Consider the following 112,927-nt stretch of genomic DNA (forward strand, 5'->3'; position numbering starts at 1 on the left):
GTTTCTGGTTTCCGTCGGCCGGTTTCCGTCGGCCCGCGACCTTCCGTAGTCCCGCGGCGGTGGCTCAACCCCGGGTTGCGTCGGAGAGCGGCAGCACGGCGCGCACTCGCTTGCCCACCGGCACCCGTTCCACGCTGACCTGCTCCGCGAGCGCGTGGACGATCTCCAGGCCGTGCCGGCCGATGCGCTCGGGGTTGCGGGGGAAGATGCGGGGCAGTGCGGAGCTGCTGTCGTAGACCGACACCGTCACCGCGGCGTCGGTGCCGACGAGCTCCAGGATGTAGGGCCCGTTGCTGTGCCGGTCGGCGTTGGTGATCAGCTCGCTCACCACCAGCAGCACGGCGCCGTCGACACGCTCGTCGATCCGCGCGCACCACTCGGTCCTGAGCTGGTCGAGAAAGAGCGCGGCGAAGGACCGCGCCTCGGCGATGCAGCCCTGCTCGCCGGTGTAGTGTGCCGCCCGCCGCAGCGGTTCCACGGGCACGTCGAAACCAGTCGGTATCACTGCCTCGTCCAGGTGGTCGATCATTCTTTTCTCTCTGGGAAGCCGGACTGGCCGGACGCTCTGCACCAGTGCTCGTACCCCCGGGCCCGGCTTCACAGTCCTGACAGATTCTCCCCCATTGGATGCCCCGGGCATTGTCCCCCCTTCGCGGGGCACCCGGAAGGAATCAGGGCCGGCCGAGGGCGGCCGGGCCGGATCACCGGAGGTGCGCGGTGGCCTGGTGGACATGGCTGGTCGTGGTGATCGCGGCGCTCGTCGCCGTCGCGGCTGTGACGCTCGCCGTGCAGGCGGGCCGGCGGTCGGGGACCGTCATCGCGGTCCGGCGCCGTCCCGGCGGAAAGGGCCCGCGATGAACGAGCTGCTGGCCGCACGCAGTCTGACGACCCTGCCGGTGGTCACCCTGGGCGGCGACGCCGTCGCCCAGATCAAGGACACCGTCTTCGACGCCGCCGCCGGGCGGATCACCGGTTTCACGCTCAGCGGCCGGGGCCTGCTGTCGGGCCCGCTGAAGCGGAGTCTGCCCTGGTCGGCGGTGCACGCCCTGGGCCCGTACGCGGTCATGGTCCGTGATGCCCTCGCGCTGGAGGACACCTCCGCCGTGGTGGCGCGGCGTGAGGCACAGCAGGGCCGGGTGCTGCACGCCAAGGTGCTGACCGACGAGGGTACCGAGGTCGGCACGGTGCTCGACGTGATCGTCGAGAGCGGAACCAGCGGCCGCGTCGTGGGCTTCCGGATCGCCGCGGGCAAGGCGCTGGTGGGGGGCTCCAGACGCCGCCGGCACCGGGTGTACGTGCCGCGCGGCGAGACGCTCGCCGTCTCCGGCCGCGCCCTGGTCATCCCGGCGGACGCCACTCGTTTCGTCGCCGACGACCTGCCCGCCTTCGTGGCCCGGGTCGGCGCCTTCCGGGCCGGGCGGGAGGGGACGGCGTCATGATGCTGTTCTCCGAGGCGCGGGGCCTGCCCGTGCTGACGCTGACCGAGGCGGAAGAGGTCGGTGCCCTGAGGTCGCTGACGGTGGACGCGGTGTCCGGTGTGGTCACCCACGTCCGGGTACGGGGCCACCACTCCCGCAAGGAGACCGTGCTGGCCTGGGGCGCCCTGCACGCCATCGGCCCCGACGCGGTGCTGGTCCGCACGACCGCCGAACCGGTCGAAGTGCCGCCGCACCACGAGCTGCCGGGCCTGAGGATCCTCACCGAGACGGGCGACGCGCTCGGCACGGTCCAGGACGTCGCGTTCGAGCCGGGGACGGGCCGGGTCGAGGCGGTCGTCACCGCCCACGGGGACCTGCCGGCCGACCGGCTGCTCGGGCTCGGCGACTACGCCCTGGTGGTCCGCGCCGCTTGAGTCGTGCCGCTCGGGCCGGCCGGGTCAGCGTGAGTCGTGCCGCTCCGGCCGGCCGGGTCAGGAGGCCGGCGCCTGTTCCGTCGTGCCGCCTCCGGTGTCGCCCCCGGTGTCGCCGCCGGTGTTGGTGTCGGGCGGCGGCTGCTGGGTGTCGGACGACGGCGGCTCGCCCGTCGTCGGCCCCGAGGTGTCCGTGTCCGAGGTCGGCGGTTCGCTCGTGGGCGGTCGCGACGACGTCGAGTCGGTCGGTGCGGTGGGCGTGGTGACGCCGGCCGACGGGGAGGGCTTGTCGGGCTTCTTCGTCTTGTGGTCCTTGTTGCCGGTGTCGCCCGCCTCGCGCTTGAACCACTCGCCGTCGGGTTCGCACATCACGAATTCGTCCACGGGCCGCGGAGCGGGCGTCACCATGACGACGTTCGACGACTTGTACCCCGGCCACGCTTTGCCGGTCGTCTTCGGCGCGCTCTGCTGGGCGACGGGCGGGGACAGCGGGTTGCCGCACGCGCAGCGCACCCGGGGCACGCCGCGGTCGTCGACCAGGACGGCCGTGCCCGCCTGGAGGACGGCCTGGTAGCTGGTGGGGGCGCCGTTCTTGTAGCCGTGATTGGTGACGCGGGTGTCCATGCGCAGTTGCACGGGGGTGAGCGAGCGCAGGTAGGCGGGGACCTCGGACGGCTGGATCCGGACGACCGAGGCGAACGCGCGCTCCTTGTCCGGGGCGTCCTCGAAGTACTTGATCTGCTTCTCCACGTCACAGCTGGCGGCGTTGCGAGTGCCGCCGTACAGGCCGGGCGCGTCGCCGTTCACACCCCGCACGGCGTTCTGCGGGGCCGACTCGGTGCCCCCCGAGGGTGTGACCGGGGAGGCGGAGCTGTCCTCCTGGGCCGTCGACTCGGTGAACTCGTCCGGTCCGGTGTCGGCCGCGGGCTGGAGGAAGACCTCGCCGCTGGACGTGCTGGTGCCGCCGTCGGACGCGCCGGTGCCGCCGTTGTCGGGCCGGGAGAGCACCACGGCCAGGACCACGGCGGCCACCACGGCGGTGGCGATGATCGCGACACGGGGCACGGACCCCCACCAGGGTCGGCGGGGCTCCGGCTCCTTGCCGCCGCCGCTCGGCGGCTCGGAGGGCGGGCCGCCACCACCCGAGGGAGGCTGGGAAGGACCCGACAGCGGGCCCGAGGGAGGTCCTGTGGGGCGGCCGGACGACGGTGGATCGACGCTCACGAGCTCTTCTCCCGCGTGGGTTCTCTGCGGCCTTCACACAGCCGTGATGATTCATACCGGTGTGTGCCGCTTTTTCCACTACGACTTCATTGTGTGCCCCGGTCCCGTACGCCCCGCAAGCCGACCGACGCGGACGGACCCCTCCGGCGGGCGTCCGGCACGGGGGCTGCTTAGCGTGGCACCGTGAGTTCGCACATCCCCTCCGGCCAGGCACGTACCCCCGGCGAGCGGGCCGTCGCCCGGCACGGCTGGGCGCACGCCCTCGTCACGGTGCTCGGCGGCCTGCTCGCCATGGCGCTGGTGTCCGCCCTGGGTCTGTGGGCGGCCGGGGCCGCGGACCTTCCGGACGGTTCCTTCGCCCCCGTCGTCGCGGCCACCATGGTCGCCGCGATCGGCGGCACGGTGAAAGTCGCCGGAGGCGCCGGCGACCTCGCCGAGACACGGGCGGGCCTGACGGTCATTCCCTTGTCCGTCACCCTCACCGGAGCGCTGGTGATCGCCTGGGGGTTCCTGCGTCCGCTGCGGCACCGCGCGGTGGCCGGTGCCAAGGAGCTGGCCGGCTGGGCCGGTCGGGTGGCAGCCCTGTGGCTGCTCGCGCTGATCGGCCTGACGCTCGCCGCCCGCCACACCTTCGAGATCTCCCTCGGGGACAACACGCTCGGCGACCTCGGCGATCTGTTCGGTGCGCCGCCGAAGATCGGCTTCACCACCGACGTGCCGCTGTCCGTCTTCGTCGGCGTGGTGTGGCTGGCCGGTGTGCTGGTGCTGGCGCTGCTGGTGTCGCGCGGGGCTCCGCTGCCCGCGGGGCTGCTGCGCTTCCAGGCGTCGGTGCGGCCGGCCGCGTACGCGATGGTCGCGCTGCTGCTGGCCTGCGTCGTCATCGGCGTGGTCGTCGCCCTGATCGTCGCGGTGGCCAAGGGGCACGCGCGGGAGACGTTCGCGGTGATCCTGCTGGGCATCCCCAACCTGGTGTGGCTGGCGCTGACGATCGGGCTCGGCGCCACCTGGAACGGGCAGGTCGAGGGGCCGTTCGGGCTGCCCATGCCGCACGTGCTCGACGAGGTGCTGCGCACCCCGGACGTCTCCGAGCTGAACCTGCGGACCCTCGCCGAGCACGACGGCCGGGTGTGGTGGCTGCTGGTCGTCGACGTCGTGCTGCTGCTGGCCGCCGCGTTCGTGATGGCGGCCCGGTCTCCGGCCCGGGTGCGGCCCTGGCAGCACGCGGTGCACATGGCGGTCGCCCTCGTGCTCACGGTGTTCATGATCTGCCTCGTCGGGCGCATCTCCGCGCACTACGGCCTGTCCGTGCTCGGCATCGGTGATCTGGGCGGCGGTCTCGGGGGCCGGCTGTTCCTGAGACCCAAGTTGTGGGGTGCCGTCGGTCTGGCCGTCCCCTGGGGGCTGGTGACCGGGTTCGCCGGGGCGCTGCTGGCGCGGCACGTACGGCGGCGCGGTGAGGTGCGCTCCGACAGCGAGGGCTGACGCCCCGTTCCGCGCCGCCGCACTACATCCGCTGCACGAAGACCGGTTCGGCCCAGCGCGGCGGCGGCTTGGGCCGCTCCTCCCCCGCGCCCGGCAGTTGCCGGTCGACCCGCGTGGGCGTCCTCGGGCCCTCGGCCCCGCCGCCGGTCGTCGCGGCGCGCAGGGCGGCGACGAAGGCGAGGCAGGACGGGTACCGGTCGTCGGGGCTCTTGGCGAGGGCCTGGGCGAAGACGGGGTCGACCCTCGGGTCGAGGTCGGGCCGTTCCCCGGTCAGCGGCGGCGGTTCGTCGTACTGGTGGGCCCAGAGCAGGGCCATGTCGTCGTCGCGGATGAAGGGCGGATGGCCGGCCAGGGTCTCGAAGACGACGCAGCCGAACCCGTACACGTCGCAGCGGGCGTCGACCGGCTTGCCGGAGATCTGCTCGGGGGCGACGTAGTCCAGTGTGCCGACGAACTGGCCGACCGTGGTGAAGCCGGTCAGGGACAGCGACTTCTTCGTCAGGCCGAAGTCGGTGAGGTAGACGTGCTCGGGGTGGTCGCTGTCGGTGCCGCGGGACACCAGGATGTTGCCGGGCTTGACGTCCCGGTGCACCAGTCCGTTGTCGTGGGCCGCGTCGAGCGCGGAGGCGAGCTGGGCGGCGACGCGCAGGGCGGTGACGATCGGCATCGGGCCCTCGCGGTCGAGGACGTGCCGCAGGTCGCTGCCGGCGACGAACCGCATCGCGATGTACAGCACGCCGTCCGTCTCGCCGGCCTCGAACACCGGCACGATGTGGGGGTGGTCGATCGCCGCAGCGGCCCGTGACTCGTGGGTGAAGCGGCGGCGGAAGGTGTCGTTGCGGGCGAGTTCCGGGGCGAGCAGCTTCAGGGCGACGGTGCGTTCCAGGCGCAGGTCCCGGGCCCGGTAGACGACGGCCATGCCGCCGCGTCCGATCTCCTGCTCGATCCGGTACCCGGCGATCTGCTGCCCGACCAGCTCGGAGGGCCGCCCGGAGAACAGGCTCGTCTCGCGGTTCACCGGCCATCACCCTCGGGCGAGACGACCCGGGTGGGCGGCGCCGCAGCCGACCGATCCGCCCCACCCTCGGCCTTGCCCTCCCGGTCCTCGGGGGACACGACGCGGGTGGGTTCGGGGGCGTCGGGGGACACGACCCTCGTCGGTTCCGGGGCGCCGGGGGACACGACCCTCGTCGGTTCCGGGGCATCAGGCGCCACGAGGCGAGTGGGTTCAGGAGCCTCGGGCGCCACCACACGGGTGGGCTCAGGACCCTCGGGAAGCGCCCCCCGTCCGGGTTCGGCGGCGTCAGCGGACACGACCCTCGTCGGTTCCGGGGCATCAGGCGCCACGACGCGAGTGGGCTCGGGGGCATCGGGCGCCACCCCGCGAGTGGGCTCAGGACCCTCGGGCACCACCACACGGGTGGGCTCAGGAGCCTCGGGAGGCGACCCCCGTCCGGGTTCGGGGGCGTCCGGGGCCACCACCCGGGTCGGCTCGGGAACGTCGGGTGACACACGCCCCTGCGGCTCGGGGGCTTCCCGTGACACCACCCTCGTCGGCTCAGGAGCACCCGGAGCGACCGCTCGGGTCGGCTCCGGGGCGGCAGGCACGATCCCCTCCGGTTCGGGCGCTTCGGACGGGGCCTCCCTCGGCGGCTCCGGCGCCTCGGGCTGGGCCTCCCGCCCCGACGGCTCCGGCGCCTCTGGCGGGGCCTCCCCCGTCGGCTCGGGGCCCTCCGGTGGCACCACCCGCGTCGGTCCGGCCGGTGCGCTCCGGGCGGGTGGGGGCGTGTCTGAGGGGCGGGCTGCCTCCGGGGTGCGGGGCGTCTCGACGGGGCCCTCGGGCGGCGCCACTCGCGTCGGCGGATGGACGGGCGATTCGGCCGGGTGTGACTCCGATTCGGCTGCCGGCGTCTCGTCCGTCGCGTACGTGGTCGCCCGGCTGCCGTCGGCGTACACCCAGTGACCATGGGCGGAGTCGTAGAGCCACACGGACTCGCCGTCGATGACGACACCGATCCGCATGCCGTGGGTGCGGGTGCGGAAGGACTCCCGGTCGAGGCCGCCCGCGAGGTCCTCCACCGCGGAGCGGTAGCGCGCCAGGGCTTCCTGCGCCCGCCCCAGCAGCGGCCGGGGATCGGCGGCGCGGGTGAGGGGCCCGTCCGCGGCGGGCGGATCCAGCGGTACGGCGACCAGGCGACGGCCGTCGACCCAGGCCGACCAGCCGTTGAAGCACAGCACGTGCCCCCAGTCGCCCTGCCGCTCCAGGAGCTGCACCGGCAGCAGGGGGTCGAGGTCCACGGTGGGCCGGGCCGGGTCGGGTGCCTCCCAGGCGGGCATCCCGTGCTGCGGGACGACGTGCGTGGGCCGGAAGCCGGGGGTCGTCATAGGCGCTCCCTACTTCCGCATGACGGCCGGTTCGTGCCGGCGCAGCATGCGGGACACCAGGAACCCGAAGAGCACCGACAGCACGACCAGCATCCCCATGTCCAGCAGCCATGTGCCCGCCGAATGCTCGAACAGCGGGTCCTTCGTCAGGTCGTCGGGCACGATCTTGCCCAGTCCGACGGTGCCGGCCATCGCGGCCAGCGCCCAGCGCGCCGGCACCAGCCAGCCCAGCTGCTCGAGGCCGGGGGTGTCGGCCAGCTTCAGCAGGGCTCCGCAGAACACGACCTGGACGATGGCGATGAGCACGAGCAGCGGCATCGTCACCTCTTCCTTGCGCACCAGCGCGGAGACGAGCAGGCCGAGCATCATCGCCGTGAACGCGAGCAGGGCGACGGCGACCGTGATCTCCACCAGCGGCGACATCAGCACGCCTTCGCCGCCCGGTGCGTTGAGGTCCACGCCCAACAGGGCGACCAGGGTCAGCACCACCGCCTGGAGCACGGTGATGACGCCCAGGACGATGACCTTGGACATCAGGTACGCCGATCTGGACAGACCCACCGCCCGTTCTCGCTGGTAGATCACGCGTTCCTTGACGAGTTCGCGGACGGCGTTGGCGGCGCCGGTGAGCACCGCGCCGACGCACAGGATGAGCAGGGCGTTCAGCGCCGTGTCCTGCGTCAGCTTGCCGCCCGCCAGGGCGCGGGCCATCGCACCCATCACGAACGGCAGGGCGATCATGATGATCAGGAAGGTGCGGTCGGCGCTGAGCGCGGCCGCGTACCGGCGCACCAGCGTGCCCAGTTGGGCCCCCCGGCTGCGCGGCCGGGGCGGGGCGGTGATGACGACGGGCTCGGACCGGGGCTGCTGGGGCTGGGCGGAGGCGTCGGTCACGTACCGGCCGTGGAAGGGCGAGGCGAGGTACTCCCCCGCCCAGTCCCGGTCCGTGTCCCGGTCGAAGGCCTCGAAGGCCTCCGGCCACTCCTCGAAGCCGAAGAACGCCAGGGCTTCCTCGGGGGGCCCGTAGTAGGCGATCTTCCCGCCGGGCGCCAGCACGAGGAGCCGGTCGCACACGTCGAGGCTGAGCACGCTGTGGGTGACGACGATGACGGTCCGGCCGTCGTCGGCGAGGCCGCGCAGCATGTGCATCACCGAGCGGTCCATGCCGGGGTCGAGGCCGGAGGTCGGCTCGTCGAGGAACAGCAGCGACGGCTTGGTCAGCAGCTCCAGCGCCACGCTGACGCGCTTGCGCTGGCCGCCCGACAGGCTGTGCACGTGCTGGTCCGCGCGCTGTTCCAGGCCCAGTTCGCGGATGACCTCGTCGACCCGGGCGCGCCGCTCGGCCTTGGCCGTGTCCTGCGGGAAGCGCAGTTCGGCGGCGTAGGAGAGGGCTTTGCGGACGGTCAGCTGGGCGTGCAGGATGTCGTCCTGCGGGACCAGGCCGATGCGCTGGCGCAGCTCGGCGTAGTCGCGGTAGAGGTCGCGGCCGTCGTAGAGGACGGTGCCGTGGTTGGCGGGCCGCTGGCCGGTGAGGGCGTTGAGGAGCGTGGACTTGCCTGCGCCGCTCGGGCCGACGACGGCGAGCAGGCACTTCTCCCCCACCGGGAACGACACGTGGTCGAGGAGCGTCTTGCGGCCGCGGTCGACGGAGACGGCGAGGTCCTGCACGTCGAGGGAGACCTCACCGGTGTCGACGTACTCCTGGAGTTGGTCGCCGACGAGGCAGAACGCCGAGTGGCCGATGCCGACTATGTCGCCCTGGCCGACCGGGGCGCTGGTGACGGGGGTGCCGTTGAGGTAGGTGCCGTTGTGGCTGCCCAGGTCGACGATCTCGTAGGTTCCGTCGGCCAGGGCGCGCAGTTCGGCGTGCCGCCGGGAGACCTGGAGGTCGTCGATGACCAGGTCGTTGTCGGTGGCGCGGCCGATGCGGACGGTACGGGAGGGCAGCGGCCGTACGGTCGTGGGCTGCCGGTAGGTGCCGGTGTGGGCCGGCATGGAGACGGCGGAGGGGCGTTCCGGGGTGCGGGGGACGGGGGCGGGGCGGCCCGTGAGGGTCATCCGCGGTCCGTCGGCCGGGTTGCCGAAGCGGATGACGCTGCCGGGTCCGACGTCCCACTCGTGGATGCGCCGGCCGTCGGCGTAGGTGCCGTTGGTGCTGTCCTCGTCCTCGATGGTCCAGTGACCGTCCTCGGGCTTCAGCACCGCGTGGTGCCAGGACACCCGGTCGTCGTCGATGACGATCTCGCACGACGGGTCGCGCCCCACGTGGTAGTCGCGGCCCGGAATCATCACGGTGGTGCCGGTCTCTGTCTCCAGCACGAGCTCTGGTGCTACCGAGGGTTGCGCCATGGTCAAGATTCTACCGATTTGCCCTGCTATGCGCCTGGGCGAGGGAGCGGATCAAGCGGTCGGCGGGCCCGCGGGTCAGCCGACGGTGATGCCGACGAAGGGAGCGGCGCGCTGCATCCGCAGGGTGTCCACGGACTCGGCGAGCAATTCGTACTCGGTGGTGTCGTCACTGGTGGCGATGCGTACCAGCCGTCCGGCCGCCAGCTCCTCGGCGACCCGCTCCTGCTGGGCGGGATCGGCGCACCACGCGCGCAGCAGCCCGGGCACGTCGGGCGCGGTGTGGGCGACCGGCACGAGCGCGCCCGGCGGTAAGTGCTCGGCGTCGGGCTGGGGATCGAGACGCTGGGCGATCCAGGAGGCGCGGTCACGTAACCACCAGAGGGCGAGGGCGAGGGTGGGCGCCCGGTAGGTTCCGAGGGGCACTCCGATACGGCGGCCGTCGCAGACCCCGTACGCCGTGACGTGGCACAGAAACTCGTCGTGCACGTGACCCTCCCCCGTTGCCCTGCCCGTCTGCCGGCCCGGCTTCGCTCCTGCTGCGGCTCGCGTGCTGTGCGTGAGGGCGCCGTCGCTCGATGTGAAAAGCGCTCTCGCAGGTCAGTATGTTCACTACTGAATCACTGTCACCACGACTTTCCGGCCACTCTCCTGGCATATTCACCCCCCGAGTTGGCCGAAATCCGGCGAGGGTCCCAGCTGCCCATGACTCCGGAGGTAATCGACGCTCCCGGCGGGTGCGGGCAAGGTGGTCACACCGGGTTCACCGCGAGGGGGATCCGGGCCCTGACCAGCAGGTACGACCCCCCTGGAGGCTGATCGCCCATGTCCGCAACCACCCACCGTTACGAGGACGCCGTCGCCCGGTACTTCGAGGCCTGGAACGCCGAGGACCCGGCGGCACGCGTCAAAGCGGTCGCCGCCGCCTGGACCGAGGACGGCGGTTACACCGATCCCCTGGCCGACGTCCGCGGTCACGAGGGGATCACCGCGGTGATCGCGGCGGCCCGGGAGCAGTTCCCGGGGTTCGCGTTCCGGCTCACCGGTGTCGTCGACGGGCATCACGACATCGCCCGCTTCTCGTGGGAACTGGTGAACACCGCCGACGGCTCCGCGCCGGTCGCCGGGTCGGATGTGATCACCCTGGACGGCCAGGACCGGATCAGGGCGGTGCTCGGGTTCCTGGACCGAGTGCCCGCCGGGGCGTGAGGCCCCCGCCGCGATGAGTTCTCCGGCGCCCGGCGGTCTGCATGAGGGAGAAACCGCCGAGCACGGAGGACGTCATGGCCGTCATGGAAGAACTGGACGCGGAGTTCACCGCCGTCCTGCGCAAGAGCCCCGCCGAGGGCGGCTGGACCTATCTGGTCTGGCCCCGGTCCGTCGAGTTCTTCGGCACCCGCGGCCTGGTCAAGGTCCGCGGGACGATCGACGGCCACCCGTTCCGCAGCTCCTTCATGGCCCTGGGGGACGGCACGCACAAGCTGCCCGTGAAGGCGGACATCCGCAAGGCGATCGGCAAGGAGGAGGGCGAGACGGTGACCGTGCGCATCGAGGGGCGGATCGGCTCGTAAGCCGATCCGCCCGTGGCCTCAGGTGCCCGGGGGCGCCTCCGGGCACCTGGGCGACCCGCTACTGCTTGACGATGGCGTCGATGCGGGCCAGTTCGTCCGCGTCGAAGTCCAGGTTGCGGATGGCGCCGACGCTGTCCTCGATCTGCCGCGCGCTGCTCGCGCCGACCAGCGCCGACGTGACCCGGCCACCGCGCAGCACCCACGCCAGTGCCATCTGTGCGAGGGTCTGGCCGCGGGACTTCGCGATGTCGTTCAGGTCGCGCAGCCGGCCCACCAGGTCCTCGGTGAGCGCGTCGGAGTTCAGGAAGGGGCTGTCGCTCGCGGCCCGGGAGCCCTCGGGGATGCCGTCGAGGTAGCGGGCCGAGAGCACCCCCTGCTCCAGCGGGGAGAAGACGATGGATCCGACCTGGAGCTCGTCGAGCGCGTCGAGCAGTCCCTCGTCCTCGGGACGGCGGTCCAGCATCGAGTAGCGCGGCTGGTGGATGAGGAGCGGGGTGCCCAGCTCGCCCAGGATGCGGGCGGCCTCGCGGGTCTGCTCCGCGGAGTAGTTCGAGACGCCGACGTAGAGCGCCTTGCCCTGCTGCACCGCCGAGTGCAGGGCCCCCATCGTCTCCTCGAGCGGGGTGTCCGGGTCGGGGCGGTGCGAGTAGAAGACGTCGACGTAGTCCAGGCCCATCCGCTTCAGGCTCTGGTCCAGCGACGACAGCACGTACTTGCGCGATCCCCACTCGCCGTACGGGCCGGGCCACATCAGGTAGCCGGCCTTCGTGGAGATCACCAGCTCGTCGCGGTACGGCGCGAAGTCCGCCTTCAGGAACTCGCCGAGCGCGGACTCGGCGGCGCCGGGCGGCGGGCCGTAGTTGTTGGCCAGGTCGAAGTGGGTGACACCGAGGTCGAAGGCGCGGCGCAGGATGGCGCGCTGCGTCTCGACGGGCCGGTCCGGGCCGAAGTTGTGCCACAGACCGAGCGAGAGCGCGGGGAGCTTCAGGCCGCTGCGTCCGGTGCGCCGGTAGGGCATGTCCGCGTAGCGGTCGGGGTGTGCGGTGTACAACGCGACTCCAGAGGGGTTGGCACGGTCGGGATGAAACCGGTATCCACTCTGGCGTGACCTGCGCCCATGCGTCCAACAGAAGAATCCGATGGAATTCAGCGGCTACGCTTCTCAGTCATGGAACTGCGTCACTTGCAGCACTTCGTCGCGGTCGCCGAGGACCAGCACTTCACCCGCGCGGCGGAACGCCTCCTGGTGTCCCAGTCGGGCCTGTCGGCGTCCATCCGGGCGCTGGAGCGGGAGCTGCAGACACCGCTGTTCGTACGCACGACCCGCCGGGTGACGCTGACCCCCGCCGGGCGGGCGCTGCTCGGCGAGGCGGAGCGGATCCTCGCGCAGGTCCGCTCGGCCCACGAGGCGGTGGCCGCGGTGCAGGGCGTGCTGCGGGGGATGCTCACGCTCGGGTCCGAGCAGTGCATCGCCGGGGTGCACGTGGCGGGCCTGCTCGCCGCCTTCCGACACAGTCATCCGGACGTGGAGATCTGTCTGCGGCAGGCCGGGTCGGGCGCGCTCGCCGAGGACGTCGAGGCGGGAAGGCTCGACCTGGCGTTCGCGGTGCGGACGCAGGCGGACAGCGACCAGCTGCGATCGGTGCCGCTGACCAGCGAGCCGATGACGCTGCTGTGCCACTCCAGCCACCGGCTCGCCGCCGTCGGCGCGGCGGTCACACCTCAGGAGCTGGGCGGCGAGGTGTTCGTCGACTTCCAGCCGGACTGGGGTCCGCGCCGCACCACCGACACGGTGTTCGCGGCCGCGGGCGTACGGCGGACGGTCGCCCTGGAGGTGAACGACGTGCACACGCTGCTCGACCTGGTCGACGAGAACCTCGGCGTCGCCGTCGTGCCGCGGCACTTCGCGCACAAACGCGCCTCCCTGACCGCGCTGCCCGTGAAGGGGACCGGCGAGGCCGTCTACGAGACAGTGGCCCTGCTGCCGCCCGAGCAGGCGACCAGTCCGGCGGCCCGGGCGCTGATGGGCCTGCTGGAAACAGGGGGTCTGGCACCACCCCAGGAGGGTGTCCACCCCTCCTGACCCGATCCGTCCCGCGCAGCAGACTCGTGACCGTTCCCGAAACCAAACCCGGTCAGGAGTAGGGCAGATGACGGATCCCACACGACGCGGCGTGCTGCGCGGCGCGGCCGCGATCACGGCGGCCGGGGCGCTCGCCGGCACCGGCGCCGCAGCCGCTCCGGCCCAGGCGGCGCCCGCCGCGCCGCGCCGCTTTCCCTTCCTGGAGGGCGCGTTCGCGCCCGTCACCGAGGAGCTGACGGCCTTCGACCTGCCGGTCACCGGCCGCATTCCGCGTGAGCTGAACGGCCGCTACCTGCGCAACGGCCCCAACGTCCTGGGTCTGGAGGACCCCCGCGCCCACCACTGGATGCTCGGTGACGGCATGGTGCACGGCGTGCGGCTGCGTGAGGGCCGGGCCGAGTGGTACCGCAACCGCTGGGTGCGCTCCTCGCAGGTGGCGAAGAAGCTCGGCGAGCCGTACCCGGGTCCCGTGCCGCCGGACGACTTCCCGTGCAACACCCATGTGATCCCGCACCGGGGGCGGATCCTCGCGCTCCAGGAGAGCGGCCCGCTGCCCTACGAACTCGACGACGAGCTGAACACCGTCGGCACGTACGACTTCCGGGGCACGCTCCAGGGCCCGCTGACCGCGCACACCAAGTTCGACGTCCATGCCGACGAGCTGCACGCGATCGCCTACTACCCGACCTGGGACCACGTCCGGCACCTGGTCGTCGGCCCGGCGGGCAAGGTGGTGCGGAGCACGAGGATCCCGGTGGCGGACGCGCCGATGATCCACGACTTCGCGCTCACCGAGCACCATGTGGTGATCCTCGACATGCCGGTCACCTTCGACCCGGCGGGTGCCGAGCGCGGCGACATCGTGCCGTACGTCTGGAACGACCGGCATCCGGCGCGGGTCGGTGTGCTGCCCCGCAAGGGCGGCGCGGTCCGCTGGTTCGAGGTCGACCCGGTCTACTACTCGCACACGCTCAACGCGTATGAGGAGGGGCCGCACATCGTCGTCGACATGACGACTTTCGACGCGCCGTTCCTCGTCGCCGGCAACGGCTCGGGCGGCCCCCACACGGCGGGCACCCCCCGGCTCGACCGCTGGACGATCGACCTGCGGCACGGGCGGGTGCGGACCAGGATCCTCGACGACCGCCCCCAGGAGTTTCCGCGCGTCAACGAGGCGCTGGTGTCCCGCAGGCACCGGTACGGCTACTCGGCCGCGGCCGCGGAGATGTCGCTCGCCTACCAGGCGGTCGACGGCACCCCGCCCGACGGGGCCTTCACCAACGCGCTCATCAAGCACGACCTGCTGCGCGGCACCTCCGAGGTGCACCGGCTGCCCGCGGACGCGGCGGCGAGCGAGGCCGTGTTCGTGCCGTCCGACCCGTGCGACGACCGGGCTGCGGAGGACGACGGATATGCGATCGCGTACGTGCACAACCCCGACCGCGGGGCGTCGGACCTGGTGATCCTCGCGGCCCAGGACTTCACCGGGGAGCCGGTGGCCCGGATCCACCTCCCGGGCCGGGTGCCGCTGGGCTTCCACGGGAGCTGGGTTCCCGACGCGTGATCCCCGGTGATGCGCGATGGTGGACCCATGCATGCGAAGGACATCCTCATCGACGGCTTCAGCCGCATCCGCGAAGAAGTCCACGCCACCGTGGAAGGTCTCGGGCCCGACGAGCTGAGCGCCCGCCCCTCCCCCGACACCAACTCGATCGCCTGGCTGGTCTGGCACCTCACCCGTGTCCAGGACGACCACATGGCCGACGCCTTCGGCCGGGACCAGGTGTGGCTGTCCCAGGACTGGGAGAAGCGCTTCGGGCTGGACCTGCCGCGCCGCGACACGGGCTACGGCCACAGCCCCGCCAAGGTCGCCAGGGTCCGGGTCGACTCGGGCGAGCTGCTGACCGGCTACTACGACGCGGTGCACGAGCAGAGCCTGGACGCCCTGCGGGGCCTCGCCGCCAAGGACCTGGAGCGTGTCGTCGACGAGCGCTGGGACCCGCCGGTCACCCTGGGCGTCCGGCTGGTCAGCGTCCTGTCCGACGATCTCCAGCACATCGGACAGGCCGCCTACCTGCGGGGGCTGCTTCAGAGCGCGGCGGCGTAACCGGGCAGCACCACGTCACGGATGAGGGCGTTGCGCTCGTCGAACGGGATGAACGCGCTCTTCAGGGCGTTGACGGTGACCGTGCGCAGGTCCTCGACGGTCCAGCCCGCCTGCTCGACCAGCAGGGACATCTCACGGGTCATCGTGGTGCCCGAGACCAGCCGGTTGTCGGTGTTGAGGGTGACGCGGAAGCCGAGGTCCTTGAGAGCGGTGATCGGGTGCTCGGCGATGGAGGTGGCGGCGCCCGTCTGGAGGTTGGACGTCGGGCACATCTCCAGCGCGATGCGCCGGTCGCGCACCCAGCCCGCGAGCCGGCCGAGCTTGCCCGACGCGAGGTCCGGGATGTCGTCGGTGATGCGCACGCCGTGCCCGATGCGCTGGGCGCCGCACACCTGGAGGGCCTGGTGAATGCTGGGCAGGCCGTGCGCCTCCCCGGCGTGGATGGTGAAGGGCACGTTCTCGCGGCGCAGGTGCTCGAAGGCCGCGAGGTGGTCGGCGGGCGGGAAGCCGTCCTCGGCGCCGGCGATGTCGAAGCCCACGACACCGGCGTCGCGGAACGCCACGGCCAGGTCGGCCGCCTCGCGCACCCGGTCGAACATCCGCATCCCGCACAGCAGGGTGCCGACCCGCACGGGCGTGCCCGCGGCAGCGGCCTTCGCCATGCCCGCCGCGAGGCCCTCCTGGACCGTCTCCACGACCTCGGCCATGGTCAGCTCGCCGTTGGTGTTCAGCTCGGGTGCGTAGCGCACCTCGCCGTACACGACACCGTCGGCGGCCAGGTCGAGCACGTACTCCTCGGCCGTGCGCAGCAGGCCCTCGCGGGTCTGCATCACGGCGAGGGTGTGCTCGAAGGTGGCTATGTAGCGCACCAGGTCACCGGAGTTGGCGGCCTCGTAGTACCAGGCGGCGAGCTCGTCCGGGTCCGTGGTGGGCAGGGTGTGGCCGACCGTCTCCGCCAGCTCCACCACGGTGGCGGGGCGCAGGCCGCCGTCGAGGTGGTCGTGCAGCACGGCCTTGGGGAGGCGGCGGATCAGGTCGGCGTCTACGCGCGTAGCAGTCATGGCGGGTCTTTCCTCGGGCGGGTCGTTCGAAGCGGTGGTGAGGGGTCAGCCGACGGGCTGGAGCAGGTCCCAGCGGTTGCCGTACAGGTCCTGGAAGACGGCGACGGTGCCGTACGGCTCGTGCCGCGGGTTCTCCAGGAAGGTCACGCCCGCGGCGGTCATGCGGGCGTGGTCGCGGGCGAAGTCGTCGGTGTGCAGGAAGAAGCCCACGCGTCCGCCCGTCTGATCTCCGACCCGGGCGGCCTGAGCCTCTCCCTTGGCACGGGCCAGCAGCAGACCGGTGCCGGTTCCCGGGGCGCCGGGTTCGACAACGACCCAGCGGGATCCGTCGGGCCGGGGCGCGTCCTCGGCGAGCCGGAACCCGAGGGCGTCGGTGTAGAAGCGGATCGCCTCGTCGTAGTCGTCGACGACGAGGGTGACCAGGGCGATACGTCTCATCGAGGCCTCTCGGAGCGGGCGGTTGACCGGAGAGGTTATACGTAAAACTCCGGGGACGCCAACTCTGTTGATCGGCTTCCGACGCGGCGACTGTAACTACTAGTATGTACACTCGCGATCATCGACTTCCGGAGGTCCCCATGCCCTTCGTCCGCATCGACACGCTCCGGGCCGGTCCCGAGCGCCTCGCCGCACTCGGCCGGGCCGTGCACGACGCCCTGATGGAGACCATCGGCATTCCGCCCGACGACCGGTTCCAGGTCCTGACGGACCACGACGGCACGAGCGGCACCCTGCGGCACGACGACTACCTCGGCGTGCACCGCGACGACGGCATCGCGTACGTCGCGATCACCCTTCGCTCCGGCCGCACGCCCGCGCAGAAGCAGGCGCTCTATCGAAGGATCGCCGAGCTGGCCCACGCGTACGCGGGTACGGAGCCGCGGAACGTGTTCGTCGTCCTGACGGAGAACGAGTCGGCGGACTGGTCACTCGGAGAGGGCGTGGCGCAGTACCTCCGGTCCTAGGCCCCGGCCTAGGACCGCCGCCCGAGGCGCCTCGTCCCCTCCGGCCGCTAGCGTCCCCTCCATGAAGATCACTGAGCCGCCCCGCACCCCCGAGCAGCGCAAGGCGGACCTGCTGGGCCGGCTGGAGCGGGAGATGGACATCTGGGTGGCGACGGCGGATGCCGAGGGGATGCCGTGTCTGGTCCCGCTGTGGTTCGTGTGGCACGACGAGGCGGTGTGGCTGTGCACCCGGCTGACCAATCCCACCGGCCGCAATCTGCGGGACGGCCGACGCGCCCGGCTGGCCTTGGGGGACACCCGGGACGTCGTGCTCGTCGACGGTGAGGTGCGGACCCACCCGATGCGGGAGGTTCCGTCGGCGGCGGCCGAGGCGTTCCGTGTGAAGACCGGCTGGGATCCGCGTGAGGATCACGCGTCGTACGCGTTCTTCCAGGTGCGGCCGCGCGCGGTGCAGGCATGGTGCGAAGTGCGGGAACTGCCCCGCAGGCATCTCATGCGGGAGGGCGTCTGGGCCGTGTAGACGCCGTCAGCAGGCCTGGTGATGCGCCCTGCCGAGCCGGTCCAGCTCCTCGTCCGTGAGGCGGATCGCGCCCGCCGCCACATTCTCCGTGAGGTGGTCGGGGTTGCCGGTGCCGGGAATGGCGAGGACGTGGGGACCTTGGTGCAGGGTCCATGCGATGCGGATCTGGGCGGGACTCGCGCCATGGGCCCGGGCCACGGCGCGGACGTCCTCGTCGTGGGCCGTGGTGGCGCCCTGCTCGGCGGCCTCGCCCGCGACGGCGTAGAACGGCACGAAGGCGATGCCCTGCTCACCGCAGACGCGGAGAAGTTCGTCGCTGTCGGGGTCCGGGCGGTCGAGGGCGTACCGGTTCTGGACGCAGACCACGGGGGCGATGGCCTGGGCCTCGGCGAGATGGCGGGGGGTGACGTTGGAGATGCCGAGGTGGCGGATCAGACCCGCTTCGCGCAACTCCGCGAGGGCGCCGAAGTGTTCGGCGATGGAGTCGTACCGCGGCATCCGGCGCAGATTGACCACGTCCAGGTGGTCGCGGCCGAGCTGGCGCAGGTTCTCCTCGACATGTCCGCGCAGGTCCTCGGGGCGGGCCGAGGTGCCCCACTCCCCGTCGTAGGCACGGTACGGGCCCACCTTGGTGACGATGACCAGGTCGTCGGGGTACGGCGCGAGGGCCCTGTTGATGAGTTCGTTGGCGGAGCGCAGCGACGAGAAGTAGAAGGCCGCCGTGTCGATGTGGTTGACACCGAGGTCGATCGCCTTGCGCAGGACGGCGATCGACCGGTCGCGGTCGCTCGGTGTGCCGTGGTGGAAGGCGGCGCTGCCCGTCAGCCGCATCGCGCCGAAGCCGAGGCGGTGGACGGGCAGCTCGCCACCGAGTTTCCAGGTGCCCGCGGCGTCCGCGGTGATCGTCTGTGAGCTCATCGGCGGAGTCTCACACACGGCACGCGGGCCGGCGAAACCGGTTTACGGATACGTGTACGCGTTGAGGGTGGTGACGGCGGAGGCCGGGTTGCCGCGATCGTAGTGGTCCACGGCGAGGAAGTTGGGCTTCTTGCGGGCGGCCGGCTGGCAGAACCTCTGGGCGCGGTCGGCGAGTTTGGTGTTGTCCGTGCCGGCCGTGCCGGTGAGCGGGACGTCACGGAAGTGGTTCATGACGAACAGCGGGCGGAATCCGGGGTCGGTGCGGGTCAGCGGGATGTTGGTGTCGGCCCCGTACCAGCGGCTGTAGCAGGACCAGTCGGAGGTACCGAGGCCCGAGCCCATCGACCAGTAGTTCTCGACGGTCCACTCGGGCTGGTACATGACGCCGAAGCTGTCCCGGGTCAGGCCCGCGGCCTGGTCGGCGGAGCGGCTGTGGTCGGTGAAGATCAGCAGCCGGTCGCCTGCGGCGGCCAGGTCCGTCATCGTCGGCCAGCCGTTCTGCCGCACGCCGGTGAGATCGGGCCGGTAGAGCACGTCCGACAGGCCGTTGACACGGGCGAGTTCGGCACGCAGGACGGCCGGATCGACGTAGTCCTCCAGGAAGACGGTGACGAACTGGTCGGGGTGGGCCTTCAGGAAGTCGACCATGCGCTGGAGGTCGACCCACAGGGCGACGGGCCTGCTGACGAGGGTGCAGCTGTTGTGGCAGAGGATCGCGCCGTCCGGGGTCTGGTGGATGTCCAGCATGAATCCGCGGACCCCGTCGGCGAGTTGGCGTTCGATTCCGCGGGACTGGTTGGGCGCGAGGTTGACGAAGGGCGGGGCGAAGCCGCCGTCGACGCCGTTGGCGTACGCGTTGTGCGTGGTGAGGAACGTGACCTGGTCCAGGGTGCGCCGGTCCTGCGGCGGCATGGGCTGGGTGGCGGGCGTGACCGGGGTGAGGTACCAGGCGGCGAGGTCGCCTGATCCGCCGAGGGCGAGCCGGGCGGGGTAGGTGGCGCCGGGCGGCTTGGGCGCGACCGTGAGGTGGCGGGTGGTTCCCGGGACCTTGAGCGTGTAGCGGTCGGCGCCGATCGGGTCGATCTCCCACCCGGCGTCGGCACTGGCGCAGGCGACGGTCGCGGCCTGGTCGCCACTGCGGCCGAGGCAGCTGCCGGGCGCGACGGTGTTCTCCAGGAGGTAGGAGGACCCGCTCGGCTTCACCTGCCACTGCTGGCGGTCCTCGTTGCCGCGGGGTCTGTGCTGCTCGACCGCGCCACCGTTGTCGGCCGCGTTGAGCCCGGTCGTGGCGCTCTGGACGTAGTACGGGCCCGGAGCCGGAACGGCGGCGGCAGCGGGCTGGGGGGCCACGACCGCGGCGGCCAGTGCCGCGGTCGTGGCGAGCAGGGCGTGGGGGGTGCGTAGGCGCATGAGGGATGCCCTTCGGTCAACCGTCAGGTTCATGACATCCCGCATGACACCACGTCGCACGGTCCCGCGTCAGCAGTACAGGTTGCCTCCGGGGGACGTCCCGAGGATCTGCGTGAACCGCTGGTAGTTGTTCACACGGCTCTGTACCTGCGCCGGGTTCTTGCCGTCGCACTCCAGGGAGCCGTTGATGCTGCGGATCGTCTGGCCGAACCCGGCGCCGTTCACCATGGCGTTGTGCGGGGTCATGCTGCCGGGGCCGGTCTGGGTGTTCCAGTACCACAGGGCCGTCTTCCAGGCGACGGCCGAGTCGTTCTGCACCAGCCAGGGGTTGTTCAGCAGGTCGATGCCGAGCGCGTCGCCCGCGGCCTTGTAGTTGAAGTTCCAGCTCAGCTGGATCGGACCGCGCCCGTAGTAGGCGGCCTGCCCGGCCGGACAGCCGTAGGGTTGCCCCCAGTCGCAGTAGTGCGGGTAGTTGGCGGTGTTCTGCTCCACCACGTGCACCAGACCGCCGGTCTCGTGGCTGACGTTGGCGAGGAAGGCGGCGGCCTCCTGCTTCTTCACCGTGTCGCTGCCGGTGTTGGCGAAGCCGGGGTAGGCGCCCAGGGCCGCCGTGAGACCGCTGTAGCTGTAGAACGAATTCCGGTTCGGGAACATCTGGTTGAACTGCGCCTCGCTCACGACGAAGCGCGCGTCGGGCGTGCCCGGACCGCTGTCGCAGGCGTACGGCTCCCAGTACCAGGTGCTGATGACCGGGTCGTATCCCGGATTGGCGTGTTCGGCGATGTACGCCTTGCCGTCGGTGTAGCGGACGATGTCGCCGGCGGCGTACGACGTCCCGGCCGTCCAGTTCGGGTAGCTGGAGCAGGCGGCGGCCGAGGCGTTCGAGGCGGGCAGAAGCACCGGCGCGGTGCCGGCGAGGGCGAGGGCGGCCAGGACTGCGGAGATACGGCGTCTCGACACGGGTTCAACTCCTTCGCGGAGCACGGCCGCACCCTGACGAGGGCAGGGCGAAGCGGGCCCTCGACCGCACGCACCGGGGGTCCGGTCACGGCGTGGGGGCGGCCGTGGTGGGGGGCTGTGGAGCCACACTCAACCGCGTTGGTCTGTACCAGTCAAGGGTGTAGACCAGTCAGGTATGGACCTGTTGGGCGGCCGCGCCGGTTGACGGCCCGTCGTTCCCCGATCCGCTCGGCGCGATCGGCAGCCCGTCCCCGCCGTCCGGCGTCCCGGAGCGCTCACACGCGCGCCGGGTCCTCCAGCGTCGCCGCCAGCCGGTTCAGCAGGGACCCCAGCAGGTCGTCGTCGCCTTCGCCGAGCGAGGGCCGGGCGGCGCGGACCGCCTGGTCTACGCGCTGCCAATACTCCTGGCCGCGCGGGGTGAGATGGGCGAGGACGCGGCGGCGGTCGAACGGATCGACCCTGCGGTGCACGAGGTTCTGGTCGACGAGCTGGTCGACCAGCTTGGTCAGCGTCGGAGGCGGCAGGAAGGCGGCCTCCGCGAGCCCCGTCATGTGGTGCCCCTCGCCGTCCGACAGCGAGGCCAGCACCCGCCACGCGTCCAGCGAGCAGCCCTCCGCCTCCAGCACGCCCTGCAACCGGCGCGCCGCGAGCCGTTCGGCCCGCGTCAGCAACTGCACGAGGTCGTCGGGCCGACGCGGCGGGGTGGGGCTGGACATCCCTGCTCTCCTAGGTAGCCGAGGGATGTCCATCGTAGGAGACGCACTGGAGTTCGTCCGGTGGAGCCGGAATCATGACGCCATGTTCCGGCGCGACCTTCCCGGGCCCGAGTGGTTCACGGCCGACGACTCCGTGTTCGGCGTGGCCCTCGTCTTTCCCCTGCAGGGGCCGGCCGGGATCTTCGGGCCCACGTGTGAGCTGTGTGCGCGGCTGGCCGCCGAGGAGGTCAACCGTGACGGAGGTGTGCTCGGCAGACAGCTCCGGCTGGTGCCCGTCGACGGCTCGGGCGCGCCGCACGACATCGCCGACGAGGTCGAGGCGCTGGTGGACCTGGGCGCCGTACAGGGCGTCACGGGCTGGCACATCTCCTCCGTACGGCGGGCGCTCGCACCGCGGATCGCGCACCGCGTCCCCTACGTGTACACCGCGCTGTACGAGGGCGGGGAGGACACGGCGGGGGTGTTCCTGACCAGCGAGACCCCGCGCGACCAGCTCCGGCCGGCGATGGATCTGCTGGCACACGAGCGCGGGGTGCGGCGCTGGTTCGTGGTGGGCAACGACTACGTGTGGCCGCGGCACACGGCCCGCTCGGCCCGCGGTTACGCCCGGGACCGCGGCGGGTGCGTCGCCGGTGAGGCATATCTGCCGCTCGGCACCCACGACTTCGAGCCCGTGCTGCGCCGCGTCGAGCGCTCGGACGCCGACGCGGTGCTGATGCTGCTCGTCGGCAGTGACGCGGTGCGCTTCAACCGGGCGTTCGCGGCGTACGGCCTGCACGCGCGCTGTCTGCGGCTGAGCACGCTGATGGACGAGAACATGCTGGTGGCGAGCGGCCCGGAGGCCACCGAGGACCTCTACAGCACGGCCGGGTTCTTCGCCTCGCTGGCCAACCGCGACACCCTCGACTTCCATGGCCAGTACGCCGCCCGCTACGGCGTCCAGGCACCCGCCCTCGGCAGTCTCGGCGAGTCCTGCTACGAGGGAGTGCTGCTGCTGGCCGCACTGCTGAAGAGGGCCGGCACGCTGGACGTCTCGGCGATCGGCGCGGCGGCCGGGGCGGGGGCGGTGTCCTACGAGGGCCCGCGCGGGCTGCTGCACCTGCGCGACGCCCATGTGCGCCAGCGGATCTACCTGGCGCGGGCCGACGGGCTCGACTTCGACGTGCTCACGGAGCTGGAGGCGCGCCCCTAGCGTCTGACGACAACGCGGCAGATCCGCGTGCCACGCCCCGCGCCGCCGACATGATCCAAACGACAGACCCTGGGTGCCGGCCGGCCGACGACACGCCCCCGGATCAGCGCCCCGCCCCGCTCGACCGCGAGAATTCCTCCCATGACGACCACACCCCATCCCCTCGTCACCGGCGCACAGCGACTGGCGCACGATCTCCTCGTCCCGCAGGCCGAGCGCGTCGACCAGGAGGGGGTGCCCGCGAGCCATGTCGAGGCGGTGAAGCGGGCAGGGCTGCTGGGGGTGGTCGCGCCGCGGGAGTACGGCGGGGCAAACGCGCCCGTGACCGTGGCGCGGGAGACCGCGGAGATCCTGGCCGGGGCGTGCTGCTCCACATGGTTCGTGCAGACACAGCACCACACACCGGTGAAGCTGCTCGCCACCTACGACTCCCCCGTCCGGGAGAAGCTGCTGCGTCCGCTGGCGACCGGCGAGCTGATGGCCGGCATCGCGTTCGCCCACGTCCGTGCCTTCCCCCGGGTGCCCGTGCGGGCCGTCGCCGAAGAGGGCGGCTGGCGGTTCGGGGGCCGGGTGCCCTGGTACACCGGCTGGGGGCTGAACGACGTGATGCTGCTGGCCGGGGTGACGGACTCGGCCGAGGTGGTGTTCGTGTTCGCCGAGGCCCGCGCGCAGCCGGGGCTGACACCGTCGGCGCCGATGCGGCTCGCGGCCCTCACCGCCGCGCGTACGGTGTCCCTGGAGCTGGACGGCCTGTGGGTTCCGGACGAGTCCGTCGTGCTGCGCACCTCGCAGGAGGAATTCGCCCTGGTCGACCTCCCCCGGGCCGCCAACGCCAGTCCGGCGGTGTTCGGGGTGGCGGACGCGGCGCTGGACCTGGTGGCGCAGACCCCGGAGGGCCGGGAGACGGCCCGGTCGCTGCGGGCCCGGCTCGACGAGGTACGGCAGGAGGCCTACGCCCTGGCCGACCGGCCCGCCCCGCAGGACTCCGTCCCGGAACGACTGGCCGTGAAGACCCGCGCGTACGACCTCCTGCGCGCGGCCACGACCGCGGCGATCGTGGCCGGCGGCGGCCGCTCCATGGCCCTGGACAGCCGGGCGCAACGGCTGGCGCGCGAGGGGATGTTCCTGCTGGTGCAGGGCCAGACGGTCGAGGCACGCCGGACCCACCTCGGCTCGCTGGCGTCGGGCTAGCCGAGGCGGGGCGCGGCCGGCGTCCGATCCGTCCGGGACGGGACCTTCCCGCAGAACTCGGCTTCGATGACGTCGACATAGAGCGAGGAGTCCGGGAGCCAGTCGCCGTTGATGTTGAAGGTGAGCTGGTGTTCGCCGTCCTGGGTGCCGACCATCGCGGACAGGGAGCCGTTGGTGCGGCCGCTCTTGCCGACGACCTTCACACCGCAGGACAACTGCGCGAACTCCACTCCGAGTCCGTAGCCGATGCCGTGTCCGGCCGGGACCTCCTCGAACATCTCCTTCGTCTGCCGCGGGGGCAGCAGGTCGCCCTTGACCAGGGCCCGTTGGAAGCGGTTGAGGTCGCCGCTGGTGGAGATGACGTCACCGGCCGCGCCCAGCCAGGTCATGTTCTGTTCGGTGGCGTCGTGGATCTCGGCGTCGGGGGTGTCCTGGTGGAGCCGGGAGTAGCCGACAGGGTGCGGTTTCGGCATCTCGGGTGCCGTGCCCGGGAACGACGTTCCGCGCAGCTTCAGGGGCCGGATGATGCGACGGGTGATCTCGTGCGCGTACGAGCGCCCCGTCGCCTTCTCGATCACCATGCCCGCAACGACGAAGTTGGTGTTGGAGTACGAGGGCTCGCGCTGCGGGCCTGGCTGCGGCGGGTGCTTCAGGGCGATCGCCACGAGTTTCTCGGGCTGATAGGTGTCGTACCGGTGCTCCGGGAAGCCGGGCCCTGCGGTGTCGTGGCTGAAGTCGGGGTCGTCGGTGTAGTTGGCGATGCCGCTGGTGTGGTTGAGGAGTTGACGCAGCATCACCGTGTTGCCGTCGTAGCCGTTGCCGTGCACCAGGCCGGGCAGCCATCGTTCGACGGTGTCATCCAGGTCCAGTCTGCCTTCCGCCTCCAGTTGGAGAAGGACGGTCGCGACGAACGTCTTGGTGATGCTGGCACCGCGGAAGTGCTCGCCGACCGTCCGCTTGCGACCCGTGCCGGTGTCCGCGTGGCCGGCCCGCCCGAACCAACTCCCGTGGTCGTCACGGACGGTGGCCGCCGCTCCGGGGAGGCCGCCCTTGTCGACGAGAGCGAGTAACGCGGTCCGGGTGGCCTCGTGGCCGTCCGTCGGTTCCACCGCCTGCGCTGCCGGGGCGAGTGCCGCCGTACCGGCGGACAGTGCCACGGCCAGGGCGATCGAGACGGTGAGTGCGGCGCGCTGCTTCATGATGGCCTCCTGGTCACCGAGGGGGCGGTGGGCCCGTCCTCTCGCTGACCAGGACGCCCACGTCCCGTGCCAGGGTTGATCTCTGCGTGCGATGCGCGAGGTGTCAGCTCGCGACCGGCACGAAGGGAGCGGGAGCGGCGGGAGCGGTCTCCCGGCCCGCGGGGTGGCGCCACAGCCCCCGTGCGGCGAGGCGCGGCAGGACGCCCTCGCCGAACCAGTAGGCCTCTTCCAGGTGCGGATAGCCGGAGAGGATGAACTCGTCGATGCCCAGCGCGTGGTACTCCCCGATCCGCTCGGCGACCTCGTCGTGGCTGCCGACCAGGGCGGTGCCCGCCCCGCCGCGCACCAGGCCGATGCCGGCCCACAGGTTGGGATGGATCTCCAGGCGGTCGCGGCGGCCGCCGTGCAGGGCGAGCATGCGCTGCTGCCCCTCGGACTCACTTCGGGCGAGCCCGGCCTGCACCGACGCCACCGTCTCCGGGTCGAATCCGTCGAGCAGCCGGTCCGCCTCGGCCCAGGCCTGCTCTGTGGTGTCGCGGGTGATCACGTGCAGCCGGATGCCGAAGCGCAGGGTGCGGCCCTGTGCGGCGGCCAGCGACCGGAGCCGGGCGATCTTCTCGGCGACCTGGGCGGGCGGCTCGCCCCAGGTGAGGTAGACGTCGGCGTGCCGGGCCGCGATCTCACCGGCGATGGGTGAGGAGCCGCCGAAGTAGACCTCGGGCACGGGGTCGGGCACCCGGGCCAGCGCCGCGTCCTCCACCCGGACGTGCTCGCCGTGCAGGTCGACGGTCCGCCCGCGCCACAACTCCCGTACGACCTGGAGGAATTCACCGGTGCGGCGGTACCGGCCGTCCTTGTCGAGGAAGTCACCGAAGGCGCGCTGCTCCTTGTTCTCGCCGCCGGTGACGACGTTGAGCAGCAGCCGTCCGCCGGTCTGGCGCTGGAAGGTGGCCGCCATCTGCGCGGCGAGGGTGGGTGAGATCAGGCCCGGCCGGAAGGCGACGAGGAACTTCAGGCGTTCGGTGTGCTGGGCGACCATCGCCGTCGTCAGCCACGCGTCCTCGCACCAGGCGCCGGTGGGGGTGAGAGCACCCGCGAAACCCACCTCCTCGGCAGCCCGGGCGATCTGGCTCAGGTAGGCGACCGTCGGCGGCCGGTCCCTCCCGGACGCGGTGGCCGGGGTGCCGTGCCCCCCGCCGACGACATGGCGGCTGTCGCCGTTGGTGGGCAGGAACCAGTGGAACGTGAGGGACACGGGGTCTCCGATCGAGGGGTACGTGCGGTGGCGCGTCGGTGTGGGGTGTCAGCCCGCCACGGCCAGCAGCGGGATGCGGCCGAGCGCCGCGGAGAACTGGTCGACCACCTGGCTCAGCGCCTCGGTGGCGGCCGGCGCGACCGTCAGGGAGCCGTCGTCCTGCACGGTGATGTCCTTGTCGAGGGTGAACCAGCCCTGCACGATGTGGGCCGCACCCATGGAGTTGAGCACCGGGCGCAGGGCGTAGTCGATGGCCAGCACATGGGCGACGCTGCCGCCGGTGGCGAGCGGCAGGACGGTCTTGCCGGTCAGGGCGTACTGCGGGAGCAGGTCCAGCAGGGCCTTCAGGACACCGGAGTAGGACGCCTTGTAGACGGGTGTGCCTACGACGATGCCGTCGGCCCGCGCGAACAGTTCGGTGGCCTCGACGATCGCGGGGTGGCGGAAGTCGGCGCCGAGCAGGGCCTCGGCGGGGATGGTGCGGACGTCGAGCGGGATCACGTCGTGCCCCTGGGCCGCCAGCCGCTTGTCCAGGTGGCGCAGCAGTCGGCTGGTGCGGGAGGAGGCGGACGGGCTGCCGGAGACGGACAGGACGGTGGCCATGGGCACTCTTTTCCGGGATGAGGCGCGACTGCGCGGGCATCGCCGAATTCGGGGGCACGCAGGTGAAAGGGCGTGCCGAAGCGCCGAATTCAGGCGTGAGGGGAATTCACCGCACATCGCATCCCGTCGGCACGGCAATGGCCGGCCGACGGCGGAAACGGCGGTGTGAGGAAGCGGCGAGCCGAAGGACTCAGGCTGCGGCGCGACAGGAAGCGCTGGAGACGCGTGCGAGGTCGACGTGGCGTCGCCGCGTGAGGTCCAGTCGCATGGTCATGCCATCGATCGTGGCAGTGGATGTCGAGGGCCGTCAAGGAATTCGCGGCTCATCTCGTATCCCGGACCGGCCATTTCACGAAAGGCGGCCCGGAAAGGCTTGCGTGCGCCCCCGGTTCGGCCGGCCCGGCTCGGCCGACTCGGTTCTCGGTCGGCCCGGTTCGGCCGGCTCGGCACGGCACGGCCCGAGGGCGCGGGACTCCTTGCGGTGCGGGCGGGCGCCGCCTCAGTCGCCGTCCGCCGGAACGACCACGAGGAAGGCGTCCGACTCCAGGTCCATGACGACGGTGGCGGGTTCACCCTCGGCGCGACGGCGTGCCGCGTACTCCTCCGCGGGCCACGATCCGCGCGGAGACCCCGCCGGGAACCGCTCCAACACCTTCGCACTGATGGCCGCAGTCACGTCCGCTGCCCTCCCCTGTCCCGCGCCGCCCGCCGGGGCGACGTCGATCGGTCGCTGTCGTACACATGCGGATGCCCCCGATCCGCCCGGACATGTACTGCCGGGTAGATCCCGGTACCCTCTGCCGACCTCTACACATAAAGGAAATGTAAGAGCAGAATGACGCTTACGCGGCGTTTACCGCATACCTCACCAGACGCGGTCGCCCTGCACCTGAAGGAGACGAATCATGGCCAACGTCTCACCCACCAGAGGGGATATCACCAGCCACCCGGATGCCTCCGAGATGCGGGACCGGTACGCCCGCGTGCTCGGCGGCCGCGATGTGGCGCTCGTGGACGGACCGGTGTTCCTGCTCGGTCTGTACTGCGCCGCCTCCCCGTGGATCGTCCACTACACGACCAGCCAGCCGGACCTCGTGACCCACAACCTGATCATGGGCATCGCCATCGGCCTGCTGGCGCTCGGGTTCACTCGCGCTCCGGAGCGCATGTACGGCCTGAGCTGGGCCATGTGCGCGCTCGGGGTGTGGATGATCATCTCGCCGTGGGTCGTCGGCGAAAGCCCGGACGCCGGTGTCGTGTGGAACAACATCATCATCGGTGCACTGGCCGTGATCCTCGGGCTGGTGTGCGCCGGAACGGCGGCGAAGGCCTCGCCCAGGCCGTAGCGCCCGCCGGAAAGGAGCCGAAGGCCGGTCCGCGTCCCGGGCCGGCCCGTTCACGTCGGACACGCCGGTCGGCCCTTGACACGTCCGCCGCGCCTGTTCGGCCCCGAAGGCCTCCGCGCCGCGTCCGCCGGCCGCGCGGGGTTGTACGCCGCGGCGGTTCGCCGACGGCGCGGGGCTCTATTGCGGCTCGCCGACCGTGCGGGGCTGGGCGGCGGTTCGCCGACGCTGCCGGCCTCAATTGCGGCTCACCGACCGCATCGCGGCGAGCCCCTCGCCGCTCGACGCGTAGCGCGGCCTCCAGCCGAGTTCGCTCTCCGCCTGGGCGGTGGACACGCGGAGCCGAGACGCCATCACGGTGTGCGCGTACGACATGGGCTTCATCAGCCACAGCGGCACGGTCATCGGCTTGGGCAGCCCGAAGGCCCGGGCCACGGTCTCGACGTGGGCGCGGAACCCCATCGGGGTGTCGTCCGCGATGTTGTAGGCCTGCCCCGGCCGGCCGCGCTCCACGGCGGCGACCACCGCGCGGGCGGCGTCGGTGAGCTCCACCCACGGCAGCACGCGGCCCCGGTCGCCGGGCACGGGGAGTTGCCGCTTGCGCAGCAGGGGCAACAGGGCATCGGTGCCGCCGGGGCCGTAGAAGCAGCCGAAGCGGAGCGCGATGCCCTCCAGCCCCTCCGCGCCGAACGCGAGCCGCTCCTTGGTCCGCATCCCCGCGATGTGCCGCTCCAGCCGTGGTGTGCGGCCGGGCGGCCCGAAGGGGTCGTCCTCGGTGAGCGGGCGGTCGCCGTGGTCGCCATAGCCGTATCCGAAGACCATCGACTCCACGACGAAGCGGCGGGCACCGGCGGCGCGGGCGGCCTCGACCAGGTGGGCGGTGCCCTCCATGCGCAGCGCGTCGGTGGCGTACATGTCGCTGTCGCGCATGGGTGGCTTGCGCAGGGCGGTCGCGGCGTGGATCACGGTGTCGAAGCGCTGACCGTCGACCGCGCGCAGCAGCGCGTCGCGGTCCATGAGGTCGGCTCGGATGCCGTTCTCCCTGCTCCGGCCGAGGCCGGTGACCTTGTGGCCCGCGCCGGTCAGGGCATGGGCGATGTGCGTGCCGAGGACGCCGCTCGCGCCGGCGAGGAGGATGCTCTGGCTCGTGTGGTTCGTCGTCATGTCAGTGCGACGAACCGGGTGGGCCCGGATGTGACATCACCACCCCACAGAGGTGAGCTCACACCCGCATCCACGCTCGGCTAGGACGCGTACTCGTACGGCGTCGTGGTCGTCAGCGACACGAAGCCGAGCCGTTCCAGGATCGGCCGGCTCTGGCTGGAGGCGTCGACCTGGAGGTAGCGGTAGCCGCGGGTCACCGCGGCGTGAGCCCGATGGGCCACCAGGGTGCGGTAGATGCCGCGGCCACGCCGGCCCGGGACGGTGCCGCCGCCCCACAGACCGGCGAAGGGCGTGCCGGGCACGAGCTCCATGCGTGCCGCGCTCACCGGCTCGTCGCCGGCCATCGCCACGACGGCGACCACGTTGTCCGGGTCGCAGAGGCGGGCGAGGAGCTGGTGGCGCAGCCAGGAGCTGTCCGCGCCGAACGCCTTCTCGTGCACCTCGGCCACGAGATCGACGCCCGCCGGGTCGGTGACCTGCACGACGCGCACGCCCTCGGGCGGTGCGGCGTCGCGGGCCAGACCGGCGGCCTCTCCGATCATCAGCGTCTCCTCGGGCCCGGGGGTGAACCCGGCCGCGCGCAGCCGCCGCCCGAGGTCCGCCGGCCGGTCGTGCCCGTACAGCTTCCACTCGAAGTCGAGGCCGAGCCCGGTGTAGTGGCCGATCTGCCCGGCGATCGCCGCGTCCGCTCCGGCCTCGTCCAGGGCGGACCACAGCACGCCGTTCCAGCCCGGCGCCGGGGCGACCTGTCGGACGACGCCGCCGGTCCGCTCGACACGGGCGCCGGGACCGTCTGGCCGCGCTCCCTCGCGCAGGTCGCGGTCGAACAGGGTGAGCAGCTCGGCATGATCCATGGACAGACCTCAGCAGCCCGCCGGGCCGTACGGCAAAGGGTTTTCCGGCCCGGCGGCACTCGACCGGCCCGCAGCCCCGTTCCTTTGTCCCGGTGTCGCGGCGCCATAGGGTCCTGTCGATCACGTCGTCACGGGAAAGGCCGGCCCCATGGTCGTGAAGGACACGGAACTGCCGCATCTGCGCCGCTGCGTGGAACTCGCCGCCGAGGCCCTGGAGGCCGGGGACGAGCCGTTCGGGTCGGTCCTGGTGGGCGGGGACGGCACCGCCCTCGCCGAGGACCACAACCGCGTGGCCTCGGGCGACCGCACCCGGCACCCCGAGTTCGAGCTGGCGCGCTGGTCCGCGGCGCACCTCACGCCCGGGGAGCGGGCGGCCGCCACGGTCTACACCTCCGGCGAGCACTGCCCGATGTGCGCGGCCGCGCACGCCTGGGTCGGCCTCGGCCGCATCGTCTACGTCGCCTCGTCCGAGCAACTCGGCGCCTGGCTGGACGAGTTGGGTGTCCCCGCACCGCCGGTGCGGACACTCCCCGTACGCGAGGTGGCACCCGGTGTAGTCGTGGACGGCCCGGTGCCCGAACTGACTGATCGAGTACGGGAGTTGCACATCAGGTTCCACCGGGGACGCGACTGAGACACGGAGGTACCCCGGCTGAACAACGCCGGGTCCGCCCCGGTGCGACGCCCCTCCGAGATGCAGGGCCGCTCGGAGGAACCTACGATCGATTTCAATTGGACCAGCTTCAAGACCAGGCGTACGCCCCGTTCTCCTCCACGGGGGGAGGCACATGTCCTCGCTGCCGGCACGTCGGCTGATGGCCGTCTACATCGCCTTGGTCACGGCCATCACGATCGTGTATATGACCGTCCCGGTGGCGGCCCCCGTGCTGTGGGCCGCCATCGGTCTCGCCGGCGTCGCCGCCATACTGATCGGCACCCGGGTCTACCGGCCCACCCATCCGTGGCCCTGGTGGGTCCTGGCCGGGGGGCTGCTCAGCTTCATCATCGGCGACACGTACTACAACGTGTCGCAGGAGTACTTCGACGCCTCCAACCCGTTCCCCTCCCCCGCCGACGCCTTCTACCTCGCCACCTACCCGCTCTTCGCGATCGGTCTCTCGGGACTGGTGCGCCACCGGTGGGCGGACCGCGACCTGCCGAGCCTGCTCGATGCGCTGATCATCACCGCGGGACTCGCGCTGCCGGTGTGGGTGTACCTGGTGCAGCCGCTGACGGTGGTGGAGGGGATGACCTGGCAGCAGCGCGCCATCAGCATCGCCTACCCTCTGGGCGACATCCTCGTGCTGGCCCTGCTGGCCCGGCTGCTGGCCCCGAGTCCGGTCAACGGCCCCAACCGGGCCGTGCGGCTGCTGGTCGTCGGCACGATGACGCTGCTGCTCTTCGACATCGCGTACGGAATCCTGCAGCTGAAGGACCTGTGGCAGACCGGCACCCTGCTGGACCTCGGCTGGATCGCCTTCTACACCGCCTGGGGCCTGGCCGCGCTGCATCCCTCGATGGTCGAACTGACCGCCTCCGTGCCGCAGCGGGAATCCTTGCTGCCGCCGCAGCGCCGACTGGTCCTGCTCGCCATGGCCACGCTCATCGCACCGGGGATCCTGCTGTTCGAAGGGCTCAGCACCAAGACGCAGGACGCCGCCGTGATCGCGGCCTTCTCCGGGCTGCTGTTCCTGCTGGTGATCCTCCGGCTGGCCGGGATGGTCGTGGCGCACCGCCACGCGGTGACCCGGGAACTCGCGCTGCGCTCCGCCGCCGCCTCGCTGGTCTCGGCGTTCCGGCAGGAGGAGGTCGATCTTTCCTGCCGTACGGCGGTCGGCCACCTGATGGGCCCGGACGTACCGCACCGGACCATCCTGCTGCCGAAGGAGCGTTCGCAGGACCTCGGCGCCCACGGCACCCACCTGGTCAGTCCCGCCGCTCTCGCTCCGGACGTCGCCGCCGAGCTGGACGGCCTGCCCTCCGTCCTGGTGTGCCCCATGACCCAGCCGGACCGTCCGGGCGGAACGGTCCCGGGCGTCCTGCTGATCGCCGCACCCGAGCGGCAGCTGCACGAGACCTGGGGCTCCCTGGAGATCCTGGCGTCACACGCGGGCCTGGCCCTGGTGCGCGTGACACTGCGCCAGGAGGTCGTCCGCCAGGAGAACGAGGCGTACTTCCGCACCCTCGTCCGCAACACCTCCGACGTCATCCTGATCCTGGAGGACGACGACACGATCCGGTACGCCAGTCCGTCCGCGCGGTCCGTGTTCGGCACCGAGGACCTCGTCGGCGTGGTGCTGTCGGAGCTGGTAGACCCGGGCGACCGGGAACGGGCCGCGCGGGAACTCGCCGCGGTACGGGAGAGGGGCTCGCGGGCGGGACACGACCACTGGTGGGTGCACCGTCCGGACGGGCGCGTCGAGGTCGAGGTCCGGTTCAGCGACTTCCGGGACGAGCGGACCGTGTCCGGACTGGTCGTGACCCTGCGGGACGTGACCGAGCAGCGGCGGCTGGAGCAGGAGCTGACGCAGCGGGCGTTCCACGACTCGCTGACCGGTCTGCCCAACCGGATGCTGCTGCTGGAGCGGATCGAGCGCGCCCTGCTGCGCGGCCGCCGCGAGTCGACCCTGACGTGTCTGCTCTTCATCGACCTGGACGACTTCAAGCAGGTCAACGACACGATGGGGCACCGGGCGGGCGATCATCTGCTGGTCGCCGTCGGCAACCGGCTGTCCCGGACGCTGCGGCGCACCGACACCGCCGCCCGGCTCGGCGGCGACGAGTTCGCCGTACTGATGGAGGACGCCAAGCAGCCCCTGGACGCCGAGCTGCTGGCGGCGCAGGTCATCCAGACGCTGGGACGGCCGTTCGATCTGGCCGACGAGTCGGTGACGGTGTCGGCCAGTGTGGGCGTGGCCACGGCACGTGACAGCACGGACGCGGAGCAGCTGCTGGGCCATGCCGACCTCGCGCTGTACGCGGCGAAGGCGGCGGGCAAGAGGCAGTGGCGCCGCTTCAAGCCCCTGCTGCGCAGCCGCATGGTCGAGCGGCACGATCTGCAGACCCAGCTGGCCCAGGCGGTCGCCGACAAGGCGTTCGGGCTGCGCTACCAGCCGGTCGTGGACATCACCGGGGGCGAGGTCGTCGGGTTCGAGGCGCTGGTGCGCTGGCCGGACGAGCGCCGGCCTACCGTCGCCCCGCACCAGTTCATCAGCCTCGCCGAGGAGACCGGGCACATCGCCGCGCTGGGTTCGTGGGTGATGGAGAACGCGGTCAACGACATCGTGGGACTGCAACGGCTGCCGGGCCCCGGCCGGCCGCCGTACGTGAGTGTGAACGTCTCCGCCCGTCAGTTCCGCGACGCCGGGTTCATCGAACAGGTCGGTGAGGCACTGAGCACACCGGGCCTCGAACCGGGATCGCTGCAACTGGAGCTGACGGAGACAGTGCTGTTGCAGCGCGACGACGGGCTCCAGACCGTGCTGACCACGCTGAAGGAACTCGGGGTGCACATCGCGGTCGACGACTTCGGCACCGGCTTCTCCTCGCTGCGGTACCTGCAGGACTTCCCCATCGACGTGCTGAAGATCGACAAGTCGTTCATCGACAACATCGCGCGCGACGCCCAGCAGGTCGCCCTGGTCGAGGGCATCGTGCGGATCGCGGACACACTGGGCCTGCAGGTCATCGCGGAGGGAATCGAGGACACCGCGCAACGGGATCTGCTGGTCGGGATGGGGTGCCGGTTCGGGCAGGGGTTCCTGTTCGCCCGGCCGATGACGGTGGAGCAGAGTGCGCGGGTGCTGCGGGAGCCGACCGTCCGTCCGTTCGCGCCGGCCCACACCCCGCGGCCCAGGATCGACGCCGCCCGGGGACGCCGGGAGGCGCGCTGGGCGGACCTGGAGCATCTGCGGCGCACCAGCCCGATGAGCGACGCCGTCCTGGACGAGGTCCGCGGCCGGCACATCCGCAGCGGCGACCACTGGCTGATCGACTTCGCGTCGTGCAACTACCTGGGTTTCGACTGGGACCCGGAGATCATGGACGCGGTCGATCCCGCTGTGCGCCAGTGGGGCACGCACCCCAGCTGGTCGCGGCTGCTGGGCAGCCCGCGCCTGTACCCCGACATCGAGGAGCGGCTCGCCGCACTGCTGGGCGCCCCGGACACGCTGCTGCTGCCCACACTGACGCTGGTCCACTCCTCGGTGATCCCGGCCATCGTCGAGGACGGCCATGTCTTCGTGGAGGCGACCGCGCACCGCACGGTGTACGACGGCTGTGTGGTCGCCCGGGCCCAGGGCGCGACCCTGCACCGCTTCCACGCCGAACGGCCCGACGACCTGCGCGCACAGCTGGCCGGGGTGCCACCGGGGACACCGCGGCTGGTGTGCCTGGACGGCGTCAACAGCATGAGCGGCAACATCCCGGACATCCCCGCCTTGGCGGCAGTGTGCCGCTCAGAGGGCGCGACGCTCTACGTCGACGACGCGCACGGCTTCGGGGTGATCGGGGAGCGCGGGCCGGCCGAGACGTGCCCGTACGGCATGCGCGGCAACTGCGTGGTGCGGCACACCGGGGAGTCCTACGACGGAATCGTGCTCGTGGGCGGGTTCTCGAAGGCGTACTCGTCCCTGCTGGCGTTCCTCGCGCTCCCGTCGGAGCTGAAGAACCGGCTGAAGACCGCGGCGGCGCCCTATCTGTACTCGGGGCCTTCACCGACGGCGTCACTGGCGACCGCGATGGCCGGGCTGAACGTCAACGAGCGCCGGGGCGACGCGATCCGGGCCGACCTGTACCGCAAGACGGTCCGGGTACTCGACCACCTGGAGGGCATGGGGGTGAGCATCCTCAACTCGGACCGGTTGCCGATCGTGGAGGTGCCGCTGGCGAACCCGGCCGACCTGGACGCGGTCGCCGCGTTCCTGTGGGAGGAGGGCGTCTATGTGACGCTGGCCGCCTACCCACTGGTCCCGCGCGACCGGGTGGGGTTCCGCGTCCAGCTCACCGCCCTCAACTCCGACGAGGACATCGACCACCTGAACGGGGCCCTGACCCGGTTGTCCAATCGCTTCCCGCTGCGGCTGAAGGGCTAGACGGCCATGACGACGCACAACGACGACGTGGACTGGGACCGCTGGCCGGTCGCCGACTACCTCGCGGAGAACTACCGCGAGATGCACCCCTCGGACGCGGCGATCATCGCGCACCACAGCGCCTTCTACCGGCACCTTCCACCCGGCGCCCTCAGCAGCTCGGTGGAGTTCGGGGCGGGCCCCAACCTCTACCCGCTGGTGCTCGCGTCCGCAGCGAGCCGCAGGATCGACGCCGTGGAGGCGGGGGCGAGCAACGTCGCCTACCTCACGGATCAGATCTGTCACCGGCCCGACGCGAGCTGGTTGCCGTTCCACGCGCTGTGCCGGCAGCTCAACCCCGCTGTGCCCGCGACGCTGGCCGGGGCGCTGGCACCGGTGAACGTCGTCCACGCCGACGTCCGCACCCTGCCACCGGGCACGTACGAACTCGCCTCCATGCACTTCGTGGCCGAGGGTGCCACGGAGGACTTCACCGAGTTCGCCGACTTCTGCCGCACCTTCGTCCGTACGGCCCGGCCGGGCGGCTACCTGGTCGCCGCGTTCATGGAGAACATGCCGACCTACCGCATCGGCCCGGCCTCCCGCTGGCCGGGCTGCCCGGTGAACCCGGCGACGGTCACGGAGGTCTTCACACCCCTGACCCGGGACCTGGACGTGACCCACATCGACGTGGACCCGACCCTGCCGGACTACGGGGACTCGGGGATGGTGCTGCTCACGGGGGTGGCGGCGGCGGTGTAGCCCGTCCTGGTCAGCCGTCCGACCCGGGACGGAACCTCCGGCGCAGCACCACTCCCCCGGCGACCAGCGCCGCGCTCGCCGCGACGCCCTGGAGGGTGTGGTCCGTGCCCGTGTGCGCCAAGGCGCCCCTGGCGTGCGGGACGGTGCGCGGGGCGGGTTCCGGGGCCGGGTTCGGCCGGGGTGGCGGGGTCGGCTTCGGGACCGGCTTCGGCGGGTGCTGGGGGCGCACGGGGCGCTGGTCGCCGGGCGTGTTCGAGGACGCGTTGCCGGTCGACGCGTTGCCGATGCCGACCACGTTCACCGAGTTGCCCGTGACGTTGACCGGGACGTCGACCGGAAGCTGAACGCCGTTGCCGGAGATCACGCCCGGTGAATCCGTTCCGCCGCTCTCGGCGACCGCGCCGCCGGACCGGCCCGGCCGTCCGCCCCGCCCGTCGTCCTGGTTCGCGCAGCTGTTGCCGGCGGCGGGGTTCAGGAGCCCCACCACGTTCACGGTGTTGCCGCACACGTTCACCGGAGCGTGCACCGGCAGCTGGACGGTGTTGCCGGAGACTACCCCGGGCGAACCGGCCGTCGCGCCGTCCGCACCGGAGGCGGCGTACGCGGGGACGGTCACGGCCATCGCGCCCGAGGCTGCGGCGACGGCGATCACTCCGTTTCGGGTAACCCGTCTCATGGGACCCCTGCCTTCCAGACATCGTCGCGGGCGCTCACCCGCACCGGATAGAACGCGGGGGATCCGGTGCGAGTTATGGCTTATCCGCCTTTCACTCCATCGAGCGGCCCGGTTGTCGAACTAGCGGTAAAGCCCTTCGTATGCGGGCCCCGGGAGCCCCGCCCGCCCGGAGGCGCGGCTTCCGGGGCCCGCTTATGGTGAGCGAGGGCGCCGATCCCGGTCCGCTGCGGGGCGCCCCGCGTCCCTGGAGGCACCGATGCTGGCCAAGCTGTCCACGCGCCCCTCGATACGGCGCTGCGCGGTCACCGGCACGGCCGGGCTGGCCCTGCTGGGCACGGCACTGCCGGCCGCCGACGACCCACCGCCCGGCCTCACCCGCTTCTACGACCAGAAGGTCACCTGGTCGAGATGCCCGGGCACGGACATGCCCAAGGACCTCCAGTGCGGGAAGGTCACCGTCCCGCTCGACTACGCCAAGCCGGGCAAGGGCGCCCTCGACATCGCCGTCGCCCGCTACCGGGCCACCGGCACGTCCCGAGGCTCGCTCCTGCTGAACTTCGGCGGCCCCGGCGGCCAGGGGGTGACCCAACTCGCCATGGGCGGCAAGGACTTCATGGGCCTGACGAACGGCTACGACGTCGTCTCCTTCGACCCCCGCGGCGTCGGCCGCTCCTCGCCCGTCAGCTGCGGAAACGCCTCGGACAACGCCCTGAACGCGACGGACGGCAACGCCGACGTGACCGACCCCCAGGCCGTGCTCGAAGAGCTGCGGGCGGCGGCCACCGAGTGCACCGAGCACTCGGGCCCGGTCCTGCCCCACATCGGCACGGTCAACGCCGCCCGCGACCTGGACGTCATGCGGGACGCGCTCGGCGACGACAAGCTCAACTACCTGGGCTTCTCCTACGGGAGCCGGCTCGGCGCGGTGTACGCGGCCCAGTACCCCGAGAACGTCGGCAGGATGGTGCTGGACGGCGTCGACACGCTGACCGAGCCGCTGGCCGACCAGGGCGTGGTGAGCGCCCAGGGGCAGCAGACCGCCCTGGAGAGCTTCCTGACCTGGTGCACCGAGGACATCGCCTGCCCGTTCGGACGCAATCCGCGAGAAGCCCGGGAACACGTCGTCGAGGTGGTCGAGTCGCTCGACAAGGACCCGCTGCCGACCGACTTCGGCGAGGCGTTCACCGGCCAGGACTTCGCGGGCGCCCTCGGGCAGGGCCTCTACAGCAGGGAGCTGTGGCCTTCGCTGCAGCGGGCCATCGGCCAGCTGCTCGAGGACGGCGACACGCGCGGCCTGGAGACGTTCCTGTCCGGGGGCTTCACCGTCCCGTCGCGGCGCGGCCCGCACGCCGGACTCACCGACCCGGCGGACGTGCCCCTCGACAACCTGCCGGCGGCGCTGATGGCGGTCAACTGCGCGGACGATCCCGACCGCCCCGCCGCCGCGCAGGTCACCGAGGACCTCGGCCGGCTGCGCGCCCGCTACGAGCAGGCGTCACCGGTCTTCGGCCGCTACCGGCTCACCCAGGTGCTGATGTGCTACGGCCGCCCCAAGGGCACCGACTACATCCGCGACGACGTCAAGGACGTCGACACCCCGAGGATGCTGCTCGTCGGCACCCGGGGCGACCCGGCCACGCCGTACCGCTGGACGGTGGAGACCGCCGAGCGGCTCGGCTCGTCGGCCGTGGTGCTCGACAACCGGGGCGAGGGCCACACCGGCTACGGCTCGTCCAAGTGCGTGCACAGCAAGGTCGACGCGTTCCTGCTGTACGGAACGCTCCCGCCGGACGGCAGTTCCTGCGGCTCCGACCGCGACGACGAGTGAGATCGATTGCCCCAAATGCCCTCATGGTGAATTCGCTCTATCGTTCTGTCATGGAGAGCGTTCTGAGTCCCGCGACCCTTGCCGAGCTGCGGCGCCCGCGCCCCTACCCCGCGGTCTCCGTGCTGACGCCGACACACCGGCGCGATCCCTACCACACCCAGGACCAGGTCCGGCTGCGCAACGTGGTGGCCGAGGCGAAGAGGCAGCTGGAGGCCGACCCGGCCGTCACCCGCGAGCGACGCACCGAGGTCGCCGGACACCTCGACCGGGCCCTGTCCGAGGTCGACCTGACCCACGCCGAGGACGGTCTGGCGATCTTCGCCGCCCCGGGCGAACACCAGGTGTGGTCACTGGCCAGGCCCGTACCCGAACGCGTGGTGCTCTCGGACACCTTCCTCACCCGCAACCTGGTGTCCGCGCAGACGGCCGGACGCCCCATCTGGGTCCTGTCGCTCGCCGCGGACCGCGCCACCCTGTGGAACGGCGGCGTCGACCGGGTCACCGAGGCCCGCGTCGGCGGCTTCCCGCTGAACCGGCGCGTGGAGAACTTCGACCCGGAGCGGCAACAGCGGATCGGCGACACCCCGAGCGCTTTCCGTGAGGAACGCACCCGCCAGTTCCTCCGCGAGGCCGACACCGCGATGAACGCCGTACTGCGCGACCACCCCAGAAAGCTGTACGTCACCGGTGAACCGGCCGCCCTCTCCCTGCTGGGCGAGGTCGGCGGCACCGCCCGCAGCGCCGTGCACATCCCGCACGGCGGACTCGCGCACGGGACCCCCGAGGTCGTGTGGCAGGCCGTGCGCCCGGTCGTCGAGGCGGAGGCCCGCAGGAGCACGGACGCCGTGACCCACGCCCTTGAAACGGCGCGCGGGCGGCGGGAGTTCGCCGCCGGTGTCGACGAGCTGTGGCAGAGCGCCCGGGACGGCCGCGTCCGGCTGCTGGCCGTCGAGGAGAACTACCGCGTGACGGTCCGCGACGCCGGGGACCATCTGATCCTCGCCGAGAGCGGCGACCTCGACTCCCGCGAGGACATCGTGGACGAGATCGTCGAGCAGTGCCTGGAGACGGGCGCCGACGTCCGCTTCGTACCGGACGGCACCCTCGGGGAGGCGGACGGCATGGCCGGGGTACTGCGGTACTGACCGGAGCAGCGGCCGGCATCCCCGGGTGGCACACGGCGGCCCTGGAGCCCCCTGCGCAACGAGGCTCGAACACAGGGTCGTCGAACACCCGGAGCAGCCCTGCGCCGCCGTCCCGACGGATCGTCAAATGCCCTGTGTAATCTACGACTTGGATCTCCGGGTGGCGCACTCCGCACCTACCTCGGAGTAACTCCGCGAGACGGTGGCATATGCCAGAAGCACCACCGTATCGTGTGTCGCCGAATCCCTTACAGGGCGTCGCGGGCTGTGCAACAGTCGTAACGGTCCCTCCGTCCGCCTTGGTCGTACCGTCCCCGCATCGGAGTGCGTCATGCCGTCCCCCCTCTCCGCGGACCGTCCAGCCGCCCAGCCGCCCGGACGGGGCTCGGTCGACGCGCTCATATCGCAGACGCGGCGGCTCAAGGGCGACGTGGACGCGGTGCGTCGCGGCGCCGTGGGAGAAGGTTCGGACCCACCGCGCGAACGCTGGCAGCGCGCCCTGTACGACCTCGCCCTGCACCAGCTCAGCGACCTCGACGAGCACCTGGCCCAGCTGCGGGACGGCCCCCTGCCCACGGCGGCCCCGGAACCTCCCGCCCCCTCACAGGGCTCCCTGCTCAGCCGGGTCGGCAGCGCCGAGTGGAACCTGCTGACGGACGAGGCCAATTGGTCCGGGGAGCTCTACCAGATCCTGGGCCGCGACCCGGCCGCTCCCCCGCTCACCCTCGACGAACTGCCGTCACTGGTGGTGGACGAGGACCGGCCGAAGTTGACGGCGATGGTCACCAACTGCCTCGTCGACGCCCGTCCCATCGACGGCGAGTTCCGCATCGCCCGCCGGTGCGGCGCCGTACGGACCGTGCACATGATGGGCGAACCGGTGCTCGACACCGACGGCAGCACCGCCTCGATGTGGGCCGTGCTGCGCGACGTCAGCGAACTGCGCCGCAGCCAGCGGGTGGTGAGCGAGACCCGTGACTCGCTCCACCACCGGCAGGAGGCCGCACGGAGCGAGCACCGGCTCGCGGTCGAGCTGCAGGAGGCCGTGCTGCCGCCGTGGCGCGGCTCCCTGCGACTCCCGCACCGAGGACCCAGGACCCTCGACCTCGCGTCCCGGCACCTGCCGGCGTCCGCGCAGACGATGATCGGCGGCGACTGGTACGACGCGCTCGAACTGACCGACGGCGAAACGCTCCTCAGCGTCGGTGATCTCACCGGCCAGGGGGTCGGCGTCACGTCGAACATGACCATGCTGCTCGGTGCCGTGCGCGGCATGGCCATGGCCGGTGCCCAGCCGGGGCAGTTGATGGCCTGGCTGAACCAGTTACTCGACGCCACCGTGCAACCCGCCCTGGGCAGCGCCGTCTGCTGCCGCTACCGGCCCGCCACCCGCACCCTGGTGTGGGCGCAGGCCGGACACCCCGCCCCGCTGCTGTTCCGCGACGGGACGGGGCGCGCGCTGAACGCACCGGACGGCGTCCTGCTCGGCGCCACCTCGGGCGCCGCCTACGGGCAGGCCGAAGAGACGCTCCAGGCGGGCGACCTGCTGCTCCTGCACACCGACGGGCTGGTGCCCGGGCACACCGGGTCGGCGGCCGCGAACCTCCTCCTCGGCCTGGCACCACGCCTGGCCGGGAACCGCACCGCGGAGGACTGCGTACAGACCGTGGTCGAGGAGTTCGGCGCGAGCGAGCGCGAGGACAACGCCTGTGTGCTCGCCGCCAGGGTCATGTCTTAGGAATCTCAGGCCTGTGCGCGGTTGCCGCCCCTGCCCTTCGTCTTCGGCAGGGCGAGCTTGATCTCCTCCCTCAGCTCCTGGATCTTCGGGTAACCGGAGTACTCCGCGGTGAGCCGGTACATCTGGCGGAGCCGGTCCCAGGTGCGGTGGGAGGAGTTGGATCCCATCGACACCAGGGCCAGTCGCGCGTACCGGTCCGCCTGTTCGGGGTCGTCGGCGATGAAGCAGGCCGACGCCATCGACAGGTAGTCGAAGATCTTCGACCGCTGCCGGCCGTCGACCCGCAGGGCGAGGGCCTTCTCCGCGTAGTGCTGGGCATGGGCGGCCGCGCCCGGCTCGAACTCGGCGAGCGTGCGGTAGGCCAGGGCCTGCATGCCGTAGAGGTCCTCCTCCTTGAAGGTCTGCATCCAGTCCGGCGGCGGCACGTCGGCCTTGTCGGAGACGAACAGGTCCTCCGCCCGCCCGAGTGTGCGGCGCATCGCCTGGCCCTTGCCCATGGAGGCCTCGGCCCAGGCCTCGATGGTGTAGAGCATCGCCCGGGTGCGGGGCAGCACCTCGTCACCGGAGCCGGAGGTGGCGAGCTTCATCAGGTCCAGGGCGTCGTCCGGCCGGCCCAGGTGCACCATCTGGCGGGCCGCGCGGGAGAGTGCCTCGCCCGCGCGGGGCCGGTCCCCGCCCTCCCTGGCCGCGTGCGCGGCGATGACGAAGTACTTCTGGGCCGTGGGCTCCAGGCCGACGTCGTGCGACATCCAGCCCGCGAGGACGGCGAGGTTGGCGGCGACGCCCCACAGGCGCCGCTGGAGATGGGGTGGGTGGTGGTAGGCGAGCATGCCGCCCACCTCGTTGAGCTGGCCCACCACGGCCTTGCGCTGGAGCCCGCCGCCGCGGGCCGCGTCCCAGGCGCGGAACACCTCGACCGAGCGCTCCAGTTCCTCGATCTCCTGCGACCCGATGGGGGTGGCCTCGTAACGGTCGAACCCAGCGGGGTCGGCGTGCAGGGGATGGTCGAGGTCGGGGGCGTCGGCAGCCAGAGAAGGGTCGGAGTGCAGCCAGTCGTACATGGCGCTGCTGAGTGCGGATCCCGCGGCGAGCGCGGCGCCCGCGCCCACCAAGCCGCGTCGGTTGAGCATGAGGTCCATTCCCGTGAATTCGGTGAGGACCGCAGCAGTCCGCTCGGGCGCCCACGGCACACCGTCGGGAGCATCGGCGCTCCCGCCGCCCTGCCGTTTCCCCGCACGCCCGTGCCGGACCAGACCGAGGTCCTCGATGGTCACGACACGGCCGAGACGCTCGGTGAACAGAGCCGCCAGCACCCGCGGCACCGGATCGCGCGGGATCTCTCCCGTGTCGATCCACCGCCGCACCCTGGAGGTGTCGGTCGACAGCTGGGGATGGCCCATGGCCGCCGCCTGCCGGTTGACCAGCCTCGCGAGTTCGCCCTTGGACCAGCCGGCCAGGCCGAACAGGTCCGCGAGCCGGGTGTTGGGTTGTCCGCTCACATCAAGCCCCCAGGTTCTCGGCTGAGTTGACAGTAGCCCGGGGAGACTTGCCGGGCGACTATTCGCCAGGGTTCGCCAGGGTGCGCCAGATGGTGTGCCACGGGCCATCCGGTGTCAGGTAGGAAAGCGCCACCCCGACCCGGCCGCCGGGGACACTCCCCAGGGTTTCCCCGGGCGTCCGGGCCGGGTGGGTGCGCTGTCGTCGCAGGCACACGAAGGGATCTGTTTCGCCCATGTACGCAGCATCGTCCTCCGTGTCCGCACCGCCCCGGTCGCTGCACCCGCGTCCCACGGACAGCGGCCCCTACCTCGCCCCCGCGCGGCCGGCGGCCCCCGTGCTCGGTGCGGGCAGGGCTCGGCGCGGCGCGGTCCTCGGCACCCAACCGCTCAGCGGGAGACTCGACTTGTCCGGCCCCCAGGGCGCGCAGCTGCGCACGGCGATCGCGTCCGTGCACCGCATCTGCCCGGAGTTCGCCCCGGTGCAGGTCCTGCGCCGCAACGGACGGTCCGTGCTCCTGGTCGGCACGACCGGTCGCAGCACGGCTGTCGCCAAGTGTTTACTGGACCACTCCCCCGCCTGGTCCGAGCGGATCCGCCACGAGATAGCGGCATACCGCTCGTTCGTCCGGCACCGCCCACCCGTGCGGGCGCCGAGACTGATCGCGGCGGACCCGGACAACTGCACCCTGGTGATCGAGCGGATGCCCGGCCGGGTGGCGGCGCTCCAGCGGCACCCGGCCGAGGCGCCACCCCGGGCGGACATCAGAGCGGCACTCGGCGCGATCTGCCGGCTCAACGCCTGGCGGCCGCCGGCTGGCACGTTCGACGCCCCGCTCGACTACGCGGCCCGGATCTCCCGGTACCACGAGCTGGGCCTGCTCACCGACCGGGACCTGGGCGACCTGCAGAAGCTGCTGCACGGCATCGCACTGGCGGCCGGGCGGCAGGGCATGGGCCAGTTCTGCCACGGCGACGCGCTGTTGTCGAACATTCTCCTGTCACCGGCCGGTCCAGTGCTGGTGGATTGGGAGCATGCGGGCTGGTACCTGCCGGGTTACGACCTGGCGACGCTGTGGTCGGTGCTCGGGGACGCACCGGTCGCTCGTCGTCAGATCAGCCAGATCGCGCAGTCGGCGGGGCCGGCGTCCAGGGATGCCTTCCTGGTGAACCTGATGCTGGTGCTGACCCGTGAGATCCGTACCTACGAGACGGCCGTGCAACGTTCGATGCACGACGCGACCCCGGCGGCACCGGGCACGGCCCACCCGGGTGCTGCGCCGACCGGCGAGGAGCAGAGGCTGCTGCTGCGGCGGCTGCACGACGACTGCCAGTTGGCCCGGCGCGCCGTGCGCGCGGCGGTCGGCACTCGCTGACGGGGACGGAAGGGCCGCTGGACACCTGACCTGGTGTCCAGCGGCCCTTCCGTGTGGGATTCGGTTCCGGCTCAGCCCTGCTGGAAGAGTTCCGCCGGGAGAGGTTTGAGGAGGGCGTAGAGGTCGTCCGTGATGGGACGGTCCCAGGCGGCGATGGTCACCAGGACGTTGTCGCTGCGGTCGAACTGCACGCAGGAGATCCGGCTCTCGGAGAGCTTGACGCGGCGCACGATCAGAAGGTTGTCGCCCTGCATCACCGGTGCGTCCTCGGTGCTGACGACGGTGACCTCCTCGTCGTTCTCCAGAGCCAGCAGCAGCTGGGCCACCTCGAAGGGGACCTGGCCCTCTTCGACCTCGCGGGCCGGGGAGCCCTCCGGCAGATTGCCGATGATCATCGCGGGGCCTCGGCCGCCGAACAGGTCGTAGCGCAGGAAGACGCCCTGGCAGGTGCCGTCGGGCGCGGGCAGCAGTCCCGCACCGAGGTTGCCGGGCCAGTCGCCCGGGTCCATGGCCAGTACGTCGAAGTCGGGCCCGGCGGGAGTGGCGCTGCGGCGGCGGAGGAACGACATGTCGCCCATGGTACGTGGCCCGGCCTGCGACGTGCGGGGCGGGCGGCGGACCGGGTGGGCCGGGTTGTCGTCCTGTGGCGGGGTGGTGTCGGGCCGCTTGGACGGTACCGGCCGGGTCTACGCCGTCGTCTTGTGCCGCTGGTGGTGGCGGGCCACCCGGGCGCGGTTGCCGCAGGAGGGCTTGCACCACTCCTGGCGCGGGTGCTCCTTGAGGAAGTACCGCACGCAGCGCGGCGCGTGGCAGGCCCGCAGCCGGTCACGGTCGGGGCCGGCCAGGAACGCGATCACGGCGCGGGCGAGGGCCGCGGTCAGGTCGTCGGCGGTTCGGACGGGTGTGTGGCGAACGAGCGGGGTGGCACCTTCGGGCCAGTCCAGGACCGGCACGATCGGGGTGCGGGCCGCCGCCTCGTTCAGGTGCCGCACCGCTTTCTCGAAGGGCATGAGCCGGGCCGCGTCCGCGGGGCTCGGTTCACCGGGGCGGACGGCCCGGGCGAAGAGCGCGCGGACGGCGGTCCGCAGCTCGAGGACGGCGGCGAGCCGCGCGGCGTCGGCGGTGGATCCGTCACCGGCGCCCTCGGCCGACCGCGGTGCCGTGCCGGTGGCGGAGTCCTCGCGGTGATCGTCGGCCCGGTCGGTCGCGGTGCCCGGCAGGAGCTCGGGGTGTGCCCTGACCCACTCGGTCAGGCCTGCCGGGTCGGTCAGGTCGTCGGTGACGCCGCCGTTGCCGTCGTGGCGGAGGGTGAGGGCCAGGTCCAGGGCGAGCCGGGCGTCCCTGCTGATCGGTTCCCGCATGCGGCTGATGATAGGCCCGACCGTATCCATTACGGCCGGGTCAGTCCTCCGCGGGCGACGGCGGGGTCACGGCGACGGGGCTGACGGCGTGCAGCAGTACGGCGTGGGTGACCGAGCCCATCATGCGGACGGGTGAGAGCAGACGCCGCCGGTGCCGGCCCACCACGACGAGGTCGGCGTCCCGGGAGGCCGCGACGAGATGGCCGGCCGCGTCGCCCGCCGCCGGGACCAGCTCGACCGGAACGTCCGGGTGCCGCTCGCGGTACGGGGCGAGGAAGCCGTCGGCGAGGACGCGGGTCTCGTCCTCGATGACGTCCTGGTCGACGATCGCCGGAGGCATCTCCCCGGGCATCATCCAGGGCTGCGCGGGCCACGGGTAGGCGGCGACCGCCTGGAGCCGGGCGCCACGCCGGGTGGCCTCGGCGAAGGCGAACTCGAGCGTGGCCTCGTCGGGGCCGTCCACCTTCAGGCCGACGACCACGCGTGAGCCGGCACCGCCCGGTGCCTCGCCGTGGACCTCGCGCCCGGGCCGGGGCACCACGACGACCGGGCACTCGGCGTCGCGGGCGGCGGCCATGCTGTTCGAGCCGAGCACCAGGCTGGCGAAGCCGCCGCGGCCCCGGGAGCCGAGCACCAGCAGCTGGGCGCCGGAGCCCAGCTCGGGCAGGACCGCGCCGGCCGCGCCCACCAGGCCCACGTACTCCGTGTCCGGCTGGTCGGGGCGACCCTCCAGATGGGCGCGGACCTGGTCGAGGACGGAGTCGTCCTGCGGGTCCGCGGGCCCGGCGGCGAGCACCTCGGGCTGTACCCAGTGGGCGTACTGGCGTACGTGCGCCACGCGCAGGGGTGCCGCGCGCCGGCGAGCGGCGTCGACGGCCCACTCCAGGGCGCGCAGGCTGTCGTCCGAACCGTCGACCGCCGCGACGACAGGCAGGGTGCTCATGGGGTCCTCACCTCCGGAATTCGACCGTCCCCTCCCGGGGGCCAGCCTGACTCAGCGGCGGCTCCGGGAAGATGCCTCCGGTCGCGTGTCCGGAAAAGCGGGCGGAACACCCCCGGATCGGCCGTCGGTTCCCGGCTGTCCGGAACGGGACGCCCCCGCCCTCAGGTGAGGTCGAACTCTCCTTCCCGCGCTCCCGACACGAACGCGCCCCACTCGGCGGGCGTGAAGATCAGCGAAGGGCTCTCCGGGCGGCCACTGTTCCGCATGGCGATGAAGCCTTCCACGAAGGCGATCTGGACATCCCCCCGCCCTCGGCTGCTGGACTGCCACTGTGCGTTGGTGAGGTCCAGCTCCGGCTTGTCCCAGCCCGTGAGCGGGCGCTGCTGGGTGGTGGTCTCGGCCACGTCCGTGCTCCTCCCGGTTCGTCGTCCGCGGCCAGCCTAGCGATCGTGTCCCACAGCCAACAGGGCACGTGAGGCGGACCTTTCAGGAGTCCGGGGGCCGGTCGCCCACCAGCCACATGGAGAAGAACTGCGATCCGCCGCCGTAGGCGTGTCCGAGGACCCTGCGAGCCCCGTCCACCTGGTGTTCTCCGGCCTGCCCGCGCACCTGGAGGGCGGCTTCCGCGAAGCGGATCATGCCTGAGGCGCCGATGGGGTTGGTGGACAGCACGCCGCCCGACATGTTGACGGGCAGGTCCCCGTCGAGTTCGGTCACGCCCGCCTCGGTGAGTTTCCAGCCCTCGCCCTCGCCGGCGAAGCCGAGGTTCTCCAGCCACATGGGCTCGTACCAGGAGAACGGCACGTAGATCTCCGCGCCGTCGATCTCGCGGCGGGGGTCGGTGATCCCGGCCTGCCGGTAGACGTCGGCGGCGCAGTCCTGCCCGGCCTGCGGGGAGACGAAGTCCTTGCCGGCGAAGAGGGTCGGTTCGCTGCGCATCGCGCCGCCGAGCATCCAGGCGGGTGGGCGCGGGGCCCGGGCGGCTCCGGCGCGGTCGGTGAGGATCATGGCGCAGGCGCCGTCGGAGGAGGGGCAGGTCTCCGAGTAGCGGATCGGGTCCCACAGCATGGGCGAGGCCATGACCTTGTCGAGGGTGATGTCGTGTTCGTGCAGGTGGGCGTAGGGGTTCTTGAGCGCGTTGCGGCGGTCCTTGTAGGCGACGAGGGCGCCGATCGTCTCGGGCGCTCCGCTGCGGCGCATGTAGGCGCGGATGTGCGGTGCGAAGAATCCGCCGGCCCCGGCGAGCAGGGGCTGCTGGAAGGGGATCGGCAGGGACAGGCCCCACATGGCGTTGGACTCGGACTGCTTTTCGAAGGCGAGGGTGAGGACGGTGGTGTGGACGCGGGCCGCGACGAGGTTCGCCGCGACGAGGGCGGTGGAGCCGCCGACCGAGCCGGCGGTGTGCACGCGGAGCATGGGTTTGCCGACGGCGCCGAGGGCGTCGGCGAGGTAGAGCTCCGGCATCATGACGCCCTCGAAGAAGTCGGGGGCCTTGCCGATCACGACGGCGTCGATGTCGGCCCAGGTCAGCTCGGCGTCCCGGAGCGCTCGGCGGGCCGCTTCCCGGACCAGTCCGGCGAGGGAGACGTCCCGGCGTGCGGCGACGTGCCTGGTCTGGCCGATGCCGACGACGGCCACGGGCTCCTTGCTCATCGGGGTTCCCCTTCGAGGACGGCGACCAGGTTCTGCTGGAGGCAGGGGCCGGAGGTGGCGTGGGCGAGGGCGCGGTCGGACACGCCGCGGTGGATGCGGGCGGCGGCCTCCCCTATGCGGATCAAGCCGGTGGCCATGATCGGGTTGGCGGCGAGGGCCCCGCCGGACGGGTTCACGTCCACGTCCTCGCCCAGCCGGAGGGCCTTGCGCAGGACGATCTCCTGCGCGGTGAAGGGTGCGTGCAGTTCGGCGGTGTCGACGGGCCGTTCGAAGGCTCCGGCCCGTTCGGCGGCCAGGCGGGTGGAGGGCGAGTCGGTCAGGTCGCGCACGCCGAGGCCGTGGGCCTCGATGCGGTGGTCGATGCCGCGGATCCAGGCGGGGCGTGCGCACCGTTCACGGGCCCGGTCCCCCGCCGCGAGGATCACGGCGGCGGCGCCGTCGCCGATGGGCGGGCAGTCGCCGGTGCGCAGGGGCTGTACGAGGTGGTCGCCCTGCGGCACGGGGCCGCGCAGTTGTGCGTGGGGGTTGGTGGTCGCCGCCGCGCGGTTGCGGGAGGCGACGGCGGCGAGGGCGGGTTCGTCGGTGTCGCCGGCGTCGATGAGGGCCTGTGCCTGGAGGGCGGCGAGGGCCACGGAGTCGGGCCACAGAGGCGCCACGTAGTAGGGGTCGAGCTGGCGGGTCAGGACGTCGCGGACGGAGCCGGGCGAGGACTTGCCGTACGCGTAGACCAGGGCGGTCTCGGCGTCGCCGGTGAGGAGTTTCGTCCAGGCCTCGTACAGGGCCCAGGCGCCGTCCATCTCGACGTGCGACTCGGAGATCGGGGGCCAGGCGCCGACGCCGTCGAGGGCGAGGGTGAAGGAGAAGGCGCGGCCGGCGAGGTAGTCGCTGGAGCCGGAGCAGGTGAAGTCGATGTCGGCGGTCTTCAGGCCGGTGGAGTCGAGGACCTCGTGCAGCACCGGCATCAGCATCTCCACCTCGGAGAGCTCGTCGCTGGTGCGCCGGTGGACGGTCTGGGCGAAGGCGACGACGGCGATCTCGCGGTCCCGCGGTGCGCTCGTCACAGCAGCTCCTTGTAGGTGTCGTAGTCCGCGTCGGGTTCGCCGGTGGGCCGGTAGTGGTCGGGGTAGCGGGCGTGGTCGGTCCACACGGGCTCGACGCGCAGGCCCATGCGGACCTCGTCGTAGGGGATGCCGCCGATCCGGCCGTGCAGCGCCAGGCCGGCGCCGTCGAGGGCGATGTGGGCGTAGACGTAGGGCACCTCGATGTCGAGATTCTTCGCCTTGATGTTGACGATGCAGAACGTGGTCACGGTGCCGCGCGGACCCACCTCGACCTGTTCGGATGTCGCCACTCCACAGGTGGGGCAGGCGCCCCTCGGCGGGACGTACACCTTGCGGCAGGACGGGCAGCGCTCGCCCATCGTGCGCCGGCCGGAGAGGGCGTTGATGTAGGCGGTCTGGGCGCGGCCGGGCGAGTAGGTGTAGTCGAGGCGGGCGGCGGCGACGATGCCGGTGACGGGGTCCTCGAACTCGCCGGTGTGGCCCGCCGGTTCGGCCCGGCGGCCGTCGTAGGGCTCGAAGCAGGCGATGTCGGTGATGGCGCCGGTGCGTTCGCCGGCCCAGCGGACGCGGACCGGCATGCCGGTGTGCACGGCGGCGGGGCCGGGGGCGTCGAGGGCGTGGAGGAGGGCGGTGTCGGCGCCGTCGAGGCGGACCAGGACCCAGGCGAAGGGGGTGGTGAGGGGCTGGCCGCGGCGGGGGGCGGGGTTCCAGGCCCAGGTGGTGACCGTGCCGGTCGGGGCCACTTCGACCAGGTCGTGGAGTTCCTCGGCGGTGACGGGGTCGTACTCGACGGGCGGGACGAGGGTGCGGCCGTCGCGAGTCTTCACCCCGAGGATCACACGTTCCCGCAGACCGGTCAGGAAGGCACTCTGAACGGGCCCGAGGGAGCGGGTGAAGGGAAATTCCACGACAAGCGGCGCCTTGAGAACTTCGGACATCGAGGGCCTGCCTCCTTCGTGATCGGCGTGCACGGGGGCGCGCCCCTCAGGGGCGCGGGGAACTGCGCGCTCGGCCACCGACGACCCGCAGCTCGGAACCGGCCACCTCCGGCTCAGCGCCACGCACGCTCGCAGACCGGTGGTCGCGCGGCGCCTACGCGCGCCGGTAGACGGGAGGTCGCTTCTCCGCGAAGGCGCGGGCGCCCTCCTTGGCGTCGGCGGTGTCGAAGACCGGCCAGCCGCGGGTGAGTTCGGCGGCGAGGCCGTCCTGTTCGGTCATCTCGGCGGTCGCGTAGACGGAGGCCTTGACGGCTTCCACGGCCAGGGGGCCGCAGGCGTTGATCTGCTCGGCGATCTCCAGCGCTTTGTCCAGGGCGGTGCCGTCGGGGACGACGTGGCCGACCAGGCCGATGGCGGCGGCCTCGCGGGCGCTGTAGGGGCGGCCGGTGAGGAGCATCTCCAGAGCGTGGGTGCGCGGGATCTGGCGTTGCAGGCGGACGGTGGAGCCGCCGATGGGAAACAGGCCGCGCTTCACCTCGAAGAGGCCGAAGGTCGCGGACTCCGCGGCGACACGGATGTCGGTGCCCTGGAGCATCTCGGTGCCACCCGCGACGCAGTACCCCTCGACGGCGGCGATCACCGGCTTGCGCGGGCGGTGATGGCGCAGCATCGCCTTCCAGTGCAGGTCGGGGTCGGCCTTGAGCCGGTCGCGGTACTCCTCGCCGGCCATGCCGTTCCCGGCGAGGGCCTTGAGGTCCATGCCGGAGCAGAACGAGCCGCCCGCGCCGGTGAGGACGACCGAGCGGACGGAGTCGTCCGCGTCGGCTTCCAGCCATCCGTCGTAGAGGCCGACGAGCATCGGCAGTGAGAGCGCGTTCCTGGCTTCCGGCCGGTTGAGCGTGAGCACCAGTGTGGCGCCTTCGCGCTGCACGGTGAGGTGTTCCGTCCCACCCATGGCGAACTCCCCTCTCATGGAACGAGAACAGGTTGCAGTAGGGCGGGTGGCACTTCAAGGGTTTTCTGACAGTCAGTCAGATTCTTTCGCGCATGCCCTTCACAGTTGGACCGCCCTTTGCTCTGATGACCGGCGAACCGTCCGATACCAGGCACGCCCGGGGTCAGGAGGAGCGGTGGAGTACAACCTTGCCGACCTGTTCGAGTCGGTCGTCGACGTCGTTCCCGGCCGTGAGGCGCTGGTGTACGCCGACCACCCCGGCACGGGCGCGGAGCGCCGCCTGACGTACGCGGAGCTCGACGCGGCGGCCGACCGCGTCAGCCACCATCTGCTCGACAGCGGGATACGGCCCGGCGAGCACCTCGGGCTCCACCTCTACAACGGCGTGGAGTACCTGCAGACGGTGCTGGGCTGCCTGAAGGCGCGGATCGTTCCGGTCAACGTCAACTACCGCTACGTCGAAGAAGAGTTGGTGTACCTCTACCGGGACGCGGATCTGGCGGCGCTGGTCTTCGACGCGGAGTTCACCGACCGGGTGGCGGCGGCGCGTCCCCGGGCGGAGAAGCTGCGGCATCTGATCCGGGTGGGAGATCCGGCGCCGGGGACGGCGGAGGTCGCCTGTGTGGAGTTCGCACAGGTGGAGGCCCTGGGGGCGCCCGGCCGGGGTTTCCCGGCCCGCTCGGCCGACGACCAGTTCATCATCTACACCGGGGGCACGACCGGCATGCCCAAGGGTGTGATGTGGCGGCAGGAGGACCTGTTCTTCGCGGGCCTCGGCGGCGGTGCCCCGACCGGTGAACCGGTGAAGAAGCCGGAGGAGCTGGCGGAGCGGGTCGCGGCCGGCGGCGCGGGGATCACTTTCTTTCCGACCGCCCCGCTGATGCACGGCACCTCCACCCTCACGGCGTTCATCGGCTTCAACTTCGGTCAGCGGGTGGTGATCCACCGCAAGTTCGTGCCCGAGGAGGTGCTGCGGACCGTGGAGAAGGAGAGGGTCAGCAGCATCTCACTGGTGGGCGACGCGATGCTGCGGCCGCTGATCGACGCGCTGAGCGGACCGCTGCGGCACATCGACCGCTCGTCGCTGTTCAGCGTGTCGTCGTCCGGCGCGATCATGTCGGACACGGTGCGCAGACAGTTCCAGGAGCTGGTGCCGAACGCCATGCTGCTGAACAACTTCGGCTCCTCGGAGTCGGGCTTCAACGGGACGGCGACCGAGGACTCCGGCCCGGAGCGGGGCTTCCGGGTGCGGGTCAACGCCCGCACCCAGGTGGTCGACCCGGCCACCCGCGAGCCGGTGGCGGCCGGCGAGGTGGGCCGCGTCGCCCAGTGCGGACACGTACCGCTCGGCTACTACAACGACCCGGCCAAGACCGCCGCGACCTTCTTCGAGAAGGACGGCGAGCGCTGGGTGCTGCTCGGCGACATGGCCACCGTCGACGGGGAGGGCGTGGTCACCGTCCTCGGCCGTGGCTCGCAGTGCATCAACACCGGCGGCGAGAAGGTGTACCCGGAGGAGGTCGAACAGGCCCTCAAGTCCCACCCGGACGTCTACGACGCGCTGGTGGCCGGGGTGCCGGACGCCCAGTGGGGCCACCATGTGGCGGCCGTGGTGCAACTGCGCGCGGGCGCGGCGCCGCCCTCGCTCCAGGACATACAGACCCACTGCCGCGACCGGCTCGCCGGCTACAAGATCCCGCGCCGGCTGGTGATCACCGAGTCGATCCGGAGATCGCCGAGCGGCAAGGCGGACTACCGATGGGCGCGCGAGGTGGCGACGACGGCGGACGGGTGAATCTCCGGCCGAACCGTTGAACCCAAGGTGACGTGCGGACGTACTGGTGGTGGCGGGCTCGCTCACCCGAGCTCCGTTCGCCATGCAGGCAAGACCGCACGGAAGGACCACCGAGTGTCGCTCTTCACTCGCTCCCGTCAGCTTTCGGACCCGACCGAGAGCGGGGCGGAACCGGATGACGACACCGGTACGGCGGAACCGGAGGGCGGCAAAACCGGAACGGCGCAACCGCAGGACGGCACCGCCACGGATGCCCCGGAGAGCGCCACTCGGGCACAGCGCACCTCTTCCGCGCCGTCGCCGGCGACCAAGCCCGGCTGGTTCGGCTGGCGGCGCCGCTATCCCCGTACGGCGCGCGGCGTCTCCGTCGGTACGACCGTGCTGGCCGGTGCCCTGGTGCTGTTCGCGCTGCTCGTGCCGAACCGGATCGAGCGCATCGAGTTCGCGTCGTTCGTCCGCATCCCCGCCGAGGGCGTGCTGCTCGCCGGGCTGCTGCTCGCGCTGCCGTCGAAGCCCCGGCGCATCACGGCGGTCGTCACGGGCGTGTTCCTGGGCCTGGTCACGGTGCTGAAGTTCGTCGACATGGGCTTCTACCAGATCCTGGCCCGGCCCTTCGACCTGGTCCTGGACTGGATCCTGATCGAGAACGGCACGGACTTCCTGAGGGAGACGTTCGGCCGTACCGGCCAGGTGCTGGCGGTGACCGGCGTGATCGTCCTGTTCGTCGCCCTGCTCGTCCTCACGACGCTCGCGGTGGTGCGGCTGACGAACCTGATGGTCCGGCACCGGCCCGTCGCCGGCCGCACGGTCCTGATCCTCGGCACGGCGTGGATCACCTGCATGACCCTGGGCGTGCAGATCGGCACCGTGCCGGTCGCCACCAAGGGCAACGCCGAGTTCCTGGGCAACCGGGTGGACCAGGTGCGTGCGGGGCTCGCGGACGGCCGGGTCTTCGAGAAGCAGGCCTCGGTGGACGCCTTCGCGAAGACCCCGCCCGACCAGCTGCTCACGGGGCTGCGCGGCAAGGACGTCCTGTTCACCTTCATCGAGAGCTACGGCAGGGCCGCGATCGACGACCCGGCGATGGCGCGGCAGACCGACGCCGTACTCAAGGAGGGCACCGCCAGGCTGAAGGCGGCCGGGTTCGAGTCGCGCAGCGGCTGGCTGCAGTCGCCGGTGACGGGCGCGGGCAGCTGGCTGGCCCACTCGACGTTCCTGTCCGGGCTGTGGATCAAGAACCAGCAGCGGTACCGCAGTCTGACCACGAGCGATCGCATGACGCTGACGAAGTACTTCGGCAAGACCGGGGCCTGGCGGACCGTCGGCGTCGTGCCGGGTGTGCGGCGGGCCTGGCCGGAGGGCAAGTACTTCGGCCTCGACCACATCTACGACTCCGAGCATCTCGGCTACCACGGCCCGTACTTCAGCTGGACCCCCGTGCCCGACCAGTTCAGCATGGAGGCCTTCGAGCGGCTGGAGCACGGCAGGAAGGACCGCGAGCCGATCATGGCGGAGATCATCCTGGCCTCCAGCCACAACCCCTGGTCCCCCATCGCCCACATGATCGACTGGAACGACCTCGGCGACGGCTCGGTGTTCCACCGGATCAAGAAGGAGGGCACCAACCCCACGGAGGTCTGGAAGGACCCGGAGAAGGTACGCGCCGAGTACCGCAAGGCCATCGAGTACTCGATCCGCAGCCTCACCGAATGGGTCGAGCGCTACGGCGACGACGACACGGTGCTGGTCTTCCTCGGCGACCACCAGCCGGTGCCGACCGTCACCGCCGGGGACACCGGCAAGGACGTGCCGGTGACGATCGTCGCCCACGACAAGAAGGTCCTGGACCGGGTCGCCGACTGGGGCTGGACGGACGGCCTCAAGCCGGCCGGGAACGCGCCGGTGTGGGGCATGGACACGTTCCGCGACCGCTTCATGACGGCGTACGGGCCGCAGGGCTGAGGAACTCCGCCACGGCTGCGAGGAATTCCTTCGGCCGGGTCTCGTGCACGAGATGCCCCGCGTCGAGGGTGATGTGCCGTGCGTCGGGGAGCAGTTCGGCGAACGCGGCGATCTGCTCCTGCGGGATCGGGCTGCTCGGCCCGCCACCGATCAGCAGCGTGGGCATGGTGATCCGGCCCATGTGGTCCCACCACATGGGATTCGGTGCGTTGCGCTGTTCGTCGGTGGCGAGGATCATCGCCCAGTCGTACGGCGTCTCCGCGCCGGGCCGTTCGGCGGGCGGGCGCGGCGGGTCCAGCGGGAAGGGCGCGGGCACGTCCTCCAGGACGAGCCGTCGCACGAGCCCCGGACTGCGCTGGGCGAGCAGGTAGGCGACGGCGCCGCCGAGCGAGTGGCCCACGACGTCCGCGCGGTCGACGCCGAGCACACCGAGGAGGGCGTGGATGTCGTCACGCATGGTCTCGTACGCGTATCCGCCGGGCCAGTCGCTCCGGCCGTGTCCGCGCAGATCGGGCGCGTACACACGGCGGGGTCCGGCGGGCCCGGTGGCCAGAGCCGGGGCGAGCGACGCCCAGTCGGCGCCGTCGGCCCCGCGGGCGTGCAGCAGGACGAGGGGCTCCGCGTCCGGCGGTCCCCAGACGCGGTAGGCCTGCGTGATGCCGTTCGCCTGCGCGGTGTGCGGTGCTGTGTCCATGCCGGGCACGGTAGGCGAAGAGTCCCCGGGAGCCCGGGCCGCTCTGCCGACAGCAGAGGCGCGGGCGTCCGTGGTCAGGAGAAGAAGGCGGCGACCCGCCGGGTGAACCCTTGCGGGTTGTCGAGCCACGGGTAGTGCCCCGCTCCCGGCTGCACCACGAACTCGGCCGCCGGGGCCGGTCCGGCACAACCCGGTTCTCCGGCCCGCGCGCGCTACCCGTTGCCGAGGTCGTTCCTGAGTTCCCGCTTGAGGATCTTTCCGCTGGCGTTGCGCGGGAGTTCGTCCACGAACACCACCCGTTTCGGCGCCTTGAAGGGGGCGAGCCGTTGGCGGACGTGGTCGATCAGTTCCGTCTCCGAGACCTCGCCGCGCGGGACGACCACGGCTGTCACCACCTCGATCCAGCGCTCGTCCGGCAGGCCCACCACCGCGGCCTCGGCGACGCCGGGGTGGGTGTACAGGGCGTCCTCGACCTGGCGGGAGGCGATGACGACACCGCCGGAGTTGATGACGTCCTTGACCCGGTCGACGATCGTGAAGAAGCCGTGCGCGTCGCGTACGGCGAGGTCGCCGGAGCGGAACCAGCCGTCGCGGAAGGCCTCGGCGGTCTCCTCGGGCTTGTCCCAGTAGCCCTCGCACAGTTGGGGAGAGCGGTAGACGATCTCGCCGGGGGTGCCGTCGGGGACGTCGTTGCCGTCCTCGTCGACCACACGGGCGTCGACGAACAGGACGGGCCTGCCGCAGGAGTCGAGGCGGCCCTTGTGTTCGCCGGGTGCGAGAACCGTGGCCAGCGGGCCGATCTCGCTCTGCCCGAAGCAGTTGTAGAAGGCCAGGCCGGGCAGGCGCTCCCGCAGCCGTTCGAGTACCGGGACCGGCATGATCGACGCGCCGTAGTACGCCTTGCGCAGGCCGCTCAGGTCGCGGGTGGCGAAGTCGGGGCGGTTGGACAGGGCGATCCAGACGGTGGGCGGCGCGAAGAGGCTGTCCGCGCGGCCCGCCTCGATCAGGTCGAAGAGCCGGTCGCCGTCGGGTGCGTCGAGGATGATGTTCGTCGCGCCGACGGCGAGATAGGGCAGCAGGAAGACGTGCATCTGCGCCGAGTGGTACAGCGGCAGGGAGTGCGCGGGGCGGTCGCCGGCACTGAGGTCGAGGGCGGTGATGGCGCTCAGGTACTCGTGCACCAAGGCCCGGTGCGTCATCATCGCGCCCTTGGGCAGGGCGGTCGTCCCGGACGTGTACAGCAGTTGCACCAGGTCCTCGGTGCGGGGCTCGGGTCCGTCGTACGCGGGCGCCTGCGGCAGCCGTGCGAGCAGCGAGTCGTCCGCGTCACGCAGCGCCAGCGTCCGCACGTCGTCCGGAAGTCGCGCGGCCAGGTCCGGGTCGGTGAGGACCAGGGCGCTGCCGGACTGGCCGACGATGTAGGCGAGATCGTCGCCGGTCAGGTTCTGGTTGACGGGTACGTGCACCAGACCCGCGCGGGCGCAGGCGAGGAAGGCGATCAGGTAGGCGTCGGAGTTGTGGCCGTAGGCACCGACCCGGTCCCCGCGCCTCAGCCCCTGGTCGAGGAGGACGCTCGCCGCGCGGGAGACGGCGGTGTCGAGTTCGTCGTACGTCCAGGTCCGTTCGGCGTACTCCACCGCGACGCGCGCCGGTGTGCGCCGGGCGCTGCGCCGCAGGACTCCGTCAACCGTGCTGCCGTGTCCGGGCGTCGTCATGACACATGATCCTCGGTTCACCGCCCGATGAGGTCAAGGACCTGGGGCAGGGCGGGAGCCGGGGCCGGGCGAAGGAGCCCGGAGCAACCCTGCCGCCGTCGACGGCGTCCGCTGTCATGAAACCGACGGACGTGCGAATCAGGTTCGCACACTCGGCACTCCTTTCCCTCGACGATGTTGGAGGGCATGATGCGCAGTCGTCTGAGACGACTCGTCCTCGGGGCCACGGCCCTGTTCACCGCCGCGTCCGCGTTACCCGCGGCGGCCGCCACGACCGACCAGCCAGCAGAGCAGCACCCTTCCCGCGACGGCATGTCCGCCGTCATCCGCTACACCGAGTACGGCATTCCGCACATCCTCGCGAAGAACTACGCGGACCTGGGCTTCGGTACGGGCTGGGCGCAGGCCGCCGACGAGGTGTGCACGCTCGCCGACGGCTTCGTGACCCTGCGCGGCGAGCGGTCCCGGTACTTCGGCGCCGACGCGCCCGCCGGCGGCGACCTCTCGGCGGCCAGGACGAACCTCGCCAGCGACCTGTACTTCCGCGGGGTCCGTGAGAGCGGCACCGCGCAGAAGCTGCTGGGCGAGCGGGCGCCCGTGGGGCCGAGCCGTGAGGTCCGGAACATGATGCGGGGCTGGGCCGCCGGTTACAACGCGTGGCTGAAGCAGCAGAAGGTCACGGATCCGGCCTGTGCGGGCGCCTCCTGGGTCCGGCCGGTCACCGAGCTGGACGTGACGGCCCGTGGTCTGGCCATCGCCTCGATTTCCGGCGAGGGGCGGTTCGTGGACACGATCACCACCGCGCAACCACCGGCCGGAGGCACGGCCGTCTCCGGTGCTCCGTCCGCCCGCACGCCCGGCGCGAAGGCCGTGGCGAAGGCGGCGGACGAGCTCTGGGGCGACCCCGGCATGGGCTCCAACGCGGTCGCCTTCCGCGGTGACCGGGCGGCGAGCGGCCGTGGCCTGCTGCTGGGCAACCCGCACTACCCGTGGGACGGCGGCCGCCGCTTCTGGCAGTCGCAGCAGACGATCCCGGGCGAGCTGAACGTCTCCGGCGGCTCACTGCTCGGCACTCCGGCGATCTCCATCGGGTTCAACGCACATGTGGCGTGGAGCCACACCGTCTCCACCGGCATCCCGGCCAACTTCCACCAGCTGACGCTCGATCCGGCCGATCCCACGACGTACCTCGTGGACGGCAGGCCGGAACGCATGACGAAGCGGACCGTGACGGTCGCCGTGAAGGACGGCGCACCGGTCACCCGCACCCAGTGGTGGACCCGCTACGGCCCCGTCGTCACCTCCCTCAGTCCCCAGGTCCCGCTGCCGTGGACCGGGAAGACGGCGTACGCCCTCAACGACCCGAACGCCGCGAACCTGCGCTTCGCCGACACCTCGCTCGGCTTCAGCAAGGCACGCAGCACCGGCGACGTCCTCGCCTCCCTCGACCGGCACCAGGGCATCCCCTGGGTGAACACGATCGCCGCCGACCGCGCGGGGCACTCCCTCTACACCCAGTCCCAGGTACTCCCCCGCGTCACCGACGAGTTGGCCGGGCGCTGCTCGACGGAACTCGGCAGGACCACGTACCCGGCGTCCGGGATCGCGATCCTCGACGGCTCACGCGGCGACTGCGCGCTCGGCAGCGACCCGGACGCCGTCGTGCCGGGGATCTTCGGTCCGGCGAGGATGCCGACGCTGAAGGACGCCCCCTACGCGGAGAACTCCAACGGCACCGCGTGGATGACCAACGCCGACCGGCCGCTCACCGGATACGAGCGGATCTTCGGCACCGTGGGCACACCGCTCAGCCCGCGCACCCGCGGCGCGATCGAGGACGTGGCGGCGATGGCGGACCGCGGCGGCCTGACCGTGCGGGACCTGCAACGGCAGCAGTTCGCCAACCGCGTGCCCGCGGGTGATCTCGCCGCCGGGGACGTCGCACGGGCGTGCGCCGCGCTGCCCGGCGGTACGGCGAAGGGCAGCGACGGCAAGGCCGTCGATGTGTCCGGCGCCTGCGGCGTGCTGAAGGCGTGGGACCACACCATGGACACCGGCAGCCGGGGAGCGCTGCTCTTCGACCGGTTCTGGCGCAGGCTCGAACAGGCCGTGCCGGCCGACCGGTTGTGGAAGGTGCCGTTCTCCGCGGCGGACCCGGTCCGCACTCCGAACAGCGTGAACACGGGCGCTCCCGGCTTCTCCACCGCTCTCGCCGACACGGTCGCCGAGCTGCGGGGCGCGGGCATCGCGCTCGACGCGCCGCTCGGCGCGCACCAGTTCGTCGTCCGCGACGGGCAGCGCCTGCCGGTGCCGGGTGGCGCGGGCCGGCTCGGCGTGTGGAACGTGATCGAGCCGACGTGGGACGCGGCAGGCGGCGGCTACACGGAGGTGCCCTTCGGGAGCAGCCATCTGCAGGCGGTCGGCTGGGACGGCAGCCCCTGCCCGGTGGCGCGCACGCTGCTGACGTACTCGCAGTCGTCGAACCCGAAGTCGCCGCACTTCGCCGATCAGACGCGGCTGTTCTCCGGTGAGAGGTGGGTGGCGTCGCGCTTCTGCGAGAAGGACATCGTGTCCTCGCCGAAGCTGAAGATCGTGCGGGTGCACGAGCGCCGCTGACGCTGGGCGCGGGGTGCCGCCCTGTGGGGCGGCACCCCCGGTCGGGCCCGGCGGGAGCCGTACATCAGCCGCCGCAGCACCACTTCTGCCGGGCCCCGGCGGCCGGCCCGTTCCAGCGACCGAAGGACGACGCCGGCCCCACTCCTCCGCGACCAAGGCCGCGACGCCGCCTCACACCGGTCGCGTCCGGCCCTCCCAGTACGGCTCCCGCAACCGCCGCTTGTACAGCTTGCCGTTGGGGTCACGGGGCATCTCGGCGATGAAGTCGACGGACCTGGGCCGCTTGTACCCGGCGAGCCGGTGGGCGCAGTGGTCGAGGAGGTCGGTGGCGAGGGCGGGTCCGGGCCGGTGTCCGGGGGCCGGTTCCACGACCGCCTTGACCTCCTCGCCCCAGTCGTCGTGCGGGATGCCGAAGACGGCGGCGTCCGCGACGGCCGGGTGGGCGAGCAGGGCCGACTCGATCTCGGCCGGGTAGATGTTGACCCCGCCGGAGATGATCAGGTCGATCTTGCGGTCGCGCAGGAAGAGATAGCCGTCCTCGTCGAGGTGGCCGAGGTCGCCGACGGTGAAGAAGTCGCCGATACGGTTCTTGCGGGTCTTGGCCTCGTCCCTGTGGTACGAGAAGCCGCCGGTGTTCATCTTCATGTAGACGGTGCCGAGTTCACCGGGCGGCAGCCGGTTGCCGTCGTCGTCGAAGATCGCGAGCTCGCTGATGGGCCAGGCCTTGCCGACGGTGCCGGGCTTCTTCAGCCAGTCCTCGGCGGTGGCGAAGGCGCCCCCGCCCTCGCTGGCCGCGTAGTACTCCTCCACACAGGGCCCCCACCAGTCGAGCATGGCCCGCTTCACGTGGTCGGGGCAGGGCGCGGCGCCGTGGATGGCGTGCCGCATGGAGGAGACGTCGTAGCGGTCCTTCACCTCGCCGGGCAGGGCCAGCAGGCGGTGGAACTGGGTGGGGACCATATGGGTGTGGGTGCAGCCGTGGGCGTCGATGAGGCGGAGCATCTCCTCGGGCGTCCACTTGTCCATGAGGACCAGCCGGTGGCCGATGTGCAGGGACGCGCCGGCGAACTGCAGGACGGCCGTGTGGTAGAGCGGCGAGCACACCAGGTGCACGTTGTCGTCGAACGGCCGGATGCCGAAGATGCCGAGGAAGCCGCCGAGGTACGCCTCCTCCGGGGGCTTGCCGGGCAGCGGGCGGCGGATGCCGCGGGGGCGTCCGGTGGTGCCGGAGGTGTAGTTCATGACCCAGCCGAGGGTGCGGTCCGCGGGCGCCGACTCCGATTGTCCGTCGAGGAGTTCGGCGTACGGGCGGAATCCCTCGACCGTGCCCACGGCGTACCGGTGGGTGCCCGGCAGGCCGGCCTCGTCGGCGGCGGCGCGGGCCGCGTCGGCGAAGCGCTCGTGGGTGAGGAGCACCTTGGCGCCGGAGTCGGAGACGATCCAGGCGATCTCCGGTCCGACCAGGTGGTGGTTGACGGGGACGAGGTAGAGCCCGGCCTGGCTGGCGGCGAGATAGGCGATGAGGAACTCGACGCCGTTGGGCAGGACCACGGCGAAGGTGTCGCCGCGTTGCAGCCCGGCGTCGCGCAGGCCGTGCACGAGCCGGTTGGCGGCGGCGTGCAGGCGTCCGGCGGTCCACTCCTCGCCGTCGGGTGCGACGAGCACCTTCCGGTCGGGGTGCTGTGCGGCCTGGGCCCAGAAGCCCACGGGGGGTGTGCTCACGACTGTCCGCTCCTTCCGGCGATGCGGTTGACGCGGTCCACGGCCTGCTCGAAGCCACGGGTGAGGTCGTCGAAGACGGCCTGGACGCTGCGTTCGCTGTTCATCCGGCCGACGATCTGCCCGACCGGGGTGCCGAGCAGCGGGTCGACCTCGTACTTCTGGATGCGCGAGACGGCCTCGGCGACCAGCAGCCCTTGCAGGGGCATGGGCAGGGTGCCGGGCCCGGCCGCGTCGTCCCAGGCGTCGGTCCACTCGGTGCGCAACTGGCGTGCCGGTTTGCCGGTCAGGGCACGGGAGCGGACGGTGTCGCCGGAGCCGGCCGCGAGGAGTTTGCGGGTCAGGGCGGGCGAGTGGAGGTCCGCTTCCGTGGTGGTCAGCCACAGGGAGCCGAGCCACACGCCTTGGACGCCGAGGGTGAGTGCGGCGGCCACCTGCTGTCCGCTGCCGATGCCGCCGGCGGCCAGGACGGGCATCGGGGCGACGGCGTCGACGACCTCGGGGGTGAGCACCATGGAGGCGATCTCGCCGGTGTGGCCCCCCGCCTCGTAGCCCTGCGCCACGACGATGTCGATCCCGGCGTCCCGGTGCTTGCGGGCGTGCCGGGCGCTGCCCGCGAGTGCGGCGACGAGGACGTCCTGGTCGTGGGCGCGGGCGATGACGTCGGCGGGCGGGGAGCCGAGGGCGTTGGCGAGGAGCCGGATCGGGTAGTCGAAGGCGACGTCGAGCTGGCTGCGGGCGACCTGCTCCATCCAGCCGGTGATGCGCCAGCCGGTCGCCTCGCCCTCCGCGAGTTCGGGCACGCCGTGCTTGGCGAGGGTGTCCCGGACGAACTGCCGGTGCCCCTCGGGGATCATCGCCTCGACGTCGGCTTCCGTCACGCCCTCGACCTTCTTCGCCGGCATCACGACGTCCAGGCCGTACGGCCTGCCGTCGACGTGTGCCTCGATCCAGTCCAGGTCGCGTGTGAGCTCGTCGGGGTCGGTGTAGCGGACCGCGCCGAGCACGCCGAAGCCGCCGGCCCGGCTGATGGCCGCGGCGACGGCCGGGAACGGCGTGAAGCCGAAGACGGCGTGCTCGATTCCCAATGTCTGGCTCAGCTCCGTCTGCATGGCCGCAGGATGCCGGAGTCCCCCGGAGGACGGAAGGGGTTTTCTGATGCTCCGTCAGATTCAGGACCCGGTTGGTTCCCGCGCGCGGTCTATGGGCGGAGGCGGGCGGCGGACATACTTCATGGGACATGCGAGTCGGCAGAGGCGAAGGGGTACGCGGTGACCGACAGAGCGGCGAGCGGCGGCGAACTGACCCGGCGTCAACTGGGCAGAGCGGGACTGGCCCTGGGTGGTGCGCTCGCACTCGCCCCGTTGCCCGCCGGGCCCGCCGGGGCGTCCCCGGTGACGACCGGCCACCGCCCCACCCTGCGGCACGGTTCCGCCGCACGCGCCGGACTGCTCTCCTCCCACCTGCGCCGGCTCGTCACCGACGCGGAGGCGTTCCTCGCCCCCTCCCCCGAACACCCCTGGTACGCGGGCGCCGTCCTGCTCGCCGGACGCGGCGGCACGGTCGCCCTGCACCGGCCCATCGGCATGGCGGTGCGCTACCGGGCCTACGACGAGAAGACCGACACCGGCGTCGAGTTCCCGCCCGACGAGCAGATCCCGATGACCGAGGACACCGTCTTCGACCTCGCGTCGGTGTCGAAGCTGTTCACCTCGATCCTCGCCGTGCAGCAGATCGAGCGGGGCGCGCTGGAGCTGGAGGCGAAGGTCGCCTCGTACCTGCCGGACTTCTCACGCGCGGGCAAGCAGGACATCACGATCCGCCAGCTCCTCACCCACACCTCGGGCTTCCGCGCCTGGATCCCGCTGTACAGCGCGCCCACCCACGAGGAGAAGCTCCAGCTCATCTGGAACGAGAAGCCGGTCAGCGCGCCCGGCACGGCGTACCTGTACTCGGACCTGAACCTCATCTCGCTCCAGCTCGTGCTGGAACGGATCACGGGCCGCGCCCTGGACGTCCTGCTCCGGGACGAGATCACCGCGCCGCTCGGCCTGCGCCGCACCCGCTACAACCCGCCCGCGTCCTGGCGGCCGAAGATCGCGGCCACGGAGGACGCCCGCGCCCCGTGGTCCGGCCTGGACCGGGGCCTGGTGTGGGGCGAGGTGCACGACGAGAACGCCTTCGGCCTGGGCGGCGTCGCGGGCCACGCGGGCGTGTTCTCCGACGCCTGGGACCTGGCGGTCCTCGGCCGTACGCTGCTCAACGGCGGTGTCTACGGGCGGTCCAGGATCCTGACGCCGGAGTCGGTGGAGCTGATGTTCACCGACTTCAACACCGCTTTCCCCGGGGACGAGCACGGCCTCGGCTTCGAGCTCTACCAGCACTGGTACATGGGCGCGATGGCCACGCCGCGCACCGCCGGGCACACCGGCTTCACGGGCACCTCGCTGGTGCTCGACCCGACGACGGACTCGTTCCTGGTCGTCCTCGGCAACTCGGTCCATCCGGTGCGAAGTTGGCGGTCCGGGTCGGCGCCCAGGGTGGCCGCGGCGAACAACATGGCGCGGGCCGTGCCGGTGCGGCCGGCGCGGGGACGCACGGCCTGGTTCTCCGGGATGGCGGTCTCCACCACGGCGACCCTCTCGCTCCCCGCCCTGGACACGTCCGCCGGCCGGGCCCGGCTGCGCTGCGCCCTGTGGTGGGACACCGAACCCGCGGCCGACCGCCTGGTCCTGGAGGCCACGACCGACGGCGGCACGACCTGGCAGCCGATGCCCTTCACGACGTCCCGCCGCGGTCAGGACCCCGAGCAGCACCCGTCGGGCTCGGTCACCGGCTGGTCCGGCCGCGTCTGGCACAAGCTCACCGCCGACCTCCCGGCCGCGCGGGAGCTCGCCCTGCGCTGGCGCTACGCGACGGACCGGCTGTACGTCGGACGCGGTTGCTACGTGGACGGGCTGCGTGTGGAGGCGGCCGGAGGTGTCCTGTTCGACGAGGCGCGCCCGGCGGACGCGGCGCGCCTGAAGGCTGTGGGGTGGACGCGGGAGGCCGACTGAGGGGTCACCCGGGGGTGTTCTCCAGCACCGCCATGGCCGCGTTGTGTCCCGGGACCCCGCTGACCCCGCCCCCGCGCACCGCGCCCGCTCCGCACAGCAGCACGTTGGCGTGCCCGGTCTCCACGCCCCAGCGTCCGGTGCCCTCCTGCGCGTAGGGCCAGCTCAGCTCGCGGTGGAAGATGTTGCCGCCGGGCAGGCCGAGGTCCCGCTCCAGGTCGAGCGGCGTCCTGGCCTCGATGCAGGGGCGTCCGTCGGCGTCGGTGGCCAGGCAGTCGGCGAGCGGTTCGGCCAGGTGGGCGTCGAGCTGGGCGAGGGTCGCCTTCAGCAGGTCCTCGCGCGCGGCGTCGTTGTCCCGCTCGAACAGGCGGGCCGGGGTGTGCAGGCCGAAGAGGGTGAGCGTCTGGTAGCCCTGCTCGGCCAGGTCGGGTCCGAGGATGGTCGGGTCGGTGAGCGAGTGGCAGTAGATCTCGGAGGGCGGCGCGGCCGGCAGGTGACCGGCGGCGGCCTGGGCGTGGGCGGTGGCCAGTTGCTCGTAGCCCTCGGCGATGTGGAAGGTGCCGGCGAAGGCCTCACGCGGGTCGACGGAGCTGTCGCGCAGCCGCGGCAGCCGCTCGAGCAGCATGTTGACCTTGAGCTGGGCGCCCTCGGCAGGTGCCGGGGCGGGGTCGCCGGTCAGGTCCGCCAGGGCCTGGGGTGAGGCGTTCACCAGGACGTGCCGGGCGGTGACGGTGCCTTCGCCGTCGGCGGTGCCATAGGTGACCTCGGCGGTTCGGCCGTCCGTGGCGATGCGCAGCGCCTCGTGACCGGTGGCGAGGACGGCGCCCGCCGCGCGGGCCGTGTCGGCGAGCGCGTCGGTGAGGGCTCCCATGCCGCCGACGGGCACGTCCCAGTCGCCGGTGCCGCCGCCGATCACGTGGTAGAGGAAGCAGCGGTTCTGTTTCAGGGAGGGGTCGTGTGCGTCGGCGAAGGTGCCGATGAGGGCGTCGGTGAGGACGACGCCGCGCACCAGGTCGTCCTCGAAGCGCTCCTCGACGGCGGCGCCGATCGGTTCCTCGAACAGCACCCGCCAGGCTTCCTCGTCGTCGAGGCGGCGGCGCAGCTCCTCGCGGGTGGGGAGCGGCTCGGTGAGGGTCGGGAAGATCCGCTCGGCGACGCGGCCGGTGATGCCGTAGAGCTCCTGCCAGGCCCGGAACTCGCGGTCGGAGCCGGTGAGCCGGGCGAACGCCTCCCGGGTACGCCGTTCGCCGCCGCCGACGAGGAGTCCGGTGGGCCGGCCGTCGCGCTCGGCGGGTGTGTAGGAGGAGACGGTGCGGGTGCGCACCCGGAAGTCCAGGTCGAGGTCCCGGACGATCTTCTTGGGCAGCAGGCTGACCAGGTACGAGTAGCGGGACAGCCGGGCGTCGACTCCGGCGAAGGGCCGGGTGGACACCGCCGCGCCGCCCGTGTGGTCCAGCCGCTCCAGGACGAGCACGGAACGCCCGGCCCGGGCCAGATAGGCGGCGGCGACCAGGCCGTTGTGGCCGCCGCCCACGATGACGGCGTCGTAGGTCCGGTGTGCGCGGGGTCCCTCGGGTGCGGTCATGGTTCTTGGTAACACGGGGTGATCCGGGTCGGCCAGACGGCGCCTTGCTGCTCGCCCGGGGGTCAGCGCCCCGCCGCGGCCCGCTGCTCCCGCAGGGCCGCGACTCTTCGGTACAGGGCCACGGCCTCGGCGCCGCGGCCGAGCTGTTCCAGGCAGTGGGCCTCGTCGCCCCGGCTGGCGAGGGTGTCGGGGTGGTCGGCGCCGAGGACGCGTTCGCGGGCTGCGGCCACACGCCGGTACTCGGTGAGCGCGTCGGCCCAGCGGCCCAGCCAGCCGAGGCCGACGGCGACCTCGCGGCAGCTGACGAGGGTGTCCGGGTGCTCGGGGCCGAGGACCTGGTCGCGCAGGGCGGCCACGTCACGGGATTCCGCGAGGGCCTCCTCCCAGCGGCCGAGCCGCCCGAGGTTGACGCAGCGGCCGTGGCGGGCGCGCAGGGTCTCGGGGTGGGTGGGGCCCTGGCTGCGGGTGCGGTCCGCGGCCAGGACACGGTAGAGGTCCAGGGCCTCCGCGCTGCGGCCGAGGCGGCCCAGGCTGATGCCGATCTCGTGCCGGGCGGCGAGGGTGTCGGGGTGGTCGGCACCGAGGGCGCGGCCACGGGCCTCGGCGACCTCGTGGTAGGTCTCCAGGGCTTCGGCCCACCGGCCCAACTGGCCCAGGGCGTAGGCCACTTCGTAGCGGGTGACAAGGGTGTCGGGGTGGTCCGGGCCGAGCACGCGGGCGCGGGCCCCGGCCACCTCGCGGGCCATGCGGTACGAGTCCTCCAGGCGGCCGAGGCGGCTGAGGTTGAAGGCGAGGTTGTGGCGGCAGCGCAGGGTGTCGGGGTGGTCGGGGCCCATGAGGTGTTCGCGGGCGGTGAGCACCGACGTGTAGACACGGTGGGCGTCGAAGGCACGGCCCAGCTGGCCGAGCACGTAGGCCATCTCCTGACGGGCGGCCAGGGTGTCGGGGTGATCGGCGCCGAGGGTGCGGATCCTGGCCTCGGTGACGCGCTTGTACTCGCGCAGGGCGTCCGCGGCGCGGCCGGTGCGGCTGAGGGTGAACGCGACCTCGTAGCGGCTGGAGAGGGTGTCGGGGTGGTCGGGGCCGAGGAGGTGCTCGCGTTCGGCGGCGACTCCCCGGTGCACCTCGCCCGCCTCCGTCCAGCGGCCGAGCCGGCCGAGGCTCAGGCCCGCGTTGTGCCGGCCGGCCAGGGCGGTCAGGACCTCCGTGGGCGGGGCGGCCCGCTCCGCGGGGGCGGGTTCCGCGACGACCGGACCGGTGGCGGGACGTGCGATCCACTCGCCGGACAGCCCGGCCGCCGGGTCCGGGGGTGTGGTGCGCAGTGCGGTGCCGGTCGCCTTGTGGCCGGTGGTCATGCCGCGGGTCCAGGACGGCAGCCGGGCCGCGCCGTCCGGCCCGCCGGGACCCGGGCGGGGGGCCGCGACGGCGGTCACGTACGCCGGCGCGCCCCGGTGGGCGCTGATGCGGCGGGCCAGCTCGCGGGCGTCGTCGGGGCGTTGCCCGGGTTCCTTGGCGAGCAGGTCGAGGACGACGCGCTCGAAGTACTCGGGCAGTTCGGCGCGGTGCTCGCGCGGCGGGCGGGGCGGGGTGTCGCGGTGGCCGACGAGGATCGCCCAGGCGTCGCCGAGGTCGAACGGCGGTACGCCGGTGGCGATCTCGTAGAGCACGCACCCGAACGAGTAGAGGTCGCTGCGCTGGTCGACCTCGGTACCGCTGATCTGCTCCGGGGACATGTAGTGCGGGGTGCCCATGGCGATGCCGGTGCCGGTCAGCCGGGAGGTGAAGCCGATGTCGTGCCCGAGACGGGCTATGCCGAAGTCGCAGATCTTCACGGTGCCGTCGCCGAGCCGCATGATGTTCGCGGGCTTGAGGTCCCGGTGGACGATGCCCTGTTCATGGCAGTAGGCGAGGGCGGCGGCGACCTGCTCGGCGATCTCCACGACGTCCGGGACCGGCAGCGGGTGCTGCTTGTTGTCCTCCAGGAGCTGGCTGAGGTTGCGGCCGTCCAGCAGTTCCATGACGAGGTAGAGCAGGCCGTCGGACTCGCCGAAGTCGTGCACGACGGTGATGCCCCGGTGCTGCAGCGCGGCGGCCACCCGGGCCTCGCGGCGGAACCGCTCCCGCAGCACCCGGGTGAAGGCGTGGTCGTGGTTCGGGCCCAGCGGTTTGAGGCACTTGACGGCGACGTGCCGGCCCAGGGACTCGTCCCGGGCCCGCCACACCTCGCCCATGCCGCCGCGCCCGATCAGATCGAGCAGCCGGTACCGGTCATGGATGAGCCTGCTGTCCCCCATGTCGCGCGACGCTCCCCCCGGTAGCTGTCCGCCCTCCCCCTGGCACACCCAGTATGGCGGCCTGTCGTCCGAGTTTGTACGGTGCCGGGCGCGCGTCGGGGCCGAGCCTCGCCATGGCCCGCAGAATGTGTTTGGGCGGGAGTTGCCAGCGCACACGTGCGGGGATGCGGCGCAGCAGGAGGCCCGCGAGGCGCAGTCGGCGGGTGACGGTGGCGGGAGCGGGGGCCGGTCTGCCGTACAACTCGTGGGCGTACGGCGGCAGGGAGGCGTACGCCAGATGCGCCACGCGCCGCCACAGCACCTCGCGCGCCGGGACGAGGAGCGGGTGCGTCGGCGGGCGGAACAGGAAGTCGTCCACCTCGCGTGCCTCGGGTCCGGCGGCGAGGTCCGGGCGCACCCTCTCGAAGTACTGGGCCATTTCGGCTCGGTCGGCCGGTACGGCGTCGGGGTCGAGGCCCACGAGCCGTGCGCTCTGCCGGTGTTCGGCCACGTACCGGTCGGCCTCGGCGCCGGTGAGCCGGAGCCCGGAACGGTGTGCCACGTGCAGATACGAGTCGATCTCGGCGCAGTGCACCCACATCAGCAGGGCGGGTTCGTCGACGCCGTAGCGCTCGCCGGTGTCCGGGTCGGTCGCGGTCAGCATGCGGTGGATCTTCCGGACCCGGGCGCCGGCGCGCTCGGCGGCCTCGGTGGTGCCGTACGTCGTCGTCCCGACGAAGCTCGCGGTGCGCATCAGCCGGCCCCAGGCGTCCCGCCGGAAGTCGGAGTTCTGCATCACCCCGCGCACCGCACGGGGATGCAGGGCCTGGAGGTAGAGCGCCCGGACGCCCGCTATCCACATCATGGGGTCGCTGTGCAGCTGCCAGGTCACCGATTCCGGTCCGAACAACCCCGGATCCGCGTCGGTCACGCGCCTCACCTCCGCCCGGCGGACACGATGGCACAGCTCGCACAGTAGGTCGAGAGGGCCTTCGTTCGGCCCGCGACCGCCCAATCGTTGAGCTTTCACCCACCCGACCGACAGTTTGGTAAGGCTCCCCTTATATGCTGGCGTCGCCGATCAAGCCCGAACCGGGCCGCAGCGGCCTGCCCGACCGCTCCACGACAGGATCCGACATGCGCACGACCTCCCGCGGCCTCATAGCGGCGCTGGCTCTCCCCCCTCTGCTGGCCGGCTGCTTCGCACCGGGCGACAGCGACGCCGGCGCGGGATCGGGCGGGCGGCTGCGGGTCGCGCTGGCCGTGCCGCCGGTGCAGGCGCTGTCCCCGTACAGCAACGACGCCACCGTGCTGAGCAAGCTGTCCGTCGCCGAGGGCCTCACCGCCCTCGACAAGAACGGCACGGCCGAGCCGGCGCTGGCGAAGTCCTGGAAGCAGGACGATGCCACCACCTGGACCTTCGAGCTGCGCGAGGCCGAGTTCCAGGACGGCACCGAGCTCACCGCCCAGGCCGTCGTCGACGCGCTCGACCACGCCGGCACGGCCAAGCCCAAGCCCCGCGTGCTGAGCGACGTGTCACTGACCGCCAAGGCCGAGGACGCCGACACCGTCACCCTCACCACCACGTCGCCCGACCCGGTGCTGCCGCTGCGGCTGGCCAGCCCCGCGCTGGCGATCCTGTCGGCGAAGGCGTACGCGAAGGACGGCGCCGTCAGCCCCGTCGGCACCGGCACCGGCCCGTTCGAGATCACCCGGCTGAACGGCAAGAGCAAAGCCACTCTCGACCGCTTCGACGGCTACTGGGGCGGCAAGGCGAAGGCGCCCGGCATCGACGTCAGCTGGGTCGCGGACGGGACGGCCCGCGCCAACGCGCTGCGCGGTGGCGAGGCCGACATCGCCGAGTGGATCCCGACCGCCCAGGCGAAACTGCTCGACGAGAAGACCCGGCACGAGGTCCCCTCGGTGCGCACCGACAGCCTGATCCTGAACACCGGCAGCGGCCTGTTCACCGACGCCGCTCTGCGCGCCGCCGCCCGCGAGGCCGTCGACGGCTCCGCGCTGGTCGACTCCGTCTTCGGCGGCTACGCCGACCCCGCGCAGGGCCTGTTCGGGCCCGCCGTCCCCTGGGCGGCCGACAAGCGCGCCGAGGTGACGGGCCGTACCGAGGCCGCGACCGCCGCCGAGGTGAAGACCGGCACCAAGGGCAGGACGCTGCGGCTGGCCACCTACACCAACCGGGCCGAGCTGCCCGAGGCCGCGGCCGTGCTCCAGCAGCAGCTGGAGAAGGCCGGGTTCACCGTGAAGCAGGACGTGCGCGAGTACACGCAGATGGAGGGCGACCTCCTCGCCGGGAAGTACGACGCCCTCGTCTTCTCCCGGGTGACGCTCCTCGACACCGGGGACGCGGTCGACTACCTCGCCAGCGACTTCACCAGCGAGGGCGTCTACAACATCGCCGGTCTGAAGAACGCCGCGGTGGACAAGGCCATCCGGGCCGCCGCCGCGGAACGGGACACCGGGAGCCGCCAGGAGAAGATCATGCGGGCGGAGGCGGAGATCCTGCGCACCGACGCCGTGGTGCCGCTGGTCCACGAGCAGGCCGTGCAGGGCATCGCGGCCGATGTCGAGGGCGTGATCCTCGACCCGCGCGAACGGTCCCTCATCGACGTCGACACGCACCTGAAGTAACGCCCATGAGCCTCGCGCACGCCCCCGCCGCCACCCGCCCGTCCCTCTGGCCGGCGGCGGCCGGCCGGGTGCTCGCCGGAGCCCTGCTGCTCGGGGCGGTGGCCCTGCTGCCGTGGCTGTCCGGCGCGGACCCGGCCCGCACGGTGCTGCGCGCCCGCTCCGCCGACCAGAACCCGACGCCGTCGGAACTGGCCGCCGTGCGGGAGCAGCTGGGCCTGGACGAGGGCCCGCTGGTCCACCTCGCGCACTGGCTGGGCGGCTTGCCGGGCGGGGACGCGGGCGTCTCGTGGGTCTCCGGCGCACCGGTCATGCCGCAGGTGGGGACGGCCCTGTCGGTCTCCCTGACGCTGATGCTGGGCGCCTTCGCGGTCACCGTGCTCGTCGCCGGACTGGTCTGTGCCCGTACCGTCTTCCTCGGTTCCCGGCGCCGGCTGCGGCAGGACCGGGCGGGCACCACGGCCGCCGTCCTGGCGTCGCTGCCGAAGTTCCTGCTCGCCTCGGTGCTGGCCACCGTGTGCGGGGTGGGGTGGGGCTGGTTCCCGTCCAGCGGGTGGGAGGGGCCGCAGTCGATGGTGCTGCCCTCGCTGGCGCTCGGCATCCCCTCAGGCGCGATGCTCGGCGGCATGCTCGACCAGGCGCTGCCCGCCGCCTTCCACGAACCCTGGGCGCGCACGGCCTACGCCGTCGGGCTCCCGCCCGGTCGCATCGCCCGCGACGGGCTGCGCCGCACCCTGCCCGGCATACTGCCGCAACTGCTGCCGACCGTCGTGGCCCTGGTCGGCGGTGCGGTCGCCGTGGAGAAGATCTTCAACATCCCCGGGCTCGGCCGGCTCGCGCTGGAAGCCGCCGTCGCGCAGGACCTCCCGGTGCTGCAGACGGCGACCCTGGCCCTGGTGCTGCTGGGCGTCGCCGCGGGCATGCTGATCCGCGCCCTGCGTCACGCCCTCCTGGGCAGGCCGCTGCGCGACGGCGCCCTGCCTGCCCTGCACCGGCCCCCGCTCACGGTGCCGCGTTCCCTGCGCTGGGTCACCACGGCCTGTGCACTGCTCCTGCTCGCCCTGGTGACTGCGGGCCTCCTGCGCGACCCGCTCCAGGTCGACACGGCGGCACGGTTGCTGTCCCCGTCCCTCGAACACCCGCTGGGCACGGACGCCCTGGGTCGGGACCTCCTGGCCCGGCTGGGCCACGGTGCGCTGCGCACCGCGGGGGTCGCCCTCGCCGTGACGGCGGTCAGTGCGGTCACCGGACTGCTGCTGGGCATGGCACCGCGGGCGAGCGCGGGCCCCACGGAAGTCGTGTCGACCCTGCCCGCCGTGCTCGCGGGCCTGCTGATCGCGGGCGTGACCGGGCCCTCGGTCTGGGGCGCGGCGTGCGCGGTCTGCGTGGTCGGCTGGAGCCCGTACGCCGCCCAGACCTCCGCGCTGCTGGAACAGGAACGCGCGAGCGGGCACATCGCCGCGTCCGTCGCTCTCGGGGCGGGACGGCTGCACCTGCTGCGCCGCCACCTGCTCCCCGCGGTGGTCCCGGCTCTCCTGCGCAACGCCCTGCTCCGGCTGCCCACGACCGTCCTGGTCCTGGCCTCCCTCGGCTTCCTCGGCCTGGGCGAACAGCCGCCCACCCCCGAGTGGGGCCGCCTCCTGTCGGAGAACCAGTCCTACGCCGAACTGGCCCCCTGGACCGTCCTGGGCCCGGCCGCCGCACTGGTGGTGCTGTCCGTGCTGGCGGTGACGGGCAGCGTCCTGGGGCGCCGCAACGGCGCATAGCAGGTGCCCGGCCGGGCAGGTCACCACTGGCCGGCCACCTGCTCCTCTCCTTCAGGCGGGGTTCGTGCCGCTCACGTATCCGCGCCGCTTGTCCACGACGTTGCGCAGGGGGCGGCCCTCGATGTGCCGGGTGAGGTTGTCGAGGAACACCTCGACGAGCGCCTGCCGTTCACTGGTGGTCTCGCCCGCCGTGTGCGGGGAGATCATCACGCCCGGCATGTCCCACAGGGGTGACCGGGCGGGCAGCGGTTCCTGGGCGAACACGTCCAGGGCGGCGCCGGCCAGCCGTCCGGCGCCGAGGTGGTCGATGAGCGCCTCCTCGTCGACGAGTCCGCCCCGGCCCACGTTGATCAGCCGCGCCCCCGGCTTCATCGCGGCCAGCACGGGCGCGTCGACCACGCCCCGGGTGTCGTCGGTGAGAGGTGCGGCCAGGACGACGTAGTCCGCCTCCGCGAGAGCGGTGCGCAGGGTGGCGGAGTCGTGGACCGTGCCGAAATCGGGGTCGCTGGGGCGGGCCGTGCGGCCGGCGCCGCAGACCCGCATGCCCACGGCGCGCAGCAGCCGGGCGACGGCCCGGCCGATCGGCCCCGTGCCCCAGACCAGCACGGTGCGTCCGGTGATGCCGTCGCTGGGGCGCGGACGCCACTCGCGGCGCTGCTGGTGCTCCCAGGTGCCGGGGAAGTCCTTGGCGAGGGCGAGGATCAGGCCCAGGACGTACTCGGCGGTCGGCTGGTCGTAGACGCCGCGCGCGTTGGTGAGCGTGACACCGGGATCCTCGACCAGCGCGGGGAAGAGGAAGGAGTCGACGCCCGCGGAGGAAGCGTGGACCCAGCGGGGCGCCTTCTCGGGGTTGTCGGGCCAGGCTTCGCGGACGGCCGGGGTGATGGTCACCCAGGCCAGGAGTGCGTCGGCGCCGGGGAGGAGATAGGGAAGCTCCTCCTCGGTGGCGTAGACGGTGTCCGCGAGCCGCTCGATGAGCCCGGTGGCGGGGGGCCGGTTGCCCCGGTACAGCACGACGAGGCGGTCGGGCATGTCAGGCTCCGGTGGGGATGGCGATGTACTTGTATTCGAGGAATTCGTTGATGCCGACGGTGCCGCCTTCGCGGCCGAGGCCGGATTGCTTGATGCCGCCGAAGGGGGCGGCGGGGTTGGAGACGAGGCCGGTGTTGAGGCCGATCATGCCGCTTTCGAGGCGTTCGGCGACGCGCAGGGCGCGGTCGAGGTTCTGGGTGAACAGGTAGGCGGCGAGGCCGAATTCGGTGTCGTTGGCGGCGGTGACGGCTTCGTCCTCGGTGTCGAAGGTGTGGATCGCCGCGACCGGGCCGAAGATCTCCGTGTCGATGATCTGCGACTCGGGGGCGATGCCGGTGAGGACGGTGGGCGGGTAGAAGCAGCCGGGTCCTTCGGGCAGTTCGCCGCCGGTCAGGATCGTGGCGCCGCGCTTGACGGCGTCCTGGACCAGATCGTGGGCCTTGCTGCGGCCGGTGACGTCGATGAGGGGGCCGACGTCGGTGCCGGGTTCGGTGCCGTCGCCGACGGTGAGGGCAGCCATGCGGGCGGCGAGGCGGGTGGCGAACTCGTCGGCGAGGGAGGTGTGGACGTAGATGCGGTTGGCGGCGCAGCAGGACTCGCCCATGTTGCGCAGCTTGGCGACCATGGTGCCTTCGACGGCGGTGTCGAGGTCGGCATCGTCGAAGACGATGAGGGGGGCGTTGCCGCCGAGTTCCATGCTGGTGCGGATGACGGTGTCGGCGCACTGGGCGAGCAGGACGCGGCCGACGCCGGTGGAGCCGGTGAAGGAGAGTTTGCGGATCTGGCCGCCGCGCAGGAGGGGTTCGACGACGCCGGGGGCGTCGGTGGTGGTGACGATGTTCAGGACGCCGTCGGGCAGGCCGGCTTCCTTCAGGATCGCGGCGAGGGCGAGGCTGGTCAGGGGGGTCTGGGGGGCGGGTTTGAGGACGATGGTGCAGCCCGCGGCGATGGCCGGGCCGATCTTGCGGGTGCCCATGGCCAGGGGGAAGTTCCACGGCGTGATCAGCAGGCAGGGGCCGACCGGCCGACGGGTGACCAGCAGGCGGTTCCTGCCGTCCGGCGCGGTCATCAGGCCGCCGTCGATACGGACGGCTTCCTCGGAGAACCAGCGGAAGAACTCGGCGCCGTAGGCGACCTCGGCGCGGGCTTCGGCCAGGGGCTTGCCCATTTCCAGGGTCATCAGCAGCGCGAGGTCCTCGGTGCGCGCGATGATGATGTCGTAGGCGCGGCGCAGGATCTCGCTGCGCAGGCGGGGCGCGGTGGTGGCCCAGGCTGTCTGCGCGGCGACCGCGGCATCGACGGCGCGCTGTCCGTCGGCCGGGGAGGCGTCGGCGACCCGGCACAACTCCTCACCGGTGGCCGGGTTGTCGACGGACAGAGTGCGGCCGGACTCGGCGTCCTGCCAACCACCGCCGATGAACAACTGCTTGGGAACATCACGGACGACCGTCATCGTGGGGTATCTCCTTGTGAGCGTAAGAGGTGCTGCCGACCGGTCAGCGGATGCGGTCCAGCGTCTTGTAGTAGGCGCCGGCGAAGGGCAGGAACCAGGCGGTGCCGTTGTAGAGGGGGATGCGGGGCGGGGCGATGTCGCGAACGGGGCTGGCCTCGGGGTGGCCGTCCATCACCTCGGCCATGACCTGCCCCATGTGCGTGGCCATCTGCACGCCGTGGCCCGCGTATCCCATGGAGTAGTAGACGCCGTCCTCGGTCTGCCCGGCGTGCACGATGCGGTCCATGGCGAAGCCTACGGAGCCGCCCCACACGTACTCGATCTTCGTCCGGGAGAGTTGAGGGAAGATCTCGCACATCTCACGGAACAGGACGGCTCCGCTCTTCTTGTCCGAGGTGGGGTCGGAGGGCGCGAAGCGGGCCCGGCCGCCGAACAGCAGCCGGTCGTCCGGGGTGAGCCGGAAGTAGTGGCAGAGGTTGTTGGAGTCGACGATGAGGCGGGCCTTCGGGATGACGTCCCGGGCGAGTTCCTCGCCGAGCGGCTCGGTGACGATGATGAAGCTGCCCAGGCAGACCTGCTGGCGGCGCAGCCAGGGGAAGTTCTTGTCGGTGTAGGCGTCGGTGGCCATCATGACCTGCCCGGCGCGGATCACACCGCGCTCGGTGCTGACCTCGTAACGGCCGGTGGCGGTAGGCCGCACACCGATGGCCGCGTTGCGCTCGTGGATCTGGACACCCGCGCGCTCACACGCCTCCGCCATGCCGCGCACGAAGCGGCCGACGTGGAGTGCGGCGCTGAGCGGGTCGAGGAGGCCGCCGTGGTAGGCGTCGGAGCCGATCTCGGAGCGCAGCTCGGACTTGCCGATCAGGGTGGTCTCGTGGCCGAAGTGGCGTGCCAGGTCGCGCTGTTGGGTCTTCTTGCTCTCGAAGTGGGCGGGGCGGGACGCGACACCGAGGCGTCCGACGCGACGGAACTGGCAGTCGAGGGACTCCTCTGTCACGAGCCGCTCGACGGTGTCCACGGCCTCGCCGTAGGAGTTGTATATCTCACGGGCCCGTTCGAGGCCGTACCGGCGGATGGCCTGGTTCACACCGATGGTGAAGCCCAGGTTGGCCATGCCTCCGTTGCGCGCCGAGGCGCCGGAGCCGACCTGGCTCTTCTCGACGAGGGTGACGCGGGCGCCCTTGCGCGCGGAGTGCAGGGCGGTGGACAGGCCGGTGAGACCGGCGCCGATGACCACGAGGTCGGTGTCTTCCGGAAGGGGCTTGCCGGAGCGGTCGGGGAACGGCCCGGCGGTTTCCATCCAGAACGGGATCGTCTTCATGTGGGGTCTCCTGCGGGAGGTGGTTCAGGGGGCACCGTGGCCGGGCGCACGGGGCTGCCCGGGCCGACGGCGCTGTCGGCGGGTGGCACGGTCCGTTCCGGGCGGAAAGGTCAGGTGAGGGGTTCCGTCGGGAGGAGGCCGCCCTGCTGGTTGCGGTGGCCGCCGAGTTTGCGGACGAGGGCGACCAGGGCGAGGGCGAGGATGGCCAGGGCGATGAGGACGGCGCTGACGGCGGTGACGGTCGGGTCGACGTCGAACTGGAGGGCGTTGAAGACCAGGACCGGCAGGGTGCGGGTGTCGGGGGTGGAGAGGAACTGGGCGATGAAGAATTCGTCGAAGCTGGTGATGAAGGAGAACACCGCTGCGGCGATGAGGCCGGGGGTGGCCAGGGGGAAGGTGATGCGCCGGGCGATGGTGATGCGGCCGGCGCCCATGCTGGCGGCGGCGTCTTCGAGGCGTTCGTCGATGCCTTTGAGGGTGGAGATCATGATGAGGATCGCGATGGGCGCGGCCAGCACGGTGTGTCCCAGGGCGATCGCGAGGGGGCTGCCGAGCATGCCGGCGGGTTCGAAGAACAGGAACAGGCCGAGCGCGATGACGACTTGGGGGATGAGCAACGGGGCCAGGACCAGGCTGTAGACGGCGGCGTGCAGGGGCAGCCGTCCGCGGGCCAGGGCGGTGGCCGCGGTCACGCCCAGGATCAGGGAGAACGCCGTGGTCAGGGCGGCGACCAGGCTGGACAGGGCGATGGAGGTGGCCCAGTTCCCGCCGGGTGCGGCCATCTGCTCGTACCAGCGGGTGCTGTAGTCCTTGGGAGGGAAGGTGCCGATGCCGTCGGCGCCGAAGGAGGTGACCAGGATGATGACGATGGGCATCGCCAGGAACAGCAGGATCGCACTGGCGCTGAGGGCCCGGCCGACATGACCGGCCCGGGTGGGAGGCAGTTCCATCATGAGCTGCTCCTTCGCTCGTGGGTCTTCTTGCGGCGCAGTTTGGCCAGGCCCAGTACGCCCAGGCCCGCGAAGGTGAGCAGCAGGAGGATGACGCCGAAGGCCGCGGCGGAGTTCCACTGGTCCTGCTTCATGACCTGCTGGTCGATCAGCGCTGCGACGACGGTCTGCTGGTCACCGCCCATCAGCGCGGGGGTGATGTAGTAGCCCAGGCAGAGGATGAAGCTCAGCAGACCGGCCGTGCCGATCCCGGGAGCGACCAGCGGCAGGTAGATCCTCGTGAAGATGGTCCAGCGGGAGGCGCCGAACCCGGCGGCCGCGGCCAGCAGGCGGCTGTCGACGCCGCGCATGACGCCCTGGAGGACCAGGACGGTGTAGGGGAGCATCACCGAGGTGGTGCCGATGACGACACCGGTTTCGTTGTAGAGCAGCGAGTACGGTGCACCCGGGACGTGCGCGGACGTCAACAGCATGTTGATCAGGCCGTGTTCGCCGAGCATGATGATCCAGCCGTAGGTGCGTACCAGGGCACTGATGAAGTGCGGCACGACCACGATCAGCATGGCCAGCGCGGCGAACACCGGCCGCATCCGGGCGATGGCGTGGGCCAGGACGAAACCGACCAGCAGACTCAGCACCGCTGTCTCCGCCGAGATGCGCAGGGTGGAGATGAGGACGGAGAGGTTCACTCCGCTGAGGGCGTCGGTGTACCAGTGGAGCGTGAAGGCGCCGTTGTCGCCCTTCAGGCTCAGGGAGAGCACCCCGATGATCGGGTAGATGAACAGCACGATCAGGAACACCGTGACGGGGACGGCGTTGATCAGGGCAATGCGGGAGCGGTGTCCGCGCATCGCGGATGTAGTTTTCACGCGCACCTTGCCGGGTGCGAGAACGGTGCCGGCCACGGGGTCACCCCCCGTCCGACTCGTCGAAGACACTGACGTCCTCACGGTCAGCGGTGACACACACCCGCTCCCCGGGGCGGGGCGGGGCCGCAGCGGTCTCGATCCGCAGTGGCGGTGTGCCGGGGGCAGCGCCGTCCAGGCGGACGGTGATGCGGGTGAGTGAGCCGACATAGACGGCCGTCTCGACCGTGCCGGAACAACAGCTCTCCTCGGCACTGACCAGGCGCAGCTTGCCCGGCCGGACCGCCGCCCGCACCCGCTGACCCGGCGCGCACGGGTGGGCGCGGGCTTTGAGAATGCCGCCGGTGTCCAGTCGGACCGGGGTGGATCCGTCAGCGGTCGTCTCCTCGACCTTGCCGGTGAGGAAGTTCGCGGCGCCGAGGAAGTCGGCGACGAACGGGGTGCGGGGGTGCTCGAACAGGCCGCGGGGGGTGTCGAACTGCTCGATGCGGCCGTCCTTCATGATGGCGATGCGGTCCGACAGGACCAGGGCTTCCTCCTGGTCGTGCGTCACATAGATGACGGTCAGGCCCAGTTCACGCTGGATGGACTTGATCTCGGTCTGCATCTGATCGCGCAGCTTCTTGTCCAGCGCGCCCAGAGGTTCGTCCATCAGGACGATCGGGGGGCGGTAGACCAGGACCCGGCACAGGGCGACGCGCTGCTGCTGGCCGCCGGACAGCTCACGGGGCTTGCGGCCGGCGAACTTCGACAGCCCGGCCGCCTCCAGGGTCTCGCCCACCCGGCGGCGGATCTCCGCCTTCGCCACCCCGCGCAGGGTGAGCGGGAAGGCGACGTTCTCCGCGACGGTCATGTGGGGGAAGAGCAAGTACTGCTGGAAGACGAAACCGAAGTCGCGCTTGCCGGGGTTGAGAGCCGTGATGTCCCGGCCGTCCACCTCGATGGTGCCGGAGTCGGGCTCGGTGAAACCGGCCAGCATCATCAGCGTGGTGGTCTTTCCGGAGCCGGAGGAGCCCAGGAAGGTGACGAACTCACCCGCCGCGATCTCCATGTCGACCCCGTCGACCACCGTCGTCCCGCTGTAGGACTTCCGCAGGCCCGACACCGACAGCGACTTGCCCGTCGGGGCGTCGGACCGCGGCGCCAGGACGGCGGCGAGATCGTCGGCCGACAGCTTCCCGGCGGTGAGACTGTTGGTCCGCTCAGGCATCCGCCCACTCCTGCCAGCGCTTGGTGACCGCCTGAAGGTTCTCGTCCCACCAGGCGACATCGGTGTCGAACCCGGTCTTGAGGTTCTGCGGCGAGGTCGGCAGGGTGGCCAGGATGTCCTCGGACAGGAGCTTGGTGGCGGCGGGGACGACCGGGCCCTGGGGGAAGAGCTTGGCGAAGGCGGCCTGCACCTCGGGACGCAGCGAGAAGTCCATCAGCTCGTAGGCGGCGTCGGTGTTGTCCGCGCCCTTCGGGATGCCCCAGCCGTTGGTGAGGCGGCGCGCGCCGTTCCACTGGTAGGCGACCGGCTGCCCCTGCTTGATGAGTTCGTCTGCCCGGCCGCTCCACAGGCTGGTCATGACGACCTCCTTGCGGCCCAGCAGGACCGCCGGGAGGGCGCCGGTGTTCCAGAACTTCTTCACGCCGCCACGGATGCGCGACATCGACGCGAACGCCCGGTCCACGTCCAGCGGGTACAACTTGTCCAGCGGGACACCGTCGGCGAGCAGCGCGAACTCCAGCTCCGGGTAGTCCGCTTCGACGCTCTGCAGCGAGCGCGGGCCGCTGAATTTGTCCGTGTTCCAGAAGTCCGCCCAGCTCTTCGGCGCTCGCTTCAGGCTGTCCGTGCGGTAGGCCATCAGGCTCGCCCAGACGTTCTTGCCGACCGCGTGCTCCGGCAGGTGATGCTCCGCGATCCCGGCGCCCTTCACGCTCTTCAGCCGGTCGTGGTCCACCGGCTCCAGACAGTCGAGCCGGGCCATCTTCTGGAAGATCAGCAGTGTGTTGTCCATCAGGTCGACCTGTGGACGGCCCTGCTTGACCTGGGCGATGATCTGCGCCGACTGGTAGTTGACGGTGGTGACCGTGATGCCGGTCTCCTTGGTGAACGGCTCGTAGATCGCCTTGGTCAGCGCGTCGTTGTAGGTGCCACCGCTGTTGCTGACGACCAGCCGCTTCTTTCCACCGCCGCCCGAAGAGGTGCGGCTCTCGCCGTTGCCCATGAGCGTGCCGCAGCCGGTCATCGCCGAGGCGGCGGCCAGAGCTGCCGCGGTGCGGAGTACGGTTCTGCGTCCTGTCCGGTTGTCTTCCATGGCAGAGCCTCCTGAAGATCGCTGGGGATATGGGGAATCCGTGCGGGCGTGAGGGGTCGGGTCAGATGCCGAGCATGGTGTTGAGCTCGTTGAGCGACTTCACGGGCACGTAGTCGTAGCCGTGGGTGACGGGGTCGTAGCCGCGGTCCAGGAGGATGAGGTTGCGGAAGCCCATGTCGTGCATCGGCATGAGGTCGTAGCGGGTGTGCGAGGAGACGTGCACGAAGTCCTCGGGGGACGCGTCGAGCCGGTCGAGCATGTACTCGAAGGCGGCGTAGCGGGGCTTGTAGAAGCCGGCCTGCTCCGCGGTGTAGACCGCGTGGAAGTCCGCGCCGAGCCGGGGGACGCTCTCCGCGAGGAAGGTGTCGTCGGCGTTGGAGAAGATCACCAGCTTGTAGTGCTCCCCCATCTTCTTCAGCGGTTCCGGCACGTCGGCGTGCGGGCCCCAGCTGCGCACGCCGTCGGCGAACCGCTTGCCGGCGTCGGGGGCGGCCTTCAGACCCCAGCGGCGGCAGACCCGCTCGAAGGAGTCCTGCAGCACCTCCTCGTAGGAGTAGTACTCGCCGCGGACCTGGTCGTAGCGGTAGCCGCGGAACTCCCGGACGAACTGGTCCCACTGCTCGGCGGGGAGCTGGTCGCCGACCAGCTCACGCGTGATGGGGGTGATCGGGAATTCGATCAGCGTGCCGTAGCAGTCGAACGAGACGTACTTCGGACGGAACGAGGGGTCGCTCATGAGAGTGCTCCACATGTGTTCGGGGCGGGTGTGTGCCGGGGGGTGCGGGGAGGGTGTGTGCGGGAGGGTGCGAGCGGGGAAACCGAAGCGGGGTCGGTCGGTGCTCAGACGGTGGCGGCGGCCGGCGCGAGGAAGCCAATGGGATGGTCCGTCGTGCCGTCGAGTGCCAGGTCGGCGGCGATCTCGCCCATGGCGGGCGAGAGTTTGAAGCCGCTGCCGGAGAATCCGGCCATGACGATGACGTCGTCCTCGCCGGGGAGATGGCCGACGAGCGGGTTTCCGGAGTCGGTGTAGCCCTCCATGTAGACCGACAGCCGGATGGGGTCGGGGTTCAGATCGGGCATCAGCTCGCCGATGAGCTCACGGAAGGTGGCGAGTTCCTCCGGCCGGACCGTGCGGTCGAGCCGCTCGGGGTCGGGGACCGGCAGATACCGTGCGAAGGACAGGCCCAGCTTGACCGAGATGCCGTCGGGCGACGGGAGTCCGTAGCAGTCGTGGGGTGTGCTGCGGACGAAGGCGGGGCCGCCGCCCGCGAACCAGTCGTGGCGGGTGAGGATGTGCCAGGAGCTGATCAGCCGGCGGATGTCGACGGCGCGCGGCAGGTCGGGGAGCAGGGTGTTGATCCAGGGGCCCGCGGTCACCACCGCGGTGTCCACGTGGTCCGTGCCCTGGTCGGTGACGATGTGCACTCCGCCGCCCGCCGCGGGTGCGATCTCCCGCACCGGGGTGTAGCGGCGCAGTTGGGCGCCCAGTTGCTCGGCGAGGGTGGCGGCGGCCTGGATCGACGCCTCGGGCCGGATGATGGCGCCCATCCGGTCGAGGACGGCGGTGTGCCCGTCCGGGAGGCGGTGCTGCGGGTAGCGGCGGGCGAGTTCCTCCCGGTCCAGTACCTCGTGGTCCAGCCCGTGGGTGGAGCTGGCGGCGAGGAGGAGGCGCATCGAGGGCGAGGTGGTCTCGCCCATCACCAGGCATCCGCTGCGGCGTCGCAGCGGGAGTCCCGTTTCGCGCTGGAGCCCGGTCCACATCCGCTCCGCGAGCCCCAGCAGCGGAATGTAGCCGGGGTCGCCGAGGTGCACGGCGCGGAAGATGCGGGTCTCGCCTCCGGCCGCGCCGCGGTCGTGCCCCGGCGCGTACCGGTCGTAGCCGATGACCTCGGCTCCGCGGGCGGCCAGTCGCCACATGGCCTGGCTGCCCATGCTGCCGGCGCCGATGACGGCGACGCGCTTCGGGGTGCGGCGCATGAAGTCGCTCCTTTCGCCAGGAGGTGGCAGGGGTGGCGGTTGAGTCCCCAGCACCGGGCGGACACCGTGCGGACCCTTCCGGCCCGTGCCCCGCTGGGGATGGCGTTCACTTTCGACCCGAGCGAACATGCAGGTCAACCCACACTCTGTTCCACCTCGCGGCCTTCTCGAGACGGTCTGTCACGGCGGACGACCAAGCTTCGGAAAGTGCGATCCCCCCTCTTGTCACCGTGAGGGGCCGGTGCGAGGGTGACCCCGATCCCTCGGAAGAAAGCACCCTCTATGCCGCCCAGACCCCCCGTAAGGGGCCAGTTCCCCACCATCACGGAGGTTCTTCGTCTGCCTGTGCTCACAGAAGGGATGCCGCGCGTTCTGGCCGGTGCGTCACAGCTGGACCGTGCGGTGCGCTGGGTCCATGTCACCGAGCTGCTCAATCCCGCCGACTTCCTCGAGGGCGGTGAGCTGGTGCTGACGACCGGTATGCCGTACCCGGAGGACCCCTCCAAGCTGCGGGACTACGTCGATCAGCTCGCCGACGTCGGCGCGGCCGGCCTGATCGTGGAGCTCGGTCACCGCTACCGGAAGGTGCCCGAGGAGCTGGTGGCGGCCTGCCGTACCCGCGACGTGCCCCTGGTCGAGCTGGCCCGCGGGGTCCGCTTCATCGACGTCACGCAGGCGGTGCACGCGCTCATCCTGGACGCCCAGGGTGCGCTGCTGCGCCGCGGGAGGGACATCCAGGACATCTTCACCGCCCTGACGCTGCGGGGTGCGAGTCCTGAGGAGCTGGTGCACACCACCGCGGAGCTGACCGGAGCCCCGGTGGTACTGGAGGATCTCACCCATCGCGTCCTGATGTGCGAACTGCTCGGCCGGCCGTACGAGCCGGTCGTGTCGGCCTGGGCCCGGCGCTCCCGGGCGGCGCCGACCCTGGAGAAGCTCGCACCGAGCGGCCCGGAGGGGTGGCTGATCGCCCCCGTGCAGGACCATCACGGGCCGTGGGGGCGGCTGGTCCTGCTGGACAGCCGGCTGAACACCGAGCCCGACCCCGAACACGTCCTGGTCCTGGAGCGTGCGGCGGTCGCGCTGACCATGGCGCGTCTGGCCGGTCCGGCCTGGTGGGAGCGCCGGGCCCACCGCTCCGTGCTGCGGGACCTGTACGAGCGGCGGTTCCGCTCCCCCGCCGACGCCCGTGCCCGCGCCGAGGCGCTGGGGTTGCCGGCGTTCGGGCACCGTCTCTTCGCCGTGGTCATCCGCCACACCCGGCACGGTGGCGAGGGCGAACAGCTCGACGAGCGGATCGCGAAGGCCCTGACCCAGACGGGCGTCCGCGCCCTGTGCGGTGAGACGGCTCCGGGCCGGATCGGCGTGCTCCTCGCACTGGCACAGGCCAGCGCCTGGCAGCCGGTCGCCGAGCGGATCGGCCGTCTCGCCCGCGAGGAACTCGGCGAGGAGGCGGTCGTCGCCGTCGGCCCGGGGGTGACCGACCTCTCCGGGATCGCCCGGTCCTGGCAGGAGGCCGAGCAGACTGCCGAGGCCATCACCCCGGCATCCCCCGAGCGGTGGTTCTACGTCCCCGCCGATGTCGAGCTGCCGGAACTCCTGGGCGTCCTGCGCGAGGACACCCGCCTCCAGCGATACGCGGAACGGCAGCTGTCCCGTCTCATCGAGCACGACGACCGCAACAGCGGCGACCTGCTGCCCGCGCTGCGCGCCTATCTGACGGCCGCCGGGAACAAGTCGGTCGCGGCGAAGCTGGCCGGTATGTCCCGGCAGGCCTACTACCAACGTCTCCACACCATCGAGCGACTCCTCGGCTGCGACCTTGAATCGGGCCTCCAGCGCACGTCCCTGCACGTCGCGGTGCTGGTCCTGGACGCGCGGGAAACGGCTGCACCCGGCACGTGACGGGCACGTCGGCCGCCGCCCGGGAGTAGCCTGGCGGCCACCGTGCCCCAGGGAGACCTCTTGCGTACGTTCGCCGTGTGCGACCTCGAGTTCACGTCCTGGCGAGGGGCGCTGGAGCTCGGGCAGGAACACTCCGCGCTCTTCGAGTGCCGTTCCTTCGCCGCGGCCATCGCGCACCTGTGCCACGCGGGGGCCGTGCTGCCCGAGGGGTGCCTGCCGCGCCCATGAGGGGATCCGCTCGTCACGGGCCGCGATCGTCCGTGACGAGCAGTCGGCACGTCTCCCCCGGCCTACGAGGTCGACGCGGAGGCGGTACGGGTGATGTGCGCGCGGGACCCCGAGTTCGGCCGTGCGACGGCGGACTGGACCGGCCGGGTGGTCGCCCACCGGCTGCGCGCCTCGCGCATCCGTTTGCTCGACCTGTACGCCCCTACGGCGGCGGAAGCCGCATGTGAGGCACGGCCCACCGGTCCGGCCCCGCTCCGTCCGCTTCCTGCGGGGCACCCGCGGTCAGGCCACCGTGATCCGGCGCCCGGTGACGGCGACGGGCTCGATACGCAGCCACAGTTCACGCCGGCCTCCCGCCCAGGGTGTGCTGAAGGCCTGCTCTTCGAGACGGGCTACCTCGTCCGGATCCGTCACCGTCGTCGCGGGGCCCCGCACCAGCACGCTCCAGCCCTCGCTGAACGCCTCGTCGATGCGGTCGGCTTCGAAGGCGACCTGGTGGCCGTCCGCCTGGGCCGGGGTCGTGCCGGGCTCGGTGCGGAAGACGATCCCGCCGTCGACGACGCTGTAGTTGACCGGTACGACGACGGGTCCGGAATCCGTGGACGCGGCGAGGCGTCCCACCCCGTGGGTCGACAGCAGCGAGCGGCACTCGGCCTCGGTCAGCTCTGTGAACCGGGGTGTGCGGGCGGCCCGGCCGAGCCCGGGCGGCAACTCGGTGTCGCCACCGGTCAGGTGCCGCACCGTGGTTTTCAGCGCTCCCGCCAGCCGCAGGAGGGTGCCCGCGCCCGGGTCGGCGGCCGACCGCTCCTCCAGGTACTGGAGGTAGGCGGGCGCCATGCCCGCCCGGGAAGCCGCCTCCTGTCGGCTCAGGCCGAGTTCCGTGCGCCGCTGGGTGATCCGCCGCCCGAGGTCACCCATCGGTCGTCCTTCGACGGCATGCGACGAGGCCCGTTCGGTCATGACCCGTCACCTCTCTCCTTCGTCAGGCCGCCCGGTAGGGGACGACTTCCTCGTGCGGCTCTTCGCCCAGGACGACCTTGAGCGCCCCGGTGTCGGCGGCCCGGGCGAAGACGTCGTACGCCTCCTCCATATGGGTCAGCGGGAAGGTGTGCGTGACCAGCTGCCCGGTGGGCAGGCGGCCCGAGGCCGCCATCCGGAGCAGGGTGGGGGTGGAGGACGTGTCCACCAGCCCTGTGGTGATGGTGACGTTCTTGATCCACAGGTCTTCCAGATGGAGGGTCACGGGCTTGCCGTGCACGCCGACGTTGGCGACATGGCCGCCGGGCCGCACCATGCGCGTGCACAGTTCGAACGTCTCCGGCAGGCCGACCGCTTCGACGACCACGTCCGCGCCCAGTCCGTCGGTGAGGTCCTCGACCAGCTGTTCGGGGGCCTCCCGGGCGTCCGCCACCGCGTCCGCGCCGAGGTGCCTGGCCGCTTCCAGCCGCGCGGCGGCGAGGTCGACCGCGACGATGCGTTCCGGAGCGAACAGCCGGGCGGTCGCGACCGCGGCGAGTCCGACGGGGCCGGCGCCCACGACGACGACGGTGTCGCCCGGCCGTACGTGCCCGTTGAGCACGCCGACCTCGTAGGAGGTCGGGAAGATGTCGGCCAGCAGCACGGCGTCCTTGTTGTCCAGGGCGCTGGGCAGCGGGTGCACTGAGAGATCCGCGAAGGGCACGCGGACGTACTCGGCCTGGGTGCCGTCGACCAGGTGACCCAGGATCCAGCCTCCGCCGCCCCGGCACTGGCTGTACATGCTCTCCCGGCAGGAGTGGCAGCGGCCGCAGGCGGTGATGCAGGAGACCAGCACCCGGTCACCGGGCCGCACCGTGCGTACGTCACCGCCGACGTCGACGACCTCGCCGACCGCCTCGTGCCCCAGCACCGTGCCGGGGCGCACCTCGGGGACGTCGCCCTGGAGGATGTGCAGGTCCGTACCACAGATGGTGACGGCGTCGACACGGACGATGGCGTCGGTCGGCTCCTTGACACCGGGATCCGGGACGTCCTCCCAGGCGGACTGTCCCGGGCCGTGGAACACGTAGGCCTTCATGGAGTCCCCACCTTTCCTGGCACGGGGCGGTGTGACCGGTGTGCACCTCAGTTCCAGCTTGGCGCGGATCGGTGCACCGCGCTTGGGGTACCGCGCCGGTGCTTCCGCAAAGGGCCGATCGGCCCTACCGCGGGCCGCGCCGACGGGCTTTGATCGGACCATGTCCCACATCCCCGGCCGGTCCGCGCAGCCGCAGGTGGGGACGGCCCACGTCGTGACCCTGCGCGGCGAGCTCGACCGGCTCGCGGTGCCGGCCCTCAGGGCCCGCCTCGACATGCTGACCGCCGGTCCCTGTCCGGACCTGGTCCTGGACCTGCGCCCGGTGTCGTTCATCGACTGCTCGGGGCTCGGGGTGTGGAAGATCATGCTGGGCGGACCCGGTTGAGGCGCCCACGCGCCGCGGGGCCGGCTCCACTGTCCCCATCGCCGTGGGAGCAGGCCTCGTCACAGCCCCGTCAGCGTCGCACCCTCGGCATCCCCAGCCCGATCCACGAGATGATCTCCCGCTGGATCTCGTTGTTGCCGCCGCCGAAGGTGAAGATGACCGCCGAGCGGTAGCCGCGTTCGAGTTCTCCGTGCAGGACCGCTCCCGCCGAGCCCTCCTTCAGGGCGCCGGGGGCCGCGACGATCTCCATGAGCCAGGCGTAGGCGTCGCGCCGGGCCTCCGAGCCGTAGACCTTGACGGCGGAGGCGTCCTGGGGGGTGAGGGTGCCGTCCTGGACGGCACCGACCATCTGCCAGTTGAGCAGCTTGAGCGCGTCCAGCCGGGCGTGGGTGCGGGCCAGCAGGCGGCGTACCCAGGGCAGGTCGGCGACGCGGCGGCCGTCGGCGAGCTTGGTCTCCATCGCCCAGCGCTGCACGTCGTGCAGGGCGCGGATCGCCATGGTGCCGTGGGCGGCAAGAGTCACGCGCTCGTGGTTGAGCTGGTTGGTGATCAGCCGCCAGCCCTGGTTCTCGGCGCCGACCCGGCGGGAGACAGGGACGCGGACGTTTTCGTAATAGCTGGCGGTGGTGTCGTGCGAGGCAAGGGTGTTGATCAAGGTGCAGGAGTAGCCCGGGTCGGTGGTCGGCACCAGGAGCATGGTGATGCCCTTGTGCGGTGGGGCGTCCGGGTCGGTGCGGACCGCCAGCCACACCCAGTCGGCCGTGTCGCCGTTGGTCGTCCAGATCTTCTGGCCGTCGACGACGTACTCGTCGTCCGCCAGGACGCCCCGTGTGCGCAGGGACGCCAGGTCGGTGCCCGCGCCGGGCTCGCTGTAGCCGATGGCGAAGTCGATCTCGCCGGAGAGGATCCTGGGCAGAAAGTACGCCTTCTGCTCGTCGGTGCCGTACTGCATGATCGTCGGGCCGACGGTGTTCAGCGCCATCAGCGGCAACGGGACGCCGGCCTGGGCGGCCTCGTCGAAGAAGATGAACTGCTCCATGGCCGTCAGGCCGCGCCCGCCGTACTCCTTCGGCCAGCCCACCCCGAGCCAGCCGTCCGCGCCGAGCTTGCGGATGGTCTCGCGGTAGAACCGCTTCTGGGCGGCCGGGTCACCGTGCCGGGCGTAGGCGTGGTCCGGGACGAGTTCGGCGAAGTAGGACCGCAGTTCGGTGCGCAGCCGCTGCTGCTCGGGCGTGTATTCGAGGTGCACGGCGCCTCCAGGCTCCCAAGGCCGGTCCTGTCGGCGCACACCGTAGAACGTGTTTCAGAAATTGTGAATGGCGTCGGTCAGTTCAGCGTGGCGAGGAAGTCCGTGCACGCCCGTGCACAGGCGCGGCACGCCGCCGCCGAGTCCTCCGCTCCCGGTTGCCGGTCGAAGACGTGGGCAGCCTCCAGGCACACGGTCCGGCACCACTCCACCTGGACCCGGATGGCGCTCTCGTCCACCTGGTTCTGCTCGGACAGCACACGGCAGGTCGCGTCGCAGACCTCCGCGCACATGATGCCCTTGCGTCGTACGAGTTCCTGGTTCTCGGTGCCGTCGGGATCCACGAGGCTTGCGCGCAGCGCGCACGCCCGCGCGCACTCCGTGCACGCCTGCGCACAGGCGAAACGGTCCTCCAGGAACCGGAACAGCTCCTGCTGGGATGTCGTCGAAGTCACACCGCGCGGGTAGCCCCGGTCGACGCCGGTCAAACCCGGCCGTCCCCCGTCTTCCACCCGGCACGGCCGTCGCGCGTGCCCGGCAGGTTCACGGAGGGGACCAGGGGTACCCGCGTGCCATGAATAGCGCATGGATGGAGATGGCCGCGGGCAGTGGCGCCGTCGGCATCGGGCTGGTCGTGGCGGGTGTGGTGGTCGTGGCCCTGCTGCTGGGGGCCTTCGTCCTCGGCGTGCGCGTCAAGCGCAGGGAACTGCCCACGCCGCGCCCGGACGAGCAGCCGAGGCTGCCCGAGGGGGGCCCGGTCCGTGAGACGAGTGAGCGCCGGGAGCCCGAGGAGGTCCCCCGGAGCGACGAGCGCCTGACCCCGCACCAGCTGAAGGGCCACGGCAACATGAGCGACCGGACGAGCGCGTCGCAGGAGCGCCCGCGCTGGAACGAGGGCAGCAGCGGTTCGTTCGGCAGCGGCGGCCCGGGCGGCGGCTGACCCCGTGGCCGGCGGCCGGCGTGGCCGCGAAACCCCTGACAGAAGGGCCCGTGCGTGTGCACGGGCCCTTTTCCCTGTCCGGAACCGGCAGCAGAGGCGTGAGGTGACGGCCGGGACCGGCGGGCGAAAACATGCGTGAGGTGGATCACAGGCTTCACGTGCATCGTGGAGCGGGGGCCGGCGTCTTTTGAGTGGTGTAGGGGGCCACTGAGACGCAGGACGGTGAGGATGGAGCAGGTTCGGGCGGACGGCTTCGACGAGTTCGCGGCCGCCCGTTGGTCGACGCTGCTCCATGTCGCGCGTCTGCTCACGGGGGGCGACCGGCAGCGTGCCGAGGATCTGGTGCAGGAGGCGTTGGTCAAGCTGTGGTTCGCCTGGCCGAAGATCGCCGACCAGGCTCCGGAGGCGTACGTCCGCACGGTACTGGTTCGGCTGGCGGCCCGCTCGGCGCGGCGGCGCTGGTGGGGGGAGCGTCCGGTGGAGCAGCTGCCCGACCGGGCCGGTCCGGTCGATGTGTCGTCCGCCGTCGCGGAGCGTTCGCGGCTGGAGGGGGCGCTGGCCCAGCTGTCACCCAAGCAACGGGCGGCGGTGGTGCTGCGCTACTACGAGGACCTGCCCGAGGCTCAGGTCGCACAGGCTCTGGGCTGCCCGGTGGGCACCGCTCGCTCCCATGCGTCACGCGGAGTCGCCCGGCTCCGCCAGATCCTGTCCGACGCCGTCAGGCCCGTGACATGAAAGGAGAACCGATGGACGACTTCGAGCGGGACCTGTCGCGGCTGATGCGCGACACCCAGCAGCACACCCCCTACGAGCCCGAGCACCGGCAGCGGCTGCACGCGGGCATCAGGACCCGCCGCAGGTCGCGGTTGCTGTGGAAGGCGGGCGGCTCCGCCGTGGCGGTGGCCGGAGTCAGTGTCGCGCTGGCCCTGCTGCCCGGCGTGCTCACCCGCGCCCAGCCCGCCGATCCCCGGCCGCAGCCGGCGACGAGCCCGACGACCTCACCGGACAGCACGCCGACGACCGAGCCGTCGACGACGAGCCCGACTCCGACCCTGCAACCCGAGACGTCCCTGCCCCCGACCACCACCGGCCGCATCACCCCCTCCGGGACGACGACCCTGCCTGCCGGCCCCACACCGACCGCCACGGCCTCCGAGAGCCGGACCGGCGCGACGCAGCCCACGCCGCCGCCCTCCCCGACACCGACGACGGCACCTCCGTCCGCACTGGACTCCGAGGAACCCTCCGCATCGGCCTACACCGAGTAGCCGGCTGAGCGGCCCTCCACGTCAAGGGCTCCTCGCCTCCCTGCCTTCACCGCATCCCCGCCACGGGCGCCTTCGGCATGCCCGGAACCGGCGCTCGGGCCTGCCCCGCGCCAGAAAGAGACCGTGAGACAGCCATGCGAACCGAACGGCGGTCGGCCCTGATCGACCGCCCGGAACCCGAGCCGTCCGCGCTGCCGCGCCGGGCGCCCCTGCCCGCGCACCACCCGGACCCCGTCCTGGACGTGGTCGTTCCCGTGTACAACGAGGAACACGACCTGGAGCCCTGCGTGCGGCGGCTGCACGCGCACCTCGGCGAGACCTTCCCCTATGCCTTCCGCATCACCATCGCCGACAACGCCAGCACCGACGGGACGCCGCGGATCGCCGCCCGGCTGGCCGCGGAACTGCCCGGCACGGACGTCATCCGGCTGGCGGAGAAGGGGCGGGGCCGTGCGCTGCACACCGCGTGGTCCCGTTCCCGCGCCCCGGTGCTCGCGTATCTGGACGTGGACCTGTCCACCGACCTCGCCGCGCTGCTGCCGCTGGTCGCGCCGCTGATCTCGGGCCACTCGGACATCGCCATCGGCACCCGGCTGGCCCGTGGCTCGCGGGTGGTGCGCGGACCGAAACGGGAGATCATCTCCCGTTGTTACAACGGGCTGTTGCGCGGCACGCTCGCCGTGGGCTTCTCCGACGCGCAGTGCGGGTTCAAGGCGGTGCGCAGGGACGTCGCCGAGCGGCTGCTGCCGCTGGTGGAGGACCGTGAGTGGTTCTTCGACACCGAGTTGCTGGTCATCGCCGAGCGCGCGGGGCTGCGCATCCATGAGGTGCCGGTGGACTGGGTGGACGACCCCGACAGCCGGGTCCACATCGTCTCCACGGCGCTGGCCGATCTGCGGGGCATGGCCAGGCTGGGCCGGGCCCTGGCCTGCGGGAGGCTGCCGCTGTCCGCGCTGCGCCGCAGTGGCGGCGACCTCAACGGGGAGCTGCCCGCGGGACTGGCCCGGCAGGTGGTGCGCTTCGCCGCCGTCGGCGTCGCCAGCACCCTGTGCTACCTGCTGCTGTACACGGCGCTCCGGCCGGCGACGGGAGCGCAGGCCGCCAACGCGCTCGCCCTGCTCGCCAGCGCGATCGCCAACACGGCGGCCAACCGGCGGCTCACCTTCGGCGTACGGGGCCGCGGCGGCGCGCTCCGCCAGCACCTCAAGGGCCTCACCGCCTTCCTGATCGGGCTGGCCCTGACCAGCGGTTCGCTGGCCGTCCTGCACCACACCGCGCCCGGGACCGGCCACCGGGTCGAGCTGCTGACGCTGATCGCCGCCAACCTGGCCGCGACGCTGCTGCGCTTCCTCCTCTTCCGGGCCTGGGTCTTCCCGGCCCTCCGCACGACAGGACCCTCCGGCCGATGAGCACCGTCCAGCTGCGTCGCCCGCCCTCCGGCGTCGATCACCCCGAACTTCCCTGCAAACCCCGGGAGTTGTGGCCGCGACTGCGCGCCGCCGCCGTCCGCCACGGGCCCGTGCTGCTGACATACGGCGTGCTGAAGCTGGCCGGCTTCGCCGTCTTCATGTACCTCCTGGACTCCGCGGGCGACTTCCGGAAGAAGAACCCGCGCTTCGGCGGCGGCGAGCACGCCTGGGACGTCCTGGCCAGCTGGGACGGCTGGTGGTACCAGCAGGTCGCCGAGCATGGGTACGACCCCGTCCTGAAGCCGGTCCCGGGCGCGACGGGCATGATCACGCTGGAGGGCAACTCGGCGGCGTTCTTCCCGCTGTACCCGACGCTGATGCGGCTGGTGTCGGAGTGCACCGGGCTCGGCCTGTACGGCGCCGGCATGGTGGTCTCCGTCCTCTCCTCGTTCGCCGCCGCACTCGGCGTCTACGCCGTGACGAAACGCCTCGGCGGCCATCGGGCCGGTCTGGTCGCGGCCGGGCTGTGGGCGGTCTGGCCCGGCTCGGGCACGGAGTGGTCGGGCTACTCGGAGTCCCTCTACACGGCCCTCGCCGCGTGGGCCTGTCACGCCGTCATGACCCGTCGCTGGCTGACCGCGGGCCTGCTGACCTTCGCGGCCGGGCTCTGCCGGCCCACGGCGGTCGCGCTGGTGGCCGCCCTGGCCTTCGCCGCGGTCATGGCCCTGCGCCGGCGTGAGGACGGGGTTCGCCGCCCCCTGGCCGCCGTGGCGATCGCGCCCCTGGGCCTGTTCGGCTATCTCGCCTGGGTCAACTACCGCATGGGCGACCTCAACGGCTACTCCAAGCTCCAGGACGGCGCCTGGGGCCACAAGTTCGACTGGGGAGTCCACTCGTTCAACGTGCTGACGTCCATCCCCGTCGGGCACTTCGACTACCTCTTCGCGATGCCCTTCGAGGACGTCATCGGCGTCTGCGTGGTGCTGATGGTGCCGGTGCTGACCGTGCTGCTGATACGCCTGCGACCGCCTGCCGTGCTCGTCGTCTACACCGTCCTGTCGTACCTCATGGTGATGACGACCCAGCAGTACTTCGGCAACGTCTCGCGCTATCTGCTCCCGCTCTTCCCGCTGTTCGTCCCGCTCGCCCTCGCGATGCGGCGGCTCAGGTGGCCGTCCCTGACGACGGTCCTCGGGATGGCCGCGCTGGCTTCCGGGTCGTACGCGGGCTACGTGCTCTTCGTGCTGGGGGTGCCGTAGACCGACGCCGGCGACCGGTGAGATGGCTCCGAAACATTCCCTTCACGCAGGAAGTATTTAGGGGTAACGACCACTGCCTACCGTGCCTGCCTTGTCAGTCCCCAACCCGCAGCAAGGAGGCGTGGCATGAGTGTTGAGCCACGACTGGCCGAGGTCGCCGAGCCGGAACCCGCACAGCAGGCAGCGCCGGGCACGGACCAGGCCGTCAAGGAGACCCTCGAGGACTACACGCTCCGTTTCGCGCCGCGCAGTTACCGGCGCTGGACCCCGATGGTGGTGGCGACGACCGCGCTCGGCGGCATCGCCTACATGGCCGACTTCTCCATCGGGGCCGGCATCGGCCTGGCCCACGGCACCGGCAACGCGCTGCTCGCGATCGCCGTCGCCGCCGTCGTCATCTTCGTGACCGGATTCCCGCTCGCCTACTACGGGGCCCGCTACAACATCGACCTGGACCTGATCACCCGCGGTTCCGGGTTCGGCTACTTCGGCTCGGTCCTCACCAGCGTCATCTTCGCCAGTTTCACCTTCATCTTCTTCGCCCTCGAAGGCTCGATCATGGCGCAGGGCCTGAAGCTGGGCCTCGGACTGCCACTCTGGCTCGGCTACTTGGTCTCCACGCTGATGGTGATCCCCCTGGTGATCTACGGCATGACGGCGCTGAGCAAGCTGCAGGTGTGGACCACCCCGATCTGGCTGCTGCTGATGGTCGGCCCGCTGGTCTACCTGGTCGCCACCGACCCGGGCACCGTCGACCGCTTCCTCGCCTACGCGGGAACCGACGGGGACGGCGGCATCAACACCGCCTCCGTGCTGCTCGGCGCGGGCGTGTGCCTGTCGCTGATCGCGCAGATCGGCGAGCAGATCGACTACCTGCGCTTCATGCCGCCCAAGACCGAGGCGAACAAGCGCAGTTGGTGGACGGCCGTGGTGATGGCCGGCCCGGGCTGGGTCGTGCTGGGCGCGCTGAAGCAGGCCATCGGCGTGTTCCTCGCGGTGTACATCATCGCCGAGGTCGGCGCCTCCGCCGCGCCCGAGCCCATCCAGCAGTTCAAGGGCGCCTTCGACGCGATGATGCCCTCGTGGCTCGTCGTCCCGCTGGCGGTGGTGCTGGTCGTGATCAGCCAGATCAAGATCAACGTGACGAACGCGTACTCGGGCTCGCTCGCCTGGACCAACTCCTTCACCCGGGTCACCCGGCGCTACCCCGGCCGGATGGTCTTCGTGCTGGTCAATCTGGGCTTCGCGCTGGCTCTGATGGAGGCCGACATGTTCAGCTTCCTCAACAGCATCCTGGGCTTCTACTCGAACTGCGCGATCGCCTGGGTGGTCACGGTGGCCACCGACATCGGCATCAACAAGTACGTGCTGAAGCTGTCCCCGCACGCCCCCGAGTTCCGCCGCGGCATGCTCTACGCCGTCAACCCCGTCGGGGTGGTCGCCTTCGTCGCCGCCTCGGGGCTGTCCATCGCCATGTACTTCCACGCCCTCGGCGACGCGCTCCAGCCCTACTCCCCCGTCGCCGCGGCCGTCATCGCCTTCGTCCTCACGCCGCTGATGGCCGTCGTCACCAAGGGGCGGTACTACCTGCGCCGCACCGACGACGGCATCGCCGAGCCCCTGCTGGACGAGGAGGGCAACCCCAGCGCCGTCGCCTACGAGTGCCATGTGTGCCGGCAGCAGTTCGAGCGGCCGGACGTGGCGGCCTGCCGGACGCACGACGCGGTCGTCTGCTCCCTGTGCCTGAGCACCGACAAGGCCGGCGAGCACGTCCTGCCCGCCGGGGTCTGACCCGTGCGGCGGGAGCGCGGTCGGGCGCTCCCGCCGCACGGCACGTTCCAAGTCGGTCTCGGACGCGCGGTGCGGGCCCGGATGAGGGGGCGGCTCCGGCACCCGGGCGGCATACTGATCTTGCGCTGCGCAAGGATCAGGCCGACGGTCGGAAAGGGGATGACGGGACATGACCACCGAAGAGCCGGACGGGCGGGGAGCTGCCCGCGAGCCGTTCGGCGTTCCCCCGGTCCCCGACGAGGTGTGGCTGAGGTTCCTCACGGACAGCGAGTCCGCCATACGGCTCTCCGCCCCCAGGGAACCCTCCGCGAGGGAGCGGGCGGCGGGACGCCGGCTCCAGCCCCCGCACGCCGTCGGTGACCTGTGGCAGCCGGAGGACTTGTGGGTCCGTGTGGCGTGGCGGGACCTGGACCGCCGGTCCAAGGTCCGGCGCGCCGGTCGGGTCCTCGCCACCGCGGCCGCCGTCGCCCTGGCGCTGGGGGCCTGGTCGCAGCTGTCCACCGGCGCGGGCACGGGCCACCGGCCCGGTGAGTACACAGTGCGGCAGGTCGAGGGGGCCACGGCGCGGCTGCCCACTGCCACGCCCGTCCCCTCCGCGTCCCCGGTCGGACTGCCGTCCCGGTAGCGGGCGGCTTCCTTCCCCGTGTCCAGCGGCCGGAGCCGCTGCACGACGGATGGGCACGGCGTGAACACGGGTGCGCCTGGGCCCAGTCGTCCTGTTACCGAATGCGCACAGACCGGAGTGAACGACGCCCCGTCAGGGGTCATCTCATGGGGTGCAGCGAAACAGCCGACGCGTTCGGCCGCCCCGCGGGAGCAGGGAAAACAGGCCGCGCGCTGACAGACCATGGGGGAGCTTTCCACATGACCACGCACCGTGCCCGCCGTACCGCCCGTTCCGCCGCCCTGGCCGCCGTCACCGCCGCGGTGGCGCTGGGCCTGACCGCGTGCGGGGGCGCCGACGACGGCTCGAAGGCGGCGGGCGGCGACCGCGCCGCAGGTACCGCGCAGAGCCGGCCCGCGTCCGACGGGGACGGCAAGAGCAGCGCGGAGCAGACCGACGGCGCCGGTGACACCAAGGAGGGGGCGCGGCCGTCGACCGCCTCGGGCGGGGCGGACCAGGTCGCGAGCAAGGGCACCACGGCCGGCGTCCAGCAGTGCCGCGGAGACGAGATGCTGCTCACGGCGGTGCACCGGTTCGCCGGTCAGCAGGGTGACCACCTGCTGGTCACCGCGTCGAACGGGGGCACCGAGCCGTGCTGGGTCACGTCGTATCCGGCCGTGAAGCTCGGCGACGACGTCGACGGTGCCGCGCTGCCGCACTCGGACAAGGACAAGCCGGGCGGCGACAAGCACATCACGCTGCGGCCCGGAGCCAAGGTGTACAGCGCGGTGAACCTCTTCGCCTACGGCTCGACGAACCACACGGCGGAGTCTTTCGCCATCGCGCTGCGCGGCGATGACGGTCGCAACGGCCCCCTCTACTCCGTCGACCTCAAGGGCGACAAGCCGCGGTTCAGCTGGAAGGAGGCAGACGTGCTGAACTGGAGCGTCGAGAAGCCGTACGACTTCTGACGGACCGCCGACCGGTGGCGCGTCACCGTCTTCCGGGCGGTCAGGATTCGCGGGACAGCCTCTGAGTGAACCGGCGCGGCTGCGGATGCCGGAGCTGACGATCGCCGATATCGACCAGGCGAAGGCGTATTCGCTGACGTACCGGTACGCGTGAGGGTTCGTCCTGCGGTCGTTGGATCACCAGCCCGTCGAACCGCGAGGGCGGCCCGCCCCGAGATCGGTCTCGGGGCGACCCGTCAGCCCGTCTTCCAGCCCCTTCTCGTGTCGATCCGCTCCCACTCGGCCTCCCACTGGGCCATGCGCCGCCGGTCGAGGACCAGGCGGGTCAGCCAGGTGGCTCCCAGTGCCGCGCTGCCCGCGAAGACCCCGGCGAGCGCGCCGCCCATGGCGGTGTGCAGCCAGGCCTCGCCGCCGGTCACCGGCGGCGTCGTGAGGTCACCGCTCCGGTTCACCCACACGGAGTGGATGCTCCCGGCGGGGGCCCTGGGTGGTACCCGGGCCTCGTCCCGGTGGGTCGAGCCGTCCGGCGCGGTCCACCGGACCTTGCCCCACACCCGGTGGTCGCTCGCGGCGCCGGACGATGCCGGGCCGGGCGCGTCCTCGACGACCACCGCCGGGACCTGGTGGCTCTCGGCCCGCTGCCGTTCGACGGCCTGCTCGACCGTGCCCGCCGCCACCAGCCCGGCGACCACCCCGCCCACCAGGGCGAGCACCCAGCCGGCCATCACGACCCAGGCTTCGACGACGTCGACGCGCCGTTTGAGCACGTTGCGACGCCACCGCCACCACCGCACGGTCATGCGCTCTGACGTTTTCATGGCCGACACCCCCTCTTGAGCACCGGCAGCACCCTTCCAGTGTGCGCCTGACAGCCGTGAACGCTCGCCGATCAACGCCGACGGTCCGTTCCGGGGCGTGAGGGCGTGGCTCGGACGGGAGAGGCCCCGATCCGTACCCGGTCGCTGGCGTCGCCGGAGAGGAAGGAGGCCATCGCCCGTCCCTCCTCGGCGACACTCGTGCGGTCGGCGCGGGAGAAGCGGCGCAGCGGGCTGACGAGCACCGTGTCCGTCTCGACGGTCCAGGTCGCGGCCACCCTGCCGTCGACCAGCACGACGCGTTCGCCGGCCACGGACAGATGGCGGTGGTCGTCGTCGATGATCCGGCTGCGGTCGTGGTAGCCGAGGATCGCGTTGTCGAACGCCGGCAGGAACCGTACGGGGGCCGGGGTGTCGGGGTCGGGGCGGGGCGCGTCGGGGAGGTCGAGCAGTTCGCGGCCGCGCTCGTCGCGGAAGGCGACGAGTTCCTCGCGCACGGCGGAGACCGCCCCGGGCAGCCCGGCGAGGCCGCACCACGCGCGCAGGTCGGCCGAGGCGGCCGGGCCGTAGGCCGTCAGGTAGCGCCGTACCAGGGCCTGGCCCACGGGGTCGGAGCCGTCCGGGGCGGGCGGGTCGATGTCGCGTCCCAGCCAGGAGGAGATCAGTGCGTAGCGCACTCCCGCCTTCGTGCGCCACAGGCCGCGCGGCGGCAGCTGGACCGTGGGGAGAAGGGCCGCGACCAGCATCTCGCCCAGGGGCCGGGGCCCCGCCGCGGGCCAGCGGTCGACGACGGCGCGCGCGAGTTCGGGCATGGAGCGGGGTGCGCCGTCGGCCAGGACCTCCCGGCCCGCCGCGGCGAGTTCACCGGGGTCGACCCCGTCGAGCTCACGCCGGTAGACCCCGAGGACCCGTTGCCGCAGCATGCCGTCGTGGCGGGCGCGCCAGGCCACGACATCGTCGCTGGTGACGAGGTGGACGGTGCGGCGCATGAGGTGGGTGCGCACGACCTGTCGCCCGGTCAGCAGGCCCGACAGCTCCGCCGGGTCGAACGCCCGTAGCCGCGACCAGAGCGCGAGGAACGGCTCCTGCGGTTCCTGGGCCTGCAGACCGCACAGGTGCGCGACGGCGTCGAGGACCGGCAGGCCGGCGCGTTCGAGGAGCAGTTGCCGGGCGAGGGTGGCGCGGTTCAGCGCCCGGGCGTCGAGCACGGTCATCGGGGCACCTCGGCGTTCGAGTGGTGTGCCGACCCGTGGTCCAGGTGTCCGGGCGGCTTGCGCGCTCACGGTCGCACGGCATGCGGTCAGGTCGTGACCGCATGGGGTCGGCGGGGCTCCGCGCGCGTCTGTCACCCGGGCCTTCTCGAAGATGCTGGACGAGGCGCGGAGACCTGCCACGCCGACGGCCCGCCGCAGGCGCCCCCGACCGGGCCTGCGAACACCCTGCCGCCCGGTGCTGAGGAGACACCGCCGGGCGACGCGGTGGCGACGGAAGCAGTGATGCCGCCAGGGCCCCACCGATGAGTTTGCGGTGGTCGCGCAGTCCACCCGTCGACACGAAGGGAGCGCACCATGCGCAAGATCATCGTTTGCACGTTCCTGTCGCTGGACGGCGTCATGCAGGCACCGGGCGGTCCGGACGAGGACGCCGAGAGCGGCTTCGAGCACGGCGGCTGGCAGAAGCCGGTGTCCGACGACGAGGTCGGCGCGGCCATCGCCGGCTGGTACGAGCCCTCCGACGCGATGCTGCTCGGCCGCAAGACGTACGACATCTTCGCGGCGTACTGGCCGACCGCCGATCCCGGCAACCCGTTCACCGAGCGGATGAACAGCATGCGCAAGTACGTGGCGTCCCGGACCTTGACGTCCCTGGAGTGGGAGAACTCCACGCTGCTGGAGGGCGACGTCGCCGACGCCGTGCGCGAACTGAAGGCGTCCGACGGCGGTGACATCAACGTCGTCGGCAGCGGCGACCTCGCCCAGACCCTGATGCGGCACGACCTCGTCGACGAGTACCGGCTGACCATCCACCCGGTGATCATCGGCACCGGCAAGCGGCTGTTCGCCGACGGAGCGGTCCCCACCGCGCTGGAGCCGGTCAGTGTCTCGACGTCGAAGAGCGGCACCGTCGTCGGCGTCTACCGGCCGACCGGCAGGCCCGGCTACGACAGCTACTAGGTTCTGTCCACGGGGTACCGGCGTTGCCACTCCTGCGCCAGGAGCCGGTAGGAGCGCACCCGGTCGGCGTGGCCGTGCGTGATGGTCGTGATGATCAGCTCGTCGGCGCCGGTCGCCTCCCGCAGTTGTTCGAGCCGGTCGGCGACGCGTCCGGGCGAGCCCACGAACTGGGTGTCGACACGGTCGGCGACCAGGGCACGGTCCCGCTCGGTCCAGGGGTGGGCGCGGGCCTGCTCGGGGGTGGGGAAGGGGATCGCGCCCTCGGCTGTGCGGATGCTGCGGACCCACGGCCCGTAGCCGGTGGCCAGTTCGTGGGCGGTCGCGTCGTCCTCGGCGACGACGACGTCGGCGGAGACGCTGACGTAGGGCTTGTCGAGGTGCTCGGACGGCTGGAACGCGGCCCGGTAGCCCTCGGCCGCTTCGAGGACGGTGGCCGGGCTGACGTGGTAGTTGGCGGTGAAGCGCAGTCCGTTGCGGCCGGCGACCTCGGCGCTCTCCCCGCCGCTGCTGCCGAGGATCCACACCTGGACGTCGGCGCCCTCGCCGGGTACCGCGTGGGCTTCGACGCCGTCCGCCGAGCGGTAGTCGCCGCGCAGCAGGGCGAGGATGTCGCCGACCTGCTCGCCGTAGTCCTGGTGCCGGGCGCCCGGCTGCTGCAACAGCTGTTGCTGGAGCCGGAGGCGGGGTGAGCCGCGCAGGTGGTCGGGTGAGAAGCGGGGCGGGATCGTGAGGCCGTTGGGGGTGCGGCCGTCGACGACGGGGGTCGTGGTCGGCCGGGGCCCCGCCGGCTGCCCGGGGGGACGTCCGCCGGAGCGGCCGAGGCCCAGGTCGAGGCGCCCGGGGTGCAGGGCGTCGATCAGGCCGAACTCCTCGACGGTGGACAGGGCGGTGCGGTGGCCGAGTTGCACGGCGCCCGAGCCGATCCGGATGGTGGAGGTCGCGGAGGCGGTCAGGGCCAGCACGACGGCGGGTGAGGTCCCGGCGACGCCCGGGTTGAGGTGGTGCTCGGCGAACCAGTAGCGGCTGTAGCCGAACTGCTCGGTCTGCCGCGCGAGGTCGAGGGTGTTGCGCAGGGCGTCGGCGGCGGTGGCGCCGGACGGGATCGGGACGAGGTCGAGCACTCCGAGGGGAATGGCGGACATGGTCGGTACTCCTCAGCGGACGGAAAGGGTTCGGTGGTGAGGGTCAGCTGCCGGTCTTCGGCAGGCCGGGCGGATTGATCTCCGATGTCCGCACGGCCTCGCCGGACAGGCCCCAGCGCTCGAGGACCTTCGCGTACGTCCCGTTCTCGATGACGTGGTCGAGCGCGGCGGCGAGCGGCTTCACCAGGCCGCTGTCCTTCTTGGTGGTGGCCGCGATGAGGCCTTGGAGGCGGGCGCCCGCACCGGACTGGGTGCCGACGATCTCGGTCCTGCCGGTGGTGGCCGCGTGGTAGGCGGCGGTGGGGTTGGGGCCGAGGTAGAGGTCGATCCGGCCGGACTGGAGGGCGAGGTAGGTGTCGCTGTCGCTCTGGTAGTACTTGATGTCCACCGGCTCGCGGCCGGCCTCCTCGTTCTCCTTGGACCACTCGACCAGCAGCTTCTCCTGGTTGGTGCCGCTGCCGACGGCGACGGTCCGGCCCGCCACGTCCTCGGGGCCGTCGACCTTCAGGCCGCTGCCCTTCTTCGCCTCGAAGGCGAGGTTGTCCTCGCGGTAGGTGGCGAAGTCGTACTTCTCCTTGCGTTCCTCGGTGACGGTGATGTTGCTGAAGCCGACGTCGTACTTGGAGCTGTCCAGGCCGACAAAGATGTTCTCCCAGGAGACCGTGTTGAGGTGCGGCTTCAGGCCGAGCACATCGGCGACCAGGTGTGCGAGGTCGGGCTCGACGCCGATGACGGTGGTGTTGTCGGTGGCGTGGAAGGTGAGCGGTGCGGCGGACCCGGAGGAGTCCACGATCTCGAGGGTGCCTCTCTTGCGGATCCTCTCGGGGACCTCGGCGGCTATGGAGTCGACCTTGCCCGTGGTGATCCTGTTCTGGTCGGGACTGATGTTGATCCTGGTCTTCTTGCCGGGCGTGGCCGCGACCTCGGTCGTGCCGCCGTCGGTGGGGTTGGCGCAGCCGGCGAGGACGAGAGCGGCGGACAGACCGAGCGCTGCCGCGACGGTGGCACGGCGGGCGGCGAGTGGGGTGGCCACGAGGATGCTCCTTGCGTGAGGGATCGGCGGGTGGTCAGAGGACCTTGGAGAGGAAGGCACGAGTGCGCTCGTGCCGCGGGGCGTCGAGTACGGCCGAGGGCGGTCCCTGCTCCACGACGACACCTGCGTCCATGAACACCACGGTGTCGGCGACCTCGCGGGCGAAACCGATCTCGTGGGTCACGACGATCATGGTGGTGCCGGTGCGGGCCAGGTCCTTGATGACGTCGAGGACCTCGCCGACCAGTTCCGGGTCGAGCGCTGAGGTGGGTTCGTCGAACAGCAGCACCTTGGGTTCGAGGGCGAGGGCCCGGGCGATGGCGACGCGCTGCTGCTGGCCTCCGGACAACTGCCGCGGATAGGCGTCGGCCTTGTCGGCGAGGCCGACCCGGTCGAGGAGCCGGCGGGCGCTCTCCTCGGCCTCCCTGCGCGGGCGGCGCCGCGCGGAGACCGGGGCCTCGACGAGGTTCTGCAGGACGGTCAGGTGCGGGAAGAGGTTGAAGTTCTGGAAGACGAACCCGATGTTCGTCCGCTGCTTCAGAACCTCCTTCTCCTTCAGCTCGTACAGCTTGTTCCCCGACCGGCGGTAGCCGATGAGTTCACCGTCGATGCTGACCCAGCCGCGGCCGACCTTCTCCAGGTGGTTGATGGTGCGCAGCAGCGTGGATTTCCCGGAGCCGGACGGGCCGAGGACCACCGTGACCTCGCCGGCCCGGACCTGGAGGTCGACGCCGCGCAGTACCTCCAGCGGGCCGAAGCTCTTGTGGACGCCGTGGACGTCGACCATGACGGCGCTCATGCGTTCTCCTTCCGTGCGGACGTGACGAACCGACGGGCCCGCTGGAGCGGGGTGGGTGGCGGGGTGCGGTCGGCGCCGCGGGCGTAGCGGCGCTCCACGTAGTACTGGGCGACCGACAGCAGCGAGGTGAGGACGACGTACCAGGCGGTGGCGACCAGCAGCAGCGGGATGACCCTGCCGTTACGGCCGTAGATGACCTGTACCTGGTAGAACAGCTCGCCGATGGACATCACGTAGACGACCGAGGTGCCCTTGAGCAGGCCGATGATCTCGTTGCCGGCGGTGGGCAGGATGGCGCGCATGGCCTGTGGGAGGACGATCCGGCGGATCTGCCGGAGCCTCGGGATGCCCAGTGCCGCCGCTGCCTCCAGCTGCCCCGGGTCGACGGCGATGACACCGCCGCGGACGATCTCGGCGGCGTAGGCCGCCTGATGCAGGGTCAGGCCGATGACGGCGGCGCCGATGGTGCCGATGAGGGTGTTGCTGTCGACGGACCAGAACACCGGCCCGAAGGGGATGCCGACGCCCAGCTCCTTGTACAGGGCGCTGAGGTTGAACCAGAAGACCAGCTGGACGATCATCGGGATGGACCGGAAGACCCAGATGTAGGTCCAGGCGACGGTCGAGAGCACGGGGCTGCGCGACAGCCGCATGAAGGCGAGCACCGTGCCCAGGAGGAAGCCGAGGACGGTGGCGTAGGCGGTGAGCTGAAGGGTCACCCACGCCGCCTGGACGATCGTCTCCGAGAGGACGTAGTCGCGGAAGACGTTCCATTCCCAGACGGGGTTGGTGACCAGGCCGTGGGCGAACTGGGCGACCAGGATGACCACGGCGGCGCCGGCGGCCCAGCGGGCGTAGTGGCGGGTGGGTACGACCTTCGGTTCGGCCGGGGCTTCGGCCGCTCGCGTGGCCGGTTCTGTGATGGTGTCACTGCTCATGGGTCACCTGTGCTCGGGCGGGTTGATCCGCGACGCGTCGATCGCGGAGGCGCCGGTGCCCCACTTGGCGAGGATCCGGGCGTATGTGCCGTCCTTGATCAGCTCGTTCACGGCGGCCCGGAACGCCTTGGTGAGCGGGGAGCCCTTGCGGAAGGCGAAGCCGACGTCGAGGCGGTGGTACTCGCCGAGGAACCTGGTCCGCGCCGCCGGCTGGGCGGCCTGGTAGCGGAGGCCGTTGATGGTCGACATGATCACGTCGATGCGGCCCTGCTGGAGCGCGGTGAGCGTCGCTCCGTTCTCCGAGTAGACCTTCACCTCGTAGGGCTTCTTGCCGGCCTTGGCGCACACTCCCTTCCGCGCGGCGAGGGTCGTCTCGAAGGTGGTTCCGGCACCGGTGCCGATGGTCAGACCGCACAGCTCGGTCAGGTCGGTGACCCTCTTCTTGAGGGTGGTGGCGCCCTTCTTCACCGCGAAGCCCTGGCCGTCGTTGATGTAGGTGACGAAGTCGACGGTCTTCAGGCGCTGGGCGGTGACGCCGAAGTTGCCGGTGCCGACGTCGTACTTGCCGCTGCCGAGGGCGGGCAGGATCGTCTCGAAGGAGGCGTCCTGGCGGTCGAGCCGCACGCCGAGGACCTTGGCCACGGCGTCGGCGATGTCGATGTCCTGGCCCGCGGGGGGCTTGCCGGGCCCGCCGGGGTAGTAGGCCCCGGGCGGGAACCCGACGGAGCTGCCGATCCGCAGCGTGCCGGACTTTCGGACGTCGGCGGGCAGCAGGGCGGCGACGGAGTCCACGGTGCGGACGGCGGCGACCGGGTCGTCGGTCGGGGCGGGGGACGCCTGGGCGCCCGCCGGGGCGCCGGGGGTCGTGCCGGATCCGCAGGCGGTCAGGGCCAGAGCGGGCAGCAGCACGAGGGCGGCTGCGCTGCGCAGACGGGTTCTGTTCACTGCTTGGGGGCCTCTCCGAGGTGCTTCTCGAACGGCAGCGGGCCGATGGTCTCCGGATCGGCTCCGGCGTCGAACAGCGGTGTGTAGCCGGTGGCCAGGTACAGGCCGCGGGCCTCGGGCTGGCGCGGGCCCGTGGTGAGGTACACGCGCCGGTAGCCCCGGCCCGCCGCCTCGCGCTCCAGCTCGGCGACGACGCGCCGGGCGAGGCCGCGGCGGCGGTGGGCGGAGTGGGTCCAGATCCGTTTCAGCTCGGCCGTGGCCGTGTCGTACCGGCGGAAGGCGCCGCCGGCGACGGGCTCGCCGCGTTCCAGCAGCAGCAGGAGCAGCCCACCGTGCGGCGCGGTGAACTCCTCGTCGGGGTAGCGGGAGATCTCGGCGTGCGCGTCCCTGCCGTAGCGTCTGGAGTACTCGTCGCCGAGTTCTCGCAGCAGCGGCTCGACTCGGGGGTCGGAGACCGGTACCTGAATGACCGTCAGCTCCGGTGCGGAGGATGCGACGGAGGTCATCCGTTCACCGCCGCCAGGGACTGCGAATCGCGGGACGCACGCTCGGCGTCGCGCTTGGCGTCGCGCTTGGCGTCGCGCTTGGCGTCGCGCTTGGCGACCTCTTCGCGGACGATCGGGATGACGTGCCGGCCGAAGTCGATGGCGTCGCCCAGCAGGTCGTAGCCGCGGGCGGACAGGATGTCGACACCGAGGTCGTAGTAGTCCAGCAGGGCCTGGGCGACCGTCTCCGGAGTGCCGACCAGGGCGTTGGAGTTGCCCGCGCCGCCGGTCGCGGCGGCGGTCGGGGTCCACAGGGCACGGTCGTAGCGCTCCCCCGCCTCGGCGATGGCGATCAGCCGCTGGGAGCCGGTGTTCTGGGGTTGCGCGGTGCCGTTGTGGCGCTTGGTGATCGCCTCGCCGCGCTCCCGGCGGGCCTTGATCGCGCCGACCGTGCGGTGGGCCTTCTCCCAGGCGAGTTCCTCGGTGGGGGCGATGATCGGGCGGAACGCCACCTGGATGCGCGGTACGTCGGTGCGGCCCGCGGCCTTCGCGGCTGCCTTCACGTTCTCGATCTGTTCCGCGGTCCTCTCCAGCGGCTCGCCCCACAGGCAGTAGACGTCGGCCTCGGCACCGCCGGCGGCGTACGCGGCGGCCGAGGAGCCGCCGAACGACACGTTCGGGCGCGGCTGCTGGACCGGGAAGACGTCGCTGACGAAGTCATGGAAGCGGTAGTGCTCGCCCTCGTGGTCGAAGGGCTCGTGCGTGGTCCAGATCTTCTTGACGATCCGGATGTACTCGCGGGTGCGGGCGTAGCGCTCGTCCTTGGTGAGGGTGTCGCCCTCGCGGCCCTGCTCCCGGTCGTTGCCGCCGGTGATGAAGTGCACGGTGAGCCGGCCCTCGCTGATCTGGTCGAGGGTGGCGAAGGTCTTCGCGGCGAACGTCGGGTACGACACGTTGGGCCGGTGTGCCAGGAGGATCTGGAGCCGGTCCAGCCTGCTCGCGATGTAGGCGGCGGCCGGTGCCGGGTCGGGGGATCCGGAGCCGTAGGCGAACAGCACGCGGTCCCAGCCGTGTTCCTCGTGGGCCCGGGCGAGCCGGAGCGTGTAGTCCTTGTCGAAGGCGGCGCCGGAGCGCGGCGTGGTTTCGGATCCGTCATGGGTGGCGGCGATGCCGAGGAACTCCACGGGCATGGGTACGGCCTTTCCTCACGTCGTCCGCGCCGTGCCGGGGCAGCACCGGGGCACGGCGGGGCAGCCCTCGGCGCGGCCGGGTGCGGCGGCGCCTCAGGGCAGGGTGAACGGGGTGGTGAACAGGTGTGATGGCGCCGGGGCGTGAGCCCTGGACGGGGTGGAGCGGCGGCAGCGCGCGTCAGCAGAGGGACTCGGCCCGCGACGGGGGCACCGAGGGAGGGAAGGGCCGGTCAGACGGCCCGCTGCCGCGTCAGGCGCAACACGCCGCGGACCACACCCGACCGAAGTCGATGTGGCCACGGGTGACCAGGCGCTGCTCGGCGTTCATGCGACTACTTGAGCAGGGCGACTCGCGTCTCGTCAACCATGGCCCGGATGCCGGACGGAAGTTGGGTGGGCGGTCCGAGGTCGCAGGCCAGCGCGTCGCCCCGATCCGGCACGGTTCGTAGGTGTGGTTGACACCTGTGCGTGTCGGCCCCGTACGATCGAGCGCACCGCGTTGAGGGACGTGGCGAGCGTGATGACGCCGAAGCCGGGCTCCGGCCTGCCGGCCGTGCCGTGCCTCCCTCTCCTGGAGAACCCTCTGATGGTCTCGCCGTCCGATCTCACCGACTCCGCCCCTGCCCCGGCCGTCGCCGATGCGAAAACCTCCCCTCCGGGGTCCGGCGACGAGCTGCCGCGGATCGTGCCGCGCCGGAACGTCGGCCGTCTGCTGGCCGCCGCCGTCGCCCTGTCGCTCTTCGCGCTGCTGGTCGACTCCGTCGTCCGCAACCAGGCCTTCCAGTGGGGCGTGGTGGGCGGGTACTTCACCAGTGCCGCCGTGCTGGACGGGCTGCTGCTCACCCTGTGGCTGACCGGCGTGGTGATGGTGCTCGGATTTCTGCTGGGCATCCCCCTGGCGGTGATGCGGCTGTCCGCCAACCCGGTCCTGAGCACCCTGAGTTGGGGCTATGTGTGGGTCTTCCGGTCCACGCCGCTGCTGGTGCAGCTCCTGCTCTGGTTCAACATCGGCGCCCTCTACCCGACCCTCGGTCTCGGTGTTCCGTTCGGCCCGCAGTTCGTCACCGTCAAGACGGTGAACCTGCTCGGCCCGGCGCTGACGGCCGTCATCGGCCTCACCCTGCACGAGGCCGCCTACGCCGCCGAGGTGGTGCGCGGCGGCATCCTCTCCGTGGACGCCGGCCAGACGGAGGCCGCGCAGGCCCTCGGGATCGGCAGGGCGCGGGCCCTGCGCAGGATCGTCGTGCCGCAGGCGATGCGCTCCATCGTGCCGACCGCCGGGAACATGCTGATCGGCACGCTGAAGGGCACGAGCATCGTGAGCGTACTGGCCGTGCACGACCTGCTGTACTCGGTGCAGTTGGTCTACAACCAGACGTACCAGGTCATTCCGCTGCTGCTGGTCGCCACGCTCTGGTACATCGCGGTCACGACCGTGCTCAGTGTGGGGCAGTTCTATGTGGAGCGGCACTACGCGCGAGGCGCCACCCGGGTGCTGCCGCCCACGCCCCTCCAGCGACTGAAGGTCAGGCTGGCCGCGCGCCGCCATTCCCTACGTTCCCTATCGAATTACTAGGAAAGTATTGACGGGGCCTGGCGCCACTGCGCAGGATGATGCACATGGCCCACACATCTTTCCCGCCCGTGAGGCTCAACACCCCACTGTGTGAACGAACTTGAGGAGAGTCCTGCGATGGGCGTTGCCCCGGCGCCGTCCGGCCCCGACGTGGAGACCGACCAGTGCGGGCCCGGCCGAGCGCACTGGCTGCGGGTGGCCCGCGAGACGGCGGACGACCTGGCCACCGACGCGGTGGCCAGGGACCAGGCGGGCAAGCCCCCGTTCGACGAGGTGTCACGGCTGCGCGAATCGGGGCTGCTGACTCTGCTGGTGCCCGCCGAACTCGGGGGCGGCGGCGCAGACTGGGCCGAGGCCTACGCCGTGGTCCGGGAGATCGCGGCGGCGGACGGAGCCATCGGCCAGCTCCTCGGCTGTCACTACTTCATGTCCTGGAGCGCCCGGTTCTTCGCCGAACCCGCCCTCGCCGCCCGGCTCCAGCGGCGGTCCGTGGCCGAGCAGTGGTGCTGGGGCGGCGGCCTGGCCCGCCAGGAACCGGCGCTGATGCTCACCAAGGACACGCGGGGGTATGTACTGAACGGCCGGCAGAGCTACGCCGCCGGTGTCCTGGTCGCAGACCGGCTCGTCGTACGGGCGGTGCGGGCCGGCACCGGCGAACCCCTCGTGCTCGTGGTCGATCCGGCCCTCCCGGGGGTGATCGTCGACGGTGACGCCGATCCCTTCGGCCAGCGGCTGGCGGCGGGCGGCAGCGTGGAGTTCGACGCGGCACCGGTCGCCGCCGCCGACGTCCTGGGTTCCCTGTCGGCGGACGAAGAGGTCCTGTCGCCCCTGACCGCGCTCGTCTCACCGGTCGGTCGCCTCCTGTCGGTGCAGCTTCGGCTCGGCATGGCGGAGGGCGTGCTCTCCGAGGCCCGTGAGTACAGCAGGACCGGCCACTCGCACTGGCACCCGGACTGGCCGGCCGGCACCCCGCAGGACCCGCAGGTGGTCACCGCGTACGGGGAACTGACCGTGCTCACCCGCTCCGCGTCCGCCCTCGCCGACCAGGCGTGCCAGGCCGTGCGGGGCGGGCTGGCCGACGGCGAGGACCTCACCTACGAGGAGTACGCGGAGATCTCCGTCCTCGTGGCCATGGCCGAAGCCGCCGCGTCCAGGGCCGCCCAGGAGTCCACCGCCCGCGCCCTCGACATCATCGGTGCCCGCTCCGCGTCCGCACGGCTGGGGTTCGACCGGTTCTGGCGCAACGCCCGGACCCACACCCTGTACGAGCCCGTGGGCCACCGGCTCCGGGACGTCGGGGACTACTACCTCAACGGTGCGCACCCTCCGTTCGTCCTCCCCGTCTGACCTCGCGAGGGCAGGTCCGTCCGACCGTGCGAGGACGGGCCGTCCGCTCCGCCGTAGGGTGAGTCCCCCACGAGCAGGACAGGAGGCCGAGGTGGCCGGGACGACACAGACGGGGACGACGGTCGCCGAGGTGATGGCCGAGCTGGCCGCGCTGGAGGACCCGAAGGCGCGTGCGGTGAACGAACGGCACGGTGACGATCACGGCGTGAAGCTCGGCAAGCTGCGCGCGCTCGCCAAGCGGCTGAGGACGCAGCAGGACCTCGCCCGGCGGCTCTGGGAGACGGACGACACGGCGGCGAGGCTGCTGGCCCTCCTGATCTGCCGCCCCAAGGCGTTCGGGCGGGACGAGCTGGACGACATGCTGCGCCGGGCGCGCGCCCCCAAGGTCCACGACTGGCTCGTGAACTACGTGGTGAAGAAGAGCCCGCACTGCGAGGAACTGCGCCTGGCCTGGAGCGCCGATCCGGATCCCGTCGTCGCGAGCGCCGGCTGGGCACTGACCACCGAGCGGGTGGCGAAGAAGCCCGAGGGCCTGGACCTCGCGGGGCTGCTCGACGTCATCGAGGCGGACATGAAGGACGCCCCGGACCGGCTGCAATGGGCGATGAACGCTTGCCTGGCCCGGATCGGCATCGACCGTCCCGAGCTCCGGGCCCGGGCGGTCGACATCGGTGAGCGCCTGGAGGTGCTCAAGGACTACCCGACGTCCCCGGGCTGCACCTCGCCGTACGCGCCCGTCTGGATCGACGAGATGGTGCGCCGGCAGCAGTCGTAGCACGTTCCCCTGCCGCCCGGAGCTCAGAGGGGGTTCCCCGCGGGTCCGCCGTCCTCACGGGGGCCGGTCGACGACAGGCCCGCGAGGCCGGCCGCGGTCTCGGCCGGCTCCAGATGCGGGCCGATCCACTTGCACAGCAGGACGGTGGCATCGTCCTGGAGGCGGCCGTCGTGGTAGTCGAGGACGGCCTGGATGAGGCGGCGCAGCGTCTCGGGGACGGGCAGGCCGTCGGCGTGGTGGCGGATGAGGAAGTCGGTGAAGCGCGCCAGGCCGAATTCCCGGTCACCGGAGCGGCGCGCCTCGGTGATGCCGTCGGTGTAGAGGACGATGCGGTCGCCCGGCTGGAGGTGCTCCTCGCACACGAGCGTGCGCAGACCGAGGTCGGTGCCCATCGGGTGGCCGGGCGGGCAGGCGAGATGGCTGGTCCAGCGGTTGTCGCGAATGATGATCGGCGGATGGTGGCCGCGGTTGACCCACTGCAGCACGCCGGTGCGGGTGTCGAGGGTGGCCAGGACTCCGGTGACGTAGCGCCGGTGGTCGTACTGCTCCAGGAGGGCGGCTTCGACGGCTTCGGCCTTCTCCACGAGGCCCGCGCCCTGGCGGCGGGCATTGCGGCAGGCGCCCAGGGCGAGGGCTCCGGAGAGACCGGCCGCCGTGTCGTGGCCCATCGCGTCGAAGATCGTCAGATGGACCAGGGGCCCGTCGACGGCGTATTCGAAGACGTCACCGCTGATGTCGTAGGCCGGTTCCAGGGACGCGGAGATCGTCACCCGGCCGTCGGCGTAGGTGCGCGGGGGCAGCAGGTTCCACTGCATCTCCGCGGCCACGCTCATCGGCCGCGTGCGCACCAGCTTGGCCAGTGCGTCGCTGGTGCCCCTCTTGCTGACGATGATCAGGGAGACGAGCGCCGCCAGCGCCTCCATGTCCGCGCGGACGCCGGCGTCGTTGTGCTCGGTGCTCACCCGTAGCAGCCCGATGCGTTCGGTCCCGTCCAGCAGCGGCACCCACCACTCGTACACGTCGCCGCCCGGGGGTGCGGCGGGCAGGACATCGCCGTACTGGTAGGCCCGCCCGGCGACCGTTCCCTCGACGTGCAGCTCCGTGTCGTGCCCTTGGGCCGCCGCGTCGTCCCCGGGGACCAGGCGCAGGGTGGTGCGCTGCAGATCGGCGACGTAGATCAGGACCCGATGGAAGGAGGCCGCGCGTGCGCACTCGGCCGCCTTGGCCGGGAGCAGCTCGATCGGCATGAGATGGCTGGCGTCCAGCAGCTCCGCGAGCATCCGCCGGCCGCCCTCACCGCTGCGCTCCATCGGCCTCACCTCCGTTCGCCGCACTGGACGGCCACCCGCGAGACGGCCTCTCGGAGACCCGCCTGCCGACCCCGGCGATGAGGAGCGTGCGGGAGCGGCACTGCGAGGCTTCGATGGGCCACCGCTGGGTACTTCCACGGCGCAACGACCCGCCGACGAAGGAAATGGAGGCACCAAGGCCGTGTTGCTGTCGCATTCGCTCGATCACGGAGTCCTCGTCATCACGGTCCACGAGGACCCCGGCGTCGGCGGGCGCGCCACGCTCGTCGCGAGGGTCAGCGACCTCGTCCAGGCCTACCGGCCGGCCCCCGTCGTCATCGTCCTCGACGAGCCGGCCGCCCGGGGAGCGGTGGTCAGCGTGGTCCTCCGGGTCCACCGCCTGTGCGGCGGGCTGGGCACGCTGATGTCGGTGGCCACGCACAGTGCGCCCACCCGTCGCGCGCTCGAGGCCGACGCCGACACCGGCGGCACGCGACTGGTCGTCCACGCGCGCGTGGACACCGCCGTCGCCGCCGCGTTCGCCGCGGCGGCCTGAGGAGCGGGTCCGCGGCGTCACGGCATCGTGCTCTGGCCGCTGACCAGTTCGGTGACCGCGCGCAGACCGCCCTGGGCTAGGGCGGCGCGCTGCCGGTCCGCGCCGGTCCCGTCCTGCAGCAGCCGGTGGATCAGAGAGGTGACCTGCCGGGAATCGCCGGATGCGTCGAGGGCGGGAGCGACGTGCCGCAGGAACTCGTAGAGCACGTCGCCGGCGCGGTGCGGTGTGCCGCCCGGGTCGACGAGGGTGTCGCCGAGTCCGTGCCGGGCGGCGTGCCACATGGCGGCCTGGAGCAGTTCCGGCGCACAGTCGGGCAGGGGTGTGTCGGCGGCCGCTTCCGCCAGGGCGGTCTCCACCAGGGCCCGGACGAGAGCAGCGAGCATGACCGCCTCGTCCGCGCGCAGCTGGACGTCCAGGCACCGCACCTCGACGGTCGGGTAGGTGGCCGAGAGGCGGGCCTGCCAGTAGAGCTGACCGGCGTCGGAGATCAGGCCGGACTCCAGCAGGCGTGCCACGCGCCGGTCGTAGTCCGCGGCGTCGTGGAAGTGCGGGGGCATGCCGCTGACCGGCCACCGGCTGAAGATCACCGTGCGCCAGCTCGCGAAGCCCGTGTCGTGGCCGTCCCAGAGGGGCGAGTTCGCCGCCATGGCGGTCAGCGTCGGGAGCCGGGAGC

Annotated in this window: 104 protein-coding genes and 1 pseudogene (1 of these 105 only partly in view); 43 read left to right on the forward strand and 62 right to left on the reverse strand. The window is 71.9% G+C overall.

The genetic code is table 11. The features are described from left to right. Positions 1-64 precede the first annotated feature (64 nt). On the reverse strand, positions 65-529 hold the full coding sequence (locus QOL88_RS01945) for an ATP-binding protein (protein ID WP_097214782.1): 465 nt from the start codon (positions 527-529) through the stop codon (positions 65-67). A 188-nt stretch (positions 530-717) separates the two neighbouring features. Between QOL88_RS01945 and QOL88_RS01950 the strand changes: the two genes are divergently transcribed. From QOL88_RS01950 to QOL88_RS01960, 3 genes are read left to right on the forward strand one after another with little or no spacing between them, the layout of a single operon-like run. Further along, positions 718-858, forward strand: coding sequence for a hypothetical protein (locus QOL88_RS01950; RefSeq protein ID WP_179878737.1), 141 nt, complete (start codon positions 718-720; stop codon positions 856-858). Further along, positions 855-1,439, forward strand: a complete 585-nt coding sequence (locus tag QOL88_RS01955; RefSeq protein ID WP_097214783.1) for a PRC-barrel domain-containing protein — start codon at positions 855-857, stop codon at positions 1,437-1,439. The genes QOL88_RS01950 and QOL88_RS01955 overlap by 4 nt, the downstream gene beginning before the upstream one ends. Next, complete coding sequence (locus QOL88_RS01960; protein ID WP_097214784.1) at positions 1,436-1,852, forward strand: PRC-barrel domain-containing protein; 417 nt, start codon at positions 1,436-1,438, stop codon at positions 1,850-1,852. The genes QOL88_RS01955 and QOL88_RS01960 overlap by 4 nt, the downstream gene beginning before the upstream one ends. 57 nt (positions 1,853-1,909) lie before the next feature. Here QOL88_RS01960 and QOL88_RS01965 read toward each other — a convergent pair whose 3' ends face one another. Next, positions 1,910-3,073: a DUF6777 domain-containing protein gene (locus QOL88_RS01965; RefSeq protein ID WP_097214785.1), complete on the reverse strand. Its 1,164-nt coding sequence runs from the start codon at positions 3,071-3,073 to the stop codon at positions 1,910-1,912. A gap of 183 nt (positions 3,074-3,256) precedes the next feature. Between QOL88_RS01965 and QOL88_RS01970 the strand changes: the two genes are divergently transcribed. Then, the gene (locus QOL88_RS01970; protein ID WP_097214786.1) at positions 3,257-4,555 is read left to right on the forward strand and encodes a streptophobe family protein; all 1,299 of its coding nucleotides are present in this window, start codon (positions 3,257-3,259) and stop codon (positions 4,553-4,555) included. Between the two features lie 22 nt (positions 4,556-4,577). On the opposite strand, the gene QOL88_RS01975 is transcribed toward QOL88_RS01970, so the two are convergent. The 4 genes from QOL88_RS01975 to QOL88_RS01990 all read right to left on the reverse strand — a co-directional run bounded on the left by QOL88_RS01975 (position 4,578) and on the right by QOL88_RS01990 (position 9,775). Continuing rightward, positions 4,578-5,573, reverse strand: coding sequence for a serine/threonine-protein kinase (locus tag QOL88_RS01975; RefSeq protein WP_097214787.1), 996 nt, complete (start codon positions 5,571-5,573; stop codon positions 4,578-4,580). After that, positions 5,570-6,940, reverse strand: coding sequence for a hypothetical protein (locus QOL88_RS38750; RefSeq protein ID WP_373559266.1), 1,371 nt, complete (start codon positions 6,938-6,940; stop codon positions 5,570-5,572). Before QOL88_RS38750 ends, QOL88_RS01975 begins: the two co-directional genes overlap by 4 nt. A 9-nt stretch (positions 6,941-6,949) precedes the next feature. Then, positions 6,950-9,289 (reverse strand): FHA domain-containing protein, encoded by a 2,340-nt coding sequence (locus QOL88_RS01985; RefSeq protein ID WP_097214788.1) that lies wholly within the window; start codon positions 9,287-9,289, stop codon positions 6,950-6,952. Between the two features lie 75 nt (positions 9,290-9,364). Then, positions 9,365-9,775 carry a hypothetical protein gene (locus tag QOL88_RS01990; protein WP_097214789.1) on the reverse strand — a complete coding sequence of 137 codons (411 nt, stop codon included), beginning with the start codon at positions 9,773-9,775 and terminating at the stop codon, positions 9,365-9,367. Between the two features lie 336 nt (positions 9,776-10,111). On the opposite strand from QOL88_RS01990, the gene QOL88_RS01995 reads away from it, so the two are divergent. Then, entirely contained in the window at positions 10,112-10,495 is a 384-nt protein-coding gene (locus QOL88_RS01995) for a nuclear transport factor 2 family protein (RefSeq protein ID WP_097214790.1), read from the forward strand. 74 nt (positions 10,496-10,569) lie between these two features. Beyond that, a complete protein-coding gene (locus QOL88_RS02000; RefSeq protein ID WP_097222811.1) occupies positions 10,570-10,857 on the forward strand; it encodes a DUF1905 domain-containing protein in 288 nt (95 codons plus the stop codon). 58 nt (positions 10,858-10,915) lie between these two features. Here QOL88_RS02000 and mgrA read toward each other — a convergent pair whose 3' ends face one another. After that, positions 10,916-11,908: an L-glyceraldehyde 3-phosphate reductase gene (gene mgrA / locus QOL88_RS02005; RefSeq protein WP_097214791.1), complete on the reverse strand. Its 993-nt coding sequence runs from the start codon at positions 11,906-11,908 to the stop codon at positions 10,916-10,918. Positions 11,909-12,025: 117 nt separating this feature from the next. Between mgrA and QOL88_RS02010 the strand changes: the two genes are divergently transcribed. The 3 genes from QOL88_RS02010 (at position 12,026) to QOL88_RS02020 (ending at position 15,047) form a co-directional block, all read left to right on the forward strand. Further along, positions 12,026-12,940, forward strand: coding sequence for a LysR family transcriptional regulator (locus tag QOL88_RS02010; RefSeq protein ID WP_097214792.1), 915 nt, complete (start codon positions 12,026-12,028; stop codon positions 12,938-12,940). A 67-nt stretch (positions 12,941-13,007) separates the two neighbouring features. Beyond that, positions 13,008-14,504 (forward strand): carotenoid oxygenase family protein, encoded by a 1,497-nt coding sequence (locus QOL88_RS02015; RefSeq protein WP_097214793.1) that lies wholly within the window; start codon positions 13,008-13,010, stop codon positions 14,502-14,504. A gap of 27 nt (positions 14,505-14,531) precedes the next feature. Further along, positions 14,532-15,047 carry a mycothiol transferase gene (locus tag QOL88_RS02020; protein ID WP_097214794.1) on the forward strand — a complete coding sequence of 172 codons (516 nt, stop codon included), beginning with the start codon at positions 14,532-14,534 and terminating at the stop codon, positions 15,045-15,047. On the opposite strand, the gene QOL88_RS02025 is transcribed toward QOL88_RS02020, so the two are convergent. Continuing rightward, entirely contained in the window at positions 15,029-16,108 is a 1,080-nt protein-coding gene (locus QOL88_RS02025; RefSeq protein ID WP_097214795.1) for an adenosine deaminase, read from the reverse strand. The two genes, QOL88_RS02020 and QOL88_RS02025, sit on opposite strands and share 19 nt — an antisense overlap. Positions 16,109-16,153: 45 nt before the next feature. Then, positions 16,154-16,546 carry a VOC family protein gene (locus QOL88_RS02030; RefSeq protein ID WP_097214796.1) on the reverse strand — a complete coding sequence of 131 codons (393 nt, stop codon included), beginning with the start codon at positions 16,544-16,546 and terminating at the stop codon, positions 16,154-16,156. Positions 16,547-16,686: 140 nt separating this feature from the next. Here QOL88_RS02030 and QOL88_RS02035 point away from each other — a divergent pair, with 140 nt between their 5' ends. Beyond that, complete coding sequence (locus QOL88_RS02035) at positions 16,687-17,073, forward strand: tautomerase family protein (RefSeq protein ID WP_097214797.1); 387 nt, start codon at positions 16,687-16,689, stop codon at positions 17,071-17,073. A 61-nt stretch (positions 17,074-17,134) separates the two neighbouring features. Further along, positions 17,135-17,593, forward strand: coding sequence for a pyridoxamine 5'-phosphate oxidase family protein (locus QOL88_RS02040; RefSeq protein ID WP_097214798.1), 459 nt, complete (start codon positions 17,135-17,137; stop codon positions 17,591-17,593). A gap of 6 nt (positions 17,594-17,599) precedes the next feature. Here QOL88_RS02040 and QOL88_RS02045 read toward each other — a convergent pair whose 3' ends face one another. The 4 genes from QOL88_RS02045 to QOL88_RS02060 form a co-directional block, all read right to left on the reverse strand. Further along, entirely contained in the window at positions 17,600-18,511 is a 912-nt protein-coding gene (locus QOL88_RS02045) for an oxidoreductase (protein ID WP_179878738.1), read from the reverse strand. 42 nt (positions 18,512-18,553) lie between these two features. After that, a complete protein-coding gene (locus QOL88_RS02050) occupies positions 18,554-19,921 on the reverse strand; it encodes a phosphoinositide-specific phospholipase C-related protein (protein WP_097214800.1) in 1,368 nt (455 codons plus the stop codon). 69 nt (positions 19,922-19,990) lie between these two features. Further along, positions 19,991-20,881, reverse strand: coding sequence for a glycoside hydrolase family 19 protein (locus QOL88_RS02055; RefSeq protein ID WP_097214801.1), 891 nt, complete (start codon positions 20,879-20,881; stop codon positions 19,991-19,993). A gap of 275 nt (positions 20,882-21,156) precedes the next feature. Continuing rightward, the gene (locus QOL88_RS02060; RefSeq protein ID WP_257027395.1) at positions 21,157-21,597 is read right to left on the reverse strand and encodes a MarR family winged helix-turn-helix transcriptional regulator; all 441 of its coding nucleotides are present in this window, start codon (positions 21,595-21,597) and stop codon (positions 21,157-21,159) included. Positions 21,598-21,679: 82 nt separating this feature from the next. On the opposite strand from QOL88_RS02060, the gene QOL88_RS02065 reads away from it, so the two are divergent. Continuing rightward, positions 21,680-22,789, forward strand: coding sequence for a substrate-binding domain-containing protein (locus QOL88_RS02065; protein ID WP_097214803.1), 1,110 nt, complete (start codon positions 21,680-21,682; stop codon positions 22,787-22,789). 141 nt (positions 22,790-22,930) lie between these two features. Beyond that, positions 22,931-23,980 (forward strand): acyl-CoA dehydrogenase family protein, encoded by a 1,050-nt coding sequence (locus tag QOL88_RS02070; protein WP_097214804.1) that lies wholly within the window; start codon positions 22,931-22,933, stop codon positions 23,978-23,980. On the opposite strand, the gene QOL88_RS02075 is transcribed toward QOL88_RS02070, so the two are convergent. From QOL88_RS02075 to QOL88_RS02090, 5 genes are all read right to left on the reverse strand, one after another. Then, the gene (locus tag QOL88_RS02075; RefSeq protein ID WP_097214805.1) at positions 23,977-25,179 is read right to left on the reverse strand and encodes a serine hydrolase domain-containing protein; all 1,203 of its coding nucleotides are present in this window, start codon (positions 25,177-25,179) and stop codon (positions 23,977-23,979) included. The two genes, QOL88_RS02070 and QOL88_RS02075, sit on opposite strands and share 4 nt — an antisense overlap. A 103-nt stretch (positions 25,180-25,282) precedes the next feature. Beyond that, positions 25,283-26,434 (reverse strand): LLM class flavin-dependent oxidoreductase, encoded by a 1,152-nt coding sequence (locus QOL88_RS02080; protein WP_283445870.1) that lies wholly within the window; start codon positions 26,432-26,434, stop codon positions 25,283-25,285. A gap of 48 nt (positions 26,435-26,482) precedes the next feature. Next, the gene (ssuE, locus tag QOL88_RS02085; protein ID WP_097214806.1) at positions 26,483-27,037 is read right to left on the reverse strand and encodes an NADPH-dependent FMN reductase; all 555 of its coding nucleotides are present in this window, start codon (positions 27,035-27,037) and stop codon (positions 26,483-26,485) included. A 190-nt stretch (positions 27,038-27,227) separates the two neighbouring features. Next, positions 27,228-27,311, reverse strand: coding sequence for a putative leader peptide (locus QOL88_RS38755; protein WP_350710819.1), 84 nt, complete (start codon positions 27,309-27,311; stop codon positions 27,228-27,230). Between the two features lie 225 nt (positions 27,312-27,536). Then, positions 27,537-27,701, reverse strand: a complete 165-nt coding sequence (locus QOL88_RS02090) for a DUF8839 family protein (RefSeq protein ID WP_491588370.1) — start codon at positions 27,699-27,701, stop codon at positions 27,537-27,539. A gap of 241 nt (positions 27,702-27,942) precedes the next feature. Here QOL88_RS02090 and QOL88_RS02095 point away from each other — a divergent pair, with 241 nt between their 5' ends. Next, positions 27,943-28,383, forward strand: coding sequence for an SPW repeat protein (locus tag QOL88_RS02095; RefSeq protein WP_097214807.1), 441 nt, complete (start codon positions 27,943-27,945; stop codon positions 28,381-28,383). A 234-nt stretch (positions 28,384-28,617) separates the two neighbouring features. On the opposite strand, the gene QOL88_RS02100 is transcribed toward QOL88_RS02095, so the two are convergent. Together QOL88_RS02100 and QOL88_RS02105 are read right to left on the reverse strand one after the other, a co-directional pair. Next, positions 28,618-29,544: an NAD-dependent epimerase/dehydratase family protein gene (locus QOL88_RS02100; protein ID WP_097214808.1), complete on the reverse strand. Its 927-nt coding sequence runs from the start codon at positions 29,542-29,544 to the stop codon at positions 28,618-28,620. 80 nt (positions 29,545-29,624) lie between these two features. Next, positions 29,625-30,398, reverse strand: coding sequence for a GNAT family N-acetyltransferase (locus tag QOL88_RS02105; protein WP_097214809.1), 774 nt, complete (start codon positions 30,396-30,398; stop codon positions 29,625-29,627). Positions 30,399-30,546: 148 nt separating this feature from the next. On the opposite strand from QOL88_RS02105, the gene QOL88_RS02110 reads away from it, so the two are divergent. The 3 genes from QOL88_RS02110 (at position 30,547) to QOL88_RS02120 (ending at position 36,232) form a co-directional block, all read left to right on the forward strand. Continuing rightward, a complete protein-coding gene (locus tag QOL88_RS02110; RefSeq protein WP_097214810.1) occupies positions 30,547-31,032 on the forward strand; it encodes a nucleoside deaminase in 486 nt (161 codons plus the stop codon). Between the two features lie 154 nt (positions 31,033-31,186). Then, entirely contained in the window at positions 31,187-35,491 is a 4,305-nt protein-coding gene (locus QOL88_RS02115) for an aminotransferase class I/II-fold pyridoxal phosphate-dependent enzyme (protein ID WP_373559267.1), read from the forward strand. A gap of 6 nt (positions 35,492-35,497) precedes the next feature. Then, on the forward strand, positions 35,498-36,232 hold the full coding sequence (locus tag QOL88_RS02120; protein WP_097214811.1) for a methyltransferase: 735 nt from the start codon (positions 35,498-35,500) through the stop codon (positions 36,230-36,232). Between the two features lie 10 nt (positions 36,233-36,242). Here the strand turns inward: QOL88_RS02120 and QOL88_RS02125 are convergent, their stop codons facing one another. Further along, positions 36,243-36,908 carry a chaplin gene (locus tag QOL88_RS02125; protein WP_097214812.1) on the reverse strand — a complete coding sequence of 222 codons (666 nt, stop codon included), beginning with the start codon at positions 36,906-36,908 and terminating at the stop codon, positions 36,243-36,245. A 256-nt stretch (positions 36,909-37,164) separates the two neighbouring features. On the opposite strand from QOL88_RS02125, the gene QOL88_RS02130 reads away from it, so the two are divergent. The 3 genes from QOL88_RS02130 (at position 37,165) to QOL88_RS02140 (ending at position 41,619) form a co-directional block, all read left to right on the forward strand. Next, positions 37,165-38,736, forward strand: coding sequence for an alpha/beta hydrolase (locus QOL88_RS02130; RefSeq protein ID WP_097214813.1), 1,572 nt, complete (start codon positions 37,165-37,167; stop codon positions 38,734-38,736). Positions 38,737-38,786: 50 nt separating this feature from the next. Beyond that, positions 38,787-39,881 carry a baeRF3 domain-containing protein gene (locus QOL88_RS02135; RefSeq protein ID WP_097214814.1) on the forward strand — a complete coding sequence of 365 codons (1,095 nt, stop codon included), beginning with the start codon at positions 38,787-38,789 and terminating at the stop codon, positions 39,879-39,881. A gap of 331 nt (positions 39,882-40,212) precedes the next feature. Further along, positions 40,213-41,619 carry a PP2C family protein-serine/threonine phosphatase gene (locus QOL88_RS02140; RefSeq protein ID WP_097214815.1) on the forward strand — a complete coding sequence of 469 codons (1,407 nt, stop codon included), beginning with the start codon at positions 40,213-40,215 and terminating at the stop codon, positions 41,617-41,619. 5 nt (positions 41,620-41,624) lie between these two features. Here the strand turns inward: QOL88_RS02140 and QOL88_RS02145 are convergent, their stop codons facing one another. Further along, positions 41,625-43,118, reverse strand: a complete 1,494-nt coding sequence (locus QOL88_RS02145) for a DNA-binding protein NsdB (protein ID WP_097214816.1) — start codon at positions 43,116-43,118, stop codon at positions 41,625-41,627. Between the two features lie 233 nt (positions 43,119-43,351). Here QOL88_RS02145 and QOL88_RS02150 point away from each other — a divergent pair, with 233 nt between their 5' ends. Further along, positions 43,352-44,491 carry an aminoglycoside phosphotransferase family protein gene (locus tag QOL88_RS02150; RefSeq protein WP_097214817.1) on the forward strand — a complete coding sequence of 380 codons (1,140 nt, stop codon included), beginning with the start codon at positions 43,352-43,354 and terminating at the stop codon, positions 44,489-44,491. Positions 44,492-44,562: 71 nt separating this feature from the next. Here the strand turns inward: QOL88_RS02150 and QOL88_RS02155 are convergent, their stop codons facing one another. The 8 genes from QOL88_RS02155 to QOL88_RS02190 form a co-directional block, all read right to left on the reverse strand. Next, positions 44,563-45,060 (reverse strand): glycosyltransferase family protein, encoded by a 498-nt coding sequence (locus QOL88_RS02155; protein ID WP_097222813.1) that lies wholly within the window; start codon positions 45,058-45,060, stop codon positions 44,563-44,565. 117 nt (positions 45,061-45,177) lie between these two features. Beyond that, positions 45,178-45,852, reverse strand: a complete 675-nt coding sequence (locus tag QOL88_RS02160; RefSeq protein ID WP_097214818.1) for a CGNR zinc finger domain-containing protein — start codon at positions 45,850-45,852, stop codon at positions 45,178-45,180. A 40-nt stretch (positions 45,853-45,892) separates the two neighbouring features. After that, entirely contained in the window at positions 45,893-46,795 is a 903-nt protein-coding gene (locus QOL88_RS02165) for a universal stress protein (RefSeq protein ID WP_097214819.1), read from the reverse strand. 161 nt (positions 46,796-46,956) lie between these two features. After that, positions 46,957-47,199 carry a DUF397 domain-containing protein gene (locus tag QOL88_RS02170; protein WP_097214820.1) on the reverse strand — a complete coding sequence of 81 codons (243 nt, stop codon included), beginning with the start codon at positions 47,197-47,199 and terminating at the stop codon, positions 46,957-46,959. A gap of 82 nt (positions 47,200-47,281) precedes the next feature. Then, on the reverse strand, positions 47,282-48,448 hold the full coding sequence (locus QOL88_RS02175) for a thiolase family protein (protein ID WP_097214821.1): 1,167 nt from the start codon (positions 48,446-48,448) through the stop codon (positions 47,282-47,284). Then, positions 48,445-49,509, reverse strand: a complete 1,065-nt coding sequence (locus tag QOL88_RS02180; protein WP_097214822.1) for a thiolase family protein — start codon at positions 49,507-49,509, stop codon at positions 48,445-48,447. The genes QOL88_RS02175 and QOL88_RS02180 overlap by 4 nt, the downstream gene beginning before the upstream one ends. After that, positions 49,506-50,447 (reverse strand): Zn-ribbon domain-containing OB-fold protein, encoded by a 942-nt coding sequence (locus tag QOL88_RS02185; protein WP_097214823.1) that lies wholly within the window; start codon positions 50,445-50,447, stop codon positions 49,506-49,508. Before QOL88_RS02185 ends, QOL88_RS02180 begins: the two co-directional genes overlap by 4 nt. Positions 50,448-50,601: 154 nt before the next feature. Continuing rightward, positions 50,602-51,402: a crotonase/enoyl-CoA hydratase family protein gene (locus QOL88_RS02190; RefSeq protein ID WP_097214824.1), complete on the reverse strand. Its 801-nt coding sequence runs from the start codon at positions 51,400-51,402 to the stop codon at positions 50,602-50,604. Between the two features lie 175 nt (positions 51,403-51,577). Here QOL88_RS02190 and QOL88_RS02195 point away from each other — a divergent pair, with 175 nt between their 5' ends. Together QOL88_RS02195 and QOL88_RS02200 are read left to right on the forward strand one after the other, a co-directional pair. Further along, the gene (locus tag QOL88_RS02195; RefSeq protein ID WP_097214825.1) at positions 51,578-53,197 is read left to right on the forward strand and encodes an acyl-CoA synthetase; all 1,620 of its coding nucleotides are present in this window, start codon (positions 51,578-51,580) and stop codon (positions 53,195-53,197) included. Positions 53,198-53,311: 114 nt separating this feature from the next. Next, positions 53,312-55,159 carry an alkaline phosphatase family protein gene (locus QOL88_RS02200; protein WP_097214826.1) on the forward strand — a complete coding sequence of 616 codons (1,848 nt, stop codon included), beginning with the start codon at positions 53,312-53,314 and terminating at the stop codon, positions 55,157-55,159. Here QOL88_RS02200 and QOL88_RS02205 read toward each other — a convergent pair. The 3 genes and pseudogenes from QOL88_RS02205 to QOL88_RS02215 all read right to left on the reverse strand — a co-directional run bounded on the left by QOL88_RS02205 (position 55,131) and on the right by QOL88_RS02215 (position 57,568). Further along, positions 55,131-55,853 carry an alpha/beta fold hydrolase gene (locus QOL88_RS02205; protein WP_097214827.1) on the reverse strand — a complete coding sequence of 241 codons (723 nt, stop codon included), beginning with the start codon at positions 55,851-55,853 and terminating at the stop codon, positions 55,131-55,133. The genes QOL88_RS02200 and QOL88_RS02205 overlap by 29 nt on opposite strands. Positions 55,854-55,927: 74 nt before the next feature. Beyond that, a pseudogene (locus QOL88_RS38760) lies at positions 55,928-56,026 on the reverse strand (alpha/beta fold hydrolase); the annotation flags it as partial. 39 nt (positions 56,027-56,065) lie between these two features. Beyond that, on the reverse strand, positions 56,066-57,568 hold the full coding sequence (locus QOL88_RS02215; RefSeq protein ID WP_097214828.1) for an acyl-CoA synthetase: 1,503 nt from the start codon (positions 57,566-57,568) through the stop codon (positions 56,066-56,068). A 189-nt stretch (positions 57,569-57,757) separates the two neighbouring features. Here QOL88_RS02215 and QOL88_RS02220 point away from each other — a divergent pair, with 189 nt between their 5' ends. Continuing rightward, positions 57,758-60,184 carry a penicillin acylase family protein gene (locus QOL88_RS02220; protein WP_097222814.1) on the forward strand — a complete coding sequence of 809 codons (2,427 nt, stop codon included), beginning with the start codon at positions 57,758-57,760 and terminating at the stop codon, positions 60,182-60,184. A gap of 171 nt (positions 60,185-60,355) precedes the next feature. Here the strand turns inward: QOL88_RS02220 and QOL88_RS02225 are convergent, their stop codons facing one another. Further along, positions 60,356-61,906, reverse strand: coding sequence for an acyl-CoA synthetase (locus tag QOL88_RS02225; RefSeq protein ID WP_097214829.1), 1,551 nt, complete (start codon positions 61,904-61,906; stop codon positions 60,356-60,358). Then, entirely contained in the window at positions 61,903-63,015 is a 1,113-nt protein-coding gene (locus QOL88_RS02230; protein WP_097214830.1) for an NAD(P)H-dependent flavin oxidoreductase, read from the reverse strand. Before QOL88_RS02230 ends, QOL88_RS02225 begins: the two co-directional genes overlap by 4 nt. Before the next feature lie 159 nt (positions 63,016-63,174). On the opposite strand from QOL88_RS02230, the gene QOL88_RS02235 reads away from it, so the two are divergent. Next, positions 63,175-64,959, forward strand: coding sequence for a serine hydrolase domain-containing protein (locus QOL88_RS02235; RefSeq protein ID WP_097214831.1), 1,785 nt, complete (start codon positions 63,175-63,177; stop codon positions 64,957-64,959). Between the two features lie 4 nt (positions 64,960-64,963). Here QOL88_RS02235 and QOL88_RS02240 read toward each other — a convergent pair whose 3' ends face one another. The 3 genes from QOL88_RS02240 to QOL88_RS02250 all read right to left on the reverse strand — a co-directional run bounded on the left by QOL88_RS02240 (position 64,964) and on the right by QOL88_RS02250 (position 69,745). Further along, positions 64,964-66,541 (reverse strand): phytoene desaturase family protein, encoded by a 1,578-nt coding sequence (locus QOL88_RS02240; RefSeq protein WP_179878740.1) that lies wholly within the window; start codon positions 66,539-66,541, stop codon positions 64,964-64,966. A 62-nt stretch (positions 66,542-66,603) separates the two neighbouring features. Further along, on the reverse strand, positions 66,604-68,835 hold the full coding sequence (locus tag QOL88_RS02245) for a serine/threonine-protein kinase (RefSeq protein WP_097214833.1): 2,232 nt from the start codon (positions 68,833-68,835) through the stop codon (positions 66,604-66,606). Continuing rightward, positions 68,810-69,745 (reverse strand): oxygenase MpaB family protein, encoded by a 936-nt coding sequence (locus QOL88_RS02250; protein WP_179878741.1) that lies wholly within the window; start codon positions 69,743-69,745, stop codon positions 68,810-68,812. Before QOL88_RS02250 ends, QOL88_RS02245 begins: the two co-directional genes overlap by 26 nt. Positions 69,746-69,951: 206 nt before the next feature. Here QOL88_RS02250 and QOL88_RS02255 point away from each other — a divergent pair, with 206 nt between their 5' ends. Beyond that, positions 69,952-71,463, forward strand: coding sequence for an ABC transporter substrate-binding protein (locus tag QOL88_RS02255; RefSeq protein ID WP_097222815.1), 1,512 nt, complete (start codon positions 69,952-69,954; stop codon positions 71,461-71,463). A gap of 5 nt (positions 71,464-71,468) precedes the next feature. Continuing rightward, complete coding sequence (locus QOL88_RS02260) at positions 71,469-73,226, forward strand: ABC transporter permease subunit (RefSeq protein ID WP_097214835.1); 1,758 nt, start codon at positions 71,469-71,471, stop codon at positions 73,224-73,226. Positions 73,227-73,277: 51 nt separating this feature from the next. Here QOL88_RS02260 and QOL88_RS02265 read toward each other — a convergent pair whose 3' ends face one another. The 9 genes from QOL88_RS02265 to solA all read right to left on the reverse strand — a co-directional run bounded on the left by QOL88_RS02265 (position 73,278) and on the right by solA (position 83,128). Further along, positions 73,278-74,258, reverse strand: a complete 981-nt coding sequence (locus QOL88_RS02265) for a D-2-hydroxyacid dehydrogenase (RefSeq protein ID WP_097214836.1) — start codon at positions 74,256-74,258, stop codon at positions 73,278-73,280. A gap of 1 nt (position 74,259) precedes the next feature. Further along, positions 74,260-75,711, reverse strand: coding sequence for an NAD-dependent succinate-semialdehyde dehydrogenase (locus QOL88_RS02270; protein WP_097214837.1), 1,452 nt, complete (start codon positions 75,709-75,711; stop codon positions 74,260-74,262). A gap of 43 nt (positions 75,712-75,754) precedes the next feature. Next, complete coding sequence (locus QOL88_RS02275) at positions 75,755-77,035, reverse strand: NAD(P)/FAD-dependent oxidoreductase (RefSeq protein ID WP_097214838.1); 1,281 nt, start codon at positions 77,033-77,035, stop codon at positions 75,755-75,757. A gap of 110 nt (positions 77,036-77,145) precedes the next feature. Beyond that, positions 77,146-77,988, reverse strand: coding sequence for an ABC transporter permease (locus QOL88_RS02280; protein ID WP_257027400.1), 843 nt, complete (start codon positions 77,986-77,988; stop codon positions 77,146-77,148). After that, entirely contained in the window at positions 77,985-78,890 is a 906-nt protein-coding gene (locus QOL88_RS02285; protein WP_257027401.1) for an ABC transporter permease, read from the reverse strand. Before QOL88_RS02285 ends, QOL88_RS02280 begins: the two co-directional genes overlap by 4 nt. A gap of 4 nt (positions 78,891-78,894) precedes the next feature. Next, complete coding sequence (locus QOL88_RS02290) at positions 78,895-80,061, reverse strand: ABC transporter ATP-binding protein (protein WP_257027402.1); 1,167 nt, start codon at positions 80,059-80,061, stop codon at positions 78,895-78,897. Next, positions 80,054-81,151, reverse strand: a complete 1,098-nt coding sequence (locus tag QOL88_RS02295; protein WP_179878742.1) for an ABC transporter substrate-binding protein — start codon at positions 81,149-81,151, stop codon at positions 80,054-80,056. The genes QOL88_RS02290 and QOL88_RS02295 overlap by 8 nt, the downstream gene beginning before the upstream one ends. Before the next feature lie 61 nt (positions 81,152-81,212). Continuing rightward, the gene (locus QOL88_RS02300) at positions 81,213-81,887 is read right to left on the reverse strand and encodes a haloacid dehalogenase type II (protein ID WP_097214841.1); all 675 of its coding nucleotides are present in this window, start codon (positions 81,885-81,887) and stop codon (positions 81,213-81,215) included. A 104-nt stretch (positions 81,888-81,991) separates the two neighbouring features. Further along, positions 81,992-83,128, reverse strand: coding sequence for an N-methyl-L-tryptophan oxidase (gene solA / locus QOL88_RS02305; protein WP_097214842.1), 1,137 nt, complete (start codon positions 83,126-83,128; stop codon positions 81,992-81,994). 282 nt (positions 83,129-83,410) lie between these two features. Between solA and QOL88_RS02310 the strand changes: the two genes are divergently transcribed. Beyond that, positions 83,411-85,033, forward strand: a complete 1,623-nt coding sequence (locus QOL88_RS02310) for a PucR family transcriptional regulator (RefSeq protein WP_097214843.1) — start codon at positions 83,411-83,413, stop codon at positions 85,031-85,033. Between the two features lie 60 nt (positions 85,034-85,093). Then, positions 85,094-85,261: a hypothetical protein gene (locus tag QOL88_RS02315; protein WP_179878743.1), complete on the forward strand. Its 168-nt coding sequence runs from the start codon at positions 85,094-85,096 to the stop codon at positions 85,259-85,261. A gap of 282 nt (positions 85,262-85,543) precedes the next feature. Here QOL88_RS02315 and QOL88_RS02320 read toward each other — a convergent pair whose 3' ends face one another. Both QOL88_RS02320 and QOL88_RS02325 read right to left on the reverse strand, forming a co-directional pair. Then, positions 85,544-86,221: a helix-turn-helix domain-containing protein gene (locus QOL88_RS02320; RefSeq protein ID WP_097214844.1), complete on the reverse strand. Its 678-nt coding sequence runs from the start codon at positions 86,219-86,221 to the stop codon at positions 85,544-85,546. A gap of 22 nt (positions 86,222-86,243) precedes the next feature. Next, positions 86,244-87,317 carry an alcohol dehydrogenase catalytic domain-containing protein gene (locus tag QOL88_RS02325; RefSeq protein ID WP_097214845.1) on the reverse strand — a complete coding sequence of 358 codons (1,074 nt, stop codon included), beginning with the start codon at positions 87,315-87,317 and terminating at the stop codon, positions 86,244-86,246. Positions 87,318-87,477: 160 nt separating this feature from the next. On the opposite strand from QOL88_RS02325, the gene QOL88_RS02330 reads away from it, so the two are divergent. Then, positions 87,478-87,702: an STAS domain-containing protein gene (locus QOL88_RS02330; protein ID WP_306456166.1), complete on the forward strand. Its 225-nt coding sequence runs from the start codon at positions 87,478-87,480 to the stop codon at positions 87,700-87,702. Positions 87,703-87,772: 70 nt separating this feature from the next. Here the strand turns inward: QOL88_RS02330 and QOL88_RS02335 are convergent, their stop codons facing one another. Further along, positions 87,773-88,951: an acyl-CoA dehydrogenase family protein gene (locus tag QOL88_RS02335; protein ID WP_097214846.1), complete on the reverse strand. Its 1,179-nt coding sequence runs from the start codon at positions 88,949-88,951 to the stop codon at positions 87,773-87,775. A gap of 77 nt (positions 88,952-89,028) precedes the next feature. Then, the gene (locus QOL88_RS02340) at positions 89,029-89,403 is read right to left on the reverse strand and encodes a four-helix bundle copper-binding protein (RefSeq protein WP_097222818.1); all 375 of its coding nucleotides are present in this window, start codon (positions 89,401-89,403) and stop codon (positions 89,029-89,031) included. 119 nt (positions 89,404-89,522) lie between these two features. Between QOL88_RS02340 and QOL88_RS02345 the strand changes: the two genes are divergently transcribed. The 8 genes from QOL88_RS02345 (at position 89,523) to QOL88_RS02380 (ending at position 97,190) form a co-directional block, all read left to right on the forward strand. Further along, positions 89,523-89,888, forward strand: coding sequence for a DUF6479 family protein (locus QOL88_RS02345; protein ID WP_097214847.1), 366 nt, complete (start codon positions 89,523-89,525; stop codon positions 89,886-89,888). Between the two features lie 228 nt (positions 89,889-90,116). Next, complete coding sequence (locus tag QOL88_RS02350; protein WP_030844356.1) at positions 90,117-90,623, forward strand: SigE family RNA polymerase sigma factor; 507 nt, start codon at positions 90,117-90,119, stop codon at positions 90,621-90,623. Positions 90,624-90,634: 11 nt separating this feature from the next. Beyond that, the gene (locus QOL88_RS02355; protein WP_097214848.1) at positions 90,635-91,156 is read left to right on the forward strand and encodes a cellulase; all 522 of its coding nucleotides are present in this window, start codon (positions 90,635-90,637) and stop codon (positions 91,154-91,156) included. Positions 91,157-91,290: 134 nt separating this feature from the next. Continuing rightward, positions 91,291-92,565: a bifunctional glycosyltransferase family 2/GtrA family protein gene (locus QOL88_RS02360; RefSeq protein ID WP_097214849.1), complete on the forward strand. Its 1,275-nt coding sequence runs from the start codon at positions 91,291-91,293 to the stop codon at positions 92,563-92,565. After that, positions 92,562-93,824 carry a putative hexosyltransferase gene (locus QOL88_RS02365; protein WP_257027407.1) on the forward strand — a complete coding sequence of 421 codons (1,263 nt, stop codon included), beginning with the start codon at positions 92,562-92,564 and terminating at the stop codon, positions 93,822-93,824. Before QOL88_RS02360 ends, QOL88_RS02365 begins: the two co-directional genes overlap by 4 nt. Positions 93,825-93,950: 126 nt before the next feature. Continuing rightward, positions 93,951-95,615: a purine-cytosine permease family protein gene (locus QOL88_RS02370; RefSeq protein WP_097214850.1), complete on the forward strand. Its 1,665-nt coding sequence runs from the start codon at positions 93,951-93,953 to the stop codon at positions 95,613-95,615. 169 nt (positions 95,616-95,784) lie between these two features. After that, a complete protein-coding gene (locus QOL88_RS02375) occupies positions 95,785-96,240 on the forward strand; it encodes a hypothetical protein (protein ID WP_097214851.1) in 456 nt (151 codons plus the stop codon). Between the two features lie 239 nt (positions 96,241-96,479). Further along, positions 96,480-97,190: a DUF4232 domain-containing protein gene (locus QOL88_RS02380; RefSeq protein ID WP_097214852.1), complete on the forward strand. Its 711-nt coding sequence runs from the start codon at positions 96,480-96,482 to the stop codon at positions 97,188-97,190. 236 nt (positions 97,191-97,426) lie between these two features. Here the strand turns inward: QOL88_RS02380 and QOL88_RS02385 are convergent, their stop codons facing one another. Continuing rightward, the gene (locus tag QOL88_RS02385) at positions 97,427-98,008 is read right to left on the reverse strand and encodes an Rv1733c family protein (RefSeq protein WP_257027408.1); all 582 of its coding nucleotides are present in this window, start codon (positions 98,006-98,008) and stop codon (positions 97,427-97,429) included. A gap of 71 nt (positions 98,009-98,079) precedes the next feature. Next, positions 98,080-99,219 carry a winged helix DNA-binding domain-containing protein gene (locus QOL88_RS02390; RefSeq protein WP_097214854.1) on the reverse strand — a complete coding sequence of 380 codons (1,140 nt, stop codon included), beginning with the start codon at positions 99,217-99,219 and terminating at the stop codon, positions 98,080-98,082. A 354-nt stretch (positions 99,220-99,573) separates the two neighbouring features. Between QOL88_RS02390 and QOL88_RS02395 the strand changes: the two genes are divergently transcribed. After that, positions 99,574-100,179, forward strand: a complete 606-nt coding sequence (locus QOL88_RS02395; protein WP_097214855.1) for a dihydrofolate reductase family protein — start codon at positions 99,574-99,576, stop codon at positions 100,177-100,179. Here QOL88_RS02395 and QOL88_RS02400 read toward each other — a convergent pair. From QOL88_RS02400 to QOL88_RS02430, 7 genes are read right to left on the reverse strand one after another with little or no spacing between them, the layout of a single operon-like run. Next, a complete protein-coding gene (locus QOL88_RS02400) occupies positions 100,176-101,321 on the reverse strand; it encodes an LLM class flavin-dependent oxidoreductase (RefSeq protein ID WP_097214856.1) in 1,146 nt (381 codons plus the stop codon). The two genes, QOL88_RS02395 and QOL88_RS02400, sit on opposite strands and share 4 nt — an antisense overlap. Positions 101,322-101,364: 43 nt before the next feature. Beyond that, complete coding sequence (locus QOL88_RS02405; RefSeq protein WP_097214857.1) at positions 101,365-102,354, reverse strand: ABC transporter substrate-binding protein; 990 nt, start codon at positions 102,352-102,354, stop codon at positions 101,365-101,367. Positions 102,355-102,388: 34 nt separating this feature from the next. Further along, entirely contained in the window at positions 102,389-103,153 is a 765-nt protein-coding gene (locus QOL88_RS02410; protein WP_097214858.1) for an amino acid ABC transporter ATP-binding protein, read from the reverse strand. After that, positions 103,150-104,091 (reverse strand): amino acid ABC transporter permease, encoded by a 942-nt coding sequence (locus QOL88_RS02415; RefSeq protein ID WP_097214859.1) that lies wholly within the window; start codon positions 104,089-104,091, stop codon positions 103,150-103,152. The genes QOL88_RS02410 and QOL88_RS02415 overlap by 4 nt, the downstream gene beginning before the upstream one ends. A gap of 3 nt (positions 104,092-104,094) precedes the next feature. Then, positions 104,095-105,036 (reverse strand): ABC transporter substrate-binding protein, encoded by a 942-nt coding sequence (locus tag QOL88_RS02420; protein ID WP_097214860.1) that lies wholly within the window; start codon positions 105,034-105,036, stop codon positions 104,095-104,097. Further along, positions 105,033-105,542 (reverse strand): GNAT family N-acetyltransferase, encoded by a 510-nt coding sequence (locus QOL88_RS02425; protein WP_097214861.1) that lies wholly within the window; start codon positions 105,540-105,542, stop codon positions 105,033-105,035. The genes QOL88_RS02420 and QOL88_RS02425 overlap by 4 nt, the downstream gene beginning before the upstream one ends. Further along, positions 105,539-106,711 (reverse strand): LLM class flavin-dependent oxidoreductase, encoded by a 1,173-nt coding sequence (locus QOL88_RS02430; protein WP_097214862.1) that lies wholly within the window; start codon positions 106,709-106,711, stop codon positions 105,539-105,541. Before QOL88_RS02430 ends, QOL88_RS02425 begins: the two co-directional genes overlap by 4 nt. 586 nt (positions 106,712-107,297) lie before the next feature. Here QOL88_RS02430 and QOL88_RS02435 point away from each other — a divergent pair. The 3 genes from QOL88_RS02435 to QOL88_RS02445 all read left to right on the forward strand — a co-directional run bounded on the left by QOL88_RS02435 (position 107,298) and on the right by QOL88_RS02445 (position 110,409). Next, a complete protein-coding gene (locus tag QOL88_RS02435) occupies positions 107,298-108,287 on the forward strand; it encodes an amino acid ABC transporter permease (RefSeq protein ID WP_097222820.1) in 990 nt (329 codons plus the stop codon). 117 nt (positions 108,288-108,404) lie between these two features. After that, entirely contained in the window at positions 108,405-109,634 is a 1,230-nt protein-coding gene (locus tag QOL88_RS02440; RefSeq protein WP_097214863.1) for an acyl-CoA dehydrogenase family protein, read from the forward strand. A gap of 133 nt (positions 109,635-109,767) precedes the next feature. Further along, positions 109,768-110,409 carry a DNA alkylation repair protein gene (locus QOL88_RS02445; RefSeq protein ID WP_218892930.1) on the forward strand — a complete coding sequence of 214 codons (642 nt, stop codon included), beginning with the start codon at positions 109,768-109,770 and terminating at the stop codon, positions 110,407-110,409. Positions 110,410-110,432: 23 nt separating this feature from the next. Here the strand turns inward: QOL88_RS02445 and QOL88_RS02450 are convergent, their stop codons facing one another. Beyond that, a complete protein-coding gene (locus tag QOL88_RS02450) occupies positions 110,433-111,719 on the reverse strand; it encodes a PP2C family protein-serine/threonine phosphatase (protein ID WP_097214865.1) in 1,287 nt (428 codons plus the stop codon). Between the two features lie 184 nt (positions 111,720-111,903). On the opposite strand from QOL88_RS02450, the gene QOL88_RS02455 reads away from it, so the two are divergent. After that, positions 111,904-112,254: a hypothetical protein gene (locus QOL88_RS02455; RefSeq protein ID WP_097222821.1), complete on the forward strand. Its 351-nt coding sequence runs from the start codon at positions 111,904-111,906 to the stop codon at positions 112,252-112,254. A gap of 17 nt (positions 112,255-112,271) precedes the next feature. Here the strand turns inward: QOL88_RS02455 and QOL88_RS02460 are convergent, their stop codons facing one another. Further along, positions 112,272-112,927, reverse strand: the 3' portion of a protein-coding gene (locus QOL88_RS02460; RefSeq protein WP_097214866.1) for a carboxylate-amine ligase. 439 nt of this gene lie beyond the right edge of the window; 656 of the gene's 1,095 nt are visible here — the last part of the coding sequence; its start codon lies beyond the right edge, outside the window; the stop codon is at positions 112,272-112,274.

This window comes from Streptomyces sp. Ag82_O1-12, from assembly GCF_900182715.1.
Classification (GTDB): Bacteria; Actinomycetota; Actinomycetes; order Streptomycetales; family Streptomycetaceae; genus Streptomyces; species Streptomyces massasporeus.

Coding starts and splice junctions, on each gene's coding strand:
- QOL88_RS01945 (WP_097214782.1), bottom strand. CDS start 529: ATGATCGACCACCTGGACGAGGCAGTGATACCGACTGGTTTCGACGTG.
- QOL88_RS01955 (WP_097214783.1), top strand. CDS start 855: ATGAACGAGCTGCTGGCCGCACGCAGTCTGACGACCCTGCCGGTGGTC.
- QOL88_RS01960 (WP_097214784.1), top strand. CDS start 1,436: ATGATGCTGTTCTCCGAGGCGCGGGGCCTGCCCGTGCTGACGCTGACC.
- QOL88_RS38750 (WP_373559266.1), bottom strand. CDS start 6,940: ATGACGACCCCCGGCTTCCGGCCCACGCACGTCGTCCCGCAGCACGGG.
- QOL88_RS01985 (WP_097214788.1), bottom strand. CDS start 9,289: ATGGCGCAACCCTCGGTAGCACCAGAGCTCGTGCTGGAGACAGAGACC.
- QOL88_RS01995 (WP_097214790.1), top strand. CDS start 10,112: ATGTCCGCAACCACCCACCGTTACGAGGACGCCGTCGCCCGGTACTTC.
- QOL88_RS02000 (WP_097222811.1), top strand. CDS start 10,570: ATGGCCGTCATGGAAGAACTGGACGCGGAGTTCACCGCCGTCCTGCGC.
- QOL88_RS02010 (WP_097214792.1), top strand. CDS start 12,026: ATGGAACTGCGTCACTTGCAGCACTTCGTCGCGGTCGCCGAGGACCAG.
- QOL88_RS02015 (WP_097214793.1), top strand. CDS start 13,008: ATGACGGATCCCACACGACGCGGCGTGCTGCGCGGCGCGGCCGCGATC.
- QOL88_RS02020 (WP_097214794.1), top strand. CDS start 14,532: ATGCATGCGAAGGACATCCTCATCGACGGCTTCAGCCGCATCCGCGAA.
- QOL88_RS02025 (WP_097214795.1), bottom strand. CDS start 16,108: ATGACTGCTACGCGCGTAGACGCCGACCTGATCCGCCGCCTCCCCAAG.
- QOL88_RS02030 (WP_097214796.1), bottom strand. CDS start 16,546: ATGAGACGTATCGCCCTGGTCACCCTCGTCGTCGACGACTACGACGAG.
- QOL88_RS02035 (WP_097214797.1), top strand. CDS start 16,687: ATGCCCTTCGTCCGCATCGACACGCTCCGGGCCGGTCCCGAGCGCCTC.
- QOL88_RS02040 (WP_097214798.1), top strand. CDS start 17,135: ATGAAGATCACTGAGCCGCCCCGCACCCCCGAGCAGCGCAAGGCGGAC.
- QOL88_RS02045 (WP_179878738.1), bottom strand. CDS start 18,511: ATGAGCTCACAGACGATCACCGCGGACGCCGCGGGCACCTGGAAACTC.
- QOL88_RS02050 (WP_097214800.1), bottom strand. CDS start 19,921: ATGCGCCTACGCACCCCCCACGCCCTGCTCGCCACGACCGCGGCACTG.
- QOL88_RS02060 (WP_257027395.1), bottom strand. CDS start 21,597: ATGTCCAGCCCCACCCCGCCGCGTCGGCCCGACGACCTCGTGCAGTTG.
- QOL88_RS02065 (WP_097214803.1), top strand. CDS start 21,680: ATGTTCCGGCGCGACCTTCCCGGGCCCGAGTGGTTCACGGCCGACGAC.
- QOL88_RS02070 (WP_097214804.1), top strand. CDS start 22,931: ATGACGACCACACCCCATCCCCTCGTCACCGGCGCACAGCGACTGGCG.
- QOL88_RS02075 (WP_097214805.1), bottom strand. CDS start 25,179: ATGAAGCAGCGCGCCGCACTCACCGTCTCGATCGCCCTGGCCGTGGCA.
- ssuE (WP_097214806.1), bottom strand. CDS start 27,037: ATGGCCACCGTCCTGTCCGTCTCCGGCAGCCCGTCCGCCTCCTCCCGC.
- QOL88_RS38755 (WP_350710819.1), bottom strand. CDS start 27,311: ATGACCATGCGACTGGACCTCACGCGGCGACGCCACGTCGACCTCGCA.
- QOL88_RS02095 (WP_097214807.1), top strand. CDS start 27,943: ATGGCCAACGTCTCACCCACCAGAGGGGATATCACCAGCCACCCGGAT.
- QOL88_RS02100 (WP_097214808.1), bottom strand. CDS start 29,544: ATGACGACGAACCACACGAGCCAGAGCATCCTCCTCGCCGGCGCGAGC.
- QOL88_RS02105 (WP_097214809.1), bottom strand. CDS start 30,398: ATGGATCATGCCGAGCTGCTCACCCTGTTCGACCGCGACCTGCGCGAG.
- QOL88_RS02110 (WP_097214810.1), top strand. CDS start 30,547: ATGGTCGTGAAGGACACGGAACTGCCGCATCTGCGCCGCTGCGTGGAA.
- QOL88_RS02115 (WP_373559267.1), top strand. CDS start 31,187: ATGTCCTCGCTGCCGGCACGTCGGCTGATGGCCGTCTACATCGCCTTG.
- QOL88_RS02120 (WP_097214811.1), top strand. CDS start 35,498: ATGACGACGCACAACGACGACGTGGACTGGGACCGCTGGCCGGTCGCC.
- QOL88_RS02125 (WP_097214812.1), bottom strand. CDS start 36,908: ATGAGACGGGTTACCCGAAACGGAGTGATCGCCGTCGCCGCAGCCTCG.
- QOL88_RS02130 (WP_097214813.1), top strand. CDS start 37,165: ATGCTGGCCAAGCTGTCCACGCGCCCCTCGATACGGCGCTGCGCGGTC.
- QOL88_RS02135 (WP_097214814.1), top strand. CDS start 38,787: ATGGAGAGCGTTCTGAGTCCCGCGACCCTTGCCGAGCTGCGGCGCCCG.
- QOL88_RS02140 (WP_097214815.1), top strand. CDS start 40,213: ATGCCGTCCCCCCTCTCCGCGGACCGTCCAGCCGCCCAGCCGCCCGGA.
- QOL88_RS02150 (WP_097214817.1), top strand. CDS start 43,352: ATGTACGCAGCATCGTCCTCCGTGTCCGCACCGCCCCGGTCGCTGCAC.
- QOL88_RS02155 (WP_097222813.1), bottom strand. CDS start 45,060: ATGTCGTTCCTCCGCCGCCGCAGCGCCACTCCCGCCGGGCCCGACTTC.
- QOL88_RS02160 (WP_097214818.1), bottom strand. CDS start 45,852: ATGCGGGAACCGATCAGCAGGGACGCCCGGCTCGCCCTGGACCTGGCC.
- QOL88_RS02165 (WP_097214819.1), bottom strand. CDS start 46,795: ATGAGCACCCTGCCTGTCGTCGCGGCGGTCGACGGTTCGGACGACAGC.
- QOL88_RS02175 (WP_097214821.1), bottom strand. CDS start 48,448: ATGAGCAAGGAGCCCGTGGCCGTCGTCGGCATCGGCCAGACCAGGCAC.
- QOL88_RS02185 (WP_097214823.1), bottom strand. CDS start 50,447: ATGTCCGAAGTTCTCAAGGCGCCGCTTGTCGTGGAATTTCCCTTCACC.
- QOL88_RS02190 (WP_097214824.1), bottom strand. CDS start 51,402: ATGGGTGGGACGGAACACCTCACCGTGCAGCGCGAAGGCGCCACACTG.
- QOL88_RS02205 (WP_097214827.1), bottom strand. CDS start 55,853: ATGGACACAGCACCGCACACCGCGCAGGCGAACGGCATCACGCAGGCC.
- QOL88_RS02215 (WP_097214828.1), bottom strand. CDS start 57,568: ATGACGACGCCCGGACACGGCAGCACGGTTGACGGAGTCCTGCGGCGC.
- QOL88_RS02220 (WP_097222814.1), top strand. CDS start 57,758: ATGCGCAGTCGTCTGAGACGACTCGTCCTCGGGGCCACGGCCCTGTTC.
- QOL88_RS02230 (WP_097214830.1), bottom strand. CDS start 63,015: ATGCAGACGGAGCTGAGCCAGACATTGGGAATCGAGCACGCCGTCTTC.
- QOL88_RS02240 (WP_179878740.1), bottom strand. CDS start 66,541: ATGACCGCACCCGAGGGACCCCGCGCACACCGGACCTACGACGCCGTC.
- QOL88_RS02245 (WP_097214833.1), bottom strand. CDS start 68,835: ATGGGGGACAGCAGGCTCATCCATGACCGGTACCGGCTGCTCGATCTG.
- QOL88_RS02255 (WP_097222815.1), top strand. CDS start 69,952: ATGCGCACGACCTCCCGCGGCCTCATAGCGGCGCTGGCTCTCCCCCCT.
- QOL88_RS02260 (WP_097214835.1), top strand. CDS start 71,469: ATGAGCCTCGCGCACGCCCCCGCCGCCACCCGCCCGTCCCTCTGGCCG.
- QOL88_RS02265 (WP_097214836.1), bottom strand. CDS start 74,258: ATGCCCGACCGCCTCGTCGTGCTGTACCGGGGCAACCGGCCCCCCGCC.
- QOL88_RS02270 (WP_097214837.1), bottom strand. CDS start 75,711: ATGACGGTCGTCCGTGATGTTCCCAAGCAGTTGTTCATCGGCGGTGGT.
- QOL88_RS02275 (WP_097214838.1), bottom strand. CDS start 77,035: ATGAAGACGATCCCGTTCTGGATGGAAACCGCCGGGCCGTTCCCCGAC.
- QOL88_RS02280 (WP_257027400.1), bottom strand. CDS start 77,988: ATGATGGAACTGCCTCCCACCCGGGCCGGTCATGTCGGCCGGGCCCTC.
- QOL88_RS02290 (WP_257027402.1), bottom strand. CDS start 80,061: ATGCCTGAGCGGACCAACAGTCTCACCGCCGGGAAGCTGTCGGCCGAC.
- QOL88_RS02295 (WP_179878742.1), bottom strand. CDS start 81,151: ATGGAAGACAACCGGACAGGACGCAGAACCGTACTCCGCACCGCGGCA.
- QOL88_RS02300 (WP_097214841.1), bottom strand. CDS start 81,887: ATGAGCGACCCCTCGTTCCGTCCGAAGTACGTCTCGTTCGACTGCTAC.
- solA (WP_097214842.1), bottom strand. CDS start 83,128: ATGCGCCGCACCCCGAAGCGCGTCGCCGTCATCGGCGCCGGCAGCATG.
- QOL88_RS02310 (WP_097214843.1), top strand. CDS start 83,411: ATGCCGCCCAGACCCCCCGTAAGGGGCCAGTTCCCCACCATCACGGAG.
- QOL88_RS02320 (WP_097214844.1), bottom strand. CDS start 86,221: ATGACCGAACGGGCCTCGTCGCATGCCGTCGAAGGACGACCGATGGGT.
- QOL88_RS02325 (WP_097214845.1), bottom strand. CDS start 87,317: ATGAAGGCCTACGTGTTCCACGGCCCGGGACAGTCCGCCTGGGAGGAC.
- QOL88_RS02330 (WP_306456166.1), top strand. CDS start 87,478: ATGTCCCACATCCCCGGCCGGTCCGCGCAGCCGCAGGTGGGGACGGCC.
- QOL88_RS02345 (WP_097214847.1), top strand. CDS start 89,523: ATGAATAGCGCATGGATGGAGATGGCCGCGGGCAGTGGCGCCGTCGGC.
- QOL88_RS02350 (WP_030844356.1), top strand. CDS start 90,117: ATGGAGCAGGTTCGGGCGGACGGCTTCGACGAGTTCGCGGCCGCCCGT.
- QOL88_RS02355 (WP_097214848.1), top strand. CDS start 90,635: ATGGACGACTTCGAGCGGGACCTGTCGCGGCTGATGCGCGACACCCAG.
- QOL88_RS02360 (WP_097214849.1), top strand. CDS start 91,291: ATGCGAACCGAACGGCGGTCGGCCCTGATCGACCGCCCGGAACCCGAG.
- QOL88_RS02365 (WP_257027407.1), top strand. CDS start 92,562: ATGAGCACCGTCCAGCTGCGTCGCCCGCCCTCCGGCGTCGATCACCCC.
- QOL88_RS02370 (WP_097214850.1), top strand. CDS start 93,951: ATGAGTGTTGAGCCACGACTGGCCGAGGTCGCCGAGCCGGAACCCGCA.
- QOL88_RS02375 (WP_097214851.1), top strand. CDS start 95,785: ATGACCACCGAAGAGCCGGACGGGCGGGGAGCTGCCCGCGAGCCGTTC.
- QOL88_RS02380 (WP_097214852.1), top strand. CDS start 96,480: ATGACCACGCACCGTGCCCGCCGTACCGCCCGTTCCGCCGCCCTGGCC.
- QOL88_RS02385 (WP_257027408.1), bottom strand. CDS start 98,008: ATGAAAACGTCAGAGCGCATGACCGTGCGGTGGTGGCGGTGGCGTCGC.
- QOL88_RS02390 (WP_097214854.1), bottom strand. CDS start 99,219: ATGACCGTGCTCGACGCCCGGGCGCTGAACCGCGCCACCCTCGCCCGG.
- QOL88_RS02395 (WP_097214855.1), top strand. CDS start 99,574: ATGCGCAAGATCATCGTTTGCACGTTCCTGTCGCTGGACGGCGTCATG.
- QOL88_RS02400 (WP_097214856.1), bottom strand. CDS start 101,321: ATGTCCGCCATTCCCCTCGGAGTGCTCGACCTCGTCCCGATCCCGTCC.
- QOL88_RS02410 (WP_097214858.1), bottom strand. CDS start 103,153: ATGAGCGCCGTCATGGTCGACGTCCACGGCGTCCACAAGAGCTTCGGC.
- QOL88_RS02415 (WP_097214859.1), bottom strand. CDS start 104,091: ATGAGCAGTGACACCATCACAGAACCGGCCACGCGAGCGGCCGAAGCC.
- QOL88_RS02425 (WP_097214861.1), bottom strand. CDS start 105,542: ATGACCTCCGTCGCATCCTCCGCACCGGAGCTGACGGTCATTCAGGTA.
- QOL88_RS02430 (WP_097214862.1), bottom strand. CDS start 106,711: ATGCCCGTGGAGTTCCTCGGCATCGCCGCCACCCATGACGGATCCGAA.
- QOL88_RS02435 (WP_097222820.1), top strand. CDS start 107,298: ATGGTCTCGCCGTCCGATCTCACCGACTCCGCCCCTGCCCCGGCCGTC.
- QOL88_RS02440 (WP_097214863.1), top strand. CDS start 108,405: ATGGGCGTTGCCCCGGCGCCGTCCGGCCCCGACGTGGAGACCGACCAG.
- QOL88_RS02445 (WP_218892930.1), top strand. CDS start 109,768: ATGGCCGAGCTGGCCGCGCTGGAGGACCCGAAGGCGCGTGCGGTGAAC.
- QOL88_RS02450 (WP_097214865.1), bottom strand. CDS start 111,719: ATGGAGCGCAGCGGTGAGGGCGGCCGGCGGATGCTCGCGGAGCTGCTG.